The sequence below is a fragment of the Pseudomonas sp. JR33AA genome (genome assembly GCF_021378985.1).
In the GTDB taxonomy this organism is placed as follows: domain Bacteria; phylum Pseudomonadota; class Gammaproteobacteria; order Pseudomonadales; family Pseudomonadaceae; genus Aquipseudomonas; species Aquipseudomonas alloputida.
Genome location: NZ_JAJSAW010000005.1, coordinates 1 through 113,666, shown reverse-complemented (window position 1 = coordinate 113,666; position 113,666 = coordinate 1). Strand labels below are relative to the sequence as shown.

Sequence of the window (113,666 nt, the reverse complement as noted above, 5' to 3'; positions counted from 1 at the left end):
CTCGAAGGGTGATGGTTTTACCCCTGTAATGCTGCGAGGGCTTCGCCCTCGTTCGCGGCTAAAGCCGCTCCTACACAGCCAGCGTTCCCTGTAGGAGCGGGTTTACCCGCGAATGGTCGCACCGGAGAGCACCTGACTTGCTAAAACGTTCCCTCGGCACCCTCGCCCTGTTTTCTTTCCTGGCCGGCTGCGCCAGCCATGACATCGACCCGCGCGGCTACGACCAGACGGGCACCGCCTCCTACTACGGCTCGCGCCACCATGGCAAACGCACCGCCAGTGGCGAACCGTTCAACCAGCACGGCCTTACCGCCGCACACCGCAGCCTGCCCTTCGGCACACGTGTACGGGTGACCAACATGGCCAACCAGCGCAGTGTGGTGGTACGCATCAACGACCGTGGCCCGCACACCCGCGGCCGCCTGATCGACCTGTCTCGCGCGGCAGCAGAAAAACTCGGTATGCTCCGTAGCGGAACAGCGCGCGTGCGCGTACAAGGGCTTAGCGACTGACGCGACAGGAGTTCGACCATTTTCGACCTGGCCACCCTTCCCACTTTTAGTCTGCTGCAAATGGGCGTCGCCCTGCTGTTGCTGATCGGTGGCGCCGAGCTACTGGTGCGCTCCGCTTTGCGCCTGGCGCAGCGCCTGCACGTTCGTCCGCTGATCATAGGCCTTAGCCTGGTGGCCTTAGGCAGTACCGCGCCACAATTGACCGTAAGCCTGCAGGCCGCCTACCAGGGCGCGCCGGATGTGGCAGTAGGCAGCGTGATCGGCAGCAACATCTTCAACGTACTGGTCATTCTCGGCCTGGCCGCGCTGATTATCCCGCTGCGGGTGTCACGCCAGCTGGTGCGCCTGGACATTCCCTTGATGATCCTCGCCAGCGGGCTGGTGTATGTACTGTCCGCCAATGCCCACCTGGGCAGGGTTGAAGGGGCGCTGCTATTGCTGGGGCTGGCCGGTTACCTGGCAATGCTCTGGCATCAGTCCCGCCATTACGCACGCACCTACCCTGCCCCCGATGCCGCCAGGTCCGGGGCGGGACGCTTCTGGTCAGGTACGCTGCTGCAGATACTGGTCGGCCTTGGCCTGCTGAGCCTGGCGGGCCACTTGCTACTGGAAGCTGCCATCGAGGTGGCCACCGACCTGGGCCTGTCCGAGCGTATTATCGGCCTGACGGTCGTCGCCATCTGCACCTCCATGCCGGAACTGGCCGCTGCGCTGATCGCCGCCTTGCGGGGCGAACGGGAGATCGCCGTGGGCACGGTGATCGGCAGCAACCTGTTCAACCTGCTGGGCGTACTGGGCCTGACCGCACTGATCACCCCGGAGCCACTGTCGATTTCGCCTAACGCGCTGTCTTTCGATCTGCCTGTAATGCTCGGCGTTGCCGTACTGAGCCTGCCAGTGTTCTATTCCGGTTACCGCATCACTCGCGCCGAAGGCCTGGTGTTTCTTTGCCTGTACCTGGCCTACGGCCTTCATGTGGCGGCTTTTACCATGGGTATGCCGCTGGCTGGGCGCCTGGAGCGCTTGATGCTGTTCTATGTGCTGCCCGTGCTCGCCATGGTATTGCTGTACACCACCGTACGGGCCTGGCGGAGGCAGCATTGAGGGGCATGGAAGGGGTACGCGTAAGGGCCGCCAGACGCATGCCTTCAGGCTTTCATCGCCTGTGAGATCGAGCGCCGCCCGCGCGGCGCTCGATCTCACAGGCGCCGAAAATCCAACGGCATACCCCTTACGAACAAACCCGATCAGCCCTTGGCCTGGCGAGCCTTCTTCAGCTTGAAGGCCACCCACAGCACAGCGATCCATACCGGGATCAGCAGTACCGAGATGCGAATCGGCGGCGTCAGGTACATCACCACCAGGATTAGCACGATGAATGCCAGGCACAGGTAGTTGGTCAGTGGGTGCCCCAGGCTTTTGTAGAAGGGGGTGATCCCGGCGGCCAGCTTGGCCTTGCGGAATTTCAGGTGGGTTATGCTGATGCTCGCCCAGTTGATCACCAACGCGGACACTGCCAACGCCATCAGCAAGCCAAAGGCCCCACCCGGCATCAGGTAGTTGATCAGCACGCACAGGCCGGTCGCAAAGGCCGACACGCCCAGCGCGGTCAGCGGCACGCCGCTACGGCTTACCTTCAGCAACTGACGCGGCGCATCGCCCTGGCTGGCCAGGCCGAACAGCATACGGCTGTTGGCGTACACACAGCTGTTGTACACCGAGAGCGCAGCTGTCAGCACCACGATATTGAGGATGGTCGCCACCAGGTCGCTGTCCAGTTCGTGGAAAATCATCACGAATGGGCTGCCGCCCTGCACCACCTTCTGCCAAGGGTACAGCGACAACAACACTGCCAAAGCACCGATGTAGAAGATCAGGATGCGGTACACCACCTGGTTGGTGGCCTTGGGGATGCTCTGGCGCGGGTTGTCAGCCTCGGCAGCCGTGATGCCCACCAACTCCAGGCCACCGAACGAGAACATGATCACCGCCAGGGCCATTACCAGACCCGTGACGCCGTTGGGGAAGAAGCCGCCGTACTGCCACAGGTTGGCCACGCTGGCATCCGGGCCACCATGACCGCTGCCCAGCAACCAGGCACCAAAGCCGATCATGCTGACGATGGCTACCACCTTGACCAGGGCGAACCAGAACTCCATCTCGCCATAGACCTTTACCTGGGTCAGGTTGATCAGGTTGATCACCACGAAGAAGATCGCCGCCGTGGCCCAGGTGGGGAAGTCCGGCCACCAGTACTGCACGTAGATACCGACCGCCGTCAGCTCGGCCATGCCGACCAGCACGTACACCACCCAATAATTCCAGCCTGAGACAAAGCCGGCGAATTCGCTCCAGTATTGGTGGGCGAAGTGGCTGAAGCTGCCGGCGACCGGCTCTTCCACCACCATTTCACCCAGCTGGCGCATGATCAGGAAGGCCATCAGGCCGGCGATGGCGTAGCCCAGCAACACGGAGGGGCCGGCCAACTGGATGGTCTGGGCAATGCCTAGGAACAACCCGGTACCGATGGCCCCGCCCAGCGCGATCAGCTGGATATGGCGATTCTTCAGCCCGCGCTGTAACCGCTCGGGCGTGCTCTGGTCTTGCATGAAGTGTCCTTTAGCTCAGTGAGGCAGTGTTGTTGCTGTTATTTGCAGTCAAGGATCTAGATCCATCCGCCCCACTGCAAGATGAAAATACCAATGTTGGTGGTGATCGCCGCCATTAGCGTGGTAATCACGATGATCGACGCGGCCAGTTCGTGATTGCCGTTGGCTGCCCGCGCCATCACATAGCTGGCCGCAGCGGTCGGGCTGCCGATGTACAGGAACAGGATGCCCAGCTCCGCCCCGCGAAACCCACACAACCAGGCTCCAAGGGTGCCGAGCAGCGGCAGCCAGAGCATTTTCACGAAGCTGGCATCGATGGCCAGCCGGCCACAGTTACGCAGCGCTGCCAGCGACAGCGTGCCACCGATACAGATCAGCGCCAGCGGCAGGGTCATCTGTGCCAGGTAGTCGCCCGAGGTCAGCAGCCAGTTGGGCAACGGCACCTGGCCGTAAGCCATCGGCGCGGCCACCAGCACGCTGATGATCAGCGGGTTGCTGAAAATGCTCTTGCAGATGCTCCACGGGTCGGACTTAAGGTCAGGGCTGTACACCGCCAGTACCACCGCTGACAGCGAGTTGTACATGAGGATGACCAGGCCTGCGAGCACCGCCCCCAGGGAAATGCCATAGTCACCGTACAGGCTGGCGGCCAGCGCCAGGCCTATCACACCGTTGTTGCCGCGGAAGGCGCCCTGGGTATAGATGCCCCGGTCGGCCATCGGGCTGCGCCAGATGGCCATGCCCCAGGCAATGGCGAAACCGACCAGGGTGGCGACGATGAAATACAGGATGACACCCGGCTTGACCGCTGCGGCCAGGTCGGCGTGGTAGATGCCGAGGAACAGCAGCGCCGGCATGCAGACGTTGAACACCAGCTGCGAGGCGACGCGGTTGAAGTTGTCGTCGATCAAGTGTATGCGTTTGAGCAGGACGCCCATGAACAGCATGGCGAATACCGGGGCCGTGATGTTCAGGGTCTGGATAAGAAGGGCGAGCATGCGCAAGCGATCCTGGAGGGGTTGCCGTCAGGCGGCTAATGATACGTCAACGGCTGGGATTTGCGGGGATCAAGCGCGATAAAAGGAAATGACTTTCAGGTTTTCTGCTGCCCGTACAGGCCGCTTTTGTGCGTAAACCCGCCCCCACAGATGCCACGCCGCGACTTATCGGGTCACACAACCCTGTCAGCCATTCACGACAAGCCCGCAGCAACCCAAGCCTTGTTCAGCCGCTTCTCCCGCGCCGACGCCGCCAGCGCCATCACCCCTTGGTCACGCTGCCAGATTTGCGCCCAATGCACCGGCCCTGTCGCCAACGCCGCATCGATCTCCCCCCGCAACGCCTGGAACTGCGCAAATAACCCGCCCAGCAACAAGTGACAACCCATGCTATCGGCACACTGCCGGCTACCCTCGGCGCAGCCGGCCAACAGCCCAAGCAATTGCAGGCGCAGCCCCTGCGGCCAGGCGCACGCTTGCCCAACGCCGAACAACCAAGCGGTCAGCGCCGTGAGCACATACAAATCCTCCAGCGAACGGAACGGCTTCACGTAGGCATCCCAGCCGTCACCGGCCAGCAACTCGCACGATGCCTGCTCCAGCAGCAGTCGGCCGTGCCCGACTTCCGGCATCAGCGGCAGGGTCGGCAATGGTTCCAGAGTCACCCCGGGCTCCCCGGGGTAAACCACCGCCAGGCTCAGTTGCGGCGCCGCGTCAGCCGCTTCGCTACGCGCCGCCACCAGCAGCCACTCCGCCTCCAGACCTGCGGTAACGAAGTCTTTGCAGCCCGACAGCCGCAGAGCGTCCAGCCGTGTGTGCATGTCTGCCGGCCGCACGCTGCGCCGCTCGGTGGCACATAAGGCGCCAAGGCTGTGCGGCGCACTGGGCCACAGCACGCGAAGGGCAGCCTGGTAACCCACCAGGAAGGCCAGGCCCGGGGTAGCCATTGCACGCCCACCCAGTGCCGCCAATTCGAACGGGGTAACCGGGCCAAGGCGCTCAAGCAGCGCGGCGTAGGTTTCGCCCAGGGTGCCTGTCGACGCGAGGCGAAGCGGATCGTTGAGTCGTTGCAACCAGGCCATGGAACAGCTCCTTGCTGGAGGGCTTTCAGTTAAGGCTCAGGGTGTGTCACGCAAGCATCACCAAACATTCACAGGGGTGACACTGGGTCTACCTAGGCTGACTTTGCACAACAAAGCCGACCGGCCGCAACCCTTCTTGGCTGGCTTATGGAGACTCGTAATGACTCGGATCGCTACCGCTGGCGACTACAGCACCGAACGCCGTCTGCAAGCCGAACGCCTGGTTGGCGCCGCGGCGCTGCAAGAAGCCCAGGCTCTGCGCTACACCGTATTCAGCGCAGAATTCAAGGCCAAGCTCAAAGGTGCCGAGCAAGGCCTGGACATGGACGACTACGACGTGCACTGCAGCCACATTGGTGTACGCGATCTGAGCACCGGCAAACTGGTTGCCACCACCCGCCTGCTCGATCACCAGGCCGCCAGTAGCCTGGGCCGGTTCTACAGTGAAGAAGAATTCAGCCTGCACGGCCTTTTGCAGCTGCAAGGCCCAATTCTCGAACTGGGCCGTACCTGCGTCGCCCCCGACTACCGCAACGGCGGTACCATCGCCGTGCTCTGGGGCGAACTGGCCGAGGTGCTCAACGAGGGCCGCTACAGCTATCTGATGGGCTGCGCCAGTATTCCCATGCAGGACGGCGGCGTGCAGGCCCACGCAGTGATGCAGCGCCTGCGTGAACGTTACCTGTGCACCGAACACCTGCGTGCCGAGCCGAAGAACCCGCTGCCGAAACTGGCCCTGCCCAATAACGTCATTGCCGAAATGCCACCGCTGCTCAAGGCCTATATGCGCCTGGGCGCGAAGATTTGCGGCGAGCCCTGCTGGGACGAGAATTTCCAGGTGGCTGACGTGTTCATCCTGCTCAAGCGCGACGAGCTGTGCCCACGCTACGCCCGCCACTTCAAGGCGGCGGTCTGATGCCGAGGCTGCGGGTGCTGGCCCGCCTCATCCGACTGCTACTGGTGCTCGCGCAGGGCATGCTGATGGCCAGCATTATCGCCTTGGGCGAACACTTGGGCTTCAAGGCGCCGATCGAACGGCGCCAGCGCTGGACCTGCCTGTTCATGAAGCGCCTGGTCGCCGCCCTGCCCTTCGATGTGAAGGTAGTTGGCGAACTTCCACAGCGGCCGATGCTGTGGGTCAGCAACCATGTTTCCTGGGCCGATATCCCCTTGCTTGGCATGCTCACGCCGCTGTCTTTCCTGTCCAAGGCCGAAGTGCGCCACTGGCCGGTGGCCGGCTGGCTGGCGGAAAAGGCCGGCACGCTGTTCATTCGCCGTGGCGGGGGCGACAGCCAGCGCCTGCGCGAACAGATCGCCGCACAACTGGGGCTGGCCCGGCCGTTGCTGATATTCCCCGAAGGCACTACTACCAGCGGCCGCACGTTGCGCACCTTTCATGGCCGCCTGCTGGCAGGTGCCATCGACCGTGGCGTGGCAGTGCAGCCAGTCGCTATTCAGTACCTGCGTGATGGCCAGATCGACCCGGTAGCGCCGTTCATTGGTGAAGACGACCTGGTGTCGCACCTGATGCGCCTGTTTGCCCTGCCGCGCGGCGAGGTGTGCATCCACCTGCTGCAGCCAATAGGCAGCGTGGGCAAGGAACGTGCGGTGCTGGCATTGCAGGCACAGCAGGCAATTCACCTGGCGCTGTTCGGGGTTGAAGACATGGAGATGGCGCCGCGTCGGCAGGCGCGGGCTGCCTGAATGCTTGCACTGCCTGTTCTGGCCCTTTCGCGGGTGAACCCGCTCCTACACCGAGCGCATTGCCCATAGGAGCGGGTTCACCCGCGAAGAGGCCAGTAACACCCACACACCTCTAACGGTCAGACATCCGCCCTGCCGCCGCAAACGCCTGCAACTGCGGATAGAACTCGCGAAAATCCGCCAGCAGCGGCTCATACAGCCGCTCCAGTTCCACCATCACCCCGGCCATCCCCTCCGGCCGCGACAAGCGCCGGGCAATGCCGTTGAACACCTGTTCCAGGGTGGCAAAATCGCCATACGCCCCCAGCCAGTCTTCGGCTGCCATGAACGGCGCAATCCGCGCCAGCCGCCCAGGCAGTTCGGGCTGTGCCAGCAATACCCGATAAAACGCGCCAGTGAACTGCTCCAGCGGCTGATCGGCGTAGTTGCCCCAGTGTCGTGCCAGACAATGGTCGAAAAACACATCCAGGACGATGCCGGCAAAGCGCCGCCGCTCGCGCGGAAAACGTGCCAGCGCCGCCAGCACCAACGGGTGCTGGTCAGTGTAACTGTCGATTTGCCGGTGCAGCCGGATGGCCGCCTCCAGCGCAGGCGCAAAGCGCCCTTCCAAGGCGCCTTTGACAAAGTCGCCGTACAGGCTGCCAAGCAGTTGTTGCGGCGCGGGGCCGCCGAGGTGCAAGTGTGCGAGGTAGTTCATGAGCGCAGTCTAGCATCGCCACCCAGCATATCGTTATAACGCGATATACCGATTCGTGCTCAGCTCAGAACGCCTTCGTATTTGTATATCGGAATTCAGCGAATTATATTTCGCCCTATCGCGATATACCGCTACAACGAGCCTCAAAACCATGCCACTCGATCTCGACGAAATCATAAAAGCACTGGCCCACCCGGTCAGGCGAGAAATTCTCAGCTGGCTGAAAGACCCGGCAACCCAGTTCCCGGACCAGTACCACAGCACCGAAAACGGTGTGTGTGCCGGGCAAATCGACCAACGCTGCGGCCTGTCGCAGTCGACCGTCTCTGCCCACCTGGCCACGTTGCAGCGCGCCGGGCTGATCAGCAGCCAGAAGATCGGCCAATGGCACTTCTTCAAACGCGACGAAGCCACCATCCAGGCGTTCCTCGAACAACTGCGCCAAGCACTTTGACAAGGCAGGTAACCGCTATGACCACGCTTTTCGATCCGATCACACTGGGCGACCTGCAACTGCCCAACCGTATCATCATGGCCCCGCTCACCCGCTGCCGCGCCGATGAAGGCCGTGTGCCCAATGCGCTGATGGCCGAATACTACGTCCAACGTGCCAGCGCCGGGCTGATCCTCAGCGAGGCGACTTCGGTCAGCCCCATGGGCGTCGGCTACCCAGATACCCCCGGCATCTGGAACGATGAACAGGTACGTGGCTGGAACAATGTGACAAAGGCCGTACATGCCGCGGGCGGTCGCATCTTCCTGCAGTTATGGCATGTGGGTCGTATCTCCCACCCCAGCTACCTGAATGGCGAACTGCCGGTGGCCCCCAGCGCGATCCAGCCCAAGGGCCATGTGAGCCTGGTACGCCCGCTGAGTGACTATCCTACCCCGCGGGCGCTGGAAACCGAAGAAATCAGCGACATCGTCGAGGCCTACCGCAGTGCTGCCGAAAACGCCAAGGCTGCCGGTTTCGATGGTGTGGAGATACACGGCGCCAACGGTTACCTGCTCGACCAGTTCCTGCAAAGCAGCACCAACCAGCGCACCGACCGTTACGGTGGCTCGCTGGAAAACCGCGCGCGCCTGCTGCTGGAGGTGACCGATGCGGTCATTGAAGTGTGGGGCGCGCAGCGCGTCGGTGTGCACCTGGCACCGCGTGCCGACGCCCATGACATGGGCGACGCCGACCGCGCCGAGACCTTCACCTATGTGGCCCGAGCGTTGGGCAAGCGCGGCATCGCCTTCATCTGCTCGCGGGAACGGGAAGCCGACGACAGCATCGGGCCGCTGATCAAAGAGGCATTCGGTGGCCCGTACATCGTCAACGAGCGGTTCGACAAGGCCAGTGCCAATGCGGCCCTGGCCAATGGCAAAGCGGATGCCGTGGCGTTTGGTGTGCCGTTCATCGCCAACCCCGACCTGCCAGCACGGCTGGCAGCGGATGCGCCGTTGAACGAGGCACATCCCGAAACCTTCTATGGCAAGGGGCCGGTGGGGTACATCGATTACCCGCGGTTGTAATCAAGATTGCCGGGGCCGCTTTGCGGCCCTATCACGACACAAGGCTCCCACATGGATCGGCCATTGTAGGAGCGGCCCTGTGTCGCGATAGGAGGGCAACGCCCTCCCCTGCGGCGTCACGGCCGAGCGTTGATCTGTTGCTGCAGGTTCTGAATCTGGTTCTGCAGCGTATTCAGGTTACGCGTCATCTGCGCCCGGAAGGCATCGAACTCCTGCACCGACGCACCACCGGACGCTGCCGCAGCCGGGCGGTTGTCGATCTGGCTCTTCAACACCAAAATATCCTGTTCCAGGCCCTGGATTGCCGCGCTCGGGTTGCCCTGCTTCTTCAAGGCCGCCACCTCGCTACCCAGGCTCTTGAGCTGGCCGTCCAGCTGGCCGCCATCCACCTGTGAGGCTTTCAGCGCGGCAACCTGCTCGTTCAGGCTCTTCAACTGGGCATCCAGCTTGCCACCGTCGACCTGGCCAGAACGCAGCGCCGCCAGCTCGCCATTCACCAGCTTCAGTTGCGCCTGCAACTGGCTTTGCAGCTCAGTCACAGCCTTCTGCTGCTCTCGGGTATCGGCCAGCACCTGCTCCAGACGCTTGCCCAGGTCACCGGTCTGCCCGGCAACACCCTGCTGCAACTGGCGCAACTGCAGCTTCAGCGCCTCGCTGCTGGTAGTAACGCCGGACTCGCTGGCCGCCACCTTGCCACTGATCGCCTGAAGGCGGCCAGCCGCCTCTTCACTGATGCGGGCAAAGCTTTCCTGGGTCGCCACCAGTTGCTGCTCCATCAGCGAGATCTGCTGAAAGCTCCACCAACCCAGGCCCGCCAACGCGATGAACAAGGCACCGATCAACGCCCACAACGGCGCCGTGCTGGCCCCGCGGGCGGCTTTCTGGCGGCTGCGCATCACATGCGCCGGTATCAGTTCGTCATCATCAACGGTGCCCGCCCGCAAGGCAGGCACGTCATCAAAGTCATCGTGAACATGGTTACGCATGGGTACATTCAACCGCGGTAGTCACAAAGAGGCACGAGTATAAACCGCCAGCGCGGCGCATTGATGACCATTGTCAGCCGGGCGGCAGATGCTTCCACCAGCCGCAAAATTCATCCACCGCCGTCCACAGGCTGACCTTGGGCTGGTAGTCCAGGTACTGCCGGGCACGGCTGATATCCAGGGTGAAATCCCGGCTCATCACCTGCATCCCCAGGCGCGACAAGGTCGGTTGCGGGCGCCCTGGCCATAACATGCAGGCCGCCTCGTTCAGCGCGGCCAGGCTGTAGGCAAGGCCATAGGAGCGGTAGCGGGTCACCTGGGAAAGCTGCATCTGGCGCATCACGTAGTTGACCACGTCCCACAGCGGCAGCGGCTGGCCGTTGCTTATGTTGTAGGCCTGGCCCAGCGCCCGGTCATCGGCGAACAATGCACTTAGCAGCGCCTCGTTGAGGTTGTGCACGCTGGTGAAATCGACCTTGTTCAGGCCGTTGCCGATGATCGCCAGCCGCCCTTTGCGCTGCATCTGCATCAGCCGCGGGAAGATACTGGCATCGCCAGCCCCGGTGACGAAGCGCGGGCGCAGCGCCAGCACTTCGAGGCCGAACTCCTGGGCACCGAACACTTTCTGCTCGGCCAGGTACTTGGTTTGCCCGTAGTGATCACGGAAGCGACGTGGCACCTGGTCTTCACGAATGTCCAGGCGCGAACGGCCGTTGAAATAGATCGACGGCGAAGACAGGTGCACCAGGCGCCGTACGTGCTCTTTCAGACAGCCCTCGACCACGTTCTCGGTCACCACCACGTTGCCTTGGTAGAAATCCTGATAGCGCCCCCAGTTACCCACCGCGCCCGCGCAGTGCACCACGGCTTCGACACCCTGGCACAAACGCCGGGCCAGTTCGGCGTCACCCAGATCACCCGGGATGAACTGTGCGCCACGCTTGACCAGATGCTCGACCCCTTCGGCACGGCGGCCGCTGACGCGCACGTCCAGGCCTTGCTCCAGGGCGAAACGCGCAAAACGCCCGCCAATGAAGCCACTCGCGCCGGTGACCAGAATTCGCATGTAACACTCCGTCTTGCCAGATTTCAGATGCAACTGACGCCAGCCATGGCTACAAGGGCACCAGCCAATGCTGTGCGGTGTGCCGCAGGTGGTCGGTCAGTTGCGCGAGCAATTGCCCGCCATTGCGCCAATGATGCCAGTACAGCGGCACATCGATAGGAGTATCGCGGCAGATTTCCACCAATTGCCCACTGGCCAGTTGCTCCCGGGCCTGCAGTTCGGGCACCAGGCCCCATCCCAACCCGGCCTCGGTCATGCGCAGAAAGCCTTCGGATGAAGGGCACAGGTGGTGCAGGAAACCACCCTCTATGCCCAGCGATGCCAGGTAGCGATGCTGCAGGAAATCGTCCGGGCCGTACACGATCGCTGGAGTACGGGCCAGGCGGCTGGCGACAAAACCTTGGGGGAAGTGCCGCGCCATGAATACGGGACTGGCCAATGCCCGATAGCGCATGGCCCCCAGTGGCAAACTGCGTGCGCCGGCTACCGGCCGCTCACTCCCACACAGGCAGGCCGCCACTTCGCCGGCACGCATGCGTTTAAGGCCCACTTCCTGGTCCTCTACGACCAGGTCGGTCAGCACATTCTGTTGTGCGCAGAAGTTGCCCACCGCGCCGGCCCACCAGGTGGCCAAGCTATCGGCGTTGAGGGCGATACGCAGGCGCTCCGGCATGCCCTCTTCGTCCAGCGCCGGTACCTGGCGCTGCAGGTCGCGTTCGAGCAGGCGCACCTGCTGCACATGGTTGAGTAGCTGGCGGCCGACTTCGGTCGTGCCAGGCGGCGAAGCACGTACCAGCACCGGCTGGCCGACCCGCGCCTCAAGCAACTTGATGCGCTGGGAAATGGCCGATTGCGACAAGCCCAGCACCTGCGCCGCCCGCTCGAAACCGCCCTGTTCGATCACTGCCGCGAGGGCAGCCAGCAGTTTGTAGTCGAACATCTGTTTTCCTAATGGGTGATCAGCTTTATTTGTTTTTCTTATACAGCGCCGAGCATCACAATGACCAGCATCTTCCGTGACCCTTTTTGGAGAGCCCTGCTATGTGGCAAAGCTATCTCAATGGCATGCTGGTGGCCTTCGGCCTGATCATGGCCATCGGCGCCCAGAACGCCTTCGTCCTCGCCCAGAGCCTGCGCCGTGAGCATCACCTGCCGGTGGCAGCGCTGTGCATTGTCTGTGACGCTGTCCTCGTGGCCGCCGGGGTATTCGGCCTGGCCACCGTGCTGGCACACAACCCGACCTTGCTGGCAATCGCCCGCTGGGGCGGCGCGGTGTTCCTGATCTGGTACGGCGCCAAGGCGCTGCGCAGTGCCTGCTCCAAGCAGAGCCTGCAGCACCAGCAAGGCCAGGGCGTTCGCTCACGTCGCGCCGTGCTGCTCAGCGCCCTGGCGGTGACCCTGCTGAACCCGCACGTGTACCTCGACACCGTGTTGCTGATCGGCTCGCTGGGCGCCCAGCAGTCCGCCCCTGGCGCCTATGTGGCCGGGGCAGCCAGTGCTTCGCTGCTGTGGTTCTCGACCCTGGCCATGGGTGCGGCCTGGCTGGCACCGTGGCTGGCGCGGCCAGCCACCTGGCGCATGCTCGACCTGATGGTGGCAGTGATGATGTTCGCGGTGGCGGCGCAATTGATCTTCAACTGACCTCGGGGCCTGGTGCGGCATATTCATCGCCTGCAGGATCGAGCGGCGCTCGGCCCGACGGGCAACACCCACGCAACGGCGAGCCACTGGTCGGCACAGCCCAGCCCCTCCGGAACCTCTATTCCCTATGTTTGTTGCGTGGTTATGCGCCGGGCCCGGTGCTATGATCCAGCCCTTGCGTCGCAAAGAGTACAGACTCGCCGACGCTTATCGGGCCGCCCGTGATCGGCCTTGCGCAAACCGCAAACAGACCTGAATCAGGAGATCCACCATGGCTTTTGAATTGCCGCCGCTGCCGTACGCCCATGATGCCCTGCAGCCGCACATCTCCAAGGAAACCCTGGAGTATCACCACGACAAGCACCACAACACCTATGTCGTGAACCTGAACAACCTGGTCCCAGGCACCGAATTCGAAGGCAAGACCCTGGAAGAGATCGTCAAGAGCTCTTCGGGCGGCATCTTCAACAACGCCGCTCAAGTCTGGAACCACACCTTCTACTGGAACTGCCTGTCGCCAAATGGCGGCGGCCAGCCTACCGGTGCACTGGCTGACGCCATCAACGCCGCTTTCGGTTCCTTCGACAAGTTCAAGGAAGAGTTCACCAAGACTTCGGTTGGCACCTTCGGTTCCGGCTGGGGCTGGCTGGTGAAGAAAGCTGACGGTTCCCTGGCCCTGGCCAGCACCATCGGCGCCGGCTGCCCACTGACCAGCGGCGACACCCCGCTGCTGACCTGCGACGTCTGGGAACACGCCTACTACATCGACTACCGCAACCTGCGTCCGAAGTACGTCGAAGCGTTCTGGAACCTGGTCAACTGGGCCTTCGTTGCCGAGCAGTTCGAAGGCAAGACCTTCAAGGCCTGAGTCCCTCAGCCTTGAGCAAGAAACCCGGCCACGTGGCGTAATGCTGTTAGTCCAGCATTGTCATCCACGCCGGGCTTCCTCGAAAAACCGATGCCAGTCTTCTGGCATCGGTTTTTTTTCAAGGGTCGTGGAACGGGCCAGCGCACAGAGCATGTGTAAAGATCCATCCCGGGAAGAAACAATCGTCGTTGCAAAGCCTGAACCACGGCTCCGGCATTGCGCTGGCAGCAACTGCGCCAGCTCGCTGCGTGCAGATACTCAGGTCCTTCGTGTGTGGTGTTTTCCTGCCCCAGTCCCAAGCGCCGTCATACCCGCGTTCAACCATTCATCGACACCAAAAGTGCCCACTTGAATTCATGTCAATCAGACAGGAGTGACAAGGGGCGGGCTATCCGCGAAGCAGCCAGCACGTTTTTCACCTGCGCCCCACCCGCAAAACGCTTGCTCAGGCCGCATACCACGCTAACATCAAACCTCTGGAAGATTGATACAGCGCATTCAAGTTGCGGGGTCAGGCAACCGATACACTGCTTATGATCGACCGGTAGTGTATCGTCATCGTTGATGGCAAAATGATGCCATGCGCATGGATTAAGGAAACCCCATTGAAGCTGGAATTGCGGAACAGCTTGTCGGTCAAGTTGCTCAGGGTCGTGCTGCTGTCGGCGTTGGCGGTTGGCGTCGTGCTCAGCTGTGCGCAAATCGTCTATGACACCTACAAGACCCGCCAGGCCGTGAACAACGATGCCCAGCGCATCCTCGACATGTTCCGCGACCCCTCGACCCAGGCGGTTTACAGCCTCGACCGTGAAATGGGCATGCAGGTCATGGAAGGCCTGTTCCAGGACGAATCAGTACGCATGGCCTCCATTGGCCACCCCAACGAAACCATGCTGGCAGAAAAGTCCCGCCCGCTGCAGGACATGTCCATGCGCTGGCTTACCGACCTCATCCTCGGCCAGGAGCGCACCTACACCACACAACTGGTCGGCCGTGGCCCTTACAGTGAATATTACGGCGACCTCAGCATTACCCTCGATACCTCGGCCTATGGCAAAGATTTCCTGATCAACGCGGTGATCATCTTCATATCCGGCGTGCTGCGGGCCATGGCCATGGGTCTGGTGCTTTACCTCGTCTACCACTGGCTGCTGACCAAACCGCTGTCGAAGATCATCGAGCACCTCACCCAGATCAACCCTGACCGCCCCAGCCAGCACCAGATACCGCTGCTCAAGGGCCACGAAAAAAACGAGCTGGGCCTGTGGGTGAACACTGCCAACCAGTTGCTGGCCTCGATCGAGCGCAACACCCATCTGCGCCACGAGGCGGAAAACAGCCTGCAGCGCATGGCCCAGTACGACTTCCTCACCGGCCTGCCCAACCGCCAGCAACTGCAGCAGCAACTGGACAAGATCCTCGTCGACGGCGGCCGCCTGCAGCACCGTGTGGCAGTGCTGTGCGTTGGCCTGGACGACTTCAAGGGTATCAACGAACAGTTCAGCTACCAGGTGGGTGACCAGTTGCTGCTGGCGCTGGCCGATCGACTACGCGCCCACAGCGGCCGCCTGGGCGCTCTGGCGCGGCTGGGCGGGGACCAGTTCGCCCTGGTACAGGCCAATATCGAACAGCCCTACGAGGCTGCCGAACTGGCGCAGAGCATCCTTGACGACCTGGAAGTTCCGTTCGACCTCGACCACGAACAAATCCGCCTGCGCGCGACCATCGGCATCACACTGTTCCCCGAAGACGGTGACAGCACCGAAAAACTGCTGCAGAAAGCCGAACAGACCATGACCCTGGCCAAGGCCCGCTCGCGCAACCGCTACCAGTTCTATATCGCCAGTGTCGACAGCGAGATGCGTCGCCGTCGTGAACTGGAAAAGGACCTGCGTGAAGCCCTGCCCCGCAACCAGCTTTACCTGGTGTACCAGCCACAGATCAGCTACCGCGACCACCGAGTGGTTGGCGTAGAGGCCCTGCTGCGCTGGCAGCACCCGGAACTGGGTATGGTGCCACCCGACCAGTTCATCCCCTTGGCCGAGCAGAACGGCAGCATCATCAGCATCGGCGAATGGGTGCTTGACCAGGCCTGCCGGCAACTGCGCGAATGGCACGACCAGGGCTTCAGCGACCTGCGCATGGCGGTCAACCTGTCTACCGTGCAACTGCACCACAGCGAGCTGCCACGGGTGGTCAACAACCTGCTGCAAGCCTATCGCCTACCTCCGCGCAGCCTGGAACTGGAAGTCACCGAAACCGGCCTGATGGAAGACATCAGCACCGCCGCCCAGCACCTGTTGAGCCTGCGCCGCTCCGGGGCGCTGATCGCCATCGACGACTTCGGCACCGGCTACTCGTCCCTCAGCTATCTGAAGTCGCTGCCGCTGGACAAGATCAAGATCGACAAGAGTTTCGTACAGGACCTGCTCGACGACGATGACGACGCCACCATCGTTCGCGCCATCATCCAGCTGGGCAAGAGCCTGGGGATGCAGGTGATCGCCGAGGGCGTGGAAACTGCCGAACAGGAAACCTACATCGTTGCCCAGGGTTGCCACGAGGGCCAGGGCTACCACTACAGCAAGCCGCTCTCGGCCCGTGAACTGACCCACTTCCTCAAACAAGCGCAACGCAACCGGGTTTCGGTGTCCTGAGGCCACCTGCCCGGTTACAGGCCGTGCCCCTGATTTACATGAATTGCGCGCCAGCCCCTTTACAGCAAATGCAAATCTTTCGCATGATGTTGTCGTTTCGCGTGCCACGGCGCACGGTCCACCCCTTTGGTCCAACCACACGATGCAGGAAAACCAATAATGATTCGAATGCCTCTGGCCTCCGCCAGTCTGCTGGCCATTGCCATTGCCCTCGCCGGTTGCGGTGAAGGCAAGGACGAAAAAGCCGCCGCGCCGCAAGCCCAGGCACCTGCTGCCGCCACCACCGCTGCTGCGCCAGGGGCTGTCGATGAAGCAGCCGGCAAAGCCGTGGTCAAGCATTACACCGACATGGTCTACGCCGTGTACAGCGACTCGCTGAGCACTGCCAAGGCGCTGCAGACCGCCGTCGACGCATTCCTGGCCAAGCCCAACGACGAAACCCTGAAAGCCGCCAAGGAAGCCTGGTTCGCCGCGCGCGTACCGTACCTGCAGAGCGAAACCTTCCGCTTTGGCAACACCATCATCGACGACTGGGAAGGCCAGGTGAACGCCTGGCCCCTGGACGAAGGCCTGATCGACTACGTCGACAAGAGCTACGAGCACGCCTTGGGCAACCCGGGGGCCAACGCCAACATCATCGCCAACACCGAGATCCAGGTGGGTGAAGAGAAGGTCGACGTCAAGGACATCACCCCCGAAAAACTGGCTAGCCTGAACGAGCTGGCTGGCTCCGAGGCCAACGTTGCCACGGGCTATCACGCCATCGAATTCCTGCTCTGGGGCCAGGACCTGAACGGCACCGGCCCTGGCGCTGGCAACCGCCCGGCATCCGACTACCTGGAAGGCCAGGGCGCTACCGGCGGCCACAACGACCGCCGCCGCGCATACCTCAAAGCGGTTACCGACCTGCTGGTCACCGACCTCGAAGAGATGGTTGGCAACTGGGCACCGAACGTCGCCGACAACTACCGCGCCAAGCTGGAAGCCGAGCCTGTCAACGACGGCCTGCGCAAGATGCTGTTCGGCATGGGCAGCCTGTCGCTGGGCGAACTGGCTGGCGAGCGCATGAAAGTTTCGCTGGAAGCCAACTCGCCTGAAGACGAGCAGGACTGCTTCAGCGACAACACTCACTATTCGCACTTCTATGACGCCAAGGGCATCCGCAACGTCTACCTGGGCGAGTACACCCGCCCGGACGGCACCAAGCTGACCGGCCCGAGCCTGTCGTCGCTGGTGGCCAAGGTTGACCCGGCCGCCGATGCAACCCTCAAGGCCGATCTGGAAGCCACCGAGGCCAAGCTTCAGGTGATCGTCGACCACGCCCTCAAAGGCGAGCACTACGATCAGCTGATCGCCGCCGACAACGCTGCCGGCAACCAGATCGTGCGTGACGCCATCGCCGCCCTGGTCAAGCAGACCGGGTCGATCGAGCAGGCCGCGGGCAAGCTGGGCATTGCCAACCTGAACCCGGACACTGCGGATCACGAGTTCTGATCCTGCTGTAGCGCTCCATCGCAAACGCCCGGCCTTGTGCCGGGCGTTTTCGTTTGCTGCCGGGTAAAACGCTTCCCGCTGCCTGGCGTGCACGCAGATGCTCATCCTGTAGGCCTTCGATCAAACCTAACAGGAGGCACAGTGCTGCAGATTCTTGATGTCTGGGGCGAAGGCCGAATCGTCCAGCGCATGAATGGGGAAGACCTCATCACCGGATTCAACGATGCATACAACCTGAACAAGGCTGGCCAGCTCATCTCCAACGGGCCGTTCGCTGGCGGGCACATTCCCAACCTCATCGTCGTATACGAATACGATGCTCCGGACTTTCCACTCGACGACCATGCAGTCCCTCACGTGACGCTGATGGGCGCTCCGATCACCCGGCATGTGGCCGAGGAAATGTGCCGGGTAGTTGCCCGCCCCGGCAAGATCTACCTGTACGACCCCAACGAAACTGACCGCCGTATGTTCGAGGCAGTCGCCCTTGACCAAGGGATGCAGCTGCTCGGACGCTTTCATCCCGCCGAGCTCGCCCCCCCGTTCAACGAAATCACCTTGCTCGCGGCCTATGTCTATCGCGCCCCGACCAGCCCGTTACCACGCCCGAAAACTGAACACTGAAAGGAAACACTCCATGGCCAACGTCACCTACTTGCGCTCCATCGCCAATAACACGCCTTATACCCTGACCCTGATCGACGGTGAAAACCGCAGCAACAGCCTGGCAGTCGGCGCCCAGCACGTCTGGAATGGCTCGCTGGCCATCCCGTGGATCGGCAGATCGACTGAGAACCACAAGGCCTTGCGCCTGATACTCGGCCCGTCTGCCGACACCAGCGTCTGGATATTCCAGGATTACTGGCAACCTGCGCACATGGACGCGGTCAAGTGCATTACCGCCTCCTCCATGGAATACGCCAGCGAAGAAGTCATCGAAGTCGCCGGCGATAATCGCGGTGGCGGCAACAAGAACCTGATCGTCAACCTGGTCAACCGACACTTCATGCTCTATATGGCCTGACACTCTGCACTGGCAGCGATTTCATCAAGCAAACGCAAATTGCTCTTATTCAATGATCCTGGGCCTGCTAAGCTGCACGCCGGTTTTTCGCTCACGCCCAGGATTCTCGATGTCCTTGTCGCTGTCCCGACTCCCTCCCTTGCTGCTGGCCTTGGCCTTGGCCGCCTGTGACGACGCCCCGCGTTTCACCCACGCCGAGCCCGGCGAAGCGTTGTCGGGTGGCCAGGCGACCGTGCAGCGCAGCGACCGCAATGCCTATTCCCTGCCCTCGGCCAACCTCTCCCCAGAGCAGCGCCTGGACTTCGCCGTGGGTAACAGCTTCTTTCGCAACCCCTGGGTGATCGCGCCATCCACCACCACCGCGCGTGATGGTCTGGGCCCGCTGTTCAACACCAACGCCTGCCAGAACTGCCACGTGCGCGATGGCCGTGGCCACCCGCCAGAGCCGGGCGACAGCAACGCGGTGGGTATGCTTGTGCGCCTGTCGATCCCCGACCAACCCTACCTGGCCAAAGTGATCGAGCGCCTCGGCGTGGTGCCAGAGCCAGCCTACGGCACCCAGTTGCAGGACATGGCCATCCCCGGCGTGGCGCCGGAAGGCAAGGTGCGGGTGAGCTACACCCACGAAACCGTATCATTCAGGGACGGCCACCAGGTCGAGCTGCGCAAACCAGCCTTGCAAATCACCCAGCTCGGCTATGGTGTGATGCACCCCGACACGCGCTTTTCTGCGCGGGTGGCACCGCCGATGATCGGCCTGGGCCTGCTCGAAGCTATCCCCGAAGCCGACCTGCTGGCCAATGAGGACCCGGACGATCGCAACCGCGATGGCATCCGCGGGCGGGCCAACCGTGTATGGGACGACGCCCAGGGCAAAACAGTGATCGGCCGCTTCGGCTGGAAAGCCGGGCAGCCCAACGTCAACCAGCAGAACGTGCACGCCTTTGCCGGCGACATGGGCCTGACCAGCACCCTGCAGCCCAACGACGATTGCACCCCGGCACAAGCCGACTGCCTGGCTGCGCCCAACGGCGATGGTGCCGATGGCGAGAAAGAAGTCAGCGACAACATCCTGCGCCTGGTCACCTTCTACACCCGCAACCTGGCTGTGCCGGCCCGTCGCGACGTCGGCTCGCCACAGGTACTGGCGGGCAAGAACCTGTTCTACCAGGCGGGCTGCCAAGGTTGCCACACACCGCAGTTCAACACCGCCGCTGACGCCGCCGACCCCGCGCTGGCGAACCAGGTCATCCGCCCCTACAGCGACCTGCTGCTGCATGACATGGGCCCGGGGCTGGCCGACGAGCGCACCGAATTCGCCGCCAACGGCCAGGACTGGCGTACGCCGCCGCTGTGGGGCATCGGCCTGAGCGAAACGGTCAGTGGCCATAGCCAGTTCCTGCATGACGGCCGCGCCCGCAACCTGCTTGAGGCCGTGCTGTGGCACGGTGGCGAAGCCGAGGCGGCACGCAATTTCGTACTCACTTTCGATGCCGAGCAGCGCGCTGCGTTGCTCGCGTTCCTGAACTCACTTTAAACGCGCAAAGGAGCCGGGCATGTTCCGACCCAAACTGTTGTTCACCAGCCTCGCCGCACTCGCCCTCGGTGCCTGCTCGCCACAAGACCCGCAAGCAGTGACCTCCGCCGCCATCGCCAACCAGGTGATCCTGCCTACCTACAGCCGCTGGGTCGAAGCCGACCGTACGTTGGCTGCCAGTGCCCTGGCCTATTGCGAAGGCAAGGAAAGCCTGGACAAGGCCCGCGCCGACTTCCTCAACGCACAAAAAGCCTGGGCCGAGCTGCAGCCGCTACTGGTCGGCCCGTTGGCTGAAGGCAACCGCGCCTGGCAGGTACAGTTCTGGCCCGACAAGAAAAACCTGGTCGGCCGTCAGGTCGAGCAACTGGTCAACGGCGACAAGCCGGTAGATGCTGAGTCCTTGGGCAAGGCCAGCGTCGTGGTACGTGGCTTGTCGGCCTATGAATACATTCTGTTCGACAGCAAGCCGGACATCGCCACTGCCGAACAGAAAGCCCGCTACTGCCCGCTGCTGGTGGCCATCGGCGTACACCAGAAAGCCCTGGCAGAGGAGATCCTCAAAGGTTGGAACAGCACCGACGGCATGCTCTCGCAGATGACCAAGTTCCCCAACCAGCGCTACGCCGACTCCCACGAGGCTATCGCCGATCTGCTGCGCGCCCAGGTTACCGCCCTGGACACCCTGAAGAAGAAACTCGGTGCACCGATGGGCCGTCAGAGCAAGGGCATCCCGCAGCCGCTGCAGGCCGAGGCCTGGCGCAGCCACAACTCGATGAACAGCCTGCAGGCCAGCCTCAAGGCCGCCGAAGCCGTCTGGGTCGGGGTAGACAACCAGGGCCTGCGCGGCCTGTTGCCCAGCGATCAGAAAGCGCTGGCGGACAAGATCGACGCCGCCTACGCTACCTCGCTCAAGTTACTGGCCGACAACCAGAAGACGCTCGGTGAGCTGCTGGCCGACGACGCCGGTCAGCAAACCCTCAACCAGATCTACGACAGCTTGAACGCCGTCCACCGCCTGCACGAAGGCGATCTGGCCAAGGCGCTGAACATCCAGCTGGGCTTCAATGCCAACGACGGTGACTGATCATGCTGCGACGCCAGGTACTCAAACTCGGTAGCGTATTGCTCAGTGCCCTCACCTTGGGCGGCTGGAGCCTGTTCCGCAGCAAAGGCAGCGAACCCTTGCTGCTCTCGGCGCGTGACAACGGCAACGGCCAGCACTATGCCGTAGGTTTTCGCCTGGACGGTACACAGGTGTTCAGCACCGAGGTCGCTCAGCGTTGCCATGCCATCATCCACCACCCCGAGCAGCCAATGGCCCTGTTCGTCGCCCGTCGCCCCGGTACCGAAAGCTACCTGATCGACCTGCGTGACGGGCGTCTGCTGCAAACGGTAGCCTCGCAGCCGAACCGGCACTTCTATGGCCACGCCGTCGTGCACAAAGGCGGCGAATGGCTGTATGCCACCGAGAACGACACCACCGACCCCGGGCGCGGCGTGCTTGGCGTGTACCGTTTCGAAGGCGAACGCCTGGTGCACACCGGTGAGATCCCGACCCACGGTATCGGTCCGCACGAGGTCGCCTGGCTGCCCGACGGCGAAACGCTGGTCGTGGCCAACGGCGGTATCCGTACCGAAGCCGAAAGCCGTGTCGAGATGAACCTCGACGCAATGCAACCGAGCCTGGTGCTGATGCAGCGCGACGGCACCCTGCTGAGCAAGGAAACCCTGACCCAGCAGATGAACAGCGTGCGACACCTGGCAGTGGCCAGCGACGGCACCATCGCTGCGTGCCAGCAGTTCATGGGCGATGCCGATGAAACTGCCGAGCTGCTGGCGATCAAGCGCCCAGGCGAGCCATTCAAGGCCTTCCCGGTACCGGAGCGGCAGCTGCAAGCCATGGCCCAATACACCGCAAGCGTTGCCATTCACAGCGAGCTGCGGCTTGTGGCGCTGACTGCACCGCGGGCCAACCGCCTGTTCGTCTGGGACCTGGACAGCGGCGCGGTGCGGCTGGACGCCCCAATGCCCGACTGCGCAGGCGTTGGCGCGGTGAAGGACGGCTTTGTCGTCACCTCCGGGCAGGGCCGCTGCCGGTTCTACGATTGCCGCAAGGCCGAACTGATCGGGCAACCGATGAACCTGCCGTCCGGCTTCTGGGACAACCACCTGCATCTCGTCTGATTATTCTGTTGCATTGACTGGCCTATTCGCGGCTAAAGTCGATCCCACAGGGTTCTACACGGCCCTTGTAGGAGCGGCTTTAGCCGCGAAAAGGCCGGCACAGGCATTTTCCCTCCCTCCTCCCGAAAAACAGTCAATACTTCCCCCATCCACACGTGGGCAGGATCGCCCGTTGTCGTGCAAAAGCGAATAACAACTGCATCCAAGGAACCGGACCTATGCTGCGCCGCCGCATGCTCATCATGTTGGCCGTGGTTCTGCTGATCGTGCTGGCCCTGGGGGGTTACAAAGCCTTCTCGATCTACCAGCAGATCCAGATGTTCACTGCCCCCAAGCCCCCCATCACCGTGGCCGCTACCACGGTCGAACAGCGCCCGTGGCAAGAGCGCCTGCCCGCTGTCGGCAGCCTCAAGGCGCTGCAGGGCGTGGATCTGAGCCTGGAGGTAGAAGGCATCGTCAAATCCCTGCACTTCGACTCAGGCCAGCAGGTCAAGGCCGGGCAACTGCTCTTGCAGCTCAACGACGATCAGGAAACAGCCCTGCTAGGCACCGCCCAGGCCGACCTGGGCCTGGCCAAGGTCGACTTCGGCCGTGGCAGCCAGCTGGTGGGCGATTCGGCCATCTCCCGCGGCGAGTTCGACCGCCTTTCCTCCCAATACCGGCGCAACCAGGCCGTGGTCGAGCAGCTTAAGGCGCAGAAGATCAAGAAACGCATCAATGCGCCTTTCAGCGGCACCATCGGCATCCGCCAGGTGGACATCGGCCAGTACCTGGCCGCCGGTACTGTGATCGCCACGCTGCAAGACACGTCCAGCCTGTACGTAGACTTCAACGTGCCGGAACAGGCCCTGCCACACCTGAGCCTGGGCCAGCAGGTACTGGTGCAAGTGGCCGCCTACCCCGGCCAGCGCTTCCCCGCCAGCCTCAGCGCCATCAACCCCAAGGTCGAGGAAACCACGCGCAACCTGCTGGTACGCGCCACCATGGCCAACCCCGACGGCAAACTGCTGCCAGGCATGTTCGCCAGCCTGATGATCCTGCTGCCCAACCCGCAGCCGCACGTGGTGGTGCCGGAAAGCGCCATTACCTACACCCTGTATGGCAACTCGGTGTATGTCGTCTCACCGAAAAAGGACAAGGACGGCAAACCGGAATACGACGACAAGGGCCAACCTCAGCGGGTCGCCGAACAGCGTACGGTACAGACTGGCGAGCGCCGGGACGGCGTGGTTGTTGTCCGCGAAGGCCTGCAGGCCGGGGAACAGGTGGTCACCGCCGGGCAGCTGAAACTCACCCCCGGTGCCGCGATACGCATTGGCCAGGACAACGCCCTCAAGCCCAAACCGGGCGCAGCGGCTCAGGACTGACAGGAGGCTGGCATGGCGTTCACCGACCCGTTCATCCGCCGCCCGGTGCTGGCCAGCGTGGTCAGCCTGCTGATTCTGCTGCTCGGCTTCCAGGCCTGGAACAAGCTGCAGATCCGCCAGTACCCGCAAATGGAAAACGCCCTGATCACGGTCACCACCGCCTACCCCGGGGCGAACGCCGAAACCATTCAGGGCTATATCACCCAGCCATTGCAGCAGAGCCTGGCCAGCGCCGAAGGCATTGACTACATGACCTCGGTGAGCCGGCAGAACTTCTCGATCATTTCCATTTACGCGCGCGTTGGCGCCGACAGCGACCGCCTGTTCACCGAGCTTCTGGCCAAGGCCAATGAGGTACGTAACAAGCTACCCCAGGACTCCGAAGACCCGGTACTGAGCAAGGAAGCTGCCGATGCCTCGGCACTGATGTACGTCAGCTTCTACAGCAAGGAGATGAGCAACCCGCAGATCACCGACTACCTGTCACGGGTTATCCAGCCCAAGCTGGCCACGTTGCCGGGCATGGCCGAGGCGGAGATCCTCGGCAACCAGGTGTTCGCCATGCGCCTTTGGCTGGACCCGGTGAAGCTGGCCGGTTTCGGCCTTTCGGCTACCGACGTGACCAATGCCGTACGCCGCTACAACTTCCTCTCCGCCGCTGGCGAGGTGAAAGGTGAATACGTGGTCACCAGCGTCAACGCCAGCACCGAGCTGAAGTCGGCCGAGGCGTTCGCCGCCCTGCCGCTCAAGACCAGCGGTGACAGCCGCGTGCTGCTGGGCGATGTGGCCCGGGTCGAGATGGGCGCAGAAAACTACGACACGGTCAGCTCGTTCGACGGCACCCCGTCGGTCTATATCGGCATCAAGGCCACCCCGGCCGCCAACCCGCTGGATGTCATCAAGGAAGTGCGGCGCATCATGCCAGAGCTGGAAAGCCAGCTGCCCTCGGCACTGAACGTGTCGATTGCCTACGACGCCACGCGGTTCATCCAGGCCTCGATCGACGAAGTGATCAAGACCTTGGGCGAAGCGGTGCTGATCGTCATCGTGGTGGTGTTCCTGTTCCTTGGTGCCCTGCGCTCGGTACTGATTCCGGTGGTGACCATACCGCTGTCGATGATCGGTGTACTGTTCTTCATGCAGATGATGGGCTACTCGCTCAACCTGCTGACCCTGCTCGCCATGGTGCTGGCCATCGGTCTGGTGGTGGACGACGCCATTGTGGTGGTGGAAAACATCCACCGGCATATGGAGGAAGGCAAGTCGCCGTTCGACGCAGCCCTGGAAGGCGCGCGCGAAATTGCCATGCCAGTGGTGTCCATGACCATCACCCTTGCCGCCGTGTATGCACCGATCGGCTTCCTCACCGGGCTTACCGGCGCGCTGTTCAAGGAGTTTGCCCTGACGCTGGCCGGGGCGGTAGTCATTTCCGGTATCGTTGCCCTGACCCTGTCACCGATGATGTGCGCCCTGCTGCTGCGCCGCGAGCAGAACCCCAGCGGCCTGGCCCACCGCCTCGATCAGCTGTTCGAACGCCTGAAAGGGCGCTACCAGCGCGTGCTGCACGCCACCCTCGACAGCCGGCCGGTGGTGCTGGTGTTTGCCGTGATCATCCTGTGCCTGATCCCGGTGCTGCTCAAATTCACCCAGAACGAACTGGCGCCCAACGAGGACCAGGGAGTGATCTTCATGATGAGCAGCTCACCTCAACCGGCCAACCTCGACTACCTCAACGCCTACACCGACCAGTTCACACCGCTGTTCAAGGCCTTCCCCGAGTATTATTCGTCGTTTCAGATCAACGGCTTCAATGGCGTGCAGACCGGTATTGGTGGTTTCTTGCTCAAGCCGTGGAACGAGCGCGAACGCACACAGATGGAGCTACTGCCGCTGGTGCAGGCCAAACTCGAGGAAATCAGCGGGCTGCAGATCTTCGGCTTCAACCTGCCGTCATTGCCCGGCACTGGCGAGGGCTTGCCATTCCAGTTTGTGATCAATACCGCTGGCGACTACCCAGCACTGCTGGACGTGGCCCAGCGCATCAAGACGCGCGCTCAGCAATCGGGCAAGTTCGCCTTCCTCGATATCGACCTTGCCTTCGACAAGCCCGAAGTGGTGGTGGACATCGACCGGGCAAAGGCGGCGCAGATGGGGGTGTCGATGGACACCCTCGGCGGCACCCTGGCGACCCTGCTGGGTGAGGCGGAAATCAACCGTTTCACCCTTGAAGGGCGCAGTTACAAGGTGATCGCCCAGGTTGAGCGGCCTTACCGCGACAACCCCGGCTGGCTGAACAATTACTACGTGAAGAACGACCAGGGCCAGTTGTTGCCGCTGTCGACCCTGATCACCCTCACCGACCGCGCTCGCCCACGCCAGCTCAACCAGTTCCAGCAACTGAACGCTGCGATCATCCAGGGCGTGCCCATGGTCAGCCTGGGCGAGGCGCTGAAGACTGTGCAGGACATCGCTCGCGAAGAGGCCCCGGAGGGCTTTGCCTTCGACTACGCCGGCGTGGCCCGCCAGTATGTACAGGAAGGCAGCGCATTGTGGGTCACCTTCGGCCTGGCGCTGGCGATCATTTTCCTCGTGCTGGCTGCACAGTTCGAAAGCTTCCGCGACCCGTTGGTGATTCTGGTGACGGTGCCGTTGTCGATCTGTGGCGCGCTTTTGCCGCTATTCCTGGGTGTGTCGAGCATGAACATCTACACCCAGGTCGGGCTGGTGACATTGATCGGGCTTATCAGCAAGCACGGTATCCTGATCGTCGAGTTCGCCAATCAGCTACGCGATGAGCGAGGCCTGAGTGTGCGCGAAGCGATCGAGGAAGCAGCGGCCATTCGCCTGCGGCCGGTGCTGATGACCACCGCGGCTATGGTATTCGGCATGGTGCCGCTGATTCTGGCAACCGGGGCGGGAGCGGTCAGCCGGTTTGACATCGGTATGGTGATTGCCACCGGGATGTCGATTGGCACGCTGTTTACCTTGTTTGTGTTGCCCTGTATTTACACCCTGCTGGCGCACAAGGCGAGCGCCAAGGAACCTGCAATAGCTTGAACCATACCTGGGGGAGCGGGCTTGCTCGCGAAGAGGCCGGCAAGGCAGACGCAAAAAACCAGAGGCCCCGCAATCGCGAGGCCTCTGGCTTATTTAGCTAACGCAGGGTTCATCCAAGTGGCCGCAACCCTTGACGCAGGCCAAACAGGAACAGCAGAAGGTCCTGGTCCGGCTCGCTTCGGGCCTGCTGCTGCGGTTTTGATTCCCGCGGCAACGCGCACTGGTCTGCCATCTCAGCCTTGCTGAACACCGTCGGCCTCGGCTCTTCCCAGGCAGCCACCGCCACGGTGGTCACCGCCAGACCGGCTACCAGGAACAAAGCTCGAGCAATTTCTAGTTTCATTACTCTAACCCTTTGACAGCGCTGCCAAACGCCATCTTGTAAAAGTAGAGCAGTGTTCGCCATTCCGCATCATTGAATGACGAATGGCGCCGTAGCTGACGCAAGTCATTGCCGGCCGCACGCTGGCAGCTGATACGCCGCCTGCACTTTTCCAGGTCCAGCAGCGCCACTTCGACGCGGGCCTGCTCGCCCTCGCCGATTACCTTGATGAATACGTGCTTGCCATACAGGCAGCCGTGCTGCCAATGCCCCAGGTGCATCCGCGCCAGGTTGTCCGCCAGGTCCTTGAGCATGCGCTCATGCACCACCTGCGGGTAACGCTCGCGGGCACCTTCGGCATGCCAGGTGTCGAGTTCGACAAAACCGTCCAGCGCTTCGCTGACCAGCAGCGCGCGCCACTGGTGCTCGGCATCGCGCTCTGCACCACAGAAGACGACACGCGGTACACGCACGCCCAACTGCTCGAAACTGTTCAGTGCATCGAGTTCACGCAACACGGTCGGCCGACCGAAAGGGTGCAACAGGCTGCGGTAGATATGCCCGACCTGGCGCTTGGCATACAACAGCTTGCCATTGGCATCGTTGAGGCGTTGCACGCCACTCTCGCCGCCGCGGCGCTGATTAGGCTCCTCGACCCACTCGCCTTGTTGGCGCCAGTAAAAATCGAACTGCGCTTCCCCTTTATGGGCTACAGCCATCAAACACTACCCCTTACGCAATACGTAGACTCGCCACATGGCATAGAACGGCAGGAAGTCGAGGCGTTCCTGGATTCTGAAGCCGGCGGCCCTGAATTCTTCTTCGACCGTTTCGACAGGTAACACAAAACGGTTCTGGTAATTATCCTGTTCGGCCTTGGCGCTACGGCGCTGCTCCAGCTTTTTCCGACGCCAGGCCTTGAAATTGCCATCCACCCACAGGGAAAGGATCACACTATCACGGCTAACTCGTTGAAATTCCGAAAGAATGGTCTTTCTGTGCGCCGACTCGCCTATGTGATGGAACAGGCGCATGCAGAAAATGCTGTCCACGGCGTTATCTGGCAGGTCGATGGCAAATGCCGATGTCTGCAAAGGCCGTACCCGTGCCACCACTTCTGGCGGTTGCGCCGCACAGGCGGTCTCGATCATGGCCTCAGAGTTGTCGGCACCGATGATTACCCGATTGGGCTTTTCCGCCAACAGCGGCCAGAAACGGCCTGCACCGCATGGCAGGTCCAGAACCAGGCCGGGCTCGCCCGCCAATGCCAAGGCGCGGCGCGCCAGTTGCTCATCTCGCTTGTGGGAAAGGCGTCGCGCCAGGCCGTCCTGGTGCTTGAGAAAGTACTCGCGCGCATGGTCTTTGTCGTACTTCTCGGAAAATTCAAGCTTGATGGGGCTACGCATTGGGCATCTCCTGACTCCATTGCGCCCACACTAGTCATGCAAGCGTTGGAATCAGGTCATGCCAATGTGAAAAAAACGTTGAGCACCCGTTGACCTGATACAAGAAATTACTCGACCAGGGCGTCCGGGTCGCCTTTGGCCACGGTGTTGCTCAGGTCCACCTGGAAGCGGCAGCCATGCGGCAAGGTGGATGTCAGGGTGACACGCCAACCCTGGTCGTCACAGATCCGCTGCACCAGTGAAAGCCCCAGCCCCAGCCCCTCGCCACGCCGTTCATCGCCGCGCACGAACGGCCTGAACATGGCCTCACGCTGCTCTTCGGGGATACCCACACCGCTGTCCTCTACGCTGAAACCATTGGCTTCCAGGCTCAGGCGGATATACCCACTGTCGGTGTAGTGCGCAGCATTGCGCAGCAGGTTGCCCATCACCGACTGCAGGAAGGTGGCGTTGTACAGCACCGGGCTGGCGCTGACGCGGCCATCGAAATACAGGGTGAGCCCTTTCTGTTCGATGGTGTCGCGCCACACCCCGATGAGCTCGTCGGCCACTTCGCGCAGGGTCGCCCGTGACGCCACCGCCCCCTCATCACGCTGCGCGCGGGCCAACATGAGGAAGGTCTTGACCAGCTCGCGCATTTCTTCGGTGGCCCGCGCCACACGCTCCACCTGGCTACGCGCGCGGGCATCAAGGCCCGGGTTTTCCATCAGAAGCTCACACGAGGTAGCCAACACCATCAACGGCGTGCGCAGCTCGTGGCTGACGTCACTGGTGAACAGCCGTTCGCGGGTCAGCGCATCACGCAGGCGGCCCAGGGTGTCGTCGAAAGCCACTGCAAGCTGGCCGACTTCGTCTGCCGCATAATCCGGCGCCAGCGGCGGGGCCAGGCCCAGTAGTTGATCGCGGTGGCGCACCTGACGCGCCAGGCGGATGACCGGTGCCATTACCCGACGTGCAACCAGCCAGCCAAGGATGACCGCCAACACCAGGCTGAGCACGAAGCCCACCACAACGACGGCAAACAGCAGACGCTCGCGCTCCTCGAAGTCGCTCTGGTCCTGCAGCAGCACATAGCGGCGACCATCGACGATCTCGACCATGGCGTGGTAGGACAGCTGATCTCGGAACACTTCATGGAAACCGCGGTCGAGGTGACGCAGGTCCTTGGGCAGCTCGAAGTCGTCACGCCCGCCGCTGAAATAGAACAGCTGGTCGGGGCGGGGGCGATGACTCCAGTCACTGACGCTGTCCATACGCAGCAGGCGCTGCAGGTCACCGCCCAGTACCGAGGAAATCAGGCGCTCTTCGACTAGGTGCACCGTGCCGACGATACCGAATGCGAAGGCCCCGGCCACCAGCGCGCTCATCAGGGCAAAGGCGATGATGATGCGCTGGGCAAGGCTTTGTTTAAACTCCATCGCGGCCCTCGGCGAGGCGATAGCCGACGCCATGGACGGTATGCAGCAACGGTTTCTCAAACGGTTTGTCGATCACCTGGCGCAGCTGATGCACATGGCTGCGCAGGCTGTCGCTATCGGGGCAGTCATCGCCCCACAAGGCTTCTTCCAGCACCTCGCGGCGCAGTACATGCGGGCTTTTCTGCATCAGTACCGCCAGCAGCTTGAGGCCGACCGGGTTAAGCTTCAACAGGCGCCCCTGGCGGGTCACCTCGAGGGTATCAAGGTCGTAGCTCAGGTCAGCTACCTGCAGGGTACGGCGCCCACCGCCCTGGGCACGGCGCAGCACCGCCTCGATGCGCGCCGCCAGCTCCGACAGGGCAAAAGGCTTGAGCAGGTAGTCGTCAGCCCCCGAGCGGAAACCTTGCAGGCGGTCGTCCAACTGGTCACGGGCAGTGAGCATGATCACCGGCGTGTCGCGGCGGGCATCTTCGCGCAGGCGCTTGCACAGAGTGTAGCCATCGATGCCTGGCAGCATGATGTCGAGTACGATCAGGTCGTAGTGTTCGGTGGCGGCCAGATGCAGCCCGGACAGGCCATCCTGGGCACAGTCGACGGTGTAGCCTTTCATACCCAGGTAATCGGCCAGGTTGGCCAGGATATCGCGGTTGTCTTCAACCAAAAGAATGCGCATCGGTTTCTCCTGTGCGGCGCTTCTCGCTGTGGTGCGCGGCAGGCGCAGCTTAAGGCCTATGCCTGCACGGTGCCAGCCCTGGGAAAAATTCACCGCACTTGACGGTTTTTTCACTGATCCTTCACGGACACAGGATAGCGGGCGGCCGACAATACCCGATCTTTTTCGCGCCCTGGAGCCGTCATGCAGCAACGCACCCGCCCTCGCCCGATCAACTACTGGCTGTACCTGGGGATTCCCCTCGCGACTGCGTTGGCCTTGATCCTGCTGGAGTTGACGTCAGTGGACATGGATGTCGCCAACCTGTTCTTCGACCCCGCTGCCGGGCAGTTCATTGGCCGCCACAGTTACCTGTTGGAAAACATCCTGCATGACCGGGTCAAGCAAGTGGTGATCCTGTTGGGGGTGATATCGCTGCTGACCTTTGCCGCGAGCTTTTTCTGGAAGCGCCTGTTTGGCTGGCGCCGTGAACTGGGCTGCCTGGCGCTGGCACTGGGCTTGTCCACGGCGTTTGTCACGCCGCTGAAAAAAGTCACCCAGGTGCAGTGCCCTTGGAGCCTGATCCAGTTTGGCGGCACCGAAACATACAGCAAGCTGCTGGAACCACGGCCGCCTACAGACAAGCCTGGGCTGTGCTGGCCCGGCGGGCATGCAGCGACCGGGTTCTGCCTGTTCGCCTTGTTCTTCATGCTGCGTGATCGCAAGCCCCGCCTGGCGCGGGTGGCGTTTGTAGTGGCCTTGATAGCAGGGTCGATACTGTCGGTGGGCAGGATGATGCAAGGGGCGCACTTCCTGTCGCACAATGTGTGGACAGCAGTGTTCTGCTGGTTGATCGGATTGGGGTCGTATTACCTGGTTCTCTATCGGCGGGGGCAGGCCGAGGTGCACGTCGCCGAGCGCAGCGCCGCATGAAAGAGGAGGAGGGGCCGCTTTGCGGCCCTTCGCACTTCAAATGCTACCCTCAGGCATGCTCGACGAACACATCAGCAAACACCTGCCCCCGCGGTACCCCTGCGATGAACATCCGCCGGGCAAACCGCTCGACACTCGCCGGTGCCCCACACAGCAGCGCCACTGTCTGCCGCGACAACAGCCGCATCCCGGCCAACGCTTCATCCACATGCTCCGCCAGCACCAGCTCGACACTCACCCCCGGCAGCTTCAGCAGCTTCTCCGCCAGATAGTGCCCTGCCGGATCCCGCGCCACATGCACCACCCGGATTTCGCCCCGATGACCCCGGCGCAATGCTTCGCGCAAGATACCCCAGAGCGGCGCCAGCCCGGTTCCCGCAGCCAGCAACCACAGCGGCCGCTCCTGCCAATCTGGGTCGTAATGTAGGGCTGCGCCTCTGAACTCCCCCAAACGCATCTCGTGGCCGACCTGCAGTCCACGCGCCTTGTCGCAAAAGGCACCAGGCCGCTGGCAATCGATATGAAACTCGAGAAAAACATCCTCACCCGGCAGGCTGGCCAAGGAATAAGGCCGAGCGACCGCGCCTAGCCACAGCACCACGTGCTGCCCCGCCTGGTAACGCACCACCCGATCGGGGCGCAACCGCAGGCGCAATACATCGCCAAACCAGTCCATCGCACAGACCTGCGCCGGTACGCCGCCCAGCTGGGGGTCGTATAGCGCCACACGCAGGTCCTCGACCACCCGGCACTGGCAAGCCAGGCGCCAGCCCTGGGCGTGTTTCTCCAACGCCAAAGCCTCGGGCAAAGCGTCTGCCGGTTGCCCGTCCAGGCAGTGCACCAGGCAGGCATGGCAACTGCCGGCGCGGCAACTGTAAGGCACGTTCAACCCCGCCTCGTTGAGAGCATCGAGCAGGTTGCTGCCAATGGGCACCGTCCAGCGGCGCTCGCCCACGCAAATTTCGGGCATGTTCGGTACATCTCCTGCTATCCAAGGCTCACTGTAAGCCAAGCACAGCACACCAGCAAAATAGATGCCTGCGCGCTGCCGACCATGGTCCAGACCGGCCGCAGGTGTGCCCGGCCCGGATGCACGCTATACTGCCGCGCCTTTTTCCGTCGGCCTGATGTGCCGGCGCCTTGCAAGGCGCTTCGACGTGCTGGTCGGCTATGTCGAGCGTCTTTTTGAATGTTCCCGTCTTTAAGAGGAGCGCGCTGCATGACCGTGATCAAGCAAGACGACCTGATTCAGAGCGTCGCCGACGCCCTGCAATTCATCTCGTACTACCACCCCGTCGATTTCATCCAGGCCATGCACGAGGCCTATCTGCGTGAGGAGTCGCCTGCTGCACGCGATTCCATCGCCCAGATCCTGATCAACTCGCGCATGTGCGCCACCGGCCATCGTCCAATCTGCCAGGACACCGGTATCGTCACCGTGTTCATCCGCGTGGGCATGGACGTGCGCTGGGACGGCGCCACCATGAGCGTCGACGACATGATCAACGAAGGTGTGCGTCGCGCCTACAACCTGCCTGAAAACGTCCTGCGCGCTTCGATCCTGGCCGACCCGGCCGGTGCCCGCAAGAACACCAAGGACAACACCCCGGCAGTGATCCACTACTCCATCGTCCCCGGCGACAAGGTGGAAGTCGATGTCGCAGCCAAGGGCGGCGGCTCGGAAAACAAGTCGAAGATGGCCATGCTCAACCCGTCCGACTCGATCGTCGACTGGGTACTGAAAACCGTGCCGACCATGGGTGCTGGCTGGTGCCCGCCCGGCATGCTCGGCATCGGCATCGGCGGTACCGCCGAGAAGGCCGCGGTCATGGCCAAGGAAGTGTTGATGGAGTCCATCGACATCCACGAACTGAAGGCCCGTGGCCCACAGAACCGCCTGGAAGAAATCCGCCTGGAGCTGTTCGACAAGGTCAACCAGCTGGGCATCGGCGCCCAGGGCCTGGGTGGCCTGACCACCGTGCTCGACGTCAAGATCATGGATTACCCGACCCACGCGGCGTCCTTGCCGGTGTGCATGATCCCCAACTGCGCCGCTACCCGCCACGCCCACTTCGTGCTCGATGGCACCGGCCCGGCAGAACTGGAAGCGCCGTCGCTGGACGCCTACCCGGAAATCGTCTGGGAAGCCGGCCCGAGCGCCCGTCGCGTCAACCTCGACGACATCACCCCGGAAGAAGTGGCCAGCTGGAAGCCGGGCGAAACCATCCTGCTCAACGGCAAGATGCTGACCGGCCGCGATGCCGCGCACAAGCGCATGGTTGAAATGCTCAACCGTGGCGAAGAGCTGCCGGTAGACCTGAAAGGCCGCTTCATCTACTACGTCGGCCCGGTCGACCCGGTGGGTGACGAGGTGGTAGGCCCAGCCGGCCCGACCACTGCTACCCGTATGGACAAGTTCACTCGCCAGATCCTTGAGCAGACTGGCCTGCTGGGCATGATCGGCAAGTCCGAGCGTGGCCCGACCGCCATCGAGGCGATCAAGGACAACAAGGCCGTGTACCTGATGGCCGTTGGCGGCGCTGCCTACCTGGTCGCCCAGGCTATCCGCAAGTCGAAGGTACTGGCCTTCGCCGAGCTGGGCATGGAAGCGATCTACGAGTTCGAGGTCAAGGACATGCCGGTGACCGTCGCCGTGGACAGCAACGGTGAGTCGGTACACATCACTGGCCCTGCCCTGTGGCAGAGCAAGATTGCCGAAAGCCTGGCCGTCGAAGTGAAGTAACCTGATGTAACTGCGGCGGCTGCTTCGCGAGCAAGCCCACACAAGTACAGCGCAAGCCAGAAGGCTACGCGTTACCTGTGGGGCTTGCCCGCGAAGTGGCCACCACTGTCATCACAGGACTCTCTCGAACTGCTCCGGCCAGTCCCGCCAGGTAAACACCTGCCCTTCCCGCCTCACCCGCCGCACTTCCTCCAGATCAACCTCGCACACCAGCCACTGGCTGTAGCCCGGGCTCAACTGCTCGCTCAACGCTACCACCCCATCCCCCGGCATCCCGTGATCCGGCGGCACGAACAGGCCTGCCCGGCCGATATTCTCATCCAATGCCGGCGACCAGGGCGCTACCCCCACCGTAGGGCTCTGCAACACGGCAATCTGGTTCTCCAGGGCTCGCGCCTGGGCGCCAATACGCACCCTATGGTAGCCGGCCTCGGTATCGGTACAACTCGGCGCCAGGATCAGGTCGGCCCCTCTCTCGGCCAGGCGGCGGGCCAGCATCGGGAACTCGTTGTCGTAGCAGATCAGGATGCCCAAGCGCCCCAGCTCGGTCTCGAACACCTGCAGCCCCTGGCCCGCAGCAATGTCCCAGTGCTCGCGTTCGAAGCGGGTCATCATCAGTTTGTCCTGATAACCCAGCACACCTTGTGGGCCGAACAGCCAGGCACGGTTACGGTAGCGACCATCGCTGTCCAGCACCGGCACACTGCCTGGTTGCAGGTAGATCCCCCAGCGCCGGGCAAGGTGCTCGCACAATGCTTTCCAGGGTTCGATCAGCGGCTGGATGCCGGCAATCGAAGCCTTCAGGTCTTCCCGCTGCCCGGCACTCAGCTGGCCGCTCAGCACCAGCCCGGCGTATTCCGGCAAGAGCAGCAAGCGTGCCCCCGCCTCCACCGCCTCGGCGCACAGGCCTTGCAGGTGGTCGGCGTAGGCGTCCCAGGTTTCGAGCAGCTCGATGGCGTACTGGCAGGCCGCCAGGCGGATCATATCGGCAGTGCCTTGAGCCAGAACGACATCAGCTTGTCGGAGCTTTCCTGCTCGTCCAGATCACGCCAGGCGTAGGTGGTGCGCAGCGACGGGTCGTGCAGGAAGCCGCGGTTGCGCCAGAAGCCGTGCAGGGGTTTGTACTCGGCTGGCCGTCGCGGGTGCGCACCGGGCCGCTCGACCGCGCAGAACGCGCAGTAATCGAACTCGGCCAGTTTGTGTGCGTAGGACTCGCGTTCGATGAAGAAGCGAACCCCCAGGCCCTGACCGCGGTAGGCCGGCAACACCAGCGACTCACCGAAATAGTACACACCCGCCGGGTCGCGCCCCTGGGCCAGGAATGGCTGCTGGAATTCGGGCGCGACATCCACCAACGGCAGGCCGGTAGAGGCGCCGACCACCTTGCCGTCGTCCAGCGCCAGCACAACGAGGCTGCGCCCGGAGCGGGCATAGTTGGCCAGGTAGTCGGCCTCGTACTCCGGGGTGCCGTCGTAAAGGTAGGGGAACTCGCGGAACACAGTAAGGCGCAGGCGAGCGAGGTCATCGATGTAAGGCGCGATAGCGGCACCGTGCAACAGGCGTATTTCCATGTTTGGCGGTCGTTTTGTCGATGTGGATGACGCGCTCGGCTAAGCCGGGCTTGAGGGGAAACCCTATCATCCGAGGTAACGACCCGCCTTTTCCCTACACGACAGGAAATGTTCCATGACCGCAACCGAACTGGTAAATGCTTACTACGCCGCCTTCAATGCGGGTGACATGCCGGGCTTTCTGGCGCTGCTCAGCGAAGACGTGATCCACGACATCAACCAGGGCGAGCGTCAGATGGGCAAGGCCAGGTTCGCTGCATTCATGGACAAGATGAACCGCTGCTACCGCGAGCGCCTGGCCGACATCGTGGTGATGCAGAACGCCGATGGCAGCCGCGCGGCGGCGGAGTTCACCGTGCATGGCCAATACCTGGCAGACGACGAAGGGTTGCCGACGGCAAACGGCCAGACCTATGTGCTGCCGGCGGGGGCGTTCTTCTATATTCACTGCGGCAAGATTGCCCGGGTGACCAACTACTACAACCTCAATGACTGGGTTGAGCAGGTTGCCTGAAGCAACCCGCTGCCAATTCAATCAGGCCTGTCAGACAATACGCGTGCCCAGCACTTTAAGGAACGCCGCCAGCCACGCCGGGTGCGCTGGCCATGCCGGTGCGGTCACCAGGTTGCCGTCCACATGCGCCTGGTCCACCGCGATGTCGATGAACGTGCCACCCGCCAGGCGCACTTCTGGCGCACATGCCGGGTACGCGCTGCACTCACGCCCCTCCAGCACCCCTGCCGCCGCCAGCAGCTGGGCACCATGGCATACCGCGGCAATCGGCTTGCCGGCCTGGTTGAACGCCCGCACCAGGTCCAACACCTTTTCATCCAGGCGCAGGTACTCCGGCGCGCGGCCACCTGGGATCAGCAGCGCGTCATAACTCTCGGGCCGCACCCGCACGAAATCATAATTCAGGGCAAAATTGTGCCCAGGCTTTTCGCTGTAGGTCTGCTCACCCTCGAAGTCATGAATCGCGGTACGCACGGTCTGACCCGCCAGCTTTTCCGGGCACACCGCATGCACCGTGTGGCCCACCATGCTCAGGGCCTGGAAAGGCACCATCGCTTCGTAATCTTCGACGTAGTCGCCCACCAGCATGAGAATTTTCTTCGCCGTCATCTCGCCCACTCCTTCGGTTAACTGTGAATAGTCACTGCACGATAGCCGCTGTCAGTCACGGCGGTCGAGGAAGTTGACCACCAACCGATCAAGCCAGCCCCAGACCCGTTGCTTCACCCTGCGCCACAACGGGCGCGCATGCCAGTGGGCGAGGTCGACTTCTTCGCTCTGGGCGAAGTCGCGCTCGAAGCTGGCCACCACCGCCGCTGTCAAGGGCGGGTCCAGCGCTTCGATGTTGGCCTCAAGGTTGAAGCGCAAGTTCCAGTGGTCGAAGTTGCACGAACCGACGCTGACCCAGTCGTCTACCACAGCCATCTTCAGGTGCAGGAAGCACGGCTGGTACTCGAAAATCCGGACGCCCGCACGCAACAGGCGCGGGTAGTAACGATGCCCGGCGTAGCGTACCGAAGGGTGATCAGTACGCGGACCGGTCAACAACAGACGCACGTCCAGGCCCTTGCTGGCGGCCCGGCGCAACGAACGGCGCACGCTCCAGGTCGGCAAGAAGTACGGCGTGGCCAGCCACACCCGTTTCTTGCCGCTGTTCAGCGCCCGTACCAGCGAGTGCAGGATGTCCTGGTGCTGGCGGGCGTCGGCATAAGCGACCCGGCCCATGCCCTGCCCCTGCGCAGGCACCTTGGGCAGACGCGGCAGGCCAAAGCCTTCGGCAGGGCGCCAGGCGGTGCGGCGGTTGTTGGCTTGCCACTGACGGTCAAACAGCAACTGCCAGTCGCTCACTACCGGCCCCTGCATCTGCACCATTACTTCGTGCCATTCGCTGGTCGCCTCACCCGGCGTCCAGAACTCGTCGGTAACGCCCGTCCCCCCTACCACTGCCCAACGTTCGTCAACCAGTAGCAATTTGCGATGATCACGGTAGAGGTTGCGCAGGCCACGCTTCCAGCGCAGGCGGTTATACCAGCGCAAGTACACGCCCGCGTCCAGCAGGCGCTGACGCAACGCGCTGTTGAAGGCCAATGAACCGTAGTCATCGAACAGGCACCGCACCCGCACGCCACGCCGGGCAGCCTGCTCCAGCGCGTCGACCACCGCCTCGGCACAGGCACCGGCCTCGACCAGGTACAGCTCCAGGTCAACCTGGAACTCGGCACGCATGATCGCCTGGAGCATGCGCGGAAAGAACGCAGGGCCATCGATAAGCAGTTCGAACTGATTGCCATCCCGCCAGGGGAAGACCGGCCCCGCCATGTCAGCGCGCAGTGAAGATCAGCACCGCGCTAACCGGTACCGACGGGTTGATGGACTTCAATTTGGCGAACTTGCGCAGGCTTTCCAGCCCCGGCAGCAAGCCAAAATCTTCGGCGCGCAGCACCAGAGGCTCAAGGGTCACCACCTGGAAGCGCCGCGCATCCAGGCGGGTGGCCAGCAACAGGACATTGTAGCTGTGCGACTGGCCATGCAGGGTGACCGTCAGCGGCAGGCGCAACTCGATCTGTGCACCGTCGGCCAGGTCATTGATCGGCTGCAGGTCGATCTGCGCCTTCACTGTGGCCTCGGCGAAGCGCTCGACCTCGAACAGCTTGTCGCGCATTTGCTCGTCACGCAGCGGAATACCGCTGCTCACCGAATCCATCTCGATCCTCAACCCAGCCACGCCCTTGCGGTCGACCGTGCCATGCAACACAAGAAAGCGATGCACTTCGGCGGTGTCGCCGTTCTTGCCGGTGATGAACGACAGCCGTGAAGATTCGCCATCCAGGTGCCAATTGGCATGAGCAGGCAGGCACAAAGCCAGCAACAAGGCAGGCAGCAGACGGGGCAACTTGAACATGACAGATCTCGTGAAACCAGGCCGCCAACCTTACCCGCCCGCATTCACGGCAGCAAGCGGCAGCCCTCACGCGCGCCTTGCCAGGCCGCCTGGCTGCGCCGCCCCAGGCCTTCAGCGGTGACTCGCCGCTGCTGGCTGTGTTCCTCCAGCAGGCTCAGTGGCAGCCACTGCTTCACGTACCCTTGGCAGTACACCTTGTCGAACCCCATGACAAAGCGGCAGGAACAGTATTCCTTGGCCGAGTAGGCCGAGAGTATGCCGGGGAAGTCCGCCAGCGCCTGGCGTTCCTGCCAGGCCCAGTACAGGAGCCCTGCCAGCACCAGCAGCAATAGCCGCTTCATGCCCCCTCCCCGGCCAGTACCGCCAGCACCCGCTTGAGCAGTTCATCGTGTCGATAGCTGCTGTCGCGGTCATCGGCGTAGCGCACGATCACCAGCTTTTGCTCAGGCAGCACATATAACGCCTGCCCCCAGTGGCCAAGGGCGGCGAAGGTGTCTGCGGGTGCGCTTGGCCAAGGCCGTTCGGCGCCCGCCAGCGGCTGGTTGAGCCACCAGTGGCCTCCGGGGCTGGCCTCGCCAGGCAGCGCCTGGGCCTCGGCAAACGGGGTGCGGTTGAAGGCTACCCAGGCCTTGGGTAGCAATTGTCGGCCCTGCCAGCGCCCGTCGCGCTGCATCAGTAGGCCGATACGGGCCAAATCGCGGGCACTGAGGTAGAGATAGGAAGAGCCTACGTAGGTGCCTGCCCGATCACGTTCCCACACCGCACTGCCAATACCCAACGGGGTGAACAGTGCATGCCAGGGGTAGTCGGGGTACTGCCCGGCATCGAGCATGCCGCGCAGCGCGGCGGCCAGCAGGTTGCTGTCGCCGCTGGAGTAAAGGAATCGCTGACCGGGGCTGACGGCGGCACCCCGCGCTGCCGCATAGGCGGCCATGTCTGCGCGGCCACGGGTATACAGCATGGCCACCACCGAAGACTTCAGCGGCGCGTATTCGTAGTCTTCCTGCCACTCGAGGCCACTGGCCCAGTGCAGCAGGTCGGCCACGCGCACGCCTGGGTGGGCGCGCATGGGTGGATAGAAGTGGCTGACCGGGTCCTGTAGCTGGAAGCGGCCTTCGCCCTGGGCCACGCCCATTATCGTGGCCAGTACGCTCTTGCTTACCGACCAGGTCAGGTGCGCAGTGGCGGCACCGGTGGGCGCGGTGTAGCGCTCGTGGAGGATACGACCGTCGCGGATGATCAGCAGAGCGTCCGTGCGGATGCCGTTGCGCTCTGAGGGGGAACGTGCAGGAAAGGCGTAAGCGTCAACGGCCTGCCAGTCGAAGGTGGCGGGATCGTTCTGCCACTGTGGGTCAGGCCAGTCCTCCGCCTTGGCGCTACCGGCAACCAGCGCAGGGATGACCAACAGTACCTTCATCGTGCTCGCCTTGATTGGGGCTGCCGTCCAGCCCTTTGCGGGCAAGCCCGCGCTCACCGTTGCAGGCGCGAACTCCCCCGCCAACAGGCCAACATCATCAACAAGGAATCAGCGCCGAACCGGCCGCTTCTGCAGCTTGCGCTGCAACGTCCGCCGGTGCATGCCCAGCGCCCGTGCGGTGGCCGAGATATTGCCTTCATGCTCGTTCAGCACGCGCTGGATGTGTTCCCACTGCAAGCGATCGACCGACATCGGGTTTTCTGGCACCAGGGTATCCAGGTCGGTGTGCTCCGACAGCAGTGCTGCCAACACATCATCGGCGTCAGCCGGCTTGCACAGGTAGTTGCAGGCACCGCGTTTGACCGCCTCCACTGCGGTGGCAATGCTCGAGTAACCGGTCAGGATCACCACGCGCATTTCCGGGTCCAGTTCCAGCAGCTTGGGCAGCAGCACCAGGCCGGAGTCGCCATCCATCTTCAGGTCCAGCGTGGCGTAGTCCGGCAGGTCCTGCTGGGCCAGAATCAAGCCTTCTTCGGCAGAACTGGCAGTGCTCACACGGAAACCACGACGGCTCATGGCCCGGGCCATGACCCGGGTGAAGGTGGCATCGTCATCCACCAGCAGCAGGTGCGGCAGCTCTTCGCTTTCGACCTGGTTTTCTTCGCTCATCATTCATCTCCTCGCTTGCCATAGGGCAGGCGCAGTTCGGTCAGGGTGCCACCCTGTTCATGACTATAGAGTTTCACCGAGCCGCCCGCACGGGTCACGCTGGCCTTGCTCAAGAACAGGCCCAGGCCGAAGCCTTTGCCCTTGGTGGTAATAAAAGGTTTGCCAATGGCTTCGGCAATGGCTGGCGGTACACCAGGACCATGGTCGTGGATACTGATGACGATGTCCTGGGCGTCCCAGTCCAGGCGCACCTCCAGATCATCAGGGCAGGCATCGGCGGCATTGTTCAACAGATTCAGTAACGCCTGGGTCAGGTCTGGCGGCGGCGCCAGACGCGGCACCTTGCCGTCGCGCAGGCGCTGGAAGCGGTAGCTGGCTTCCGGGCGCATCAGGTGCCAGCGGTTGAGCGCCTCGTCCAGCCAGGCTGTCACATCCTGCTCCACGATGGCCAGGCGTCGGTTGGCTTCGGCTGCGCGCACCAGCTGTTGCAAGGTCTCTTTGCACAGTTTTACCTGGTCCTGGAGGATCTGCAGGTCCTCCTGCAGCAGCGGGTCGGTATGGTCCTGGCGCATTTCGTTGATCAGCACGCTCATGGTCGCCAGCGGCGTACCCAGCTCATGGGCGGCGCCGGCGGCCTGGGTGGCCACAGCCAGCAGTTGCTCGTCGCGCAGGCTTTCTTCACGCCGCTCTGAACGCAGTTGCTCCTGGCGGCGCAGCTCTTCGGCCATGCGCGCGGCAAAGAAGGTGATCACAGCCGCCGCCAGGGCAATGCTCAGCCACATGCCGTAGACCTGCATCTTGTCCCGCGCCATCGGCAGCCCTTCGAGCGGGTAGAACTGCACCAGCAGCAAGCTGTAGGCCGTCAGCGCAATGCCCGACAGGATCAGCGAGTACAGCCACGGCAAGGTCACCGCAGCGATCGCCAGCGGCACCAGGTAATACGAAACGAACGGGTTGGTCGAGCCGCCGGAGTAATACAGCAAGGCACTGTGGATCAGCAGGTCACAGGCCAGCTGCAGGGCGTACTCCATTTCGGTGACGGGCAGCGACAGGCGCAGGCGCAGGGCCGTGAAGGCACACAGCAGCGAAGACAGGGCCAAGGTGCCGGCCAGCGACAGCCAGGGCAACGGCAGCAGTTCGGTCCAGTAGGCAACGCCCACCGAGCCGGCCTGAGCAGCCAGGACCAGGACCCGAATGACGGTCAGGCGCCAGAGGTTCTGGCGGGTAGCGGACAACGGTTGTACGGCGGCGAGCATGAGCTCTCCTGATGAGTGCTCCAGAAAAATCGGCTGGAGTATACCGAAGCCGGGCGCCTCGCTGCAGCGATGCGGCAAAGCGCCACACTTTGTCACAGGTTCATGATGGCACTTTTGAACCCACTACACTGTTGCCGGTCCTATGGGCCATGCGTGGAATGGATGACCAGCCCCCACGCCTTCAAATGCCAAGGAGTACCACATGCAAATCCCACGTCGCGGCGCCGCCCTGATCATGTCCTGCGGCCTGCTCGCCAGCCTGCCGGCAATGGCCGCCGATGAACCGCGTTTCAACCAGGTATCGCTGCGTGCCGAAGTCAGCAAGGAAGTGGCGCGCGACCTGATGGTCGTGACCCTGTACAGCGAAGCGCAGAACAGCGACCCGGGCAAGCTCGCCAAGCAGATCACCGAAACCATGAACAAGGCCGTGCAGCAGTCGCGCCAGGTCAAGGACGTGAAGATCAGCCAGGGCAGCCGCAACAGCTACCCGGTGTATGACAGCAAGGGCCAGAAAATTACCGGCTGGCGCGAGCGCGCCGAACTGCGCCTTGAAAGTGCCAACTTCCCGGCCTTGTCCCAGCTTACCGCTGATTTGTTGCAAGAGCTGAAAATGGGCGGCATGGACTTCTCCATCGCCCCCGCCACGCGCAAGGCCAGCGAGGATGCACTGCTCAAGGATGCGGTCGATGCCTTCAAGGCACGCGCACAACTGGCCACCGAAGCGCTGGGTGGCAAGGGCTACAAGGTGGTCAGCCTGAACCTCAACAGCAGCGGCTACCCGCGCCCGTACCTGCGTAGTGCGCCAATGGCGATGAAGGCCATGGGGGCTGATGAAGCAGCACCGGCGCCAGATATCGAGGCGGGCACCAGTGAGGTGAGCATGAACGCCGACGGGCTGATTGAAGTGCAAATGCCGTAACAGCCACGAAGCACCTGTGGGAGCGGGCGAGCCCGCGAGCAAGACACTGCGGTGAATGGCACGGGCTTCGCCCGTGTTCGCGGGTAAACCCGCTCCTACAGATGACCACGTCATTTTCACGATTTTCGGACTTTTCTTACGCACCACCAAGGTGCGTCCTACGTTTACCCTCGCCTCGAAACATCTCGCAAAACGCCATCATTTTGCCTGCGCAAACGTTTGACTTCGCCAAAAGTTATAGCGATGCGACATCCATGTACGAGCGTACCACTTTTCTGGCGCCAACTATCCTTCTGCCTGTTGCATTGGGAACACCCCCTGCATAAGTATCCGCAGGTCGGCTCACGAGGCCACCTCATCCAAAAAATGACAACAATGAGGCCACCATGCTCAAACACGCAGTCATTCCGTTCCTGCTGGGCGCAGGCTTGCTCAGCGGCGCACCGTCGGCCGTTGCCGCATCCAACCTGGTGTTCTGCTCCGAAGGCAGCCCAGCCGGCTTCGATCCGGGGCAGTACACCACCGGGACCGACTTCGACGCCTCGGCAGAGACCGTGTTCAACCGCCTGACCCAGTTCGAGCGCGGCGGCACTGCGGTCATCCCGGGCCTGGCGACCCAATGGGAGGTGTCCGACGACGGCAAGACCTACACCTTCCACCTGCGCGAGGGGGTCAAGTTCCATACCACCGACTACTTCAAGCCCAGTCGCCCGTTCAACGCCGACGACGTGCTGTTCACCTTCAACCGCATGCTCAACAAGGACAACCCGTTCCGCAAGACGTACCCCACCGAGTTTCCATACTTCACCGACATGGGCATGGACAAGAACATTGACAAAGTGGAGAAGCTTGACGAGCACACGGTGAAGTTCACCCTCAACGAGGTTGACGCCGCGTTCATCCAGAACCTGGCCATGAGCTTTGCCTCGATCCAGTCCGCTGAATACGCCGACCATCTGCTCAAGAACGGCAAGGCCGCCGACATCAACCAGAAGCCGATTGGCACCGGCCCGTTCGTGTTCAGCAAGTACCAGAAGGACGCGCAGATCCGCTTCAAGGGCAACAAGGACTACTGGAAGCCCGAGGACGTGAAGATCGACAACCTGATCTTTGCCATCACCACCGACGCCTCGGTGCGCATGCAGAAGCTTAAGAAGAACGAGTGCCAGGTCACCCTGTTCCCACGCCCGGCCGACATCGAGCCGCTAAAAGCCGACAAGAACCTGCAAATGCCGCAACAGGCCGGCTTCAACCTCGGCTACATCGCCTACAACGTGATGGACAAGATCAAGGGCAGCAACGAGGCCAACCCCATGGCCCAGCTGAAAGTCCGGCAGGCGCTGGACATGGCCGTGGACAAGAAAAAGATCATCGAGTCGGTGTACCAGGGCGCCGGCCAGCTGGCGGTCAACGCCATGCCGCCCACGCAGTGGTCCTATGACGACAGTATCAAGGACGCCGCCTTCGACCCCGAGAAGGCCAAGCAACTGCTCAAGGAAGCCGGCATCAAGGAAGGCACCGAAATCACCCTGTGGGCCATGCCCGTGCAACGCCCGTACAACCCCAATGCCAAACTGATGGCCGAAATGCTCCAGTCCGACTGGGCCAAGATCGGTATCAAGGCGAAGATCGTCAGTTATGAATGGGGCGAGTACATCAAACGTTCCAAAGGCGGCGAACAGGGCGCCATGCTGATTGGCTGGAGCGGTGACAATGGTGACCCGGACAACTGGCTGGGCACCCTCTACGGTTGCGATGCCATCGATGGCAACAACTTCTCCAAGTGGTGCTACAAGCCCTACGACGACCTGATCAAGCAGGCCAAGGCCACGTCCGACCAAGCCAAGCGCACCGAGCTGTACCAGAAGGCGCAGCATATCCTAAAGGAGCAGGTACCGATCACCCCGATCGCCCATTCCACTGTCTACCAGCCCATGAGCGCCAAGGTGAAGGACTTCAAGATCAGCCCGTTCGCGCTGAATTCCTTCTACGGCGTCAGCGTGGACAAATAGGCTGACCGTGGCACCCGCTGAGCGGCGGGTGCCTCTCCCTCCTTGCCACCCTTTCATGTCGTCCTGCGGCTATCCGCTGCGGGGTCGGCGAACTGTTGCCGCCATTCGCACCCCGAGGCGGCGCGAACAGATGAAAAAGGAACTGCCATGCGCTACGCCAAACGCCTTTCGACCCTGCTGGCCCTGGGCCTGATCAGCCAATCCCCGGCCCTATTGGCCAGCAACCTGGTGTTCTGCTCAGAGGGCAGCCCAGCCGGCTTCGACACCGCCCAGTACACCAGCGCCACCGACAACGACGCAGCCGAACCGATCTACAACCGCCTGGTCGAGTTCGAGCGCGGCGGCACTGCCGTGGAGCCGGCCCTGGCGACCCGCTGGGAGGTGTCCGACGACGGCCTGCGCTACACCTTCCATTTGCGTGAAGGGGTGAAGTTCCACAGCAACAAGGCCTTTAGCCCGAGCCGCACGTTCAACGCCGACGACGTGCTGTTCACCTTCAACCGCATGCTCGACAGGGATCACCGGTTCCGACAGGCCTACCCTACCGAGTTCCCTTATTTCATCAGCATGGGCCTGGACAAGAACATCGCCCGTGTCGAGAAGACCGACCCATTGACCGTGGTGTTTACCCTGAACACGGTCGATGCCGCGTTCATCCAGAACCTGGCCATGAGCTTCGCCTCCATCCTCTCGGCTGAATACGCCGAGCAGTTACTGGCCAGTGGGCGCCCCAGCGACATCAACCAGCAGCCGATCGGTACCGGGCCGTTCGTGTTCCAGCGCTACCAGAAGGATTCGCAGATCCGCTACAAGGGCAACAAGGACTATTGGGCGCCGAACCAGGTGAAGATCGACAACCTGGTGTTCTCGATCAACGTCGACCCTTCGGTGCGCATCCAGAAGCTGCGCCGCAACGAATGCCAGGTCACCCTGCACCCCCGCCCGGCCGACCTGCCGGCGCTCAAGGCCGACAGCAAGCTGCAGGTGCTGCAGCAACCGGGCTTCAACCTCGGCTATATCGCCTACAACACCCAGCACCCGCCGTTCGACCGCCTGGAAGTGCGCCAGGCAATGGACATGGCGGTTAACAAGAAGGCCCTTATCCAGGCGGTGTATCAGGACGCCGGCCAACTGGCGGTCAACGCCATGCCACCGACCCAGTGGTCCTATGACGAACGCCTCAAGGACGCACCCTACTCCCCGGAAAAGGCCAAACAGTTGCTCCAGCAGGCCGGTGTCGAACCTGGCACCGAGGTCACCCTGTGGGCCATGCCGGTGCAACGCCCGTACAACCCCAACGCCAAGCTGATGGCCGAAATGCTCCAGGCCGACTGGAGCAAGCTCGGTTTCAAGGTGCGCATCGTCAGTTACGAATGGGGCGAATACCTCAAGCGCATGAAAAACGGTGAGCACGACATCGCCCTGATCGGCTGGACCGGTGACAACGGCGACCCGGACAACTGGCTGGGCACCCTCTACAGCTGCGATGCCATCGGCAGCAACAACTACTCGCAGTGGTGCGACCCGCAGTACGACAGCCTGGTCAAGCAGGCCAAGCAGGTGACCGACCGTACGCAACGCACCGCGCTGTACCAGCAGGCCCAGCAGCGGCTCAAGCAGCAGGTACCGATTACGCCGGTGGCGCATTCCACAGTGAACCAGCCGCTTAGCGTCAAGGTTTCCCAGTTCAAGGTCAGCCCGTTTGGGCGCAATGATTTTTCCGGTGTGAGTGTTGATTAAGCGTTAGCCAGTACCGGCCTCTTCGCGGGCAAGCCCGCTCCCACAGGATCTCGACAGGTTCGGACACTGCGCCCTACCTGTGGGAGCGGGCTTGCCCGCGAAGAGGCCAGTACGGCCAACACAACGCCCCGATTTTGCCCGGCGATCCCGCGGCACCCCTGGCAACACCGCAGCAATCACCCGGCCCACAAGGCCGGCCATAACTAGAAAAGAAAGGGAGCTTTAACCTTGAAAGTATTCACCTTGACCGCACTGGCGTTATCCATCAGTGCCTTTTCCACGGTGGCCCAGGCAGACCCGCAGAGCCAGGACTACCTCCCGCTCACCCTCAAAAGCAGCAGCGAGCAAGCGCAAGCCAGCGGCTTCATCGACGGCCAAAGCCTGTCTGGCAGCACCCGCAACTGGTATGCCCGCGAACGCGCCGCACGCGCGCCGCTGTGGAAGTACTACAAGAACGACGGCACCCGCCACGACACCCACAGCCGTGAAAACTGGGTCCAGGGCACCATCCTCAATTACAGCTCCGGCTTCACCCAGGGTACCGTGGGCTTCGCCGTCGAGGCCGCCGGCTACAACGCCATCGCCCTGCAGCAAAGCCGCGAAGCCATTGCCGGCCCCAACAACCGCACCCTCACCCACAGCGATGGCGACCCCATCGGCCAGTGGAGCAAACTGGGACTGGGCAATATCAAGGCGCGCGTGTCCAACACCACCCTTACCCTTGGCCGCCAATCGGTGGATACACCGATGATCGCCTACATCGGCAACCGCGCACTGCCTTCGAGCTTCCAGGGCGCGTTCCTGCACAGCGCTGAATTCGACAACCTCAGCATCGACCTGGGCACCTTCGACCGCGTCTCGCCACGTACCGAACAGAGCCTCAGCAAGTTCCGCAGCGAGTACAGCGCCACCGGCGTGGAAACCGACCGTGCCAGCACCGCCGGCATCAACTACCAGCCGTTCAAGAGCCTGAGTACCAGCCTGTACGCCACCAAGGTCGACGACTTCTGGAACCAGTACTACTTCGGCGCCAACCATGTGCTCGGCGACAGCGCAGCGCTCAGCCTGAGCACCGGCCTGAACTACTACAAGACCGTCGACGCCGGCAGCCAGAAAATGGGCAAGATCGACAACGACACCTACAGCCTGTCACTGGGACTGACCCATCAGGCCCACACCCTCAGCGCCTCCTGGCAGCAGGTCAACGGCAATGAGTACTTCGACTACCTGCACGAAACCAACGGCATCTTCCTGGCCAACTCGCTGCTGTCGGACTTCAACGGCCCCAACGAAAAATCGCTGCAGATCTCCTATGTGCTGAACATGGCGCCCTATGGCGTGCCTGGCCTGAAGTTCAACCTGTACAACGCCCGCGGCTGGGGTATCGACGGCACCCACTACCGTGGCACTGCCTACGACGTGAATGGCCTGGACGGCGAAACCCACTATGAGTGGGGTATCGGCACCAGCTACGCGTTGCAGAGCGGGCCGCTGAAAGACACCAGCATCCGCGCCACCTACACCACCCATCGCGCCAGCAAGGCCCAGGGCGATGGCAGCCTGAATGAGTTCCGCGTGGTCACCACCATTCCGTTCAACATTCTCTGAGCGCTGGCGCCACGGCCTGCTTCGCTGTGGGCCGTGGCAGCTACGCTGGAATCAATGCACGCAGGGAGACTTCAACCTATGCAGATAGCTTTCAGGAAAACGCGGCCGTTGCGCCTAGCCTTGGCCGCGCTGCTTCTGGGCGGCGCTACGCACCTGGCGGCCAAACCGCTGGTGGTGTGTACAGAAGCCAGCCCGGAAGGGTTCGACATCGTCCAGTACACCACCGCAGTCACCGCCGATGCCTCGGCCGAGACAGTGTTCAACCGCCTGGTCGACTTCAAGCCCGGCACCACCGAGATCCAGCCGGCCCTGGCCGAGCGTTGGGACATTTCAGCCGACGGCCTGACCTACACCTTCCATCTGCGTCAGGGGGTGAAGTTCCACACCACCGACTACTTCAAGCCCACGCGTGACTTCAATGCCGATGACGTGCTGTGGAGCCTCAATCGCCAGCTCGACCCGAACCACCCCTGGCATGACAAGACCAGCGTCGGCTATCCGTACTTCGAGAGCATGGGGTTCAAGCAACTGCTCAAGTCGGTCAGCAAGGCTGACGAGCACACCGTGGTGATTACCCTCAGCCGACCGGAAGCGCCGTTTCTGCGCGACATGGCCATGGGCTTTACCTCGATCTACTCCGCCGAATACGGCGACCAGCTGCTCAAGTCTGGCAAAACCGCCGAGCTGAACAGCAAACCGATCGGCACCGGCCCGTTCATCTTCCAGCGTTACAACAAGGACGCCCAGGTCCGCTTCAAGCCCAACCCGGACTATTTCCGCGGCAAGCCGCCGGCCGATGCGCTGGTGTTCGCCATCGCCACCGACAGCAACGTGCGCCTGCAGAAACTGCGCGCCAACGAGTGCCAGGTGGCGCTCTATCCCAAGCCCGATGACGTGCCGTCGATCAAGCAGGACCCGAAACTCAAGGTTGAAGAAATCGAGGCCCTGGTCACCGGCTACATTGCCATGAATACCCAGCACAAATACCTCAACGACGTGCGCGTGCGTAAAGCCATCAACATGGCCTTCGACCGCCAGACCCATGTCGACCAACTGTTTGGCAAAGGCAACGCACTAGTGGGTGTAAACCCTTACCCGCCCACCATGATCGGCTACAACACCCACAACCAGAACCCACCGCGCGACCTCGATAAAGCCCGCGCCCTGCTCAGTCAGGCCGGTGTACCCGAGGGCACGGTAATCACCCTGTTCACCCGCAACGGCGGCGGCCCGACCAACCCCAACCCGCGCCTGTCCGCCGAGATGCTGCAGGCCGACCTCAAACAGATCGGCCTCAAGTTGGATATCCGCGTCATGGAATGGGCCGAGATGCTGCGCCGGGCGAAGAACGGCGAAGCCGACCTGGTGTCCACTGGCTGGGCCGGCGACAACGGCGACCCGGACAACTTCCTCAGCCCACTGCTCAGCTGCGATGCCGTGAAAAGTGGCGAGAACTATGCGCGCTGGTGCAACCCCAAGTTCCAGGAGCTGATCAGCCGCGCCCGCGAATCGGTCGACAACGACGAGCGTGCAAGGCTCTATAACGAGGCATTGAAAGTGTACGATGACGAACAACCCTGGATCAGCATGGCTCATCCAAAGATGTTCACCGCCATGCGTGACAACGTGGAGGGCTACGTGATCAACCCTCTGACCAACAACAACTTCGCCACCACCAAGGTGAAGTAGAACAACAACGACCGCCGGCGACCCACACGGGGACCGGCGGCACTGCCGTACCGGGCTGATCGCCCCACGGCCTGATGAGGTAACCCCGACAATGTTGAGTTTTATTGCCCGGCGCCTTGGCCTGCTGATACCGACCTTTTTCGGCATCACCTTGCTGACCTTCGCGCTCATACGCCTGATCCCCGGCGACCCGGTGGAAGTGATGATGGGCGAGCGCAGGGTCGACCCCGAAATGCATGCCCAGGCCATGGAACGCCTGGGCCTGAACAAGCCACTGCCGGTCCAGTACCTGGACTACGTCGGCAAACTGGCCCAGGGTGACCTTGGCGAATCGCTGCGCACCCGCGAAAGCGTGTGGCGCGAGTTCCTCACCCTGTTCCCGGCCACCCTGGAACTGGCCTTCGCCGCCCTGCTGTTCGCCGGCATCGTCGGCCTGCTGGCCGGTGTCATCGCCGCGCTAAAGCGTGGTTCGTTGTTCGACCACGGGGTCATGGGCATATCACTGGCCGGCTACTCGATGCCGATTTTCTGGTGGGGCCTGATCCTGATCATGTTCTTTTCCGTGAGCCTGGGCTGGACCCCGGTATCCGGGCGCATCGACCTGCTGTACGACATCGAGCCAAAGACCGGCTTCATGCTTATCGACACCCTGCTCAGCGATGAAGAAGGCGCGTTCAAGGACGCTGTGATGCACCTGATCCTGCCGGCCATCGTGCTCGGCACCATCCCGCTGGCGGTGATCGCCCGCATGACCCGCTCGTCGATGCTTGAAGTACTGCGCGAAGACTACATCCGCACCGCCCGCGCCAAAGGCCTGTCGCCGGCCCGTGTGGTGTTCGTCCACGGCCTGCGCAATGCGCTGATCCCGGTACTGACCGTGTTCGGCCTGCAGGTCGGCACGCTGCTGGCCGGTGCGGTGCTGACCGAAACCATCTTTTCCTGGCCGGGCATCGGCAAATGGCTGATCGAAGCCATCGGTGCCCGTGACTACCCCGTGGTCCAGAACGGCATCCTGTTGATCGCCTGCCTGGTGATCCTGGTCAACTTCGTCGTGGACATTCTCTACGGCCTGGCCAACCCACGCATCCGTCATCAGCGCTGAGACCCTTGCCATGACAAGCCCGATTGCAAAATCCGTGTCGCCGGCCAGCCCGGTGGACCAGAGCCTGCTCTACCCTTCCCCGTACAAAGAATTCTGGCATGCCTTCGCGCGCAACAAAGGCGCGGTCATGGGCCTGGCCTTCATGTGCCTGGTGGTGTTCTGCGCGCTGTTCGCGCCTTGGGTAGCCCCGCATGACCCGAGCGAGCAATACCGCGATTTCCTGCTGACCCCGCCGGTGTGGCTGGAAGGCGGCACCTGGCAGTTCATCCTGGGCACCGACGAACTGGGCCGTGATCTGCTTTCGCGGCTGATTCAAGGTGCACGGCTGTCGCTGCTGATCGGCCTGTCGTCAGTGGTAATGTCACTGATCCCAGGCATACTCCTGGGCCTGCTGGCCGGCTTTTTCCCGCAGTTGCTCGGCCCGTCGATCATGCGCCTGATGGACGTGATGCTGGCCTTGCCGTCGCTGTTGCTGGCCGTGGCCATCGTCGCCATCCTCGGCCCAGGCCTGATCAACACCGTGATTGCCATCGCCATTGTTTCCCTGCCGTCCTACGTGCGCCTGACCCGCGCCGCGGTGATGGGCGAGCTCAACCGCGACTACGTCACCGCTGCCCGCCTGGCCGGCGCCGGCTTGCCCCGGCTGATGTTCGTCACCGTGCTGCCCAACTGCATGGCACCGCTGATCGTGCAGGCGACCCTGAGTTTTTCCTCGGCGATCCTCGACGCCGCTGCGCTGGGCTTCCTCGGCCTCGGCGTGCAGCCGCCTACCCCGGAGTGGGGCACAATGCTGGCTTCAGCCCGGGATTACATCGAGCGCGCCTGGTGGGTGGTAAGCCTGCCCGGCCTGACCATCCTGCTCAGTGTGCTGGCAATCAACCTGATGGGCGACGGCCTGCGCGATGCGCTGGACCCGAAACTCAAGAACGCCGCCTGAGGAGAACGTCATGCCACTTTTGCAGATCAACAACCTCAACGTGCGCTTCGGCGACACCAATGCGGTACCCGTGGTGGATGGCCTTGACCTGGTGGTAGACGCCGGCGAAATCCTGGCCATCGTCGGCGAGTCCGGCTCGGGCAAGTCGGTCACCATGATGGCCCTGATGGGCCTGATCGATGCCCCCGGGCGCATCACCGCCGACGCCCTGACATTCGACGGCACCGACATGCTCAAGCTCAGCGGCCGTCAGCGGCGCAAGGTGGTGGGCAAGGACATCGCCATGGTCTTCCAGGACCCGATGACCGCGCTCAACCCCAGCTACACCGTAGGCTTCCAGATCGAGGAAGTGCTGCGACAGCACCTGGGCCTGAAAGGCAAGGCTGCACGCCAGCGTGCCCTTGAGCTGCTGAAAAAGGTCGAGATCCCGGCCGCCGAAAGCCGCCTGGACGCTTACCCGCACCAGCTGTCAGGCGGCATGAGCCAACGTGTGGCGATCGCCATGGCCATTGCCGGCGAGCCCAAGCTGCTGATCGCCGACGAACCGACCACGGCCCTCGACGTGACCATCCAGGCACAGATCATGGAGCTGCTGGTCAACCTGCAGAAGGAGCGCAACATGGCGCTCATCCTGATCACCCACGACCTCGCCGTGGTCGCCGAAACCGCCCGGCGGGTGTGCGTGATGTACGCCGGCCAGGCCGTGGAAGTGGGCCAGGTGCCAGAACTGTTCGACGTACCCGCCCACCCTTATAGCGAAGCCCTGCTCGCCGCGATCCCCGAGCACAGCATTGGCGCCGAACGCCTGGCCACACTGCCTGGCATCGTCCCCGGCCGCTACGACCGCCCGGTCGGTTGCCTGCTGTCACCCCGCTGCCCCTATGTACAGGACAATTGCCGGCGCCAGCGCCCGCCCCTCGACCCACAGGCCCACAGCCTGGTGCGTTGCTTCTACCCGCTGAACCAGGAGGTGGCGTGATGGCCGTCGTACTTACCGCACGGGAGCTGACCCGGCATTACGAAGTGTCCCGCGGGCTGTTCAAGGGCCACGCGCTGGTGCGCGCGCTCAATGGCGTGTCGTTCGAACTGGAGGCCGGCAAGACCCTGGCCGTGGTCGGTGAGTCCGGCTGTGGCAAGTCGACCCTGGCCCGCGCCCTGACCCTGATCGAAGAGCCGTCGTCCGGCTCGCTGCAAATTGCCGGCACCGAGGTGAAGGGCGCCAGCAAGGCAGAGCGCAAGCAACTGCGCCGCGATGTGCAGATGGTGTTCCAGAGCCCCTACGCCTCGCTCAACCCACGGCAGAAGATCGGTGACCAGTTGGCCGAACCGCTGCTGATCAACACCTCGCTGAGCAAGGCCGAGCGCCGCGACAAGGTGCAGAAGATGATGGAACAGGTCGGCCTGCGCCCCGAGCACTACCAGCGCTACCCTCACATGTTCTCTGGCGGCCAGCGCCAGCGTATCGCCCTGGCCCGGGCGATGATGCTGCAACCCAAGGTGCTGGTGGCCGACGAACCAACCTCCGCGCTGGACGTGTCGATTCAGGCGCAGGTGCTGAACTTGTTCATGGACCTGCAGAAGGAGTTCAACACCGCCTACGTGTTCATCTCGCACAACCTGGCGGTGGTGCGACATGTGGCGGATCAGGTACTGGTGATGTACCTGGGGCGGCCGGCAGAAATGGGGCCGAAAGAGGACATCTACAACAAGCCGCTGCATCCCTATACCCAGGCGTTGCTGTCGGCGACACCGGCGATTCATCCAGACCCGTTGAAGCTGAAGATTCGCATCGTCGGGGAGCTGCCCAACCCGCTGAACCCACCGGATGGGTGTGCGTTCCACAAACGCTGCCCGTATGCGACAGAGCGGTGTGCCAAGGAGGTGCCGGCGCTGAGGCAGGTGAGTACGCGGCAAGTTGCCTGCCACTATGCGGAGCAGTTCCTGTAGATCGAAGCAGCTGCGTTTTTGTCGGAAAAGGGCTGCACATCAGCCCCAGCGGTTCATGAATGACAGCTGTACCTGGGGGGCCGCTTCAGCGGCCCTTTCGCGGCACAGGTCTACACGTTCTCAATGCATAAAGAACCAGATCAGAATGATCACCGGAATCGGCACCCCAATCATCCAAAGCAGTATCGAGCGCATGGCCTTTCTCCTTGTTCAATGGTGACAAGAAAGGTGCAGCCGCCATGCCAGTTGTATCAAAAAACTACATTCATAAGAATCAGAGGCTTACCCTGCAAGCCGCCTGAGTAAACCGTGCAATATGCAGGATCCACGCCCTTGCACCTGGGTGTTCTGCAATGCACTATCCACCCATGATCGCCACCACCCTCCCCGACGGCCCCGAGCAAACGCCGCTTACCGCCGACGTCGTGTTGCGCTACCACCTCTGCTGGAAGCATCGCGACCTCGATGGCGTCATGGCGCTCTACCACCCCGATATCCAGTACCACGACTTCTTCCAGAACCGCGTGCTCGGCCACCAGGAACTGCGCGACTACGTACGCGCTTGCCTGCCCCATGAAGCTGGCGAGGACATCGTCCACAGCGACCGCATCCGCGTCGATGGCTGCACCGCGTTCATCCAGTATCAGGTCACCGTCCAGGGCGGCGACGGCCTGGTTGCGTTCCAGTCCAGCGAGGCGATCACCGTCAGGGACGGGCTGATCTGGCGGGTTAACGAATACGCCACGCTGGTCCGCCGGAACAGCACAGGCCACGCAAACAGTGGCCCGCGCCCCGCCACCAGCCGGCTGGGCCTGTCACCCCGGCAGTTGTCGACCATGGCCCAGGACCTGGAGCACTACTTCCAGCGTCAACGCCCCTACCTCGACCCGGAGCTCGACCTGCAACAGGTCGCCGACGCCAGCGGCTACAGCCGCAACCAGATCTCCTACCTGCTCAACCAGGTTCTGGGGCAAAGCTTCTACCGCTACGTCAACCAGGCACGCCTGCAGCACCTGATGGCCAGCCTCGGCGATGACAGCGCCGAGGCGACGATCGACGAGCTGGCCTTCAGTGCCGGCTTCAACTCGCTGTCGGCGTTCTACAAGTGCTTCCGTGAGCACACCGGGCTCACGCCCAAGGCCTACCTGAAGCAGATTTCCCTGCGTGCACGCACGTAAGACAGCTGCCCGCTGACACCACTACGATCGCCCACAGACCTTGACGGATGTGGAGCCGAACCCGATGCAACCCCTGCGCACGCTCAGCCTGTGGATGGACCAGCTCGACGAGCCGCTGTGCGCGCGCCCGGCACTGCGCAATGACCTCGACGTCGACGTGTGCATCATCGGTGCCGGCTATACCGGCCTTTGGACCGCTTACTACCTCAAGCGCCAGGCACCCCAGCTGAACATTGCGGTGATCGAAGCCCAAATCGCCGGCTTCGGCGCCTCCGGCCGTAATGGGGGCTGGCTGATGGGCAACCTGCTGGGCGAAGACCGCCTGCTCGGCACCCTCTCGCCGCAACAGCGCCGCGCCAGCATCGACCTGCTGCACGGCATCCCTGATGAAGTTCATCGCGTGCTGCAAAGCGAAGGCATCGACTGCGACTACCGCAAAGGCGGCGTGCTGTATTGCGCGGCGCGCTACCCGGAGCAGGAAAGCAGCCTGCGCGCCTACCTCGACGAGATGTATCGCCAAGGCATGACCGAGGACGACTACCGCTGGCTGAGCCCCGAGCAGCTGGGGAGCCAGCTGCGGGTCAGCAATGCGTTTGGAGCCATCTACAGCCCGCACACGGCGACCATCCAGCCAGCCAAGCTGGTGCGCGGCCTTGCCCGGGCAGTGGAGGCGCTGGGCGTATCGATCTACGAAAACACCCCGGCCATCGACTGGCAGCCGAGCGAGGTGCGTACCCCGCTGGCACAGATTCGCTGCCAGTGGATGGTGCCAGCCGTGGAGGGTTACGCCGCCAGCCTGCCGCCACTGGGCAAACACCAATTGCCGGTACAGAGCCTGCTGGTGGCCACCGAGCCGCTGCCAGAGGCCACCTGGGAGCAGATTGGCCTGAGCCAGGGCCAAGCCTTCAGTGAAAGCAGCCGCCAGGTTACCTACGGCCAGCGCACCGCCGACAACCGCCTGGTGTTCGGTGCCCGCGGTGGTTACCGCTTCGGTGGGCGTCTGCGGGAGAACTTCAACCTGGACGACCATGAAATCGAACTGCGCCGCTACCTGTTCAGCGAACTGTTCCCGCAGCTCAAACAGGTACGCATCACCCATACCTGGGGCGGAAACCTGGGCATGGCGCGGCGCTTCCGCCCACACATGCTCTGCGACCGCCAGCGCGGCATCGCCCTTGCCGGCGGCTACGGCGGCGAAGGCGTCGGGGCGACCAACCTGGGTGGGCGCACCCTGGCGGCGCTGATCCTCAACCAGCGCAACGAACTGACGGCGCAACCCTGGGTGCTCGACAACCGCCCGCTATCGAGCCTGGCCAGCTGGCCTCCCGAGCCCTGCCGCTGGCTGGGCTACAACGCGATCATCCAGAGCTTCGTCCACGAGGACCGGACCCTCGCCAACCCCGCCAGCGCGCCGTGGAGGCGGCGCCTGGCCATCTCGGTTGCGGACTTCATGGAAGGTTTCATGCACTGACTTCCCTTATCACTCGTACAGGATCCACCGGTCATGAGCATCACCCAGTTCAAGAACACCGAATGTGCCGTGCTCGACAGCTGCAACCCGGTCGCAGTACCGCTCGGCGAACCCGTGGCAGTCACGTCAGTCACCTGCGTGGAGCGCAGCGATGGCGTTGAAACCGGCATCTGGGAATGCACCCCAGGGCGCTGGCGGCGGCAGATCGTGCAACAGGAGTTCTGCCATTTCATCAAGGGCCGCTGCACGTTCACCCCCGACGGTGGCGAGCCCCTGGTCATAGAAGCCGGAGATGCATTGATGCTACCGGCCAACAGCACCGGCACCTGGGACATCCAGGAGACCGTGCGCAAGACCTACGTGCTTATTTTCTGATCCGCTGATCGCCTGCCTTCGATAACAACAGACAAAGCAAGGTAAACCGACATGCGCACCCTCCTCCTCGCCCCCCTGATGCTGGCCGCCAGCGTGGCCAGCGCCGCTGAAACGGTGAAGATCTACAACTGGTCCAGCTATGTGGCCCCCGATACGTTGAAGAACTTCCAGCAAGCCAGCGGCATCGTGCCGACCTATGACGTGTACGACAGCAATGAAACCCTCGATGGCAAGCTGATGACCGGCAATTCCGGCTACGACGTGGTGTTCCCCTCCAACCATTTCATGGCCCGGCAGATCCAGGGCAAGGCCTTGAAGCGCCTGGACAAGTCCCAGCTGCCCAACTGGCACAACCTCAACCCGGTGCTGCTCAAGGCGCTGGAGGTGAACGACCCAGGCAACCAGTACGGCTTCCCGTACCTGTGGGGCAGTACCGGTATTGGCTACAACATCGACAAGGTCAAGGCGGTGCTCGGCGACAACGCGCCCGTGGACTCCTGGGACCTGATCTTCAAGCCCGAGTACATGAGCAAGCTCAAAAGCTGTGGCGTCGCGGTGCTGGACAATGGCCCCGAACTGCTGCCGATCGCCCTGCACTACCTGGGCTTGCCCCATCACAGCCAAGCCCCCAAGGACTACGAGAAGGCCAAGGACCTGCTGATGAAGGTGCGGCCGTACATCAGCTATTTCCACTCGTCCAAGTACACGGGCGACCTGGCCAACGGTGATATCTGCGTGGTGGTGGGTTTCTCAGGGGATGTGCTGCAGGCGAAGAACCGCGCCGATGAGGCGAACAATGGCGTGAAGGTGGGCTATTCGATACCCAAGGAGGGCGCGCCGATGTGGTTCGACATGGTCGCCATGCCCGTCGATGCGCCGGATGAAAAGGCCGGATATGCCTACATGAACTACCTGCTGCAGCCGGAAGTGATGGCCAACATCAGCAACCATGTGCAATACGCAAACGGCAACCTCAAGGCAGACGGCCTGGTAGACCCGGCGATGAAGGGCAATACGATGATTTACCCGAGCGACGAGGTGATGGGCAAGCTGTATGCGCTGGAGGCGATGCCGGCGAAGATCGACCGTATTCGTACGCGAATCTGGACCAGTATCAAGGCAGGGAACTGATTTCGGGCGTTACGCCATCCCTGTAGGAGCGGGTTCACCCGCGAATGCGTCGGTAGTTTCAACATCGCATTCGCGGGTAAACCCGCTCCTACACAGGGTCAGGAGCAGGCGACCGAGATCAGTGGTGCTCGCGGGTAGCGCGGAAATTGATGTCCGGCCAGCGCTCTTCCATCAGCGCCAGGTTGACCCGGGTCGGCGCCAGGTAGGTCAGGTGCCCCCCGCCGTCGATGGCCAGGTTTTCCATGGCCTTGGTCTGGAATTCCTCGAGCTTCTTCTTGTCATCGCAGCTGATCCAGCGCGCCGACCACACGGTGATAGGCTCGTAGGCGCACTCCACCTTGTACTCTTCCTTCAGGCGGCTGGCGACCACGTCGAACTGCAGCACACCGACCGCACCGAGAATGATGTCGTTGCTGCGCTCAGGGAAGAACACCTGGGTAGCACCTTCTTCGGCCAGCTGCTGCAGGCCTTGACGCAGTTGCTTGGATTTCAGCGGGTCTTTCAGGCGTACGCGGCGGAACAGCTCCGGCGCGAAGTGCGGGATACCGGTGAAGCCCAGCGCCTCGCCTTCGGTGAAGGTGTCGCCGATCTGGATGGTGCCGTGGTTGTGCAGGCCGATGATGTCACCGGCAAAGGCTTCTTCCAGCTGCTCACGCTCCGAGGAGAAGAACGTCAGCGCATCGCCGATACGCAGGTCTTTGTTCAGGCGCACGTGGCGCATTTTCATGCCTTTCTCGTACTTGCCCGAGCAGATGCGCATGAAGGCGATACGGTCGCGGTGTTTCGGGTCCATGTTCGCCTGGATCTTGAACACGAAGCCGGTGAACTTCTCTTCCACAGGCTCCACGGTGCGCTCGTGGGCCACACGGCCAAGCGGACGCGGTGCCCAGTCGACCACGGCGTCGAGCACGTGGTCGACACCGAAGTTACCCAGCGCAGTACCGAAGAACACCGGGGTCAGCTGACCGTTGATGAACTCGTCCTGGTTGAACTCGTGGCAAGCGCCCTGCACCAGCTCAAGTTGCTCGACGAACGCGTCGTACTGGTCGCCCAAGTGCGCGCGGGCTTCGTCCGAGTCCAGGTTCTGGATAATCTTGGCTTCGGTGCGCTCGTGGCCGTGGCCCGGGGTGTACACCACGATGTAGTCACCGGTCAGGTGGTACACGCCCTTGAAGTCGCGGTAGCAACCGATCGGCCAGGTGATTGGCGCGGCCTTGATCTTCAAAACGGCTTCGATCTCGTCGAGCAGTTCGATCGGGTCGCGGATGTCTCGGTCGAGTTTGTTGATGAAGCTGACGATGGGCGTATCGCGCAGGCGGCACACGTCCATCAGGGCGATGGTACGCGGCTCTACACCTTTACCGCCGTCAAGCACCATCAGCGCCGAGTCCACAGCGGTCAGGGTGCGGTAGGTGTCTTCCGAGAAGTCTTCGTGGCCGGGGGTGTCGAGCAGGTTGATCATGTGCTCGCGATACGGGAACTGCATCACCGAAGTGGTGATGGAGATGCCGCGCTGCTTCTCCATTTCCATCCAGTCGGAGGTGGCATGGCGATCGGACTTGCGCGACTTCACGGTACCGGCGACGGCAATGGCCTTGCCCATCAGCAGCAGCTTCTCGGTGATGGTGGTCTTACCGGCGTCGGGGTGGGAAATGATTGCGAAAGTGCGGCGCTTCGCGACTTCGGCGGCCTGGTTGGTCATGGGAAATCGCCTGACTGGGGGATTTGAAAGGGGCAGTATTATACCTGAAGTTGGGCCTGGACCAAAATTTGCCGAATGAATGGCGCCTGTGCCGGCCCTTTCGCGGGTAAACCCGCTCCTACAAAGATTGCAATGTCGTGCGGTCCTTGTAGGAGCGGGTTTACCCGCGAAAGGGCCGGACCTGCCGCAACAAATTCACCAAACAATCGCTTTATCACGACGAATGCCCAAAGCGCAGTTATTTCAACGCCTGTAGCACATTAACTCGCTGTTTTTTCTCGCCCAAAATCCCTCGACCCAGCGATTACCGCTGGCCAAATGCCGTCCCAGATGGGAACCTTTACACCTACGGAGACGTCCACTCCCCTGCAAACCGCTTCGGTTGGGGACTGGTTTCATCAGCATTTTCGGGCCCGACGGGGTTCGGCTCATGGCCTGATCGCAGCCTTCGGCTTGCCTCTCGCTGCTACTCGCGAACACACCACCCGCCGCCAGGACTGGCCGGCTTCCAAGAAGTGTGCTCGCCGACAACACAAGGAGTCCGCCTGTGGCTAAACGCTACGGAAAGGGGCTGTTGGGATGGGCCGCCGTGCTCGTCATCCTGGCCCTGCTGGTCCACTGGATCGGCATCGACACGATCGCGCGTTATCGCGATGATCTTGGGTTCTACCTGCAAGCGCACCTGGTATTGGTGCTGGCTTCGATGGCGGCGGCGCTGGCCGTGGGCATCCCCGCCGGCATTGCGTTAAGTCGACCGCACCGGGTCGACAAAGCCGAGCGCTTCATGCAGTTCTTCAACGTTGGCAACACCATCCCCCCTCTGGCCGTTCTGGCCATCGCCCTGAGTATCCTGGGCATCGGCGCCGGGCCTGCGATCTTCGCATTGTTCCTCGCCTCCCTCCTGCCCATCGTGCGCAACACCTACGAAGGCCTGAAAAACGTCCCTGCCTCGCTCAAGGAAGCCGCTACCGGCATTGGCATGACCCCGCGCCAGCAACTGTGGCAGGTGGAACTGCCCAATGCCGTGCCGATCATCGTCGGCGGCGTACGCGTGGCCCTGGCGTTGAACGTCGGCACCGCACCGCTGGCATTCCTGATCGGCGCCAACAGCCTGGGCAGCCTGATCTTCCCCGGCATCGCCCTGAACAACCAGCCGCAGCTGCTGCTGGGGGCCGCCTGCACCGCGCTACTGGCACTGGTGCTGGACGCGGCGGTGAGTTTCTCCAGCAGGCGCTGGCTGGAACGTGGCCTGGCCCAATAAGGATAGGAAACGTATGAAGAAGAGAATCGCCTTGCTGCTGGGCGCGGCCCTGCTGTTCGCAGGAGTTGCCCAGGCAGCGGAAAAACCCCTGGTGCGCATCGGCGCGCGGGTGTTCACCGAACAGACCGTGCTCGCCGAAATCACCGCGCAGTACCTGCGCGCTCACGGCTTTGACGTACGCGTCACCACCGGCCTTGGCAGCAGCATCGCTCGCCAGGCCCAGGAAACCGGCCAGCTCGACCTGATGTGGGAATACACCGGGGTGTCGCTGGTGTCCTACAACCACATCGATGAGCGTATGCCCAGCGCCGAGGCCACCTACGCCAAGGTCAAGGCGCTGGATGCCAAAAAAGACCTGATCTGGCTGACCCCGTCGAAATTCAGCAACACCTATGCGCTCGGCTTGCCGAAGCAGGTCGCCGAGGCCTACCCGCAGATCAACTCGATCAGCGACCTCAACCACGTGCTGCGTGACGAGCGCAAGCGTAACCACCTGGTGGCCCTGGACACCGAGTTCGCCAACCGCCCCGACGGCTTGGTCGGGCTCAAGGAGATGTACGACCTGCAGGTCGGCCGCGCCAACATCCGTCAGATGGACGCGGGCCTTGTCTATACGGCCATGCACAACAACCAGGTGTTCGCAGGCCTGGTCTACACCACCGACGGTCGCCTGAGCGCGTTCAACCTCAAGCTGCTCGAGGACGACAAGCACTACTTCCCCGATTACACCGCCGCCCCGGTGGTGCGCAAGGCCGTGCTCGACGCCAACCCGCAACTGGCCGCCCTGCTCAAGCCACTGGCTGAACAACTCGATGACGAGACCATGCGCCAGCTCAATGCCAAGGTCGACGTAGACCACCAGAACCCGACCGCAGTGGCCGCCGCATTCCTGCGCGAGCATCCCCTCAAGGAGGTACAGCCATGAGCCTGCTCGACACGTTCGCCCACCTCGACTGGGCCCAGGTACTGCAACTGACCTGGCAGCACATCATGCTGGTCGGCATCGCCGTCGGCCTGGCGATCCTCGTTGGCGTGCCGCTGGGCATCCTGATGACCCGCTTCCCGGCGGTGGCCGGCCCGCTGCAGGCCAGCGCCACGGTGCTGCTGACCATCCCATCGATTGCGTTGTTCGGCCTGCTGCTGCCGTTCTACTCCAAGTTCGGCCAGGGGCTGGGCCCCTTGCCTGCGATCACTGCCGTGTTCCTTTATTCGCTGTTGCCCATCCTGCGCAACACCTACCTGGCCCTGACCAATGTCGAGCCCGGTATCCGTGAAGCCGCGCGCGGCATCGGCATGACCTTCGGCCAGCGCCTGCGCATGGTCGAGCTGCCCATCGCCGTACCGGTGATCCTCGCCGGCGTGCGCACCGCCGTGGTGATGAACATCGGCGTCATGACCATTGCCGCCACCATCGGCGCCGGCGGCCTCGGCGTGCTGATTCTTACCTCCATCAGCCGCAGCGACATGTCGATGCTGCTGGTCGGCGCCGTATTGGTCAGCCTGCTGGCGATCATCGCCGACCTGCTGCTGCAAACCCTGCAACGTGCCCTGACTCCAGAAGGACTGCGCTCATGATCGAACTGAAGAACCTCAGCAAAACCTTCAACGTCAACGGCAAGGACGTCAAAGCCGTCGACTCGGTAAGCCTCACCGTCAACGAAGGGGAAATCTGCGTGTTCCTCGGCCCGTCGGGCTGCGGCAAGAGCACCACGCTGAAAATGATCAACCGCCTGATCACGCCCACCTCCGGCCAGGTGTTCATCAATGGCGAAGACACCACCGGGCTGGACGAAGTCACCCTGCGCCGACACATCGGCTATGTGATCCAGCAGATCGGTTTGTTTCCCAACATGACCATCGAAGAGAACATCACCGTGGTGCCACGCCTGCTCGGCTGGGACAAGCAGAAATGCCACGAGCGTGCTCGCGAGCTGATGCACATGATCAAGCTCGAACCCAAGCAGTACCTGCAACGCTACCCGCGCGAGCTGTCCGGCGGCCAGCAACAGCGTATCGGCGTGATTCGTGCCCTGGCAGCAGATGCACCCGTGCTGTTGATGGACGAGCCGTTCGGCGCGGTCGACCCGATCAACCGCGAGATGATCCAGAACGAGTTCTTCGAAATGCAGCGGGCGCTGAACAAGACCGTGATCATGGTCAGCCACGACATCGACGAAGCGATCAAACTGGGCGACAAGATTGCCATCTTCCGTGCCGGCAAGCTGTTGCAGCTGGACCATCCGGATACCCTGCTGGCGCACCCGGCGGATGATTTCGTCAGCAACTTCGTGGGCCAGGACAGCACGCTCAAGCGCCTACTGCTGGTGCGTGCCGAGGATGCAGCGGACAACGCGCCGTCGGTGAGCCCGGAAACACCGGTGAGCGACGCGCTGGAGCTGCTCGATGAGCACGACCGCCGCTACGTGGTGGTGACCGATGCGCAAAACAAGGCCCTGGGCTATGTGCGCCGGCGCGACATGCACCGCCAGCAAGGGACATGTGGCGATTTCCTGCGACCGTTCAATGCCACGGCTTCGCATGATGAGCACTTGCGCATTTTGTTGTCGCGCATGTACGAGTTCAACCGGGCATGGTTGCCGGTGCTGGATGCCGAGCAGGTGTTCTTGGGCGAGGTGACGCAGGAATCGATTGCGGCGTACCTGAGTTCGGGGAGATCGCGGGGGGCGAAGAGCAGTATTGTTTCGCCGGCCGAGGCGGTGGTTTCGTAACTGACGGGGCGCTTTGCGCCCCTTCGCGGGTAAACCCGCTCCTACAAGAGGGGGTTACCTGCGAAGGGGCGCAACGCGGCTCCGGCAATCGGGGATCAAAACCCAACACTGGCCTGCACGTAGAAAGTCCGCGGCTCACCCACGTAAAGGCCGGCATTGTTGTCGCTGGAGCGGGTGAAGTACTGCTTGTCGAACAGGTTCTTCACCCCCGCCGCCAGCTTCAGGTTGGACAGCTGCGGCCCGAACTCATAACCGCCACGGGCATGCCAGGTCACGTAGCCCGGAATATCGCCATACTGCCCGTCAGCACTCGGCTCGGTGATGTAGTCGCCATTGAAACTGCCATCGGCATTTATCCCGGTCCCCGGCGCGCGCTGCTTGGATTGGGCGTAGGCATCCAGGTTCCAGGTCCAGCGGTTGACCGCGTACCGCACCCCGGCAGTGGCCACCTGGCGTGAATAGAACGGCAGGTCTCGGCCCTTGAACCCTGGGATATCCCCTTCATAGGTCGCGCGGGTATAGGTGTAGCCACCGCTCACCGACAGCCCGTCCAGCCGCGGGTCCAGCCCGGCCAGGTCATAACGCACCGAAGCCTCGATGCCCTGGTGCTTGGTCGCCCCCAGGTTGGTCCAGCCCACGTCGTTGCTGATGTACTGCAGCTCATCATCGAAGTCGATGTAGAACGCCGTCAGCTCACCGGCAAAGCCGCCATTGTCATAACGTGTACCGATTTCGTAGGTCTTGGCTTTTTCCGGCTCCAGGCCATTGGCCGTGCTGTTGCCAGCACCGCCCTGGCCCAGCTGGAAGTACTGCAGGCTACCGAACGACGTCTCGTAGTTGGCGAACACCTTCCAGGCATCGGAAACGTGGTACATCACGCTCAGTGCCGGCAAAGGCTCGTTGCTGGTGATGCTGCGCTTCTTCTCGGCTACCGGACGGTTGTTGGCGTCCAGCACCGGGCGGTCGCGCCAGTCGGTATTGATGTGCTCGAAGCGCACGCCAGGGGTGATGGTCCAGTTGCCCATGTCGATCTTGTCGTCGATGTAGTAGGCGCTGGCCTCAGTGCCGCCGCTGCGGTCCTGGAACACGTGGCCGTCGGAAGTCGGGGTCACCGTCGGCACGTTGTCGATCAGCGCCAGGCGAGTCGACTGTTCGCGCATTGCTTCCTTCAGGTAACGGTAACCGACACTGACTTCCTGGGTGGTCGGGCCGGCAAAGAAGATGCGCGACACACGGGGTTCGATGGCGAAGGTGTGGTAGTTGCGCGGGTACGACGACAACGTCTTCATGTCCCGCGCGGCGATGGTACTGCCGCGGAAGCTGTCGGTGTAGTAGGTCAGCACTTCGAACTGGGTGGCATCGTCGAGCTGCCGCTGCCATTTGAACGACACATCCTTGCGCCGGCCCGCGAAGTAGTCGTAATCGCGCAGCGACTGGTACGGGTTGCTGTCGTATTGAGCCTGGGTCAGGCCACCCGGCATATCGGCACGGCCATCGTAGTAATGGAAGTTGAGCCAGAACTCATCGACGTCAGTTGGCGCCCAGTGCGTCTTGAGGATAACGTCGTCAATGTCGTTGCCGTTGTTGCTTTCACGGTAACCGTTGCCGTTCACGCCGGTGTACAGCAGCGCCACACCCATGCCGTTGTCCGCCGTACCGCCGACGAAAGCCGACTCGGTGTGTTTCCAGCCACCGTGCTGGGAGGTCTCCAGGGTGGTGGACAGCTCTGCCGAGGCCTTTTCCGGAATCGCCCGGGTGACGAAGTTGATCACGCCACCCACGTTCTGCGGGCCGTAGCGCACCGAGCCGGCACCGCGTACGACGTCAATGCTGTCGAGATTGCCAGAGGAAATCGGTGCCATCGACAGCTGTGGCTGGCCATACGGCGCAAAGGCGGCCGGGATGCCATCGATCAGTACCGTGGAGCGCGGCGACAGGCGCGAAGTAAGGCCGCGCACGCCCACGTTCAGCGACAGGTCGCTGCCACCGGTTCCGTTGGAGTCCTGCACTTGCACGCCAGGGATGCCGCGCAGTACGTCACGCACGTTCATTGCGCCCTTCTCCACCATTGCCTCGCGGCGTACCACGGTGCGTGCCCCGGGATGGTTCTGTACCACGCTCTGCTGGGCATCACCCAGCCAGTCACCGACCACCTTGATGTCGGTGGGTGCCAGCTCCAGGCTGCCGCTGCCCAGGTCAAGGGTAGTCGGCAGCGGCTTCACCACAACGGTGTCCCCGGACATCTCGAAGGTGAGCCCGCTGCCTTGCAACAACTGTTGCAGCGCCTGCACCGGCGCCAGGTTGCCCGATACCGCCGGGGCCTGCTTTCCAGCGACCAGCTCGGGGCTGAAAAACAGCTGCAGGCGGGTCTGCTGGCCGAGCTGGTTCAGCGCCGAACCCAACGGCTGGGCCTGGATCTGGAGGGTATTGCCCGCCTCTGCGGCCTGGCTGTTGACGGTCACGGCGCTGACCGCCAGGGCCAGCGCCAGGGCGCGAAAGCGTGGGAGGGGTTTGTTGTTGTTCACGTCGTCGAAACATCCTGGAATGCGGAATAAACGCCAACCGCGTGCAAATGGAAATGCTTGGCAGTTGCAGCTGGCGAGGAAGACGAACGAGTGAAAAAAAACCTGAATCTATTTGGCGATTATTTCGCTGGAGCCGTCTTCATGGGCCTTGATGGCCACCGGCAGGATGCTCGGCAAGGCCCGTAGCAGTGCGTCGGTGTCATCGGTGCTGAAGGTGCTCGAAAGGCGCATCTGGGCGACTTTACCGGGGGCGACCCGCAACGGTTGGCTACGGTAGCGTGAAGCTTCGGCCACCACCTCGGCGAGGGTGGCGTTGTCGAACACCAGCTTGCCCTGGCGCCAGGCAGTAACAGCAGCGGTATTGACTGCGTAGGGGGCGGTCACCATGCCTTGTGCATCGATATGCGAACCCTGGCCGGCCGTAAGCTGCGCCAGCGCGGCGCCCTTGCCCTGTACACGCACCGAACCCTGCTCCACCGCCACCCGGGTGCTGGCCGGGTCCAGACGCACGTCAAAGCGGGTACCAGTCACAGTCACACGGCCTTGAGCAGTGTCGACCACAAAAGGCCTGGCACTGTCGTGGGCGACGCTGAACATCACCTCACCGGCACTCAGACGGATAAGCCGCTGGCCGGAGCTGAAATCGACCTGCAGTTGTGTGCTGCCATTGAGCTCGAGGTTCGAGCCATCAGGCAGTTCGACCTGGCGGCGTTCATTGAAGGCGGTCTGCAAGCTGGCCTGGTGATTCAGTTGCTGGTGGTGCCAGCCGCCCCAACCCAGGCCCAACGCCAACACCGCCACACTGGCGGCCAGGGCCTGACGCACGAAACGCCGACGTGGCAGTTGCTGCACCGGGACGGGTTCGCACAACGCTTCAAGGCGCCGACGTGAAATGAAGTCGGCGGCCTGCCACACGCGGCAGAGATGCTCGTATTCTTCCCGGTTGTGCGCGTCGCTCGCCAGCCAGGCACGCAACTGCTTGTGCAGCCCGGCATCCCGAGGTGCATCCTGCACGCGGGCGAACCATGCGGCCGCCTGCTCGCGGACGGCATCGGTACCGTGCTGTTTCATCGAAAGGTCTCCTGACACTTCATGCCGACACATCCAGGTGCTCACGCAGATGCCGGAGCGTGCGGATCATATACTTTTCGACCATGTTCTTGCTCAACCCCATGCGCTCTGCAATCTCGGCCTGGGTCAGGCCTTCGAGCTTCTGCCAGATGAACACCTGCCGGCAGTTGAGTGGCAGCTCGGCCAGGGCTCGCTCGACGCTGTCGGCCAGCTCCAGGGCATGCACGTAGGCTTCCGGGTCGCCACTGCCGGTTGCGCCTTCTTCGAAGGCTTCCCGCTCCAGGGCCTGGCGGCGGTCCTCGCGACGGAAGCCATCCACAGCGATATTGCGTGCAGCCTGATGCAGGTAGGCGCGTGGCTGCTCAACCTGCTCGCGCGGGGTTTCCAGTACCCGGACAAAGGCATCGTGGGTGAGGTCCTCGGCCTGCTGACGACTGCGCAGCTTGCGCGTCCAGGTGCCGATCAGCTCATGGTAGTGGTCGAGGAAGCCTTTGTGTCCGGACACGGTCGGGGTCATCAGGGAGGCAGACAAGGGTGCGAATAGTAATGTTTCTCATCAAAAGCAGCAAATCCGCCAGTCGGTAACAAAAAATTTATGGGCGATTTCCTGTACGGGGGTTACAGGAAAATGTGGCCATAAATATGAACACCCCCGGCCCTTTCGCGGGCAAGCCCGCTCCCACATGGAGCGCGTATCCCCTGTAGCAGCGGGCTTGCCCGCAAAGGGCCCAACACGCTCCATTCCACAATTTTTTACGCTTGAAAGATCGCAGGGAACATCAGCCGGTCACACGAGTCGGTTATTCAAATGGCTGGTCGTCGATCCACGTCGATCACGCCCGGATTGCCTGTTGATTCTGCATTCTTCACGCCCTAAAGTGCGCGCCGAACGTCCATGCTGGAAACGATCCATCCGGCTCAAGTACTGAGTAGGCGAACCAAAGTGGGGATACGGAGGACGTTCAGTTTGCAGCCACTTAATCTTTCAGTTTGCCCATGGAGTCCCTGAGCATGTCGATCCAGGTCGAAGACTATTTCGCGCGTGAAACCTTCCAGAAAATGAAGGCGTTCGCTGACAAGCAGGAAACCCCGTTCGTACTCATCGACACCCAGATGATCAGCCAGGCGTACGACGACCTGCGCGCCGGTTTCGAATTTGCCAAGGTCTACTACGCGGTCAAGGCCAACCCGGCCGTTGAAATCATCGACCTGCTCAAGGAGAAAGGTTCGAGCTTCGACATCGCCTCGATCTACGAGCTGGACAAAGTACTGGGCCGTGGTGTCAGCGCCGACCGTATCAGCTACGGCAACACCATCAAGAAGTCCAAGGACATCCGCTACTTCTACGAGAAGGGGGTGCGCCTGTACGCCACCGACTCGGAAGCCGACCTGCGCAACATCGCCAAGGCCGCACCGGGCTCGAAAGTGTATGTGCGTATTCTGACTGAAGGCTCCACCACTGCCGACTGGCCACTGTCCCGCAAGTTCGGCTGCCAGACCGACATGGCCATGGACCTGCTGATCCTTGCCCGCGACCTGGGCCTGGTGCCTTATGGCATCTCCTTCCACGTGGGTTCGCAGCAACGCGACATCAGCGTGTGGGACGCCGCCATCGCCAAGGTCAAGGTGATCTTCGAACGCCTGAAAGAAGAAGACGGCATCGAACTGAAGCTGATCAACATGGGTGGCGGCTTCCCGGCCAACTACATCACCCGTACCAACAGCCTGGAAACCTACGCCGAAGAAATCATCCGCTTCCTCAAGGAAGACTTCGGTGATGAACTGCCGGAAATCATCCTCGAGCCTGGCCGTTCGCTGATCGCCAACTCCGGTATCCTGGTCAGCGAAGTGGTGCTGGTCGCACGCAAGTCGCGTACCGCCGTCGAGCGCTGGATCTACACCGACGTGGGCAAGTTCTCCGGCCTGATCGAAACCATGGACGAAGCCATCAAGTTCCCGATCTGGACCGAGAAGAAGGGCGAAGCCGAGGAAGTGGTCATCGCCGGCCCGACCTGCGACAGCGCCGACATCATGTACGAGAACTACAAGTACGGGTTGCCGCTGAACCTGGCCATCGGTGACCGCCTGTACTGGCTGTCGACCGGCGCCTACACCACCAGCTACAGCGCAGTGGAATTCAACGGTTTCCCGCCGCTGAAGGCTTACTACCTGTAATGCATGGGGCCGCTTTGCGGCCCATCGCCGGCAAGCCGGGCTCCCACAGATACAGCGCAATGCTTGAGGCTTGCGCCGTACCTGTGGGAGCCCGGCTTGCCGGCGATGGGCTGCGCAGCAGCCCCAAAGCGCTCAACTGATCGGCATTAGCCACAAGGCCCCGTTTTTCATGGGCACTCAGCGGCGTCGGAAGTTTTTGTAACTGTCGAAGCCTGGCACGTTCACTTCGCTGACATTCATCCGCATGATCAATTTGTTCGGCGCACCTGCGCTGACATACCAATCTTCCCAAGCTCGCCAGTTCCGCACGCCAATAGGCACACTACCCACTGCGGCGATCGTCACTCCTGAGTAAACGCCAACCACCGGCACCTCCAGCTTTTTGCCACTTACCCATATGCGCCACAACAGCGGTTTTTTTACCCTCACGTAGTAGCCAATATAATTTCCGCTACTCAGGGCCAGAAAATCTCTGTGGGATGCGCCGTCTTCCGATTCCACCGTAACGATCCGGTAACCCGGATTCTCGCCCTCGTAATAGCCAAACCAGAAGCGCTGCGGCGAACCGACAGTCAAAGGTGACGAAACGGTCAGCCAGCTGTTGCAACGCGAGGCAGGAATGGTTTCAGACTCGACCGAATCGAGAATGCCTTCATACCCGGGTGTGGTGGAGGACAGTGTGGCGATGAAGGAACGTTCCTGGATGTACGACATGAATGCCAAACCCTCTTGAAATGGGTTATCACCATTCCAAGCGGGCATACCATAGGCAATTTGGAAAAAGTTGCCGAACTGGCAGCGCTTGTCGGGGCAGAGCAGGCGACCACACCAGCGACGTCAATCACCGCGCCGCTCGATCTCCTCGGCATAACGCCCGGCAAAGGCTATCAACAATGGCCCTGCCCCTTGCAAGGTCACCAACGCAGCGCGCAGGAAATTCATGTTCCCCTCAACCCGCGCCTGCTCCAGCCACTGCCCTGCCTCGGCCAACTGCCCGCGCTCGACCAGCACCAGCGCCAGGCTGAACATCCCCCGGAAATCCCCTGCCTCAGCCGAACGCCGATACCAGCGCACCGCCCGCGCCGGGCTTGGCGCCGTGGCTATGCCCTGCTCCAGGTAACGCCCATACAGGTTCATTGATTTGGCATGCCCCAGCTGCGCAGCCTTCTCGTAGCACATCAGCGCCTGCGCCTGATTGGCCGGCACCCCACGCCCGGTCGCCAACAGGTTGCCCAGGTTATACAGGCCCCAGTCCAACCCGGCATCAGCCGCACGGGCGTAGTGAACAGCAGCCTGCGCCAAACTCACCTCGCCGCCCCAGCCATGCTCCAGGCAGCGCCCGAGCATGTTGTGCGCCATGGCACTGCCACCCTGTGCAGCGATACCGAACCAACGCCGGGCAACGGTGGCATCCTGCTGGATACCACGCCCATCCAGCAGGATCTGCCCCAGCAGCAACTGCGCCGCGACCGCGCCCTGCCCCGCTGCCGCCAGAATCGCCTGGGCAGCCTTGCCAGGGGTTTCCTCGAGCATGGCCTGCAAGCCGGCCACATCCACCACTTCCTCACGTCGCAGCAAGTAGGACACGGCTCAGACCTCAGCCCAGCGGCGCAGCAAGTTATGGTAGGTGCCAGTCAGTTGCAACAGCGAAGGATGGTCCGGCACATCGGCGGTCAGTTGCTGGATGGCGTTGTCCATCTCGAACAGCAGCGTCCGCTGGCTGTCATCGCGCACCAGGCTCTGGGTCCAGAAGAATGCGGCATAGCGTTGGCCACGGGTTACGGGGTTGACCTTGTGCAGGCTTGTGCCGGGGTACAGCACCATGTCACCGGCGGCCAGCTTGACCTGCTGCACGCCATAGGTGTCCTGAATAACCAGCTCACCGCCGTCGTAGCTTTCCGGGTCGCTGAGGAACAGCGTGGAAGACAGGTCGGTACGCACGCGCTCCGGGCTGCCCTTGGGCTGGCGCAGGGCGTTGTCGATATGGAAACCGAAGTTGCCGCCTTCGCGGTAGCAATTGATCAGCGGCGGGAACACCTTGTGCGGCAAGGCTGCCGACATGAAGCGTGGTGATTTCCACAGGCGATCGATCAACGCACTGCCGATTTCCTTGGCCAGCACATGCCCCTCCGGCAACTGCAGGTTGTGCTTGGCCTTGGCCGACTGATAACCCGCCGTAACCTTGCCATCTGCCCAGTCGGCCCGCTCCAGCGCCTCGCGGATACGGGCCAGCTCATCAGCGTCGAACAGGCCTGGGATGTGAAGCAGCATGGCAGCAGTACCGTCAGGAAATGTAAAGACGCCAATGATATTGATTCCCTTTTGCGCTACACAAGCCCTATTCGCCGCTTAAGACGTTTCAGCGGCATGAAACCGTAAAGACAAATTGTAAAGATTGTAAATTCTTCACGAATGGTAACGAGTCTCAATTGTTAGTCAAAATTGCTTACATTAAGATCCACCGCCTCAATACCTTGGGGAAGGTTCTTTGCAATGCGCCAGTACGTACCATCTGCTGTGAGTTCGCCACGCCTGATCGTGTCTGCCATCGGTGTCGCCCTGAGTGCCTCGTCGGTCTATGCCGCCGATACGGCCGCCAACAGCGCCATCACCCTCGATGCCACCAGCGTCAACGGCAAGGCTGAACAAGCCAGCACCGATTACAAGGTGGACAAGGCCGCCTCGCAGAAGTACACCGCGCCGCTGGTAGACACCCCGCGCTCGATAACCGTGATCCCGCAGCAAGTGATCAAGGACACCAACGCCCTGACCCTGCAGGATGCCCTGCGCACCGTACCCGGCATCACCTTCGGTGCCGGCGAAGGCGGCAACCCACAAGGCGACCGCCCGTTCATCCGCGGCTTCGACGCCCAGGGCGATACCTACCTGGACGGCGTGCGTGACACTGGCGCCCAAACCCGCGAAATCTTCGCCATCGAATCTGTCGAAGTGGCCAAGGGGCCGAACTCGGCCATCGGTGGCCGCGGCGCGGCCGGCGGCACCATCAACCTGGTAAGCAAGCGCGCGCATCTGGGCAACTCGCTGGACGGCGCCTGGACCTGGGGCAGCGACCAGACCCAGCGCTACACCTTCGATGGCAACTACCAGTTCAGCGATACCGTTGCCGGTCGCCTGAACCTGATGACCCACGAAAGCAACGTCGCCGGCCGCGACAAGGTCAACTACGACCGCTGGGGTATCGCCCCGTCGCTGGCCTTTGGCCTGGGCACTCCGACCCGCGTCAACCTTGACTACTACCACCTGGAAAGCGACGACCTGCCGGATTCGGGTATCCCTTACAGCATCCCCGTTGCTGGCAGCGCTGCCCGTACTTCGGCGCACCCGAGCAAGCCGATCGATGGCGGTGACAGCGACAACTTCTATGGCTTGACCGGTCGCGACTTCCGCAAGAGCCGCGTGGACATCGCCACTTTCGCCATCGAGCACGACCTGACAGACTCGCTGACCATCAAGAACACCCTACGTCACGGCAACAGCATGCAAGACTACGTGCTGACCCAGCCGGATGACAGTGCCGGCAACGTGAACAACAACGGTGTATGGCGTCGTGCCAACACTCGCGTGGGTAACACCGCCACCACCACCAACCAGACCGACCTGTTCGGCGAGTTCTTCGTCGGCGGTTTCAAAAACAACTTCTCGACCGGTATCGAACTCACCAAGGAAGAGTCCGACCGCCAGAGCTACACGGTCACGCCAAACAGCAAGCTCACCTGCACTGGGCCTGGCAACGGTGGTAGCTGCACCTCACTGAGCGACCCTAACCCGGACGACACCTGGGATGGCACTGTCTCGCGCAACTACGCCGGCACCAAGACCAGCGGCAAGACCCGAGCGATCTATGTCTTCGACACATTGGAGCTCACACCCCAATGGCTGCTGAACATGGGCCTGCGTTACGACCATTTCGATACCAAGTTCCGCACCTACGACGCCAGCGGCGCAACCGTCTTGACCAAGAACGGCGAACCCACCAAAGGTCGCGACAAAAGTGAATTCTTCACGGGCCAGCTGGGCCTGGTGTGGAAGCCAGCCGAGAACGGCAGCATCTATATTTCCTACGCCACCTCAGCGACCCCGCCAGGCGCAATGCTCGGCGAAGGTACCGAGACCAACGCATTGCCAGGTACAACCGACCGCAGCGGCAATATTCTGGGCAGCGACCTGGAACCAGAAGAAACCACCAACTACGAAATCGGTACCAAGTGGGACTTACTGGACGAACGCTTGTCGCTGACAGCGGCGCTGTTCCGTACTGAGAAGGAAAACGCCCGCGTCCAGGTGGACACCACTACCTACGAGAACGTCGGCGAAACTCGCGTGCAGGGTATCGAGCTGTCCGCCAGTGGCAAGCTCACCGACAAGTGGCAGGTATTCGCCGGCTACACCTACATGCAGGCTCGCCAGATCGACGGCGGCCCGCTGGGCAAGGCCAACGACGGCAATCAGCTGCCGAACACGCCGAACAACAGCGCCAGCCTGTGGACCACGTACTCGATCACGCCAAAGCTGACCGTTGGCGGTGGTGCGTTCTACGTGGATGACGTGTACGGCAGCGTGGCCAACACCACCATGGTCGACAGCTATGTACGCTACGACGCCATGGCCGCCTACAAGCTGACCAAGAACGTCGACCTGCAACTGAACGTGCAGAATCTGACCAACGAGGTGTATTACGACAAGGCCTTCTCCACCCACTTCGCCAACCAGGCAGCCGGGCGGACTGCACTGTTGACCACCAGCGTCCACTTCTGATGTCGGGATTGGGTTGATCCGCTAGAAGGGCTGCTCCTGTGGCGGCCTCTTCGCGGGCAAGCCCGCGAAGAGGCCGGTACAAGCTTCCACCAAAAGAAGCCCACCCCCGCCCCGTTCATTGAGCGGGGCTTTTGCGTATCAAGGCATAATGCACGCCGTGCAGTCTGCGGCAGCAACACAAGGTGAAAGACGTGGTGAAGAAGACGCTGTTCCAATTGCACTGGTTCTTTGGCATCACCGCTGGCCTGGTGCTGGCCTTGATGGGCATTACCGGGGCACTGTACTCGTTCCAGGAAGAACTGCTGCGCGCATTCAATGCCGATGTACTCAAGGTAGAAGTACGCGCCGAAGGCGTGCTGCCGCCGGCCGAGCTGGTTAAACGGGTCGAAGCCCAGCAACACGACAAGGTGTCGATGCTGTGGGTCGACGTGCGCGAAGGCAACGCGGCACGGATCTTCTTCATGCCCGCACCGGGCGAACGCCGTGGCGAGCTGCGCTATGCCGACCCGTACACCGGCGAACTCAAGGGTGAAGCGGCCGGGCAAGGCTTTTTCAACCTCATGCTCAAGCTGCACCGCTTCCTCGCCATGGGCGATACAGGCCGGCAAATCACCGGGGCCTGCACCCTGATGCTGGTGTTCTTCTGCCTGTCCGGCCTTTACCTGCGCTGGCCGCGTAAAGCGCTGGACTGGCGTACCTGGCTGACCTTCGACTGGGCCAAGAAAGGCCGCGCCTTCAACTGGGACCTGCACGCCGTTGCCGGCACCTGGTGCCTGCTGTTCTATCTGCTGTTCGCCCTGACCGGGCTGTTCTGGTCCTATGAGTGGTACCGAGAAGGCCTGAACAAGCTGCTGGCCGACGCGCCGGCTGCGGGCCAGCAGCAAAAACGTGGTGAAGGCCGTGGCCGGCACGGGCCGCAGAAAGTCGACAGGAATGCACCGCCGCTGGTGGTGGACTACGACGCCATCTGGGCCAACCTCAAGGACGCCGCGGGCCCAGGCCTGTCCACCTACAACCTGCGCCTGCCGCCTGCTGGCGGTCAGCCGGCCAACCTGTTCTACCTGCTCGACAACGCTGCGCACCCACGCGCCTTCAATATCCTGGTCCTTGACCCGGCCACCGGCCAGGTTAAAAAGCACGACCGCTACACCGACAAGTCCTTCAAAGCGCAACTGCTGCAGAGTGTTTACGCCTTGCACGTCGGCGAATACTTCGGCTTGCCGGGGCGCATCATCGTCACCATCGCCAGCCTCACCATGCCGTTGTTTTTCGTCACCGGCTGGCTGCTGTACCTCGACCGCCGCCGCAAGAAACGTCAGGTGCGTGCAGCCCGTGGCAACGTCACCAACAGCGCCAATGGCGACGGCTGGCTGATCGGCTTTGCCAGCCAGAGTGGCTTTGCCGAACAGCTGGCCTGGCAGAGCGCCGAACAGCTGCAGGCAGCTGGCCTGCCAGTGCAGGTGCGCGCCCTTAGCGAGCTGGGTGAAAACGACCTGCGCCAGGCCCATCGCGCGCTCTTCGTGGTGAGTACCTTCGGCGACGGCGAAGCGCCCGACAGCGCTCGCGCCTTCGAGCGCAAGGTGCTCGGCCAGCCTTGGACACTGAACAACCTCAACTATGCCCTGCTCGCCCTCGGTGATCGTCAGTACCCACACTTCTGCGGTTTCGCTCGTCGCCTCCAGGCGTGGCTGGGCGAGCGCGGTGCCAGCAGTGCATTCAGCCCGGTAGAAGTGGACAACGCCGACCAGGCCGCCCTGCAGCAGTGGCAGCAGGAACTGGCGCAACTGACCGGCGCCCAGCCGGTGGCCGCCTGGCAGCCGCCAACCTTTGCCAACTGGTCGCTGGTGCGCCGCAAACTGCTCAACCCCGGCAGCCAAGGTCAACCGGTTTACCTGCTTGGCCTGCAGGCTGCAGAACCTGCGAGCTGGGAAGCCGGCGATCTGGTAGAAATACTGCCGCTGAATGGGCAGCCACGGATCGACGCGTTCCTCAAGGGCATGGCACTGGACGCCAGCAGCCAGGTGCAGGTGAATGGCCTGAGCGAAACCCTTGCCCAGGCACTCGCTGGCCGCCAGCTGCCGACGCGCCGTGACCACCTGATCGGCTTGCAGCCGCAAGCGCTGGTCGATGCACTGGTGCCAATCGGCAGCCGCGAGTACTCCATCGCCTCGATCGCTAGCGATGGTGTGCTGGAGCTGATTGTGCGCCAGGAACGCCACCCCGACGGCAGTCTTGGCTTGGGCTCTGGCTGGCTGACCGAATACCTGCCAATGAATGGCACCCTTAGCCTGCGCCTGCGACGTAACAGTGGCTTCCATCTGCCTGAGGCAGCTGCGCCAATGATCCTGATCGGCAACGGCACTGGCCTGGCGGGCCTTCGCAGCCTGTTGCGCGCGCGGGTCAATACCGGTGAGCAGCGCAACTGGCTGTTGTTCGGCGAGCGTAATCGGGCGCATGACTTGCTGTGTGGCGATGAGCTGCAAGCTTGGCTCGACAGCGGCGACCTGGCACGGCTGGACCTGGCGTTCTCGCGCGATCAGGCCGAGAAGGTGTATGTGCAGGACGTGATGCTGGAGCAGGCCGAGGACTTCAAGCGCTGGGTGGCCGACGGGGCTTGCGTGTATGTCTGCGGCAGCCTGCAAGGCATGGCGGCAGGGGTGGATGCGGCGCTCAAAGGCATGCTGGGTGAAGCTGCTGTACAGCAGCTGATCGAGGATGGGCGGTATCGGCGGGATGTGTATTGACCGCAAATCGATTCAACCCGCGAATACGGTGGTGGTGGCAACGGTGAACGGCGGGTGGAAATAGGCCAGCAGGGCCGGCCCTTTCGCGGGTGAACCCGCTCCTACAATGGTCTGTGTCCAATCACCGACGTATGTCCACCACCAATCTGTGTAGGAGCGGGTTCACCCGCGAATACGGTCGCGGCAGCAACGATGAACGACTGGTGGAAATTGGCCAGCAGGGCCGGCCCTTTCACGGGTGAACCCGCTCCTACAATGGTCTGTGTCCAATCGCCGATTTATGTCCACCACCAATCCGTGTAGGAGCGGGTTCACCCGCGAATACGGTAGCGGCAGCAACGATGAACGACTGGTGGAAATTGGCCAGCAGGGCCGGCCCTTTCGCGGGTGAACCCGCTCCTACCACAACGGCCTGTGCCCAATCACCAACCTGTGTCCACCTAGGCGCGGGTTCACCCGCGAAGAAGCCGCCCCTGCGGTCAGTGCAGCTCGAAGGTATCGGCATCCAGGTTGGCCGGGAACTTGGCCCGGTACGCCGCCAATTCGGCCGCGCTCAGTACGGCAGTGAACACCCCGTCCGCCTCCCCGGCACTGAGCAGGCTCTCACCCTGGAAATCCAGTACCTGGCTGTCACCTGAGTAAGCAAAGCCTTTACCGTCCGTGCCCACCCGGTTCACCGCTGCCACATAGCACAGGTTTTCGATACCCCGCGCCGGCAGCAAGCGGTTCCAGTGCTGGCGGCGCGCAGCCGGCCAGTTGGCGGTGTACAACAGCAGGTCGGTGTCCTGGGCGTCCCGGCTCCACACGGGGAAGCGCAGGTCGTAGCAGATCAGCGGGCGAATCCGCCAGCCCTTGACCTCGAACTGCACCTGCCGCTCGCCTGGGGTGTAATGTTTGTGCTCACCGGCCATGCGGAACAGGTGGCGCTTGTCGTAGTGCAGAATCTCGCCGTCCGGTCGCGCCCACAACAGGCGGTTGCGGTGGCTGCCGTCGGCGGCCTGGATGATCACACTGCCGGTAATCACCGCGTTGTGCTTCTTGGCCTGTGCCTTCAGCCATTTGTAGGTCGGACCGTTCTCTGGCTCGCACAGGCTTTCCGACTGCATCGAAAAACCGGTGGTAAACATTTCCGGCAGGATCACCAGGTCAACCTCGCCCACCTGCTCCAGCAGCACCTCGAAGTGCGCATAGTTGGCCTCGCGGTCGTGCCAGGCCAAGGTGGTTTGCACCAGGGCGACTTTCAGGTTCGGCAGTGTACTCAGATCGCGCATAGTCTTTCCGCTGCCTGACGCAGCGTCTCCTCTCGTTTGGCAAAGCACAGGCGCACCAGGCGTTGCTCGGGGATGGGTTGCTGGTAGAACACCGATACCGGGATGGTTGCCACGCCATGTTCGCGGGTAAGCCACAGCGACATGTCGACATCGTTCAGGTCCGGACGGATTCGCGAATAGTCCACCAACTGGAAATAAGTGCCCGTTGTCCGGGTAAAGTTGAAACGCGAGCCTTCCAGCAAACCGCAAAACAGGTCGCGCTTGGCCTGGTAAAAGGCTGGCAACCCATCAATATGCTCGGGGTGCCCGGCCATGAAGTCGGCCAAGGCACACTGCAGCGGCGTCACGCCACAGAAGTTGACGTACTGGTGCACTTTGCGCAGCTCGGTGCTCAGGGCTGGCGGAGCGATCACGTACCCGGTCTTCCAGCCGGTAACGTGGTAAGTCTTGCCGAAGGAACTGACCACGAAGGCACGCGAGTACAACTGCTCATGGGCCAGCACACTGGCGTGGCGTACGCCGTCGTAGACCAGGTGCTCGTACACTTCATCGCTGACCAGGTAGATATCGCGGTCGGCAACAAGTGCGGCCAACTGGTCCAGGTCTTCGCGGGTGATCAACGCACCGCTGGGGTTGTGTGGCGAGTTGAGGATGACCATGCGCGTGCGCGGGCTCAAGGCATCGCTGAATGTCTGCCAGTCGATACGGAAGTCGCCGTCGCTCAACTGCACATGTACACAGCGACCTCCGGCCAGTTCCACGGACGGCTCGTAACTGTCGTAGCAGGGATCGAAGACGATCACTTCGTCACCGGCATGCACCACCGCCTGGATGGCACAGAAAATAGCCTCGGTGGCGCCGGGGGTGATAGTCACTTCCTGATCGGCATCCACCCTGGCCCCATACAGCCGCTCGACCTTGGCCGCTACCTGCTGGCGCAAGGCCGGAAGGCCGGTCATCGGCGAATACTGGTTATGCCCGGCAGCCACATGCCGGCCCACTGCATCGAGCAGGGCCTGCGGGCCATTGAAGTCAGGAAAACCCTGGGACAGGTTCAGCGCGCCAGTCTGCACGGCGAGCTGGGACATGGTGGTGAAGATGGTCGTGCCGACATTCGGCAGTTTGCTGCGGATCATGGAGCCCTCTTTCCTGGGGTATATCCGGCACGGGGTGGAGTCCGAGCATAGCGGATCGAGCGGTCAGGAAAAAGGTTGAAACAAGAGGGGGATTGCTCTGGATCAAAGGGCGTCTGTGGGGGCAGCCTTACCCGCCCCCACATGGCGCTGCTTAGCGTTTGTCGCGACGCTTCTTCTCGGCCTTCTTGTGGTGCGACATCAGGCGGCGTTTCTTGTTGACCTGGCGATCGGTAAGGGTGTTCTTCTTGCCCTCGTACGGGTTCTCGCCGCCCTTGTACTCGATACGAATCGGCGTACCGACCAACTTGAGCACCCGGCGATAGGTGTTTTCCAGGTAACGCGAGTACGACTTGGGAATGCTGTCGGTCTGGTTGCCGTGGATTACGATGAGCGGCGGGTTGGCACCGCCGAGGTGGGCATAGCGCAGCTTGATGCGGCGACCATTGACCATCGGCGGCTGGTGCTCGCTCACGGCATCTTCGAGGATCTGCGTCAGGCGGCTGGTCGGCCAGCGGGTGACCGCGGACTGGAACGCAGCCTGCACCGACTTGTACAGGTTGCCCACGCCCGTGCCGTGCAGCGCAGAAATAAAGTGGATGTCAGCAAAATCAACGAAGAACAGCCGGCGCTCCAGCTCGGTCTTCACGTAGGCGCGCTCACCCGGCTCCATGCCATCCCACTTGTTCAGGGCAATGACGATGGCGCGACCGGCTTCAAGGGCGAAGCCCAGCAGGTTCAGGTCATGGTCGACCACGCCTTCGCGGGCGTCCATGACGAAGATGACGACGTTGGCATCCTTGATCGCCTGCAGCGTCTTCACCACCGAGAACTTCTCGACTTCCTCGTGGATCTTGCCACGCTTGCGCACCCCGGCGGTGTCGATGAAGGTGTACTTCTCGCCATCGCGCTCGAACGGGATGTAGATACTGTCACGGGTGGTGCCCGGCTCGTCGTAGACCACCACACGCTCTTCGCCGAGCATGCGGTTGACCAGCGTCGACTTGCCAACGTTCGGGCGGCCGATGATGGCGATCTTGATGCCATCCTTCTCGCTTGGGCCAGGAATGCGCACGGCTTCCTCACCTTCAGCGACGTCCTGTTCGAGGGCTTCGTCTTCGGCATCACGCGGCAGGTGACCGAGCACGGTTTCCATCAGGGCGTTGATACCACGGCCCTGGGAGCCCGCCACAGGGATGGCGTTACCCATGCCCATTGGCGAGAATTCGGCGCGGGCAACATCGGGGTCGATGTTGTCGATCTTGTTGGCAACCAGGATCGCGGCCTTGTTCCGCTTGCGCAGGTGCTCGGCAATCATCTGGTCTGCTGCGGTCATGCCCGCTCGGGCATCCACCAGGAACAGCACGAAGTCGGCTTCTTCGATGGCCATGAGCGACTGCTCGGCCATTTTTTCGTCCATGCCCACTTCGTCACCGGTGATACCACCGGTGTCGATCAGGATGAAGGAACGACCCTGCCAGCTGGCATCACCATACTGGCGGTCACGGGTCAGGCCCGACAGGTCACCGACGATGGCATCGCGGGTCTTGGTCAGGCGGTTGAACATGGTGGATTTGCCGACGTTCGGGCGGCCCACCAGGGCAATTACGGGAACCATCGGCTCTCCACTCTCGAATTCTTGAAAATGCAAAGGCCGCTGCAAGGCAGCGGCCGGAGTTTGGGCGGCGTGTCCTACGCCGCGGCTTGAAGCCCGCCAAGGCTTCAAGCATAGCTTCAGCGGATGGTCAGTGCCTCGAGCTTGCCGCTGTTGCCGAAGACATAGATGGTGTCACCGACCACAAGTGGGCGGGCGCGCAGGCCATCGCTGTCGATACGCTCACGGCCGACGAAGCGGCCATCCACCTGGCTCAGCAGGTGCAGGTAACCTTCAAAGTCACCCACGGCCACGTAGCTGCTGAACACTTCAGGGGCGGTCAACTGGCGGCGAGCCATGCTGTCGTTGCTCCACAGGGCACTGGAAGAGCGCTCATCCACACCTTCCACGGTACCCGAGGCTTCGCTGACGTAGACGTTACCGAAGCCCTGAGCGACACCCACATAGCTGGAAGCATCGCGCTGCCACAGCTCGCGGCCGCTTTCCAGGTCCAGGCCCGCTACACGGCCCTGGTAGGTGCTGACGTACAGGGTACCACCAGACAGCAGCAAGCCGCCGTCGATATCAACCACACGGTCCAGCTCGGAACGGCCCTTCGGGATGGCCACGCGGCTTTCCCACACCGGCACACCGTTGTTGATGTCAACCGCGACCACTTTGCCGGTAGACAGGCCGGCAACAGCCAGGCGGTTGGTGGCGATTGGCGCACCGGTGCCACGCAGCGTCAGCACGGCCGGGGAGTTTTCGTAGATCCAACGGCGGTCGCCAGTGGCGGCATCCAGACCGATCAGGCGGTCGTCCTGGGTCTGCACCACTACCACGTCACCGTTGTTGGCAGGCGGGGCCAGCACTTCGCTGGTCACGCGCGAGCGCCAACGCTCCTCACCGGTGCTGGAGTCCAGGGCAATGACTTCACCCTTGAGGGTACCGAGCATGACCAGGCCATAACCTACGCCAACTGCGCCGGAAACCTGCAGCTCCAGGTCCTTCTTCCACACCACGTCACCGGTGATGCGATCAAGGGCAAAGACTTCGCCGTTGACGTCGGAAGCGTAGATGCGGTCGTTCTCGATGGCCGGTACCAGGGTGTTGTAGGTTTCACCCTGGCCGTCACCGATCGAACGGCTCCACTGCTTCTTCAGCACCACTTCCTCGGTGAACTTGGTCAGCTCGGCCGGGGGCAGTTCCTTCTTGCTGTTGCTGCTGCAACCTGCGGCCAGTACGGCCAGGGTCAGCACTGCTGCATGTTTCCAACCGATCACTTACGCGTCCCCTTTAGCCAGGTCATCCAGCTTCAATTGCAGGCCACCGACCGCCGCGTCATCGGACAGCGCAGCCTTGGCTTTTTCGTAAGCGCTGTGTGCGTCGTCGGCGCGACCCAGCTGCACCAGCAGGTCACCCTTCAACTCTTCACGGCTAGCCAGGAAGGCTTTGTCGGCGTCGCCGTCGAGCAACTTGAGGGCATCCTCGGCCTTGTTCTGGGCTGCCAGTACGCGCGCCAGACGCTGACGCGAAATCTCGCCCAGGGTAACGTCGGCCGGTTTGTCCAGCACGCTTTTCAGCTCGGCTGCGGCGTCATCGAGCTTGCCGCTGTCGACCGCGACCTTGGCCACGAACAGGCTGCCGTACTGGGCGTAAGCGGTGCCGCCAAACTCGCTCTTGAGCTTGCCGGCCAGTTCCGCGACCTTGGTGGCGTCCGGTTGGCCGGTCGGTGTCAGGCTGGTTTCAATCAGTGCCTGATACAACTGCGAGGCACCTTGCGACTGGTTGCTCTGGTACTTGTGCCAGGTATTCCAGCCCAACACCACCACGCCAGCCAGCAATGCACCGGTCAGCAGCGGCTTGCCGTTGCGGTTCCACCAGTCCTTGACCCCTGCCAGGTCATCATCATCGGTACTCGACACCCCAATACTCCTTTTCGCCTATTCGCTTGTTGAACCGCGTTACGCCTGCGCGATCGCGGTTTCCAGGTGCTCTGCAAGAGCATCCCAGGCAATGTTCTGTTGTTCGCCCTGGCCACGCAGGGGCTTCACGCCGATCTCTTGCTTGGCCAGCTCGTCGTCGCCGAGGATCAGGGCGAACAGTGCACCGCTCTTGTCGGCTTTCTTGAACTGGCTCTTGAAGCTGCCACCACCGGCGTTGACGGCCAGGCGCAGGCCCGGCAAGCGGTCGCGCAGGCCTTCGGACAGGCGCAGGCCAGCCAGTTCCGCCTGCTCGCCAAAGGCGCACAGGTAAACGTCGATCTGGCGGTTGATGGACTCCGGCACCTTGCCCAGGGTTTCCAACAGCAGGATCAGGCGCTCGATGCCCATGGCGAAACCAACGCCAGTGGTCGGCTTGCCACCCATCTGCTCGACCAGGCCGTCGTAACGGCCACCGGCGCACACCGTGCCCTGGGCGCCGAGCTTGTCGGTTACCCACTCGAACACGGTCTTGCTGTAATAGTCCAGGCCACGTACCAGCTTGGTGTTGATCACGAACGGAATACCGGCAGCGTCCAGGCGGGCCTTGAGGCCTTCGAAGTGCACGCGCGACGCTTCGTCCAGGTAGTCTTCCAGCTTCGGCGCCCCAACCAGCACCGCCTGGGTGTTCTGGTCTTTGCTGTCGAGGATGCGCAGCGGGTTGCTCTTCAGACGGCGCTGGCTGTCTTCGTCCAACTGCTCCAGGCGCGCCGAGAGGAACTCGACCAGCGCGTCTCGGTAGCGTGCGCGGGCTTCACTGGTGCCCAGGCTATTGAGCTCCAGCTTGACCGCGTCCTGGATGCCCAGCAGGCCCCACAGGCGCCAGGTCAGCATGATCAGCTCGGCATCGATGTCCGGGCCGTCCAGGTTGAACACTTCCACGCCAATCTGGTGGAACTGACGGTAGCGGCCCTTCTGTGGGCGCTCGTGGCGGAACATCTGGCCGATGTACCACAGCTTCTGCACCTGACCGTTGCCGGTGATGCCGTGCTCGAGCACCGCTCGCACGCAGGCCGCGGTGCCTTCAGGGCGCAGGGTCAGCGAATCGCCGTTGCGGTCCTCGAAGGTGTACATCTCTTTTTCGACGATGTCGGTCACTTCACCGATCGAGCGTTTGAACAGCTCGGTGAACTCGACGATCGGCGTGCGGATCTGGCTGTACCCGTAGGTGTCCAGCAGGCCGGCCACGGTGCCTTCGAAGTAGCGCCACAGCGGCGACTGTTCTGGCAGGATGTCGTTCATGCCACGGATGGCTTGCAGCGATTTGCTCACGAAAAGTCCTTACGAATTCGGTGTGTCAGCCACGGACGATCAGCGCCGCGTCGGCTTCGGCCTTTTCGGCCGCTTTCTGGCGGATGAGCTTTTCCAGCTCATCGACCAGGTTGTCATTGGTCAGTTTCTGCGCAGGCTTGCCGTCGATGTAGATCAGGTTCGGCGTGCCGCCGGTCAACCCTACATGGGCTTCCTTGGCTTCACCGGGGCCGTTGACCACGCAACCGATCACCGCCACATCCAGCGGTACCAGCAGGTCCTCCAGGCGCCCTTCCAGCTCGTTCATGGTCTTGACCACATCGAAGTTCTGCCGCGAGCAGCTCGGGCAGGCGATGAAGTTGATGCCACGCGAACGTAGATGCAGCGACTTGAGGATGTCGTAGCCCACTTTCACTTCTTCGACCGGGTCGGCCGCCAGCGAGATGCGGATGGTATCGCCAATACCCTCGGCCAGCAGCATACCGAGGCCGACGGCGGACTTCACCGTCCCCGAACGCAGGCCACCGGCTTCAGTGATGCCCAAGTGCAGCGGTTGTACGATCTGCTTGGCCAGCAGACGGTAGGCTTCGACAGCCATGAACACGTCCGAGGCCTTGACGCTGACCTTGAAGTCCTGGAAATCCAGGCGGTCGAGATGCTCGACATGGCGCAGGGCCGACTCGACCAGTGCGGCCGGGGTCGGTTCGCCGTACTTTTTCTGCAGGTCTTTTTCCAGCGAACCGGCGTTGACCCCGATACGAATCGGAATGCCACGGTCGCGGGCGGCATCGACCACGGCGCGCACACGGTCTTCCCGGCCGATGTTGCCCGGGTTGATCCGCAGGCAATCAACGCCCAGTTCGGCAACGCGCAGGGCGATCTTGTAGTCGAAATGGATGTCGGCGACCAGCGGCACGCTGACCCGTTGCTTGATCTTGCCAAACGCTTCGGCGGCGTCCATGTCCGGCACCGAGACGCGCACGATGTCCACGCCGGCATCGACCAGACGCTGGATTTGCGCCACGGTAGCAGCGACATCGTTGGTGTCGGTGTTGGTCATGCTCTGCACCGCGATGGGCGCATCACCGCCCACCGGCACATTGCCAACCCAGATTTTGCGGGATTCGCGACGTTTGATCGGAGATTCGCCGTGCATGACTTACTGTCCCAACTTCAGGCGAGCAGTCTCGCCACTGGTGAACGGGGCAACATCGACGGCCTGGCCGTTGTAGCTGACCTGGGCGCCCCGGGCAAAGCCCAGGCGTACCGCGAATGGCGGCTTGCCGGTCAGCTCGAGGTTGTCCCCCTTGCGCTTGATGGCGCTGAACAGCACCTTGCCGTTGCCGTCGCTGACCTGGGTCCAGCAATCGGCGGTGAACTGGATGGCGACCTTGGCGCTGCCAGCGGGCACCGCGGCAGGCTCGGCGGCCGCCACGACCGGTGCAGGCGCAGGTGCAGCAGAGGCCTGTACCGGAGCAGTAACAGGTGCAGGCGAAGCAGCAGGTGCGGGTTGCACAGGCGCTTGCTGTGCTGGAGCAGGCGCTGCGGCAAAGGTGGCCTGCGAGCTTAGCGGCGCTTGTTCAGCGGCAGCAGGCTGCTCGGCAGCGCCCTGCTCCAGCGCCAGCGGCGCACTTTCAGGCTGCTGGCCAGCGGAAACGGCCTGGTCTTCCGGCTCATCGAGCGGGTGAATCTGTGTGGTGCCGTCGGCGCTTTCGACCTCGACGTGCTCCAGGGCAATCTTGGCCAGGTCCTTGCCCCGCAGGCTGCCCTGGTCCTGCCACCAGAAAAAGCCACCACCGACCACAGCCACCAGCAACACCAGGCTGACGCCGCGCAGGATGTTGTGCGACAGACGCACAGGCTCTTCGATACGGCCCAGCGAATGCACCTCGCTGCCTTTGGCGTGGGTACCTGTGTAACGGTCGAAGGCGTCTACCAGGGCGGCCTGGTCGAGGTCCATCAGCTTGGCGTAGGCACGAATGTAGCCACGCGCAAAAGTATGCCCGGGCAGCTTGTCGAAGGCGCCGGTTTCCACGTGGTTCAACGAACTGACAGTGAGGTTGAGCTTGCGGGCCACCTCGGCTTGAGACCAGTCCCGTTTCTCACGGGCCAGGCGCAAAAGCTCACCGGGGTTCTGGCCAGGCGCTACTGCTACTTCGGGGTGCGCGGCGTTCATCGTTGCTCCGACAGGTATTGCTGGTATTCCGGCGTACCGGGATAAAGTCGTTGTAATTGCTGGCCCAATTCGGCCAGTGCGCCCTGCTCGTCGAACACCCTGGCAAGGCGGCTGCCCAGCAGCAGGCTACGGGCGTCGTGGTCGCTCAACTGGCTGAAACGATCGTAGTAGTCCCGGGCCGGCACATAATGCCTGTTTTCGTAGGACAACTCAGCCATTTCCAGCAACGCTTTTGGTTGCCGCTGGTTGAGTTGCAACGCTTTCAACAAATACGCGTGCGCCTGATCGCGGCGTTCGAGCCTCAGGGCGGTCAGGCCCAGATTCTCGTACACGCGTGAGCGCTCAGGATACAGGGTATCGGCACTGGCCAGGCGAAACATCTGCTTGGCCTCGGCAAATCGCCCCTGAGCATAAAGGAAACTGCCGTAATTGTTGCGAATTCGCGTGTCACCACGGCTTATCAGCAAGGCCTTGCGAAAGTGTGCTTCGGCCAGCGGCGGCTCGCCTTCGGCTTGAAACACTACCGCCAGGGCGGCGTGCGCATCGACATCCTGGTCATTCAGCGCCAGGGCCTTTCCCAGCGGCGCCTTGGCCTGTTCGGTCAAACCTTGTTGCAAATAACCCAGGCCAAGCTGCACATAAGCCCGCCCCGCCTCCACCCTGCCCTGGCGGCTGGCCAAGGGGTCGCTCGCGCCGCCCGACACGCAGCCGGCCAGCAGCAAAAGCGCAAGGATCGACAGCGCGGCGCGCAGGCTCATGGGCAAGGTACCTGTCAGTGGCTGGCGGCGCTGTCTGGCAGTTCGACGTCCGCAGAAAGCTGGCGAACTGCGATATAGCGCTCACTGCGGCGAGTACGGTCATTGACCTGGCCGACCAGCTGGCCACAGGCCGCGTCGATGTCGTCGCCGCGCGTGGTACGGGTGGTGACGTTGAAGCCACCGTGGTGCAGCAGATCCTGGAAGCGACGAATGGCGTTGTTGCTCGGTCGCTCGTAGCCCGAATGCGGGAACGGGTTGAACGGGATCAGGTTGATCTTGCAGGGCACATCGCGCAACAGTTCGATCATCTGCGCGGCATGCTCGGGCTGGTCGTTGACGTCCTTGAGCAGGGTGTACTCGACGGTGAGCACGCGCTTGCCGCCCAAGGTGGACATGTAGCCCATGCACGATTCCAGCAGCATCTTCAGCGGGTACTTCTTGTTGATCGGCACCAGCTTGTTGCGCAGCTCATCGTTCGGCGCATGCAGCGACAGCGCCAGCGACACGTCGATGTGCTTGGCCAGCTCGTCGATCATCGGCACCACGCCCGAGGTGGACAAGGTGACACGACGCTTGGAAATGCCATAGCCAAGGTCATCCATCATGATTTTCATGGCGGCAATGACGTTGTCGAAGTTCAGCAAGGGCTCGCCCATGCCCATCATGACCACGTTGGTAATCGCGCGGTCGACTTTGGCAGGAACGGTCCCGAAGGATTTGTTGGCAAGCCACACCTGGCCGATCACTTCGGCGGCAGTGAGGTTGCTGTTGAAGCCTTGCTTGCCGGTGGAGCAGAAGCTGCAGTCCAGGGCACAGCCGGCTTGCGACGATACGCACAGGGTGCCGCGGTCGTCGGTTGGGATATAGACGGTCTCGACGCAGCTGCCGGAGGCAACGCGGATCACCCATTTACGGGTGCCGTCGGCGGAAATGTCTTCACTGACCACTTCCGGTGGGCGTATTTCGGCAACGGCCTCGAGCTTTTCGCGCAAGACCTTGCCTACGTTGGTCATGGCCGCAAAGTCGGACACGCCAAAATGGTGAATCCATTTCATCACCTGGCCGGCACGGAAGCGCTTTTCCCCGATAGAGTCGAAGAATTGTTCCATTTCCGGCTGGGTCAGACCCAACAGGTTGATTTTGCCAGTAGATGTCGTCATGGATTCACCCTCACCCGTAAGCTTTCGCTTAGCGAGTGGTTACCTCGGTAGCAGCGAAGAAGTAAGCGATTTCGCGAGCAGCAGCAGCTTCGGAGTCCGAACCGTGAACGGCGTTGGCGTCGATCGACTCGGCGAAGTCAGCGCGGATGGTGCCGGCAGCAGCTTCTTTAGGGTTGGTAGCGCCCATCAGCTCACGGTTCTTGGCAATGGCGTTCTCGCCTTCCAGAACCTGGACAACGACCGGACCGGAAGTCATGAAGGCAACCAGGTCAGCGAAGAAGCCGCGCTCGCTGTGCTCAGCGTAGAAGCCTTCGGCTTCGGCTTTGGACAGTTGCTTCATTTTCGAGGCAACGATTTTCAGGCCGGCTTCTTCGAAGCGAGTGGTGATCTTGCCGATGACGTTTTTGGCAACAGCGTCAGGCTTGATGATGGAGAAAGTACGTTGAACAGCCATGGAAAACTCCAGAATATGAGTGTTACGAAAAATTAAACCCGCGAATTATACGCGGGTTCCGGGGGATTGCCTAACCTGCAAGTGACGCTTAGTCGGCTTCGTCGATCCAGGCGGCCTGGATTGCCTCGAGCACTTTCTCACCGCCGCGGGACGGATCGTCGCTGAACTCTGGCAATGCCAGCACCCAACGGTGCAGGTCCACGAAATTCACATAGCGAGGATCGACCTCAGGCTTGCTTTCTGCAAGCTGGATTGCGATCTCAAGTACATCAACCCATTTCAGACTCATGTACAGGCCCTCAGTGCGGTGCTTCGGCAGCATGGTTGAGCGAATACTTGGGGATCTCGATGGTCAGGTCTTCGTCAGCGACGAAAACCTGGCAACCCAGGCGCGATTGCGCTTCCAGGCCCCAGGCTTTGTCCAGCATGTCCTCTTCCAGCTCGTCAGCCTCTTCGAGCGAATCGAAGCCCTTGCGCACGATGCAGTGGCAAGTGGTACAAGCCTTGACGCCGCCGCAAGCGCTTTCCATCTCGATGTGGTGGTCGTGGGCCAATTCCAGGATGTTGGTCCCAGGCGCCACCTCCACGGTCAGCCCCTCGGGGCAGAACTTCTCATGCGGCAGGAATGTCACCAGCGGCATCGATTACTCCTCGATCTCATTCAGGTTGCGCCCGGCCAGTGCGGCTTTTACCGTCGAATCAAGGCGACGGGCGGCAAATGCATCGGTCACCTGCGACAGACGCTTGGTCTGTTGCTCGATGGCTGCGCCATCGGTGCCGGCCAGCAAATCACGTAGTTCTTGCATCTGGAATTCGATGGCGTCGCGCTCGTCGCTGCTGAGCAGGCGCTCGCCGTCGGCGTCCAGGGCGCCCTGTACCGCTTCGAGCAGCCGCTCGCCATCTACCTGATGCTCACGCAGCTGGCGGGCGTGCTTGTCGGAACCGGCGTGTTCGAAGGAGTCCTTGAGCATGCGGGCGATTTCGCCATCGGTAAGGCCGTAGGACGGCTTGACCTGAATGCTGGCTTCAACGCCCGAACCCAGCTCGCGGGCAGCGACGCTGAGCAGGCCATCGGCATCCACCTGAAAGGTGACGCGGATTTTCGCGGCACCGGCAACCATGGCCGGAATGCCGCGCAGCTCGAAGCGGGCCAGCGAACGGCAGTCACTGATCAGCTCGCGCTCGCCCTGCAGGACGTGGATCATCATGGCCGACTGGCCGTCTTTGTACGTGGTGAACTCCTGAGCGCGCGCCACCGGAATGGTGGTGTTACGCGGAATCACCTTCTCCATCAGCCCGCCCATGGTCTCAAGACCAAGCGACAGCGGGATGACATCGAGCAGCAGCAGCTCGCCACCTTCGCGGCGGTTGCCGGCCAGGGTGTCGGCCTGGATGGCGGCACCGATGGCCACCACCTGGTCTGGGTCGATCGAGGTCAGCGGGGTGCGCCCGAACAGCGCACCCACGGCCTCACGCACACGCGGCACGCGGGTCGAACCACCGACCATGACCACGGCGCTGACCTCTTCCAGCTCAACGCCACTGTCGCGCACGGCGCGGCGGCAAGCCTTCAGGCTGCGGGCAACCAATGGCTCAATCATGGCTTCGAAGGCGCTGCGGGTCAGCTCACCGTGCCAGGCACCGTGGCTGACGCTGACCACGTCAGCGTCGGTCAGGGCTTCCTTGGCGGCGCAGGCGGTTTGCAGCAGCGCGCGCTGGGTAGCGGGGTCGAGGTCAGACGACAAACCAGCCTGCTCGATGATCCAGCCGGCAATCGTGTGATCGAAGTCATCGCCCCCAAGGGCGGTATCACCCCCGGTGGCCAGCACTTCGAACACGCCAGCGGTCAGGCGCAGGATGGAAATATCGAAAGTGCCGCCGCCCAGATCATAGATAGCCACCACGCCTTCGGCGTTCTGGTCCAGGCCGTAGGCCACGGCAGCCGCAGTCGGTTCGTTGAGCAGGCGCAGCACGTTCAGGCCGGCCAGACGCGCAGCGTCCTTGGTAGCCTGACGCTGGGCGTCATCGAAATAGGCCGGCACGGTGATCACCGCGCCTACCAGCTCGCCACCCAAGGTAGCTTCGGCACGTTCGCGCAACACCTTCAGGATGTCGGCAGACACTTCCACAGGGCTTTTCGGCCCCTGCACGGTGTCGATGAACGGCATGTGCGATTCACCACCCACAAAGCGGTATGGCAGTTGCTCGCCCAGCTGCTTGACGTCGGCCAGGCCGCGCCCCATCAGGCGCTTGACCGACAGCACGGTGTTCAACGGGTCGCTGGAGGCAGCGTCACGCGCGGCCTGCCCCACTTCGTTGCGCCCTTCGAGGTAGCGCACCGCGGACGGCAGAATGACGTTACCCTGCGCGTCGGGCAGGGGCTCGCTACGGCCGCTGCGCAGCGCAGCGACCATTGAGTTGGTGGTGCCCAGGTCGATCCCAACCGCCAGGCGGCGCTGGTGCGGCTGAGGGCTTTGACCGGGTTCGGCAATCTGCAGTAGGGCCATGCTTATCTGAATACCTTAGGTGCCATCACGGGCAGCACCGGGGTTAATCGTCGAGGCGCTCTTCCAGTTGGCGCACTTCTTGGGCGAGCTTGTCGAGGAACTGCATGCGGCGCATCAGGCGTTCAGCCTTGTCGCGCTCGCCCGGGGCATCCCAGCAGCCGGCAAAGTCCTCATTCAGCGTGTCCTGGGCGGCCTTCAGGCGCTTCTTGAACACGCCGACACCGTCAAGGTCGGCTTCATCCTGCAGTTCTTCGAGCTCTTCACGCCACTGCATCTGCTGCAGCAGGAAGTCAGGGTCGTGGACCGTGACTTCCTGGGGCACTTCGTGGCCGCTGATGGCCAGCAGGTAGCGCGCGCGACGCGGCGCACTGCGCAGCGTCTGGTAAGCGTCGTTGAGGGCCGCGGATTTTTCCAGCGCTATACGCTGCTCGCGCTCGGAGGCGTCGGCAAAGCGGTCAGGATGGACTTCGCGGGCCAGCTCGCGGTAGCGAGTGGCCAGCTTGTCGAGATCCAGACGGAAGCTTGGCTGGAGGTCAAACAATGCGTAATGACAAGGAGTACCCACAGCCAGCCTCAAACGTTGAAGCTTTCGCCGCAGCCACACTCACCGCGCACGTTGGGGTTGTTGAACTTGAAGCCTTCGTTCAACCCTTCCTTGACGAAATCCAGCTCGGTGCCGTCGAGGTAGACCAGGCTCTTGGGATCGATGATCACCTTGACGCCATGGTTTTCGAACACCTGGTCTTCGTCCGCCAGTTCGTCGACGAATTCCAGCACGTAGGCCAGACCCGAGCAACCGGTGGTGCGCACGCCCAGGCGAATGCCCTCACCTTTGCCGCGCCCGTCGAGGGAGCGGCGAATGTGGTTGGCGGCGGCTTCTGTCATGCTGATAGCCATCAGAACTCCTTACCTTGCAACAGGCGACTTAGATCAAGCCTTTCTTCTGCTTGTAGTCGCGTACGGCTGCCTTGATGGCATCTTCGGCGAGTACCGAGCAGTGAATCTTGACCGGCGGCAGCGCCAGCTCTTCGGCCAGTTGGGTATTCTTGATGGTTTCGGCCTCGTCCAGGGTCTTGCCCTTCATCCACTCGGTGGCGAGGGAACTGGAAGCGATGGCCGAACCGCAGCCGTAGGTCTTGAACTTGGCGTCTTCGATAACGCCCTGCTCGTTGACCTTGATCTGCAGGCGCATTACATCACCGCAGGCCGGGGCGCCGACCATGCCGGTGCCGACATCCGGGTCTTCGGCATTCATCTTGCCGACGTTACGCGGATTTTCGTAGTGGTCGATGACCTTTTCACTGTATGCCATGGTGCAATTCCTTCCTCATCAGGGAGCCGCTCTTGCCGGCGACTGCTTAGTGGGCGGCCCACTCGATCTTGGAGATGTCAACGCCGTCTTTGTACATATCCCACAGCGGCGACAGCTCACGCAGTTTGTTGACGGCCTCGCAGACTTTCTGCGCGGCGTAGTCGACTTCTTCTTCGGTGGTGAAACGGCCGAAGGAGAAGCGGATCGAGCTGTGCGCCAGCTCGTCGTTGCGGCCCAGAGCACGCAGTACGTAGGACGGCTCGAGCGATGCGGAGGTACAGGCCGAACCGGACGATACGGCGATGTCTTTCAGCGACATCAGCAGCGATTCGCCTTCGACGTAGTTGAAGCTCAGGTTCAGGTTGTGCGGTACACGTGCTGTCTGGCTGCCGTTGACGTACAGCTCTTCAAGGTTCGAGACCTGCTTGAAGAAGCGGTCGCTCAGAGCCTTGATGCGTGCGTTTTCTGCAACCATTTCCTGCTTGGCAATGGCGAAGGCTTCGCCCATGCCGACGATCTGGTGGGTCGGCAAGGTGCCCGAACGCATGCCGCGCTCATGACCGCCGCCGTGAATGATGGCTTCGAGACGCACACGCGGCTTGCGGCTGACGTACAGTGCGCCGATGCCTTTAGGGCCGTAGACCTTGTGCGCCGAGAACGACATCAGGTCGACTTTCAGCTTTTGCAGGTCGATTTCGACCTTGCCGGCCGACTGGGCCGCGTCGACATGGAACAGTACGCCGCGCGAACGGGTCAGTTCACCGATGGCGGCGATGTCGTTGATCGAGCCGACTTCGTTGTTCACATGCATCAGCGAGACCAGGATGGTGTCGTCGCGCAACACCGCTTCTACCATGGCCGGGGTGACGATGCCGTCTTCGCCTGGCTCCAGGTAAGTGACTTCAAAACCTTCGCGCTCGAGCTGGCGAGCGGTATCCAGGACCGCCTTGTGCTCGATCTTGGAGGTAATGATGTGCTTGCCCTTGGTCTGATAGAAGTGCGCGACACCTTTGAGCGCGAGGTTGTCGGACTCGGTGGCACCGCTGGTCCAGACGATTTCGCGCGGATCGGCGTTGATCAGCTCGGCAACCTGGCGGCGACCGTTCTCCACCGCTTCCTCGGCTTTCCAGCCAAAGACGTGGGAGCGCGAGGCCGGGTTACCGAAGTTCCCGTCGACCAGCAGGCAGTCGGCCATCTTCTGGGCTACGCGTGGATCGACCGGAGTGGTCGCAGAGTAATCAAGGTAGATCGGCAACTTCATTTGTCTCTCCTATCAGGCGGTGGCGTCGCTCGTCGTCCCAGGGGGTCAATCGACGGCTGACGTCTCAATCTTGTCCAGCTGGGCGGTTCGTCCTGCGACACGGCGCAGGTCCTGGCGCTGGGCGACTTCCTGCACATCACGGCGCTTGACGAGGTCGGCCAGGCTTATGCCGCTGAGGAATTCATGGATCTGCTGGCTGAGGTCGCACCACAGGTGGTGGGTCAGGCAGGTATCACCGGCATGGCAGTCCCCGAGCCCCTGGCAACGGGTGGCATCGACCGATTCGTTGACCGCGTCGATAACCTGGGCCACCTGGATGGTTTCCATGCCTCGCGATAGCTGGTAGCCACCGCCTGGACCGCGCACACTGGAAACCAGGCTGCTGCGGCGCAGCTTGGCGAACAGCTGCTCCAGATAAGAGAGGGAAATGCCCTGGCGCTCGGAAATATCGGCCAAAGACACCGGCCCATGCTTCGCGTGCAACGCCAGGTCGAGCATGGCGGTCACGGCGTATCGGCCTTTGGTAGTCAGTCGCATGGCTATTGGGTACCACGGGAGTTTCAGGATGTGTGCGAGTATGCGATTCCCGAGCATTTAAGTCAACTATTAGACCTACTGCTTTAGTCGGGTTTGCATCAGGGAGGCGGGCGCGATTGTAGCAGACGAGGGGCGTGAGCACACGCCCCGCATGTCACCATGACTTCAGTGCGGCGCGATCAATGCGGCTGAGTGTCGCGCTGGGCCACCTGGGCAACTTCGGTGAAGGCGTCCTCCGGCAAAGCCGGCAGTTCCTTGGCACAATAGTCACTGCCCATCTTGGTCAGCGCGCCACACATACCCTCCAACCGTTCGTCGACGGCCTGCAGATGGTCGAGCATCTGGCCGATGGCCCGGGCCACTGGGTCAGGCATGTCGCCACTGACACCATAGGCGTCAAAGCCGATCTTCTCGGCCATCGCCTTACGCTTGGCTTCGACTTCGGAGTCCTCGCTCTTGACGATGATCCGCCCCGGAATGCCTACCGCCGTAGCCCCGGCCGGCACCGCCTTGGTAACCACCGCATTGGAACCGATCTTGGCCCCGGCACCGACCGTGAAAGGCCCCAGCACCTTGGCACCCGCCCCTACCACCACGCCGTTTTCCAAGGTGGGGTGGCGCTTGCCCTTGTTCCAGCTGGTGCCACCAAGCGTCACCCCCTGGTACAGGGTGACGTCATCGCCGATCTCGGCGGTTTCGCCAATGACGATCCCCATACCGTGGTCGATGAAAAAGCGCCGGCCAATGGTTGCGCCAGGGTGGATTTCGATACCGGTCAGCCAGCGACCGAAGTTCGACACCAGCCGGGCCAGCCATTTGAAATCACGCCTCCACAGTGCATTGCCCAGGCGATGCAGCCAGATGGCATGCATGCCGGGGTAGCAGGTAAGCACCTCGAAGGCATTACGTGCAGCCGGGTCACGGTGAAATACGCTTTGAATATCTTCACGCAGGCGTTCGAACATCTGTCAGTCCTTCCGTTTATGCGGCTCGCCCCGGACCACTTTCTGGGTCTCGGTGAGGATGCCGCGCAAAATGCTCATTTCCGAACGCTCGACCGCCACCCGCCCATACAGCCGGCGCAGGCGCGGCATCAGGTGCTTGGGCTTTTCGGGGTCGAGGAAGCCGATACCCACCAGAGTTTTCTCCAGGTGGTCATAGAACAGCTCCATTTCATCCATGGTCGCCAGCTCAGCGGCGTCAACCTTCTCGACTTTGACCGGTGCTTCTCCGGCAGCCAGCCAGGCCATGCGTACCTCGTAGGAGAGCACCTGCACGGCAGCCGCCAGGTTCAGCGAACTGAAGTCGGGGTTGGAGGGAATGTGCACGTGGAAGTGACATCGCTGCAGTTCTTCGTTGGTCAGGCCGGCGTGCTCGCGCCCGAACACCAAGGCGATTTCCTCGCCGCCATTGGCATGTTCCACGGCCTTGGCACCGCATTCACGCGGGCCGATCAACGGCCAGGGAATGCTGCGCTCGCGGGCGCTGGTGCCCATCACCAGGTTGCAGCCGACCAGCGCCTGTTCGAGGCTGTCGACCACCTGGGCGTTGTCCAGCACATCGTCGGCGCCCGAAGCACGGGCACTGGCATCCACGGCGGGGAATTCTTTCGGCTGCACCAGCACCAGACGCGACAAGCCCATGTTTTTCATGGCACGCGCAGCGCCGCCGATGTTGCCGGGGTGGCTGGTATTGACCAGAACAACACGAATATTTTGCAGCAAGGTGTTGTGCTCACAGATGCAGGAATCAGGGCCTTCGATCTTACAGAACCGACAGACGTAACGCCATGAAAGCAAATGTGACACTTCTGCCGCCAAAGTTTTCTGCTAGAATGATCGGCTTTCTTCTTTAACATCTCCAGGTGACCCGCCCATGCAGCCTATGCTGAATATCGCCCTGCGCGCCGCTCGCAGCGCCAGTGAACTGATTTTCCGCTCCATCGAACGCCTGGATAGCATCAAGGTCGATGAGAAAGAGGCCAAGGACTACGTTTCCGAAGTCGATCGCGCCGCCGAGCAGAGCATCGTCAACGCCCTGCGCAAGGCCTACCCGAACCACTCCATCCAGGGCGAGGAAACCGGCCTGCACGCGGGTAGCGGCGAAGAAGGCAAGGATTACCTGTGGATCATCGATCCGCTGGACGGCACCACCAACTTCCTGCGCGGCATCCCGCACTTCGCCGTCAGCATTGCCTGCAAATACCGTGGCCGCCTTGAACACGCCGTGATCGTCGACCCGGTTCGCCAGGAAGAATTCACCGCCAGCCGTGGCCGTGGCGCCCAACTCAATGGCCGCCGCCTGCGCGTCAGCTCGCGCACCAGCCTGGAAGGCGCCCTACTGGGCACCGGCTTCCCGTTCCGTGATGGCCAGATGGCGGACATGGACAACTACCTGGGCATGTTCCGCGCCTTGACCGGCCAGACCGCCGGCATCCGCCGCGCCGGCTCCGCCAGCCTGGACCTGGCCTATGTGGCTGCTGGCCGCTTCGACGCCTTCTGGGAGTCGGGCCTGTCCGAATGGGACATGGCAGCTGGCGTACTGCTGATCCAGGAAGCCGGCGGCTTGGTGAGCGACTTCAACGGTGGCCACGACTTCCTCGACAAAGGCCACATCGTTGCAGGCAACATCAAGTGCTTCAAGGCAGTACTGACTGCCATTCAGCCGCACCTGCCAGAAAGCATGAAGCGCTAAGCGCAGATTGCGGGCAAACAAAAAGCACCTCTTGAGGTGCTTTTTTTGTGCCTGGTGGTTCTGTGTGGCCTGTGCCGGCTCTTCGCGGGTAAACCCGCTCCTACAGGGATCGCATTGCCACTGTAGGGGCGGGTTTACCCGCGAAGAGGCCAGCACAGACAACGCTAATTACTGACCCGCTTCGCTCAGGATCAACTTGCCATTCTTGTCCAGCGGAATGGTCGATCCCGGCTCGCGATCCATCTTCACCTTGCCGACCTGATCACCGATGGAATAGGTCACGTTGTAGCCCACCACCTTCTCGCTGATGTCATTGACCGTGTTGCAGCGGGTTTGCGTGGTTGTGTAGGTATCACGCTCCTGCATGCCTTCCTGCACCTTGTTACCGGCATAACCACCACCGACCGCACCGGCCACCGTGGCGATCTTCTTGCCGGTACCACCACCAATCTGGTTACCCAGCAAGCCACCGGCCAGCGCCCCCACGACGGTGCCGGCGATCTGATGCTGGTCCTTGACCGGCGCCTGGCGCGTAACAGTAACGTCCTTGCACACTTCGCGCGGGGTTTTCACCTGTTGCTTGATCGGCTGCACGTCGGTGACCTGGGCATACTCAGGCCCCTTGTTGACCAAGCTGTAGGTCGCGACAGCACCTCCGGCAGTCACACCGACAGCACCCAGTACCGCACCCACCAGCATTGATTTATTCACGTGGACCTCCTGATCGTACCAGCGGGTATCAACCCGCGCTTCTCCCAGCCTTGGAGCAAAAAAAAAGGCGCGAGTTCAATACTCGCGCCTTTTACACCGCCAGGCGGTGATGGACTAGCCCTTACGGACGGTCATCCACACCCTCGGCCTTGGTCGGCGGGATCAGGTCTTCGCTATTCAGGTTCAGCCAGATCAGCACCACGTTGGCGATATAGATCGACGAGTAGGTACCGGCCATGACACCAATGAACAGGGCCAGCGAGAAACCGAACAGGTTGTCGCCCCCGAAGAACAACAGCGCAGCAATGGCCAGCAAGGTCGAAACCGAAGTGGCGATGGTGCGCAGCAAGGTCTGGGTAGTGGAGACGTTGATGTTTTCGATCAGCGAAGCCTTGCGCATGACGCGGAAGTTTTCACGCACCCGGTCGAACACGACGATGGTGTCGTTCAGCGAGTAGCCGATGATCGCCAGCACCGCTGCCAACACCGTCAGATCGAAGGTGATCTGGAAGAACGACAGGATACCCAGGGTCACCACCACGTCGTGGATCAGCGAAACGATCGCCCCCACGGCAAACTTCCACTGAAAACGGAAGGCCAGGTAGATGAGAATACCGCCCAGGGCCAGGAGCATGCCCATACCACCCTGGTCGCGCAGCTCTTCTCCGACCTGCGGGCCGACGAACTCCACACGTTTGACTGTGGCCGGGTTGTCACCCCCGGCCTTTTGCAGCGCAGCAGCGACTTTGTTGCCCAACTGCGGGTCATCGCCTGGCATACGCACCAGCAAGTCAGTGGTAGCGCCAAAGCTCTGCACTACCGCCTCGTGGAAACCGGAATCGACCAACTCGGCACGCACTGCCTTGAGGTCGGCTGGGCGTTCGTAAGTCAGCTCGATCAGCGTGCCGCCGGTGAAGTCCAGGCCAAAGTTAAGGCCCTTCTGCCACCAGCTGAACAGCGCCAGCACGGTGAGGAGCACGGTAATGGCGAACGCAACATTGCGCACGCCCATGAAGTTGATGGTTTTCATCGCAGCTCCCTCAAACCCACAGCTTCTTGATGTCACGCCCGCCGCAGGTCAGGTTGACCATTGCGCGAGTCACCATGACGGCGGTGAACATCGAGGTGAAAATCCCGAGGGACATGGTAACCGCAAAGCCTTTGACCGGGCCGGTACCCATGGCGAACAGGATACCGCCGACCAGCAGGCTCGTCAGGTTGGCGTCGATGATCGCGGTGTACGCGCGGTTGAAGCCTTCGTGGATGGCACGCTGCACCGACATACCGGCTTTCAGCTCCTCGCGGATACGCGAGAAGATCAGCACGTTGGCATCCACCGCCATACCCATGGTCAGCACGATACCGGCAATACCCGGCAGCGTCAGGGTAGCGCCCAGCAGCGACATCAACGCCAGCAGCAGGACCATGTTGCCCGCCAGGGCGATGGTGGCGATCACGCCGAAGCCGCGATAGATGGCGATGATGAACAGCGAGACGAACAGCATGCCCCACAGCGACGCATCGATACCCTTGGTGATGTTGTCGGCACCCAGGCTTGGGCCAATGGTACGTTCTTCAGCGAAGTACATCGGCGCGGCCAGACCACCAGCACGCAGCAGCAGGGCCAGCTCGGACGATTCGCCCTGGCCGTTCAGGCCGGTGATGCGGAACTGGCTGCCAAGCGGCGACTGGATGGTCGCCAGGCTGATGATTTTCTTCTCTTCCACGAAGCTCTGTACGGCAACGTCTTTTTCGACGCCACCAACAGTCTGCTTGACGTAGCGGGTGACGGGCTTCTGCTCGATGAAGATCACCGCCATGCTGCGGCCGACGTTGCTACGGGTAGCACGGCTCATCAGCTCGCCACCGTGGCCATCCAGGCGAATGTTCACCTGCGGGCGGCCGTGTTCGTCGAAGCTGGCCTGGGCGTCGGTAACCTGGTCACCGGTGATGATCAGGCCCCGCTCGACTGCGGCGGAGCGGCCGCCCTCACGGAACTCGAACACCTCGGTAGTGGCCTTGGACGCACCCGGTTCGGCACCAAAGCGGAACTCCAGGTTGGCCGTTTTACCAAGGATACGCTTGGCTTCGGCAGTGTCCTGCACGCCTGGCAGCTCGACCACGATACGGTTGGCGCCCTGGCGCTGTACCAGGGGCTCCGCCACCCCCAGCTCGTTCACGCGGTTGCGCACGGTGGTGAGGTTCTGCTTGATCGAGTATTCGCGGATCTCGGCGACTTTCGCCTGGGTCAGCGCCAGACGCAGCACCGCAAGCTCGTTGCGCTCGGTGGTGGTCAGGTCGAAGTCGTTGAAATTCTTGCGGATCAGGGCACGTGCCTGTTCGCGGGTGGCATCGTCAGCGAAGCCCAGCATGATGCCGCCATCCTGCTGAGGCAGGCTGCGGTAGCGGACGCGCTCTTTGCGCAGCAAGGTCTTGACCTCGCCTTCGTAGACTTTCATGCGGGCAGTCATGGCCTTGTCCATGTCCACTTCCAGCAGGAAGTGCACACCACCGGACAGGTCCAGGCCCAGCTTCATCGGGCTTGCGCCCAGGTTGCGCAGCCATTGCGGGGTAGTCTGGGCCAGGTTCAGGGCCACGACGTAATCATCGCCCAGTGCCTTGCGCACTACATCCTTGGCTGGCAACTGGTCTTCCTGATTGGTCAGGCGGATCAGCCCGCTGCCCTTTTCACCCAGGCTTGCACCCTTGACGGCGATCTTGGCATCGACCAGCGCCTTGCTGACGCGATCGAGGTCGGCCTGATTCACCTGCAGCGCCGAGCTGGCACCGCTGATCTGTACCGCCGGGTCATCCGGGTAAAGGTTGGGAGCGGAATAAATGAAACCGACCACCAGTACCAGCACGATCAGTGCATATTTCCACAGAGGATATTTGTTCAGCATCACGCCGCCCGTTCAAGACGCGGGGCGCGTTGCGCGCCCCGACTGGAAAATAAAACCGGTAACTCAGATAGCCTTGAGCGTACCTTTTGGCAGGGTCGCAGCAATGGCACCCTTCTGGAACTTCAGCTCGACAGTGTCGGACACTTCCAGCACCACGAAGTCATCGGAAACCTTGACGATCTTGCCGGCGATGCCGCCGTTGGTGACAACTTCGTCACCTTTCTGCAAGTTGCTCAGCAGGTTCTTCTGCTCTTTCGCGCGCTTGGCCTGCGGGCGCCAGATCATCAGGTAGAAGATGACCAGGAAACCGACCAGGAAAATCCACTCGAAGCCGGTACCGGCTGGGCCAGCGGCAGGTGCTGCAGTGTCCGCGAATGCGGCGGGGATGAAGAAGCTCATTGGGCACTCCTAATGTAATTTTCTAATAATGGATGCGGACAGTCAGTCCAAGGGCGGTACAGGAAGCCCGCGCTTGGCGTAGAAGGCGTCGACAAAGGCGGCCAATTTACCCTGTTGAATAGCCTCGCGTAAACCGGCCATCAAGCGCTGATAATGGCGCAAGTTGTGGATGGTATTCAGCATGCTGCTCAGCATTTCGCCGCATTTGTCCAGATGATGGAGATAGGCGCGCGAGAAGTTGGTGCAGGTATAGCAGTCACAGGTCGGATCCAGCGGCGATTCATCGTGACGATGAAACGCATTGCGGATCTTGATCACCCCTGTATCAACGAACAGATGACCGTTGCGCGCGTTACGCGTCGGCATCACGCAGTCGAACATGTCGACGCCGCGGCGCACACCCTCAACGAGATCTTCCGGTTTGCCTACCCCCATAAGGTAACGAGGTTTGTCAGCAGGCATTTGGCCCGGCAGATAATCCAGCACCTTGATCATTTCGTGCTTGGGCTCGCCCACCGACAGGCCGCCAATGGCCAGGCCGTCGAAACCGATGTTTTCCAGGCCTTCCAGCGAGCGCATGCGCAGGTCCTGGTACATGCCGCCCTGGACAATGCCGAACAGCGCTGCGGTGTTGTCGGCATGGGCGTTCTTCGAGCGCTGGGCCCAGCGCAGCGACAGCTCCATGGAAGTGCGCGCCACATCGTGCTCGGCCGGGTACGGGGTGCACTCGTCGAAGATCATTACCACGTCCGAGCCCAGGTCACGCTGAACCTGCATCGACTCTTCCGGGCCCATGAACACCTTGGAACCATCGACCGGTGAAGCGAAGGTCACGCCCTCTTCCTTGATCTTGCGCATGGCCCCCAGGCTGAATACCTGGAAACCACCGGAGTCGGTGAGGATCGGGCCTTTCCACTGCATGAAATCGTGCAGGCCGTTGTGCTTCTTGATCACCTCGGTGCCCGGACGCAGCCACAGGTGGAAGGTGTTGCCGAGGATCATCTCGGCGCCTATGGCCTCGATGTCGCGTGGCAGCATGCCCTTGACCGTGCCATAGGTGCCCACCGGCATGAATGCCGGGGTTTCCACGGTGCCACGTGGGAAGGTGATGCGACCCCGACGGGCCTTGCCGTCGGTGGCCAGCAGTTCGAAGGACATTCGACAGGTGCGACTCATGCTTGATCCTCGGGCCCGCGTGGCGCCGGATTGCGGGTGATGAACATGGCATCACCGTAACTGAAGAAGCGGTACCCATGCTCGACCGCTGCCGCGTACGCAGCCATGGTCTCGGGGTAGCCGGCGAAAGCCGAGACCAGCATCAGCAGCGTGGACTCCGGCAGATGGAAGTTGGTGACCAGGGCATCGACCACATGGAACGGCCGGCCCGGGTAGATGAAGATGTCGGTGTCGCCACTGAAGGCCTTGAGCACGCCATCACGCGCGGCGCTTTCCAGCGAACGCACACTGGTGGTGCCAACCGCGATCACCCGACCGCCACGGGCACGGCAGGCCTCGATAGCATCGACCACATCCTGGCCCACCTCGAGCCACTCTTTATGCATGTGGTGATCTTCGATCTTGTCGACCCGCACCGGCTGGAAGGTGCCGGCGCCCACATGCAGTGTGACGAAGGCGCGCTCGACGCCCTTGTCGGCGATCTTTTCCAGCAGCGCCTCGTCAAAGTGCAGGCCTGCAGTAGGCGCGGCGACCGCGCCGGCGCGCTGGGCGTAGACAGTCTGGTAGCGCTCACGGTCGGCACCCTCGTCCGGGCGGTCGATATAGGGTGGCAACGGCATATGGCCGACACGGTCGAGCAACGGCAGCACTTCTTCGGTGAAGCGAAGCTCGAACAGTGTGTCATGGCGTGCGACCATTTCGGCCTCGCCACCGCCATCGATGAGGATGACCGCGCCTTCCTTGGGCGCCTTACTGGCACGCACATGGGCCAGCACCCGGTGGCTGTCGAGCACGCGTTCGACCAGCACCTCCAGCTTGCCGCCGGAGGCTTTCTGGCCAAACAACCGCGCCGGGATCACCCGGGTGTTGTTGAACACCATCAGGTCGCCGGGGCGCAGATAGTCGAGCAAGTCGGGGAATTGCCGGTGCGCCAGCGCGCCGGTAGGCCCATCGAGCACCAGCAGACGGCTGCCATGGCGCTCGGCCAACGGGTGGCGGGCGATCAGGGAATCAGGGAGTTCGAAGGAAAAATCGGCGACGCGCATGATGATGTTCGGTTCGACAGGGCCGGGAAGTTTAGCCCAATGTGTGAAAATTGACCATGAAAGCCGATTGACCGACCAGCGGCACCTCTTTATACTGCGCGCCACGCCCTGATGGCGGAATTGGTAGACGCGGCGGATTCAAAATCCGTTTTCGAAAGGAGTGGGAGTTCGAGTCTCCCTCGGGGCACCAAAATCCGGAAAAAACCGACCTTACGGTCGGTTTTTTTTTGCTTACGATTTGTGCCCGTCATTGACGCCAGGATTTGAATCTTGTGCAGTACCTGTAGGAGCGGGTTTACCCGCGAAGAGGCCCCGCCAGCCAACGCGAGAAGGACCTGCCATGCACCTGACCCACCGCCCCATCCTGCCAGAAGACATCCCCGTTATCTGCAGCTTCCCGCAGAGCCCGGACGAACTGTTCTACATGTTCCCCAAAGCCACCTACCCCCTCACCCCCAACCAGCTGAGCGACGCCATAGCCCAACGCAGCGGCTCCACGGTAGTGGAAGGTAACGGCGCTGTCCTGGCCTTCGCCAATTTCTACAAAGCCGAACATGGCGGCCTATGTGCCCTGGGCAACGTAGTGGTGGCCCCCAGCGCCCGCGGCCTTGGTGTAGCGCGCTATCTGGTAACGGCAATGATCGACCTCGCCCGCCAGCAGTACAACGCCCGGGAGGTCTGGGTGTCATGCTTCAATCACAACACCGCCGGCCTGCTGCTTTATCCACAGCTGGGCTTCACACCGTTCGGCATCGAGGAGCGGCAGGCGTGGGACGGCAAGCGGGTAGCGTTAGTGCAGATGAAGCAAATACTGACTTAACCGAGCTGCATCAGCGGGTCATTGCATGTGGCTGAACGAGAAGGTCCACCCCCAGAGCACGAATGACCCTCAATACAGTGTCAAAACGAGGCTTCGCGCCAGGGCTCAGCGCCTTGTACAGGCTTTCTCTACCCAGCCCACTCTCCGTAGCAATATGTGTCATGCCCCGTGCACGAGCGATATGGCCAAGTGCTCGAATGATTTCCTCGGTATCGCCATCTGATAGCACCTGGCTAAGGTATTCACTGACTGCCTCATCGCTGCTCAACAAGGCTGCCATATCAAACGGGATCAATTTTTCGCTCATTTCATCTCCTTCAGCAGCTTTCTGGCTTTGAGGATGTCGGCGGCCTGGGTGGACTTGTCGCCGCCGACCAGCAGTAAAACCAACCTCTGCCCCTTTTGCGTGAAATAGACGCGATAACCGGCAGCTACGTCGATGCGAAGCTCACCAATACCGCCGCCAAGCCACTTGAAGTCACCAAGATTGCCCGCCGCTGCTCGCTCCAGCCTACGACCTATCGCCAGCCTGGCCCTCAAATCTCTCAAGCTCGATAGCCAAGCGGCAAAGCTTTCCGTCTGTTCAACGAGAAACATCAAGTGGTCACCCAATCGTATCCTTATGGATACACCCATTCAAGGACTGAAGCGGCCCACTCTGTCGTTTTTGAGCTGAATCAGGAATTCAGGCACATCTGATAAGCTGGTCAGATTTTTCCCTTCGTTTCAGCTACAAAATCCCTTGCAACACTCAACCCTCGAACCTTCGACGAGCCTCGGCGTCCCATCCTGCATCCCCCGCGTTTCGAGGTACCCCCGCGTGAAAGACATCATCGCCCGCAAGTACCGCCTGGTGGTGAAGACCATCGGCTATATCGGCTGGTCGCTGTTCTGGCTGCTGATTTGGGATGTGCTGGTCACCATCGATTTCATGCTGTTCTTGAACAGCAAGTTCACCCTGCCCCTGATCCCGCTGACCTTGCTGGGCTCAGCGCTGGTGGTGCTGGTGAGTTTTCGCAACAGCAGCGCCTACAACCGCTGGTGGGAGGCTCGCACCCTGTGGGGGGCGCTGGTAAACAGTTCGCGCAGCTTCGCCCGGCAGACGCTGACGCTGATCGATGACCCGGGTGACGGCCTGAACCCGGTCAAGGCCACCCTGCTGCGCCGGCATATCGCCTATGTGAACTGCCTGGCGGCGCACCTGAAAGGTGAGCCCTGCCCGGATGAGCTGATGGCCTTCATCCCCCCGGCGGAGTTCGAACGGCGCAACCGCTCGAACAATTTCGCCAATGACATTCTCGGAGGCTCGGCAGCCTTGCTGGCGCGGGAATACCAGGCCGGGCGACTGGACAGCATTCGCATGGCGCGGCTGGAGTCGACGCTGGTAGACCTGTCCAACGCCCAGGGCGGCATGGAGCGGATTGCCAATACGCCATTGCCCTACCCCTATGTGTATTTCCCACGGCTGTTCATCACCCTGTTCTGCCTGATCGTGCCGGTGGGGCTGGTGGAGTCGTTAGGCTGGTTCACGCCGCTGGCGTCGACGGTGGTAGGGTTCATGTTGCTGGCCATCGAGCGGATCGGCACGGATTTGCAGAGCCCGTTCAGGTTCAGTGAGCATCAGATCCAGATGGATACCATATGCGAGACGATCGAGCGTAACCTGGAGTCAATGCAGCGGGAGGCGCAATGTGCCGAGGCTGTAGGTGCCTGAGAGATGTCGGGGCTGCTTTGCAGCCCGGGCTTTCCGTCAGGCCCGCACATAGCGCTGACGCAACACATCACTCGATACATCCACCAGCAACACCAACACCAGCATACCGATGATCACCGTACTGGCCTGGGCCTCCTGGAACAGACTCAAGGTGGTGTACAGCATCTGCCCCAACCCGCCCGCCCCCACGAACCCGAGCACGCTGGCCATGCGGATGTTGTTCTCCCAGCGGTACAAGCTGTAGGCCAGCAACTGCGGCCACAGGTTGGGCAGGGTACCAAAGCAGAACGCCGCCACCTGGCTGCCCCCCTGCAAACGGATCGCCGCCGCCGGCTCGGGCGGGGCGTTCTCAAGCGCCTCGGCAAACAGCCGCCCCAGCACGCCAGCGGTGTGCAACGCCAAAGCCAGGGTACCGGCATTGGGCCCCAGCCCAGCCGCCAACACAGTCAGCGCAGCCCACACCAGTTCAGGAATGGCACGCAAGGCATTGAGCAGCAAGCGCGCGGCCCCTTGCAACGGCCAACCGAAGCGACCCGCCGCCGGCAGTGCCAGCAACATTCCCAATACCATTGCCAACAAGGTGCCCATGCCAGACATGGCCAGGGTTTCCAGCGCCCCGCGCCACACCGCCTTGAGGTGCCCCGCAGAAAGATCCGGCTGCAGGAAGCGCCCGGCGTACTCGCCCATCTGTCTCAGCCCGCCATTGCCGACCAGTGCGTGCAGGTCCAGCTCCAGGTATGCGAACGAGGCCACCACCGCTGCCACGATGGCGCCCAACAGCACCAGGTTGATCGCCCGGTTCATGACAGCCTCCAGCGCAGCAGGCGGCTGAGCAGGTCGGCCAGGATTACCAGCAGCAAGAACGTCAACAGCATGCTCGCCACTTGCGCGCCAGCAAACATACGCATCGACAGGTCGATCTGCTGGCCCAGCCCGCCAGCACCGACAAAGCCCATCACCACCGAAGCCCGCACCGCGCACTCCCAGCGGTACACGGTGTACGACACCACTTCAGAGGCAGCATTGGGCAGGATACCGTACAAAAACGCCGCCAGCCGGCCACTGCCCGCCTGCAACAAGGCATGCGCCGGGCGCTGGTCGACCGACTCGAATATTTCGGCGTAAACCTTGCCGAGCATGCCACTGTAGGTGATGGCGATAGCCAGTACGCCCGCCGTCGGCCCCAGCCCCACGGCGCGCACGAACAGCAACGCCCAAACGATCTCCGGCACGCTACGCAGGAAAATCAGCAGCCCGCGCACCGGCAGGCGCAACAGTCGCGACCAGAACCCGGCCCGCCCGCCGCGTGAAGCAGCACGCAAGGACAAGGCACGGCTGGCCAACAAGCCAGCCGGGATCGCCAACAGCAACGCCAGCGCCATGCCGGCAGTCGCCACAGCCAGGGTCTGCAAGGTGGCTTCATACAGCAGTGCAAGAAAATCGGCATCATGTGCCGGCGGCCAGAAGGCGCTGGTAAAGCTGGCAATCTGCTGACGATTGTCCGCCTGTAACAGCACACCGGGGTTCAGTTCGCTTGACTGGATAGCCGGCCACAGCACTGCCATCGCCAACAAAGCCAGCAGCAACCGCGGCAGCAGCGCCGGGTCGCGGGCGTCAGCCTTCAGCATCGCGGAATCTGCACGGTCAGGATCGGCCCTTGGGTTGGCGGCGGAGCCAGTTGTTCGTTGGCGTAGAGCGCATCCAGCAGTTGCTCGGTGACCGCTTCGGCCGGGCAGTCGAACACAAGCTGCCCTTCCCGAATGCCAATCACCCGCGGAAAATGCGCCAGCGCCAGCTCTACGGCGTGCAGGCTCGCCACCAACGTCACGCCATTCGCCTGGGCATGGCGATTGAGCAAGGCCAGGCTGTGGTCGGCCAACACCGGGTCCATGGCCGACACCGGTTCGTCGGTCAGCAGCACCTGCGGGCGCTGGTACAACGCCCGAGCAATGCCCACCCGCTGCAACTGGCCACCGGACAACTGCCCACACTGCACGAACAGCTTGTCGGCAAGGCCCAGTTCGGCCAACGCCTGACGCGCCCCTGGCACATCGCTGGGATACAGCAAATTGAGCAAGCCGCGCAAAGTACCCCATTGCCCCAGGCGACCCGCCAGCACTGCGGTCACCACCCGCTGACGCGGTGGCAAAGGCGGCGCCTGATGCACCAGGCCAACCTTTGCGCGCAGTCGCTGGCGTGCCCTTGCCGACAGCGCCCAAGGCTGCTCGCCAAGCAACTCCAGGTGCCCACTGCTGGGCTCGATGGCGGTGGCCATCAGGTGCAGCAAGCTGGACTTGCCCGCCCCCGACGGCCCGATGATGGCGACACGCTCGCCCTGCGTGATACGCAGGCTCACCGCGTCAAGCGCGCGAACCTGGCCATGGCGCAGGCTGGCACCGTGCAGATGGATTGCCGCATTCAAAGCCGTCACTTGAGCAGGCCGGCCTCGCGTGCAGCTTGTTCGGTGCCCTTGTAGTTCTCAGGCTTGGTCTCGATAAAGCGGCTGGCGGCCTGCAGGTCCAGGATTGCCTTGTGCTCCGGGTTGCTCGGGTCGAGGTCCAGGAAGGCCTTCTTGATTTTCTGCTTCAACGCCGGGTCCATGTTGCCGCGCACGGTCCAGTTGTAGTCGAAGTAGGTGGGGGTGGTGGCGAACACCTTCACCTTGGTGGTATCGACCTTGCCGGCATCCACCAGTTTTTGCCACACGCTGGCGTTCAGCACGCCACCATCGACCTTGCCGGCCTGCACCCAGGCCACGGTCGCATCATGGGCGCCAGAATAGGCCACGCGGCTGAAGTACTGCTCAGGCTTGATATTGTCCTGCTTGAGCATGAAGTAACGTGGCATCAGGCTGCCCGAGGTGGACGAAATGGAACCGAAGGCAAACGACTTGCCCTTCAGGTCGGTCAGGCTTTTCACGTCGGGGTTGGCGGTGATGAACTTGGAGGTGAACTGGGCGTCCTGCTCACGCTGTACCAGTGGTGTGGCGGTCGGGTCCTTCAGGTGCACCTGAACGAACGTGAAGCCCCCCAGCCAGGCCAGGTCGAGGCGGTCTGCGGCCAGCGACTCGACCACCGCCGGGTAGTCCGCCACGGGTACGAACTTCACTTCCATGCCCAGTTGCTTGGCCAGGTACTCACCCAAAGGCTTGAACTTGCGCTGCAGCTCGGTCGGCGCTTCGTCGGGGATGGCGCTGACCCGCAGGGTTTCGGCGGCCTGAACGACAGCGGCACAGCAAGACAGCACGAGGCCGGCGGCGAGCGCCAGGGGGCGGTTGAGCATGGGTGTTCTCCGGTTCAATAGCGGGGAAGTGCCGACACATTTGCCGACACAGGGAATTATAAGAGGCAAGGGCCCAAAGGCCAGCTTTGCTACAATCGCGCAACAATTTGACCTGCAGAGGTGCGTATGAGCGAGCCGATTCGCCTGACCCAGTACAGCCATGGCGCCGGCTGTGGTTGCAAGATCTCCCCCAAGGTCCTGGACGTGATCCTTGCCGAAAGCGGCACCCAGGCCCTGGACCCGAAACTGTGGGTCGGCAATGCCTCGCGCGACGATGCAGCAGTGTATGCGCTGGACGAGGAGCGAGGCGTGGTTTCGACCACCGACTTCTTCATGCCGATCGTCGATGACCCTTACGACTTCGGCCGCATAGCCGCCACCAACGCCATCAGCGACATCTATGCGATGGGCGGCGACCCGCTGATGGCCATTGCCATCCTCGGCTGGCCGGTCAACGTACTGCCGCCGGAAGTCGCCCGCGAAGTCATCCGCGGCGGCCGCGCGGTGTGTGCCGAAGCGGGTATCCCGCTGGCCGGCGGCCACTCGATCGACGCGCCCGAGCCGATCTTCGGCCTGGCCGTCACCGGCGTGGTCAGCAAGCGCCACCTCAAACGCAACGACACCGCCAGCGCAGGCTGCCAGCTGTACCTGACCAAGCCCCTGGGCATCGGCATCCTCACCACAGCCGAGAAGAAGGCCAAGCTGCGCTCGCAGGACCAGGGCCTGGCCCGCGACTGGATGTGCACCCTCAACACGCCCGGCAGCCGCTTCGGCAAGCTGGACGGGGTCAAGGCCATGACCGACGTCACCGGCTTCGGCCTGCTCGGCCACCTGGTCGAGCTGGCCGAAGGCAGCGGCCTCACCGCGCACCTGAATTACGCCGCCGTGCCACGCCTGCCTAGCGTCGACCACTACCTGGCCGAGGGCTGCATCCCCGGTGGCACCCTGCGCAACTACGACAGCTACGGGCACAAGATCGGCGCCCTCAGCGACGACCAGAAGCACCTGCTGTGCGACCCGCAAACCAGCGGTGGCTTGCTGGTTGCTGTTGCCCCGGAGGGTGAAGCCGAGTTCCTCGCCGTGGCTGGCGAAATGGGCCTGAAACTGTCTCCGATCGGCCAGCTGGTCGAGCGACAGAGCCATGCGGTCGAGGTGATCTGATGCGCCCCGACTGCACCGACTTCCGTCAGCTGTTTATCGACGACGTGCCGATGATGGACATGCGCGCCCCTGTCGAATTCGCCAAAGGCGCCTTCCCTGGCGTGGTAAACCTGCCGCTGATGAACGACCAGGAGCGGCAGAAGGTCGGCACCTGCTACAAGCAGCAGGGACAGGCCGCCGCCCTCGCCCTGGGCCACCAGCTGGTCAGTGGCGCCACCAAGCAGGCCCGTCTGGAGGCCTGGGCAGCGTTTGCCAAGGCCCACCCTGACGGTTACCTGTACTGCTTCCGGGGCGGCCTGCGTTCGCAGATCGTGCAGGGCTGGCTGCGCGATGAGGCGGGTATTCAGTACCCGCGTATCAAAGGCGGCTACAAGGCCATGCGTACCTTCCTGCTGGAGACTACCCAGCAAGCGGTGGAGCAATGTGATTTCGTGCTGGTCGGTGGACTGACCGGTACCGGCAAGACCGATGTGCTGCACCAACTGGACAACGTGCTCGACCTCGAAGGCCACGCCAACCATCGCGGCTCCAGTTTCGGCAAGCGCGCCACTGCGCAACCGGCGCAGATCGACTTTGAAAACCAGCTGGCAATCGACGTGCTGAAAAAGCGCGCCCGCGGTATCGGGCAGTTCGTGCTGGAAGATGAAGGCCGCATTGTCGGCAGCTGCACGGTGCCGCTGGCGTTGTACCAAGGCATGCAGCATTACCCGCTGGTGTGGCTTGAAGACAGCTTCACCAACCGCGTGGAGCGCATCCTGCGCGACTACGTGGTCAACCTGAGCGCCGAGTTCAAGGCCGTGCATGGCGAAGACGACGGTCCCCGCTTGTTTGCCGAACGCATGCTGCAGAGCATGGCCAACATCTACAAGCGTTTAGGTGGAGAGCGCTATCAGCGCTTGTCCGAGATGCTGCGCGAAGCCTTGCAAGAGCAGCAGCGCAGCGGCGCAGTAGACCTGCACCGGGGCTGGGTCGAAGGCTTGCTGAACGAGTACTACGACCCGATGTATGCCTACCAGCGCGCAGCCAAGGCCGAGCGCATCGAGTTTGCCGGGGATGCCGTGGAAGTGCGCGAGTACCTCAAGGCCCGGGCGCTGCGCCAACCGCGCCAATAGAACCAGCGCCATGCAGCGCTCTGTAGGAGCGGGTTTACCCGCGAAGAAGGCAACGCGGTGCCTGACACCGTAAAGCCGGTGTTGGCGGCTAACCCCGCGCCTGCAAATGTAGGCCAATCATGCCTGATCAGGGGCTACTGCCCAGGACTAAGCACCCGCTCCAGCTCCGCGGCACGGTCGCGGGTCATCTCCATGATGCAGGTGCCACCTTCCAGCTGCGCCATGGTTCCGCCACTGGCCTGTACATGGAACTGGCAATTGCCATCACGGTAGGCCAGCCACTTGCGCTGCACATCCCGCAGGCTCTTCTGCTGCCCGGCATCCAGGTTGCCCATCAATTGCTTGTACACCCGGTTCAACCGCTGGTCCTGCACGTGCGTTTCGGCCCCGATGCACGCGTTCATGGCCACGGTGCTGGAGGCCTTGTCCATGCACTGCCCGTAGGCCGCCGTGTAATCGTCCGCCACTGCCAACGGCAGCACGCCAGCCAGTGCCAGGCCAGTCAGGTAATGCTTGATCATGCAACCCCTCCTCGTGGGTTTCAAAGCGTCTGCGGCTGCTCCGGGGGCATCAGCACTTTGCCTGGCTCGAAGCGCAGCGAGGGCATTTGCGCCGCTGCATACAACGTAACCCCCAGGGCGGCAATCAAGGCGACATCAAGCCAGTTCCAGCCTGGCACGTCGTCAGCTCTTCGCGCCTTCCAGCAAAACCAGGCTTGCCCCAGGCAAAACACCACCATCGCTGCCAGCCACAGGTAGAAGCCAGCACCAAAGCCGGTAAGGTCATGAAACTCATAGCTGCGGTTATCCGGCAAACGGTCGATGCCAAAACTGCTGGCAGCCAGATACGCCGCCCCAAGCCCGGCCAGCAAGGCCAGCCGGCGAAACCGACGATGGGCAAGGATGGCAAGGGCCAGCAGCGGATTGGCAAACCATTGGTACAAGCCGAACGGCATGCCCCATGGTCCGTACAGCAGCATCTGCAGTGCCGGCATGTGACGCTCGCCGCTCATCAGCGCGCCATCGAAGAACAGGGCGAGCAGATACAGCAGCAGGCTGATACTCAGGTAGAAAACGGGCAAAGGGGATTCCTGAGAGAAACGGGACAGCCTACGACCTTAACCCAGGCCCTGCCCCGCTTCCAAATTCACGCTCGGGTGTTATGAGATCAGGCTACTGGCGGCTCCAGCAGCAGGCCGTAAATACCCGAGTCGGACAGCTCACCCGCCACGCACCAGCGCGCCCGCAAGGTGCCTTCCAGCACAAAACCTTGGCGCTCCAGGGTGCGTGCCGAGCCCTGGTTGCGCGGGTCGATTTCGCCTTCCAGGCGGCGCATGTGCAAGGTGTGGGCGAGGTAGTCGATGAAGCAGGTCAGAGCCTCGTCCATGTAGCCCCTGCCCTGCACGGCGCTGGCCAGGCAGTAGCCGATTTCACCGCGGCGGGAAATGTCGTCGATGTTGAACAGCTGGACCATGCCGATCAGTTCGCCGTTGTCGCGACGGTACATGCCGAGCTTGAGCTGGTCGCCATTGGCATAGGCTTCGCGGTCGGCGGCCAGGGCGCTCTCGGCTTCAGCCAGGTCTTTCCAGGGTGCATGATGCCAATAGCGCATGACCTCGGGGTCGGCCATGATCGCCAGCCACTGCGCGGCATCGGCATGACGCATGGGGCGCAGTTGCAGGCGTGGGCTGTCTAGGCAGAGGTCACTGGGGAAACTGCGGGGAGGGGTCACGCCGGATCTCCTGTCCATTGCTGGGGAGATGACAGTTTAACGTCATGTGGGGTGGTCGGGGCAGGTGTTGGGTTATGGCGTGTGTTTGACGAGGCTTGCCCTGGGATTTTTAGGGGCGCGTAA

General features: G+C 62.3%; 111 protein-coding genes and 1 tRNA gene (1 of these 112 running past the window's edge). 47 read left to right on the top strand and 65 right to left on the bottom strand.

All coding sequences use genetic code 11. The features are described 5' to 3' along the window. The 3 genes from gatB to LVS58_RS10465 form a co-directional block, all read left to right on the top strand. Window positions 1-12: the 3' end of an Asp-tRNA(Asn)/Glu-tRNA(Gln) amidotransferase subunit GatB gene (gene gatB / locus LVS58_RS10475; RefSeq protein ID WP_233691010.1), read on the top strand. The gene continues 1,434 nt to the left of window position 1, outside the view; the window shows 12 of its 1,446 coding nt (coding positions 1,435-1,446); its start codon lies beyond the left edge, outside the window; it ends in the stop codon at window positions 10-12. Window positions 13-137: 125 nt separating this feature from the next. Next, window positions 138-512, top strand: a complete 375-nt coding sequence (locus LVS58_RS10470) for a septal ring lytic transglycosylase RlpA family protein (protein ID WP_233691009.1) — start codon at window positions 138-140, stop codon at window positions 510-512. A 60-nt stretch (window positions 513-572) separates the two neighbouring features. Beyond that, window positions 573-1,616: a calcium/sodium antiporter gene (locus tag LVS58_RS10465; protein ID WP_233691008.1), complete on the top strand. Its 1,044-nt coding sequence runs from the start codon at window positions 573-575 to the stop codon at window positions 1,614-1,616. Window positions 1,617-1,759: 143 nt separating this feature from the next. Here LVS58_RS10465 and LVS58_RS10460 read toward each other — a convergent pair whose 3' ends face one another. The 3 genes from LVS58_RS10460 to LVS58_RS10450 form a co-directional block, all read right to left on the bottom strand. Continuing rightward, window positions 1,760-3,121 (bottom strand): amino acid permease, encoded by a 1,362-nt coding sequence (locus LVS58_RS10460; RefSeq protein ID WP_233691007.1) that lies wholly within the window; start codon window positions 3,119-3,121, stop codon window positions 1,760-1,762. 56 nt (window positions 3,122-3,177) lie between these two features. Beyond that, window positions 3,178-4,119: an AEC family transporter gene (locus LVS58_RS10455; protein ID WP_049586457.1), complete on the bottom strand. Its 942-nt coding sequence runs from the start codon at window positions 4,117-4,119 to the stop codon at window positions 3,178-3,180. A 194-nt stretch (window positions 4,120-4,313) separates the two neighbouring features. After that, window positions 4,314-5,201, bottom strand: a complete 888-nt coding sequence (locus LVS58_RS10450) for an acyl-CoA dehydrogenase family protein (RefSeq protein WP_233691006.1) — start codon at window positions 5,199-5,201, stop codon at window positions 4,314-4,316. A 160-nt stretch (window positions 5,202-5,361) separates the two neighbouring features. Between LVS58_RS10450 and olsB the strand changes: the two genes are divergently transcribed. Both olsB and LVS58_RS10440 read left to right on the top strand, forming a co-directional pair. Then, window positions 5,362-6,117 (top strand): L-ornithine N(alpha)-acyltransferase, encoded by a 756-nt coding sequence (gene olsB / locus LVS58_RS10445; RefSeq protein WP_233691005.1) that lies wholly within the window; start codon window positions 5,362-5,364, stop codon window positions 6,115-6,117. Beyond that, window positions 6,117-6,905 carry a lysophospholipid acyltransferase family protein gene (locus LVS58_RS10440; protein WP_233691004.1) on the top strand — a complete coding sequence of 263 codons (789 nt, stop codon included), beginning with the start codon at window positions 6,117-6,119 and terminating at the stop codon, window positions 6,903-6,905. The genes olsB and LVS58_RS10440 overlap by 1 nt, the downstream gene beginning before the upstream one ends. Window positions 6,906-7,017: 112 nt before the next feature. Here LVS58_RS10440 and LVS58_RS10435 read toward each other — a convergent pair whose 3' ends face one another. After that, window positions 7,018-7,602 (bottom strand): acyl carrier protein phosphodiesterase, encoded by a 585-nt coding sequence (locus tag LVS58_RS10435; protein ID WP_233691003.1) that lies wholly within the window; start codon window positions 7,600-7,602, stop codon window positions 7,018-7,020. Between the two features lie 151 nt (window positions 7,603-7,753). On the opposite strand from LVS58_RS10435, the gene LVS58_RS10430 reads away from it, so the two are divergent. Continuing rightward, on the top strand, window positions 7,754-8,056 hold the full coding sequence (locus LVS58_RS10430; protein ID WP_003255178.1) for an ArsR/SmtB family transcription factor: 303 nt from the start codon (window positions 7,754-7,756) through the stop codon (window positions 8,054-8,056). Window positions 8,057-8,073: 17 nt separating this feature from the next. Beyond that, window positions 8,074-9,123, top strand: a complete 1,050-nt coding sequence (locus LVS58_RS10425) for an alkene reductase (RefSeq protein ID WP_233691002.1) — start codon at window positions 8,074-8,076, stop codon at window positions 9,121-9,123. Between the two features lie 116 nt (window positions 9,124-9,239). On the opposite strand, the gene LVS58_RS10420 is transcribed toward LVS58_RS10425, so the two are convergent. From LVS58_RS10420 to LVS58_RS10410, 3 genes are all read right to left on the bottom strand, one after another. Next, window positions 9,240-10,109, bottom strand: a complete 870-nt coding sequence (locus tag LVS58_RS10420) for an ATPase (protein WP_233691001.1) — start codon at window positions 10,107-10,109, stop codon at window positions 9,240-9,242. A gap of 73 nt (window positions 10,110-10,182) precedes the next feature. Beyond that, entirely contained in the window at window positions 10,183-11,175 is a 993-nt protein-coding gene (locus LVS58_RS10415) for an NAD-dependent epimerase/dehydratase family protein (protein WP_233691000.1), read from the bottom strand. 49 nt (window positions 11,176-11,224) lie between these two features. After that, entirely contained in the window at window positions 11,225-12,115 is an 891-nt protein-coding gene (locus tag LVS58_RS10410) for a LysR family transcriptional regulator ArgP (protein WP_003255184.1), read from the bottom strand. A gap of 101 nt (window positions 12,116-12,216) precedes the next feature. Here LVS58_RS10410 and LVS58_RS10405 point away from each other — a divergent pair, with 101 nt between their 5' ends. The 11 genes from LVS58_RS10405 (at window position 12,217) to LVS58_RS10355 (ending at window position 27,004) form a co-directional block, all read left to right on the top strand. Next, the gene (locus tag LVS58_RS10405) at window positions 12,217-12,816 is read left to right on the top strand and encodes a LysE/ArgO family amino acid transporter (protein WP_233690999.1); all 600 of its coding nucleotides are present in this window, start codon (window positions 12,217-12,219) and stop codon (window positions 12,814-12,816) included. A gap of 271 nt (window positions 12,817-13,087) precedes the next feature. Next, a complete protein-coding gene (locus tag LVS58_RS10400; protein WP_003255187.1) occupies window positions 13,088-13,684 on the top strand; it encodes a superoxide dismutase in 597 nt (198 codons plus the stop codon). A 605-nt stretch (window positions 13,685-14,289) separates the two neighbouring features. After that, the gene (locus LVS58_RS10395) at window positions 14,290-16,341 is read left to right on the top strand and encodes a putative bifunctional diguanylate cyclase/phosphodiesterase (RefSeq protein ID WP_233690998.1); all 2,052 of its coding nucleotides are present in this window, start codon (window positions 14,290-14,292) and stop codon (window positions 16,339-16,341) included. Between the two features lie 159 nt (window positions 16,342-16,500). Further along, window positions 16,501-17,835: an imelysin family protein gene (locus LVS58_RS10390; protein WP_233690997.1), complete on the top strand. Its 1,335-nt coding sequence runs from the start codon at window positions 16,501-16,503 to the stop codon at window positions 17,833-17,835. A gap of 141 nt (window positions 17,836-17,976) precedes the next feature. After that, a complete protein-coding gene (locus tag LVS58_RS10385; RefSeq protein ID WP_233690996.1) occupies window positions 17,977-18,459 on the top strand; it encodes a hypothetical protein in 483 nt (160 codons plus the stop codon). A gap of 13 nt (window positions 18,460-18,472) precedes the next feature. Further along, a complete protein-coding gene (locus LVS58_RS10380) occupies window positions 18,473-18,859 on the top strand; it encodes a hypothetical protein (protein WP_233690995.1) in 387 nt (128 codons plus the stop codon). A gap of 109 nt (window positions 18,860-18,968) precedes the next feature. Next, window positions 18,969-20,396, top strand: a complete 1,428-nt coding sequence (locus LVS58_RS10375) for a di-heme oxidoreductase family protein (protein WP_233690994.1) — start codon at window positions 18,969-18,971, stop codon at window positions 20,394-20,396. A 19-nt stretch (window positions 20,397-20,415) separates the two neighbouring features. Continuing rightward, on the top strand, window positions 20,416-21,480 hold the full coding sequence (locus LVS58_RS10370) for an imelysin family protein (protein WP_233690993.1): 1,065 nt from the start codon (window positions 20,416-20,418) through the stop codon (window positions 21,478-21,480). Window positions 21,481-21,482: 2 nt separating this feature from the next. Next, entirely contained in the window at window positions 21,483-22,580 is a 1,098-nt protein-coding gene (locus LVS58_RS10365) for a DUF1513 domain-containing protein (RefSeq protein ID WP_233690992.1), read from the top strand. 218 nt (window positions 22,581-22,798) lie between these two features. Beyond that, window positions 22,799-23,947 (top strand): efflux RND transporter periplasmic adaptor subunit, encoded by a 1,149-nt coding sequence (locus tag LVS58_RS10360; protein WP_233690991.1) that lies wholly within the window; start codon window positions 22,799-22,801, stop codon window positions 23,945-23,947. 12 nt (window positions 23,948-23,959) lie between these two features. Next, window positions 23,960-27,004 (top strand): multidrug efflux RND transporter permease subunit, encoded by a 3,045-nt coding sequence (locus tag LVS58_RS10355; RefSeq protein ID WP_233690990.1) that lies wholly within the window; start codon window positions 23,960-23,962, stop codon window positions 27,002-27,004. 109 nt (window positions 27,005-27,113) lie between these two features. On the opposite strand, the gene LVS58_RS10350 is transcribed toward LVS58_RS10355, so the two are convergent. The 5 genes from LVS58_RS10350 to colR all read right to left on the bottom strand — a co-directional run bounded on the left by LVS58_RS10350 (window position 27,114) and on the right by colR (window position 30,823). After that, window positions 27,114-27,347, bottom strand: a complete 234-nt coding sequence (locus tag LVS58_RS10350; RefSeq protein WP_233690989.1) for a hypothetical protein — start codon at window positions 27,345-27,347, stop codon at window positions 27,114-27,116. After that, complete coding sequence (locus tag LVS58_RS10345; RefSeq protein ID WP_233690988.1) at window positions 27,347-28,045, bottom strand: lipopolysaccharide kinase InaA family protein; 699 nt, start codon at window positions 28,043-28,045, stop codon at window positions 27,347-27,349. The genes LVS58_RS10350 and LVS58_RS10345 overlap by 1 nt, the downstream gene beginning before the upstream one ends. A 6-nt stretch (window positions 28,046-28,051) precedes the next feature. Then, the gene (locus LVS58_RS10340; RefSeq protein ID WP_233690987.1) at window positions 28,052-28,732 is read right to left on the bottom strand and encodes a class I SAM-dependent methyltransferase; all 681 of its coding nucleotides are present in this window, start codon (window positions 28,730-28,732) and stop codon (window positions 28,052-28,054) included. 107 nt (window positions 28,733-28,839) lie between these two features. Further along, on the bottom strand, window positions 28,840-30,150 hold the full coding sequence (locus tag LVS58_RS10335; protein ID WP_233690986.1) for a sensor histidine kinase: 1,311 nt from the start codon (window positions 30,148-30,150) through the stop codon (window positions 28,840-28,842). Beyond that, complete coding sequence (gene colR, locus LVS58_RS10330; protein WP_003255215.1) at window positions 30,140-30,823, bottom strand: two-component system response regulator ColR; 684 nt, start codon at window positions 30,821-30,823, stop codon at window positions 30,140-30,142. The genes LVS58_RS10335 and colR overlap by 11 nt, the downstream gene beginning before the upstream one ends. Window positions 30,824-31,006: 183 nt before the next feature. On the opposite strand from colR, the gene LVS58_RS10325 reads away from it, so the two are divergent. Beyond that, a complete protein-coding gene (locus LVS58_RS10325; protein WP_233690985.1) occupies window positions 31,007-31,735 on the top strand; it encodes a phosphatase PAP2 family protein in 729 nt (242 codons plus the stop codon). A 49-nt stretch (window positions 31,736-31,784) separates the two neighbouring features. Here the strand turns inward: LVS58_RS10325 and LVS58_RS10320 are convergent, their stop codons facing one another. Then, entirely contained in the window at window positions 31,785-32,705 is a 921-nt protein-coding gene (locus LVS58_RS10320; RefSeq protein WP_233690984.1) for an iron-sulfur-binding ferredoxin reductase, read from the bottom strand. A 249-nt stretch (window positions 32,706-32,954) separates the two neighbouring features. Here LVS58_RS10320 and LVS58_RS10315 point away from each other — a divergent pair, with 249 nt between their 5' ends. Further along, a complete protein-coding gene (locus tag LVS58_RS10315; protein WP_003255232.1) occupies window positions 32,955-34,478 on the top strand; it encodes a fumarate hydratase in 1,524 nt (507 codons plus the stop codon). A 111-nt stretch (window positions 34,479-34,589) separates the two neighbouring features. Here LVS58_RS10315 and LVS58_RS10310 read toward each other — a convergent pair whose 3' ends face one another. Next, entirely contained in the window at window positions 34,590-35,462 is an 873-nt protein-coding gene (locus LVS58_RS10310; protein WP_233690983.1) for a carbon-nitrogen hydrolase family protein, read from the bottom strand. Then, window positions 35,459-36,049, bottom strand: a complete 591-nt coding sequence (locus tag LVS58_RS10305; RefSeq protein WP_233690982.1) for a GNAT family N-acetyltransferase — start codon at window positions 36,047-36,049, stop codon at window positions 35,459-35,461. The genes LVS58_RS10310 and LVS58_RS10305 overlap by 4 nt, the downstream gene beginning before the upstream one ends. A gap of 115 nt (window positions 36,050-36,164) precedes the next feature. On the opposite strand from LVS58_RS10305, the gene LVS58_RS10300 reads away from it, so the two are divergent. Beyond that, a complete protein-coding gene (locus LVS58_RS10300) occupies window positions 36,165-36,563 on the top strand; it encodes a nuclear transport factor 2 family protein (RefSeq protein ID WP_003255237.1) in 399 nt (132 codons plus the stop codon). 30 nt (window positions 36,564-36,593) lie between these two features. On the opposite strand, the gene LVS58_RS10295 is transcribed toward LVS58_RS10300, so the two are convergent. The 7 genes from LVS58_RS10295 to LVS58_RS10265 all read right to left on the bottom strand — a co-directional run bounded on the left by LVS58_RS10295 (window position 36,594) and on the right by LVS58_RS10265 (window position 42,306). Beyond that, window positions 36,594-37,172, bottom strand: a complete 579-nt coding sequence (locus LVS58_RS10295) for a DJ-1/PfpI family protein (RefSeq protein WP_233690981.1) — start codon at window positions 37,170-37,172, stop codon at window positions 36,594-36,596. Between the two features lie 51 nt (window positions 37,173-37,223). After that, window positions 37,224-38,381 carry a phospholipase D-like domain-containing protein gene (locus tag LVS58_RS10290; protein WP_233690980.1) on the bottom strand — a complete coding sequence of 386 codons (1,158 nt, stop codon included), beginning with the start codon at window positions 38,379-38,381 and terminating at the stop codon, window positions 37,224-37,226. 1 nt (window position 38,382) lies between these two features. Further along, window positions 38,383-38,964 (bottom strand): YceI family protein, encoded by a 582-nt coding sequence (locus tag LVS58_RS10285; protein ID WP_233690979.1) that lies wholly within the window; start codon window positions 38,962-38,964, stop codon window positions 38,383-38,385. 44 nt (window positions 38,965-39,008) lie between these two features. Then, window positions 39,009-39,305, bottom strand: a complete 297-nt coding sequence (locus LVS58_RS10280) for an amidase (protein ID WP_233690978.1) — start codon at window positions 39,303-39,305, stop codon at window positions 39,009-39,011. Beyond that, window positions 39,302-40,381, bottom strand: coding sequence for a serine hydrolase domain-containing protein (locus LVS58_RS10275; protein WP_233690977.1), 1,080 nt, complete (start codon window positions 40,379-40,381; stop codon window positions 39,302-39,304). The genes LVS58_RS10280 and LVS58_RS10275 overlap by 4 nt, the downstream gene beginning before the upstream one ends. A 108-nt stretch (window positions 40,382-40,489) precedes the next feature. Continuing rightward, window positions 40,490-41,050 (bottom strand): response regulator transcription factor, encoded by a 561-nt coding sequence (locus LVS58_RS10270; RefSeq protein WP_003255244.1) that lies wholly within the window; start codon window positions 41,048-41,050, stop codon window positions 40,490-40,492. After that, entirely contained in the window at window positions 41,050-42,306 is a 1,257-nt protein-coding gene (locus LVS58_RS10265) for an ATP-binding protein (RefSeq protein ID WP_014589781.1), read from the bottom strand. The genes LVS58_RS10270 and LVS58_RS10265 overlap by 1 nt, the downstream gene beginning before the upstream one ends. Before the next feature lie 202 nt (window positions 42,307-42,508). Between LVS58_RS10265 and LVS58_RS10260 the strand changes: the two genes are divergently transcribed. The 13 genes from LVS58_RS10260 (at window position 42,509) to LVS58_RS10200 (ending at window position 58,415) form a co-directional block, all read left to right on the top strand. Continuing rightward, the gene (locus LVS58_RS10260; RefSeq protein ID WP_233690976.1) at window positions 42,509-43,225 is read left to right on the top strand and encodes an SIMPL domain-containing protein; all 717 of its coding nucleotides are present in this window, start codon (window positions 42,509-42,511) and stop codon (window positions 43,223-43,225) included. A 386-nt stretch (window positions 43,226-43,611) separates the two neighbouring features. Further along, window positions 43,612-45,237 (top strand): ABC transporter substrate-binding protein, encoded by a 1,626-nt coding sequence (locus LVS58_RS10255; protein WP_233690975.1) that lies wholly within the window; start codon window positions 43,612-43,614, stop codon window positions 45,235-45,237. A gap of 147 nt (window positions 45,238-45,384) precedes the next feature. Continuing rightward, window positions 45,385-46,977 carry an ABC transporter substrate-binding protein gene (locus LVS58_RS10250; protein ID WP_233690974.1) on the top strand — a complete coding sequence of 531 codons (1,593 nt, stop codon included), beginning with the start codon at window positions 45,385-45,387 and terminating at the stop codon, window positions 46,975-46,977. 228 nt (window positions 46,978-47,205) lie between these two features. Continuing rightward, window positions 47,206-48,585 carry an OprD family porin gene (locus LVS58_RS10245; RefSeq protein ID WP_233690973.1) on the top strand — a complete coding sequence of 460 codons (1,380 nt, stop codon included), beginning with the start codon at window positions 47,206-47,208 and terminating at the stop codon, window positions 48,583-48,585. A gap of 78 nt (window positions 48,586-48,663) precedes the next feature. Further along, window positions 48,664-50,274: an ABC transporter substrate-binding protein gene (locus tag LVS58_RS10240; RefSeq protein ID WP_233690972.1), complete on the top strand. Its 1,611-nt coding sequence runs from the start codon at window positions 48,664-48,666 to the stop codon at window positions 50,272-50,274. A 91-nt stretch (window positions 50,275-50,365) separates the two neighbouring features. Continuing rightward, window positions 50,366-51,376 (top strand): ABC transporter permease subunit, encoded by a 1,011-nt coding sequence (locus LVS58_RS10235; protein ID WP_014589777.1) that lies wholly within the window; start codon window positions 50,366-50,368, stop codon window positions 51,374-51,376. Between the two features lie 10 nt (window positions 51,377-51,386). Beyond that, window positions 51,387-52,313 (top strand): ABC transporter permease subunit, encoded by a 927-nt coding sequence (locus LVS58_RS10230; protein WP_233690971.1) that lies wholly within the window; start codon window positions 51,387-51,389, stop codon window positions 52,311-52,313. Between the two features lie 10 nt (window positions 52,314-52,323). Then, window positions 52,324-53,292, top strand: coding sequence for an ABC transporter ATP-binding protein (locus LVS58_RS10225; protein ID WP_233690970.1), 969 nt, complete (start codon window positions 52,324-52,326; stop codon window positions 53,290-53,292). Then, on the top strand, window positions 53,292-54,260 hold the full coding sequence (locus LVS58_RS10220; protein WP_233690969.1) for a peptide ABC transporter ATP-binding protein: 969 nt from the start codon (window positions 53,292-53,294) through the stop codon (window positions 54,258-54,260). Before LVS58_RS10225 ends, LVS58_RS10220 begins: the two co-directional genes overlap by 1 nt. 353 nt (window positions 54,261-54,613) lie before the next feature. Next, entirely contained in the window at window positions 54,614-55,438 is an 825-nt protein-coding gene (locus LVS58_RS10215) for an AraC family transcriptional regulator (RefSeq protein WP_233690968.1), read from the top strand. A gap of 64 nt (window positions 55,439-55,502) precedes the next feature. Continuing rightward, window positions 55,503-56,909, top strand: a complete 1,407-nt coding sequence (locus tag LVS58_RS10210; RefSeq protein WP_233690967.1) for an NAD(P)/FAD-dependent oxidoreductase — start codon at window positions 55,503-55,505, stop codon at window positions 56,907-56,909. A gap of 33 nt (window positions 56,910-56,942) precedes the next feature. Beyond that, complete coding sequence (locus tag LVS58_RS10205; RefSeq protein ID WP_233690966.1) at window positions 56,943-57,284, top strand: cupin domain-containing protein; 342 nt, start codon at window positions 56,943-56,945, stop codon at window positions 57,282-57,284. Window positions 57,285-57,335: 51 nt separating this feature from the next. Then, entirely contained in the window at window positions 57,336-58,415 is a 1,080-nt protein-coding gene (locus tag LVS58_RS10200; protein WP_233690965.1) for a polyamine ABC transporter substrate-binding protein, read from the top strand. Window positions 58,416-58,533: 118 nt separating this feature from the next. Here LVS58_RS10200 and LVS58_RS10195 read toward each other — a convergent pair whose 3' ends face one another. Further along, window positions 58,534-60,117 carry a peptide chain release factor 3 gene (locus LVS58_RS10195; RefSeq protein WP_233690964.1) on the bottom strand — a complete coding sequence of 528 codons (1,584 nt, stop codon included), beginning with the start codon at window positions 60,115-60,117 and terminating at the stop codon, window positions 58,534-58,536. Window positions 60,118-60,664: 547 nt separating this feature from the next. Here LVS58_RS10195 and LVS58_RS10190 point away from each other — a divergent pair. The 4 genes from LVS58_RS10190 to LVS58_RS10175 are packed head-to-tail and all read left to right on the top strand — an operon-like array spanning window position 60,665 to window position 64,107. After that, a complete protein-coding gene (locus tag LVS58_RS10190; RefSeq protein WP_003248483.1) occupies window positions 60,665-61,378 on the top strand; it encodes an ABC transporter permease in 714 nt (237 codons plus the stop codon). Window positions 61,379-61,391: 13 nt separating this feature from the next. Continuing rightward, window positions 61,392-62,303 carry a glycine betaine ABC transporter substrate-binding protein gene (locus LVS58_RS10185; RefSeq protein ID WP_233690963.1) on the top strand — a complete coding sequence of 304 codons (912 nt, stop codon included), beginning with the start codon at window positions 61,392-61,394 and terminating at the stop codon, window positions 62,301-62,303. After that, the gene (locus LVS58_RS10180; protein ID WP_010952080.1) at window positions 62,300-62,953 is read left to right on the top strand and encodes an ABC transporter permease; all 654 of its coding nucleotides are present in this window, start codon (window positions 62,300-62,302) and stop codon (window positions 62,951-62,953) included. The genes LVS58_RS10185 and LVS58_RS10180 overlap by 4 nt, the downstream gene beginning before the upstream one ends. Beyond that, a complete protein-coding gene (locus LVS58_RS10175; protein WP_064492379.1) occupies window positions 62,950-64,107 on the top strand; it encodes an osmoprotectant ABC transporter ATP-binding protein OsmV in 1,158 nt (385 codons plus the stop codon). The genes LVS58_RS10180 and LVS58_RS10175 overlap by 4 nt, the downstream gene beginning before the upstream one ends. A gap of 95 nt (window positions 64,108-64,202) precedes the next feature. On the opposite strand, the gene LVS58_RS10170 is transcribed toward LVS58_RS10175, so the two are convergent. The 3 genes from LVS58_RS10170 to LVS58_RS10160 all read right to left on the bottom strand — a co-directional run bounded on the left by LVS58_RS10170 (window position 64,203) and on the right by LVS58_RS10160 (window position 68,220). Continuing rightward, entirely contained in the window at window positions 64,203-66,632 is a 2,430-nt protein-coding gene (locus tag LVS58_RS10170) for a TonB-dependent siderophore receptor (protein WP_233690962.1), read from the bottom strand. Window positions 66,633-66,740: 108 nt separating this feature from the next. After that, a complete protein-coding gene (locus LVS58_RS10165; RefSeq protein WP_233690961.1) occupies window positions 66,741-67,703 on the bottom strand; it encodes a FecR family protein in 963 nt (320 codons plus the stop codon). Between the two features lie 19 nt (window positions 67,704-67,722). Continuing rightward, a complete protein-coding gene (locus LVS58_RS10160; RefSeq protein ID WP_012051258.1) occupies window positions 67,723-68,220 on the bottom strand; it encodes an RNA polymerase sigma factor in 498 nt (165 codons plus the stop codon). A 494-nt stretch (window positions 68,221-68,714) separates the two neighbouring features. Here LVS58_RS10160 and LVS58_RS10155 point away from each other — a divergent pair, with 494 nt between their 5' ends. Further along, the gene (locus LVS58_RS10155) at window positions 68,715-69,878 is read left to right on the top strand and encodes a type III PLP-dependent enzyme (RefSeq protein ID WP_233690960.1); all 1,164 of its coding nucleotides are present in this window, start codon (window positions 68,715-68,717) and stop codon (window positions 69,876-69,878) included. Between the two features lie 177 nt (window positions 69,879-70,055). Here the strand turns inward: LVS58_RS10155 and LVS58_RS10150 are convergent, their stop codons facing one another. The 3 genes from LVS58_RS10150 to LVS58_RS10140 all read right to left on the bottom strand — a co-directional run bounded on the left by LVS58_RS10150 (window position 70,056) and on the right by LVS58_RS10140 (window position 72,149). Beyond that, a complete protein-coding gene (locus LVS58_RS10150) occupies window positions 70,056-70,592 on the bottom strand; it encodes a hypothetical protein (protein WP_233690959.1) in 537 nt (178 codons plus the stop codon). A gap of 123 nt (window positions 70,593-70,715) precedes the next feature. Beyond that, the gene (locus LVS58_RS10145) at window positions 70,716-71,465 is read right to left on the bottom strand and encodes a tetratricopeptide repeat protein (RefSeq protein WP_233690958.1); all 750 of its coding nucleotides are present in this window, start codon (window positions 71,463-71,465) and stop codon (window positions 70,716-70,718) included. A gap of 3 nt (window positions 71,466-71,468) precedes the next feature. Further along, the gene (locus tag LVS58_RS10140; protein WP_233690957.1) at window positions 71,469-72,149 is read right to left on the bottom strand and encodes a Fe2+-dependent dioxygenase; all 681 of its coding nucleotides are present in this window, start codon (window positions 72,147-72,149) and stop codon (window positions 71,469-71,471) included. A 222-nt stretch (window positions 72,150-72,371) separates the two neighbouring features. Here LVS58_RS10140 and LVS58_RS10135 point away from each other — a divergent pair, with 222 nt between their 5' ends. After that, on the top strand, window positions 72,372-74,654 hold the full coding sequence (locus LVS58_RS10135) for a TonB-dependent receptor (protein WP_233690956.1): 2,283 nt from the start codon (window positions 72,372-72,374) through the stop codon (window positions 74,652-74,654). 191 nt (window positions 74,655-74,845) lie between these two features. Then, on the top strand, window positions 74,846-77,398 hold the full coding sequence (locus tag LVS58_RS10130) for a PepSY domain-containing protein (protein ID WP_233690955.1): 2,553 nt from the start codon (window positions 74,846-74,848) through the stop codon (window positions 77,396-77,398). 479 nt (window positions 77,399-77,877) lie between these two features. Here LVS58_RS10130 and LVS58_RS10125 read toward each other — a convergent pair whose 3' ends face one another. The 21 genes from LVS58_RS10125 to trmJ form a co-directional block, all read right to left on the bottom strand. Continuing rightward, window positions 77,878-78,669 carry an amidohydrolase gene (locus LVS58_RS10125; RefSeq protein ID WP_003248510.1) on the bottom strand — a complete coding sequence of 264 codons (792 nt, stop codon included), beginning with the start codon at window positions 78,667-78,669 and terminating at the stop codon, window positions 77,878-77,880. Next, complete coding sequence (locus LVS58_RS10120) at window positions 78,657-79,805, bottom strand: pyridoxal phosphate-dependent aminotransferase (protein ID WP_233690954.1); 1,149 nt, start codon at window positions 79,803-79,805, stop codon at window positions 78,657-78,659. The genes LVS58_RS10125 and LVS58_RS10120 overlap by 13 nt, the downstream gene beginning before the upstream one ends. A 151-nt stretch (window positions 79,806-79,956) precedes the next feature. Further along, a complete protein-coding gene (gene der / locus LVS58_RS10115; protein ID WP_233690953.1) occupies window positions 79,957-81,420 on the bottom strand; it encodes a ribosome biogenesis GTPase Der in 1,464 nt (487 codons plus the stop codon). Window positions 81,421-81,536: 116 nt separating this feature from the next. After that, entirely contained in the window at window positions 81,537-82,679 is a 1,143-nt protein-coding gene (bamB, locus tag LVS58_RS10110) for an outer membrane protein assembly factor BamB (protein ID WP_003248513.1), read from the bottom strand. Beyond that, entirely contained in the window at window positions 82,680-83,321 is a 642-nt protein-coding gene (locus tag LVS58_RS10105) for a tetratricopeptide repeat protein (protein WP_233690952.1), read from the bottom strand. A gap of 39 nt (window positions 83,322-83,360) precedes the next feature. Next, the gene (hisS, locus tag LVS58_RS10100) at window positions 83,361-84,650 is read right to left on the bottom strand and encodes a histidine--tRNA ligase (RefSeq protein ID WP_233690951.1); all 1,290 of its coding nucleotides are present in this window, start codon (window positions 84,648-84,650) and stop codon (window positions 83,361-83,363) included. 25 nt (window positions 84,651-84,675) lie between these two features. After that, window positions 84,676-85,785: a flavodoxin-dependent (E)-4-hydroxy-3-methylbut-2-enyl-diphosphate synthase gene (ispG, locus tag LVS58_RS10095; RefSeq protein WP_003248517.1), complete on the bottom strand. Its 1,110-nt coding sequence runs from the start codon at window positions 85,783-85,785 to the stop codon at window positions 84,676-84,678. 3 nt (window positions 85,786-85,788) lie between these two features. Next, window positions 85,789-86,805 (bottom strand): RodZ domain-containing protein, encoded by a 1,017-nt coding sequence (locus LVS58_RS10090; RefSeq protein ID WP_233690950.1) that lies wholly within the window; start codon window positions 86,803-86,805, stop codon window positions 85,789-85,791. Next, window positions 86,802-87,563 carry a type IV pilus biogenesis/stability protein PilW gene (pilW, locus tag LVS58_RS10085; protein WP_233690949.1) on the bottom strand — a complete coding sequence of 254 codons (762 nt, stop codon included), beginning with the start codon at window positions 87,561-87,563 and terminating at the stop codon, window positions 86,802-86,804. Before pilW ends, LVS58_RS10090 begins: the two co-directional genes overlap by 4 nt. A 14-nt stretch (window positions 87,564-87,577) precedes the next feature. Then, the gene (gene rlmN, locus LVS58_RS10080; RefSeq protein WP_003248524.1) at window positions 87,578-88,723 is read right to left on the bottom strand and encodes a 23S rRNA (adenine(2503)-C(2))-methyltransferase RlmN; all 1,146 of its coding nucleotides are present in this window, start codon (window positions 88,721-88,723) and stop codon (window positions 87,578-87,580) included. 28 nt (window positions 88,724-88,751) lie between these two features. Then, window positions 88,752-89,177 carry a nucleoside-diphosphate kinase gene (ndk, locus tag LVS58_RS10075; protein WP_108191799.1) on the bottom strand — a complete coding sequence of 142 codons (426 nt, stop codon included), beginning with the start codon at window positions 89,175-89,177 and terminating at the stop codon, window positions 88,752-88,754. Between the two features lie 88 nt (window positions 89,178-89,265). Continuing rightward, on the bottom strand, window positions 89,266-89,466 hold the full coding sequence (gene iscX, locus LVS58_RS10070; RefSeq protein ID WP_003248529.1) for a Fe-S cluster assembly protein IscX: 201 nt from the start codon (window positions 89,464-89,466) through the stop codon (window positions 89,266-89,268). 10 nt (window positions 89,467-89,476) lie between these two features. Continuing rightward, window positions 89,477-89,818, bottom strand: a complete 342-nt coding sequence (gene fdx / locus LVS58_RS10065) for an ISC system 2Fe-2S type ferredoxin (RefSeq protein ID WP_233690948.1) — start codon at window positions 89,816-89,818, stop codon at window positions 89,477-89,479. A 3-nt stretch (window positions 89,819-89,821) separates the two neighbouring features. Continuing rightward, window positions 89,822-91,684, bottom strand: coding sequence for a Fe-S protein assembly chaperone HscA (gene hscA / locus LVS58_RS10060; RefSeq protein WP_161774104.1), 1,863 nt, complete (start codon window positions 91,682-91,684; stop codon window positions 89,822-89,824). A 43-nt stretch (window positions 91,685-91,727) separates the two neighbouring features. After that, window positions 91,728-92,249: a co-chaperone HscB gene (hscB, locus tag LVS58_RS10055; protein WP_010952065.1), complete on the bottom strand. Its 522-nt coding sequence runs from the start codon at window positions 92,247-92,249 to the stop codon at window positions 91,728-91,730. Between the two features lie 8 nt (window positions 92,250-92,257). Beyond that, entirely contained in the window at window positions 92,258-92,581 is a 324-nt protein-coding gene (gene iscA / locus LVS58_RS10050) for an iron-sulfur cluster assembly protein IscA (protein ID WP_003248536.1), read from the bottom strand. Between the two features lie 28 nt (window positions 92,582-92,609). After that, complete coding sequence (iscU, locus tag LVS58_RS10045; protein ID WP_003248539.1) at window positions 92,610-92,996, bottom strand: Fe-S cluster assembly scaffold IscU; 387 nt, start codon at window positions 92,994-92,996, stop codon at window positions 92,610-92,612. A gap of 46 nt (window positions 92,997-93,042) precedes the next feature. Then, window positions 93,043-94,257: an IscS subfamily cysteine desulfurase gene (locus tag LVS58_RS10040; RefSeq protein WP_003248541.1), complete on the bottom strand. Its 1,215-nt coding sequence runs from the start codon at window positions 94,255-94,257 to the stop codon at window positions 93,043-93,045. Between the two features lie 45 nt (window positions 94,258-94,302). Then, window positions 94,303-94,794 carry a Fe-S cluster assembly transcriptional regulator IscR gene (gene iscR / locus LVS58_RS10035; protein WP_003248542.1) on the bottom strand — a complete coding sequence of 164 codons (492 nt, stop codon included), beginning with the start codon at window positions 94,792-94,794 and terminating at the stop codon, window positions 94,303-94,305. 179 nt (window positions 94,795-94,973) lie between these two features. Next, entirely contained in the window at window positions 94,974-95,759 is a 786-nt protein-coding gene (gene cysE, locus LVS58_RS10030) for a serine O-acetyltransferase (protein WP_233690947.1), read from the bottom strand. A gap of 3 nt (window positions 95,760-95,762) precedes the next feature. Next, window positions 95,763-96,518 (bottom strand): tRNA (cytosine(32)/uridine(32)-2'-O)-methyltransferase TrmJ, encoded by a 756-nt coding sequence (gene trmJ / locus LVS58_RS10025; RefSeq protein ID WP_233690946.1) that lies wholly within the window; start codon window positions 96,516-96,518, stop codon window positions 95,763-95,765. Between the two features lie 151 nt (window positions 96,519-96,669). Between trmJ and suhB the strand changes: the two genes are divergently transcribed. Continuing rightward, window positions 96,670-97,488, top strand: coding sequence for a type III secretion system regulator SuhB (suhB, locus tag LVS58_RS10020; protein ID WP_003248548.1), 819 nt, complete (start codon window positions 96,670-96,672; stop codon window positions 97,486-97,488). A 168-nt stretch (window positions 97,489-97,656) separates the two neighbouring features. On the opposite strand, the gene LVS58_RS10015 is transcribed toward suhB, so the two are convergent. The 6 genes from LVS58_RS10015 to queA all read right to left on the bottom strand — a co-directional run bounded on the left by LVS58_RS10015 (window position 97,657) and on the right by queA (window position 103,723). Continuing rightward, window positions 97,657-98,199 (bottom strand): glycine zipper 2TM domain-containing protein, encoded by a 543-nt coding sequence (locus LVS58_RS10015; protein ID WP_003248550.1) that lies wholly within the window; start codon window positions 98,197-98,199, stop codon window positions 97,657-97,659. A 121-nt stretch (window positions 98,200-98,320) separates the two neighbouring features. Then, window positions 98,321-99,229, bottom strand: a complete 909-nt coding sequence (gene secF, locus LVS58_RS10010; protein WP_012051244.1) for a protein translocase subunit SecF — start codon at window positions 99,227-99,229, stop codon at window positions 98,321-98,323. A gap of 10 nt (window positions 99,230-99,239) precedes the next feature. Further along, on the bottom strand, window positions 99,240-101,102 hold the full coding sequence (secD, locus tag LVS58_RS10005) for a protein translocase subunit SecD (protein WP_233690945.1): 1,863 nt from the start codon (window positions 101,100-101,102) through the stop codon (window positions 99,240-99,242). A 63-nt stretch (window positions 101,103-101,165) separates the two neighbouring features. Then, window positions 101,166-101,501, bottom strand: a complete 336-nt coding sequence (yajC, locus tag LVS58_RS10000) for a preprotein translocase subunit YajC (RefSeq protein ID WP_233690944.1) — start codon at window positions 101,499-101,501, stop codon at window positions 101,166-101,168. A 42-nt stretch (window positions 101,502-101,543) separates the two neighbouring features. Beyond that, the gene (gene tgt / locus LVS58_RS09995; RefSeq protein ID WP_014589748.1) at window positions 101,544-102,659 is read right to left on the bottom strand and encodes a tRNA guanosine(34) transglycosylase Tgt; all 1,116 of its coding nucleotides are present in this window, start codon (window positions 102,657-102,659) and stop codon (window positions 101,544-101,546) included. Between the two features lie 14 nt (window positions 102,660-102,673). After that, window positions 102,674-103,723, bottom strand: coding sequence for a tRNA preQ1(34) S-adenosylmethionine ribosyltransferase-isomerase QueA (gene queA / locus LVS58_RS09990; protein ID WP_233690943.1), 1,050 nt, complete (start codon window positions 103,721-103,723; stop codon window positions 102,674-102,676). A 105-nt stretch (window positions 103,724-103,828) separates the two neighbouring features. Here queA and LVS58_RS09985 point away from each other — a divergent pair. Together LVS58_RS09985 and LVS58_RS09980 are read left to right on the top strand one after the other, a co-directional pair. After that, window positions 103,829-103,913 (top strand) — tRNA-Leu (locus tag LVS58_RS09985). A 150-nt stretch (window positions 103,914-104,063) separates the two neighbouring features. After that, window positions 104,064-104,543, top strand: coding sequence for a GNAT family N-acetyltransferase (locus tag LVS58_RS09980; protein ID WP_233690942.1), 480 nt, complete (start codon window positions 104,064-104,066; stop codon window positions 104,541-104,543). A 10-nt stretch (window positions 104,544-104,553) separates the two neighbouring features. On the opposite strand, the gene LVS58_RS09975 is transcribed toward LVS58_RS09980, so the two are convergent. Beyond that, on the bottom strand, window positions 104,554-104,850 hold the full coding sequence (locus LVS58_RS09975) for an addiction module antidote protein (RefSeq protein WP_233690941.1): 297 nt from the start codon (window positions 104,848-104,850) through the stop codon (window positions 104,554-104,556). Beyond that, window positions 104,847-105,140, bottom strand: a complete 294-nt coding sequence (locus LVS58_RS09970) for a type II toxin-antitoxin system RelE/ParE family toxin (RefSeq protein ID WP_019472637.1) — start codon at window positions 105,138-105,140, stop codon at window positions 104,847-104,849. The genes LVS58_RS09975 and LVS58_RS09970 overlap by 4 nt, the downstream gene beginning before the upstream one ends. 223 nt (window positions 105,141-105,363) lie before the next feature. Between LVS58_RS09970 and LVS58_RS09965 the strand changes: the two genes are divergently transcribed. Next, window positions 105,364-106,257: a bestrophin family protein gene (locus LVS58_RS09965; RefSeq protein ID WP_233690940.1), complete on the top strand. Its 894-nt coding sequence runs from the start codon at window positions 105,364-105,366 to the stop codon at window positions 106,255-106,257. 36 nt (window positions 106,258-106,293) lie between these two features. Here the strand turns inward: LVS58_RS09965 and phnE are convergent, their stop codons facing one another. From phnE to LVS58_RS09945, 4 genes are read right to left on the bottom strand one after another with little or no spacing between them, the layout of a single operon-like run. Next, a complete protein-coding gene (gene phnE, locus LVS58_RS09960) occupies window positions 106,294-107,061 on the bottom strand; it encodes a phosphonate ABC transporter, permease protein PhnE (RefSeq protein ID WP_233690939.1) in 768 nt (255 codons plus the stop codon). After that, entirely contained in the window at window positions 107,058-107,885 is an 828-nt protein-coding gene (locus LVS58_RS09955) for a PhnE/PtxC family ABC transporter permease (RefSeq protein ID WP_233690938.1), read from the bottom strand. Before LVS58_RS09955 ends, phnE begins: the two co-directional genes overlap by 4 nt. Continuing rightward, window positions 107,879-108,688, bottom strand: a complete 810-nt coding sequence (locus LVS58_RS09950; RefSeq protein WP_233690937.1) for a phosphonate ABC transporter ATP-binding protein — start codon at window positions 108,686-108,688, stop codon at window positions 107,879-107,881. The genes LVS58_RS09955 and LVS58_RS09950 overlap by 7 nt, the downstream gene beginning before the upstream one ends. Next, window positions 108,685-109,539: a putative selenate ABC transporter substrate-binding protein gene (locus LVS58_RS09945; protein WP_233690936.1), complete on the bottom strand. Its 855-nt coding sequence runs from the start codon at window positions 109,537-109,539 to the stop codon at window positions 108,685-108,687. Before LVS58_RS09945 ends, LVS58_RS09950 begins: the two co-directional genes overlap by 4 nt. A 126-nt stretch (window positions 109,540-109,665) precedes the next feature. Between LVS58_RS09945 and selD the strand changes: the two genes are divergently transcribed. Together selD and mnmH are read left to right on the top strand one after the other, a co-directional pair. Continuing rightward, entirely contained in the window at window positions 109,666-110,700 is a 1,035-nt protein-coding gene (gene selD / locus LVS58_RS09940) for a selenide, water dikinase SelD (protein ID WP_233690935.1), read from the top strand. Beyond that, on the top strand, window positions 110,700-111,812 hold the full coding sequence (gene mnmH / locus LVS58_RS09935) for a tRNA 2-selenouridine(34) synthase MnmH (protein WP_233690934.1): 1,113 nt from the start codon (window positions 110,700-110,702) through the stop codon (window positions 111,810-111,812). The genes selD and mnmH overlap by 1 nt, the downstream gene beginning before the upstream one ends. Before the next feature lie 134 nt (window positions 111,813-111,946). Here mnmH and LVS58_RS09930 read toward each other — a convergent pair whose 3' ends face one another. The 3 genes from LVS58_RS09930 to LVS58_RS09920 all read right to left on the bottom strand — a co-directional run bounded on the left by LVS58_RS09930 (window position 111,947) and on the right by LVS58_RS09920 (window position 113,543). Further along, window positions 111,947-112,333, bottom strand: a complete 387-nt coding sequence (locus tag LVS58_RS09930; RefSeq protein ID WP_233690933.1) for a lysozyme inhibitor LprI family protein — start codon at window positions 112,331-112,333, stop codon at window positions 111,947-111,949. A gap of 20 nt (window positions 112,334-112,353) precedes the next feature. Next, window positions 112,354-112,893, bottom strand: a complete 540-nt coding sequence (locus LVS58_RS09925; RefSeq protein WP_233690932.1) for a hypothetical protein — start codon at window positions 112,891-112,893, stop codon at window positions 112,354-112,356. 86 nt (window positions 112,894-112,979) lie between these two features. Further along, the gene (locus tag LVS58_RS09920) at window positions 112,980-113,543 is read right to left on the bottom strand and encodes a GNAT family N-acetyltransferase (protein ID WP_233690931.1); all 564 of its coding nucleotides are present in this window, start codon (window positions 113,541-113,543) and stop codon (window positions 112,980-112,982) included. Between the last annotated feature and the right edge of the window lie 123 nt (window positions 113,544-113,666).

Coding starts and splice junctions, on each gene's coding strand:
- LVS58_RS10465 (WP_233691008.1), top strand. CDS start 573: ATGGGCGTCGCCCTGCTGTTGCTGATCGGTGGCGCCGAGCTACTGGTG.
- LVS58_RS10460 (WP_233691007.1), bottom strand. CDS start 3,121: ATGCAAGACCAGAGCACGCCCGAGCGGTTACAGCGCGGGCTGAAGAAT.
- LVS58_RS10455 (WP_049586457.1), bottom strand. CDS start 4,119: ATGCTCGCCCTTCTTATCCAGACCCTGAACATCACGGCCCCGGTATTC.
- LVS58_RS10450 (WP_233691006.1), bottom strand. CDS start 5,201: ATGGCCTGGTTGCAACGACTCAACGATCCGCTTCGCCTCGCGTCGACA.
- olsB (WP_233691005.1), top strand. CDS start 5,362: ATGACTCGGATCGCTACCGCTGGCGACTACAGCACCGAACGCCGTCTG.
- LVS58_RS10440 (WP_233691004.1), top strand. CDS start 6,117: ATGCCGAGGCTGCGGGTGCTGGCCCGCCTCATCCGACTGCTACTGGTG.
- LVS58_RS10435 (WP_233691003.1), bottom strand. CDS start 7,602: ATGAACTACCTCGCACACTTGCACCTCGGCGGCCCCGCGCCGCAACAA.
- LVS58_RS10430 (WP_003255178.1), top strand. CDS start 7,754: ATGCCACTCGATCTCGACGAAATCATAAAAGCACTGGCCCACCCGGTC.
- LVS58_RS10425 (WP_233691002.1), top strand. CDS start 8,074: ATGACCACGCTTTTCGATCCGATCACACTGGGCGACCTGCAACTGCCC.
- LVS58_RS10420 (WP_233691001.1), bottom strand. CDS start 10,109: ATGCGTAACCATGTTCACGATGACTTTGATGACGTGCCTGCCTTGCGG.
- LVS58_RS10415 (WP_233691000.1), bottom strand. CDS start 11,175: ATGCGAATTCTGGTCACCGGCGCGAGTGGCTTCATTGGCGGGCGTTTT.
- LVS58_RS10410 (WP_003255184.1), bottom strand. CDS start 12,115: ATGTTCGACTACAAACTGCTGGCTGCCCTCGCGGCAGTGATCGAACAG.
- LVS58_RS10405 (WP_233690999.1), top strand. CDS start 12,217: ATGTGGCAAAGCTATCTCAATGGCATGCTGGTGGCCTTCGGCCTGATC.
- LVS58_RS10400 (WP_003255187.1), top strand. CDS start 13,088: ATGGCTTTTGAATTGCCGCCGCTGCCGTACGCCCATGATGCCCTGCAG.
- LVS58_RS10390 (WP_233690997.1), top strand. CDS start 16,501: ATGATTCGAATGCCTCTGGCCTCCGCCAGTCTGCTGGCCATTGCCATT.
- LVS58_RS10380 (WP_233690995.1), top strand. CDS start 18,473: ATGGCCAACGTCACCTACTTGCGCTCCATCGCCAATAACACGCCTTAT.
- LVS58_RS10375 (WP_233690994.1), top strand. CDS start 18,969: ATGTCCTTGTCGCTGTCCCGACTCCCTCCCTTGCTGCTGGCCTTGGCC.
- LVS58_RS10370 (WP_233690993.1), top strand. CDS start 20,416: ATGTTCCGACCCAAACTGTTGTTCACCAGCCTCGCCGCACTCGCCCTC.
- LVS58_RS10365 (WP_233690992.1), top strand. CDS start 21,483: ATGCTGCGACGCCAGGTACTCAAACTCGGTAGCGTATTGCTCAGTGCC.
- LVS58_RS10360 (WP_233690991.1), top strand. CDS start 22,799: ATGCTGCGCCGCCGCATGCTCATCATGTTGGCCGTGGTTCTGCTGATC.
- LVS58_RS10355 (WP_233690990.1), top strand. CDS start 23,960: ATGGCGTTCACCGACCCGTTCATCCGCCGCCCGGTGCTGGCCAGCGTG.
- LVS58_RS10350 (WP_233690989.1), bottom strand. CDS start 27,347: ATGAAACTAGAAATTGCTCGAGCTTTGTTCCTGGTAGCCGGTCTGGCG.
- LVS58_RS10345 (WP_233690988.1), bottom strand. CDS start 28,045: ATGGCTGTAGCCCATAAAGGGGAAGCGCAGTTCGATTTTTACTGGCGC.
- LVS58_RS10340 (WP_233690987.1), bottom strand. CDS start 28,732: ATGCGTAGCCCCATCAAGCTTGAATTTTCCGAGAAGTACGACAAAGAC.
- LVS58_RS10335 (WP_233690986.1), bottom strand. CDS start 30,150: ATGGAGTTTAAACAAAGCCTTGCCCAGCGCATCATCATCGCCTTTGCC.
- colR (WP_003255215.1), bottom strand. CDS start 30,823: ATGCGCATTCTTTTGGTTGAAGACAACCGCGATATCCTGGCCAACCTG.
- LVS58_RS10325 (WP_233690985.1), top strand. CDS start 31,007: ATGCAGCAACGCACCCGCCCTCGCCCGATCAACTACTGGCTGTACCTG.
- LVS58_RS10320 (WP_233690984.1), bottom strand. CDS start 32,705: ATGCCCGAAATTTGCGTGGGCGAGCGCCGCTGGACGGTGCCCATTGGC.
- LVS58_RS10315 (WP_003255232.1), top strand. CDS start 32,955: ATGACCGTGATCAAGCAAGACGACCTGATTCAGAGCGTCGCCGACGCC.
- LVS58_RS10310 (WP_233690983.1), bottom strand. CDS start 35,462: ATGATCCGCCTGGCGGCCTGCCAGTACGCCATCGAGCTGCTCGAAACC.
- LVS58_RS10305 (WP_233690982.1), bottom strand. CDS start 36,049: ATGGAAATACGCCTGTTGCACGGTGCCGCTATCGCGCCTTACATCGAT.
- LVS58_RS10300 (WP_003255237.1), top strand. CDS start 36,165: ATGACCGCAACCGAACTGGTAAATGCTTACTACGCCGCCTTCAATGCG.
- LVS58_RS10295 (WP_233690981.1), bottom strand. CDS start 37,172: ATGACGGCGAAGAAAATTCTCATGCTGGTGGGCGACTACGTCGAAGAT.
- LVS58_RS10290 (WP_233690980.1), bottom strand. CDS start 38,381: ATGGCGGGGCCGGTCTTCCCCTGGCGGGATGGCAATCAGTTCGAACTG.
- LVS58_RS10285 (WP_233690979.1), bottom strand. CDS start 38,964: ATGTTCAAGTTGCCCCGTCTGCTGCCTGCCTTGTTGCTGGCTTTGTGC.
- LVS58_RS10280 (WP_233690978.1), bottom strand. CDS start 39,305: ATGAAGCGGCTATTGCTGCTGGTGCTGGCAGGGCTCCTGTACTGGGCC.
- LVS58_RS10275 (WP_233690977.1), bottom strand. CDS start 40,381: ATGAAGGTACTGTTGGTCATCCCTGCGCTGGTTGCCGGTAGCGCCAAG.
- LVS58_RS10270 (WP_003255244.1), bottom strand. CDS start 41,050: ATGAGCGAAGAAAACCAGGTCGAAAGCGAAGAGCTGCCGCACCTGCTG.
- LVS58_RS10265 (WP_014589781.1), bottom strand. CDS start 42,306: ATGCTCGCCGCCGTACAACCGTTGTCCGCTACCCGCCAGAACCTCTGG.
- LVS58_RS10260 (WP_233690976.1), top strand. CDS start 42,509: ATGCAAATCCCACGTCGCGGCGCCGCCCTGATCATGTCCTGCGGCCTG.
- LVS58_RS10255 (WP_233690975.1), top strand. CDS start 43,612: ATGCTCAAACACGCAGTCATTCCGTTCCTGCTGGGCGCAGGCTTGCTC.
- LVS58_RS10250 (WP_233690974.1), top strand. CDS start 45,385: ATGCGCTACGCCAAACGCCTTTCGACCCTGCTGGCCCTGGGCCTGATC.
- LVS58_RS10240 (WP_233690972.1), top strand. CDS start 48,664: ATGCAGATAGCTTTCAGGAAAACGCGGCCGTTGCGCCTAGCCTTGGCC.
- LVS58_RS10235 (WP_014589777.1), top strand. CDS start 50,366: ATGTTGAGTTTTATTGCCCGGCGCCTTGGCCTGCTGATACCGACCTTT.
- LVS58_RS10230 (WP_233690971.1), top strand. CDS start 51,387: ATGACAAGCCCGATTGCAAAATCCGTGTCGCCGGCCAGCCCGGTGGAC.
- LVS58_RS10225 (WP_233690970.1), top strand. CDS start 52,324: ATGCCACTTTTGCAGATCAACAACCTCAACGTGCGCTTCGGCGACACC.
- LVS58_RS10220 (WP_233690969.1), top strand. CDS start 53,292: ATGGCCGTCGTACTTACCGCACGGGAGCTGACCCGGCATTACGAAGTG.
- LVS58_RS10215 (WP_233690968.1), top strand. CDS start 54,614: ATGCACTATCCACCCATGATCGCCACCACCCTCCCCGACGGCCCCGAG.
- LVS58_RS10210 (WP_233690967.1), top strand. CDS start 55,503: ATGCAACCCCTGCGCACGCTCAGCCTGTGGATGGACCAGCTCGACGAG.
- LVS58_RS10205 (WP_233690966.1), top strand. CDS start 56,943: ATGAGCATCACCCAGTTCAAGAACACCGAATGTGCCGTGCTCGACAGC.
- LVS58_RS10200 (WP_233690965.1), top strand. CDS start 57,336: ATGCGCACCCTCCTCCTCGCCCCCCTGATGCTGGCCGCCAGCGTGGCC.
- LVS58_RS10195 (WP_233690964.1), bottom strand. CDS start 60,117: ATGACCAACCAGGCCGCCGAAGTCGCGAAGCGCCGCACTTTCGCAATC.
- LVS58_RS10185 (WP_233690963.1), top strand. CDS start 61,392: ATGAAGAAGAGAATCGCCTTGCTGCTGGGCGCGGCCCTGCTGTTCGCA.
- LVS58_RS10180 (WP_010952080.1), top strand. CDS start 62,300: ATGAGCCTGCTCGACACGTTCGCCCACCTCGACTGGGCCCAGGTACTG.
- LVS58_RS10175 (WP_064492379.1), top strand. CDS start 62,950: ATGATCGAACTGAAGAACCTCAGCAAAACCTTCAACGTCAACGGCAAG.
- LVS58_RS10165 (WP_233690961.1), bottom strand. CDS start 67,703: ATGAAACAGCACGGTACCGATGCCGTCCGCGAGCAGGCGGCCGCATGG.
- LVS58_RS10160 (WP_012051258.1), bottom strand. CDS start 68,220: ATGACCCCGACCGTGTCCGGACACAAAGGCTTCCTCGACCACTACCAT.
- LVS58_RS10155 (WP_233690960.1), top strand. CDS start 68,715: ATGTCGATCCAGGTCGAAGACTATTTCGCGCGTGAAACCTTCCAGAAA.
- LVS58_RS10150 (WP_233690959.1), bottom strand. CDS start 70,592: ATGTCGTACATCCAGGAACGTTCCTTCATCGCCACACTGTCCTCCACC.
- LVS58_RS10140 (WP_233690957.1), bottom strand. CDS start 72,149: ATGCTGCTTCACATCCCAGGCCTGTTCGACGCTGATGAGCTGGCCCGT.
- LVS58_RS10135 (WP_233690956.1), top strand. CDS start 72,372: ATGCGCCAGTACGTACCATCTGCTGTGAGTTCGCCACGCCTGATCGTG.
- LVS58_RS10125 (WP_003248510.1), bottom strand. CDS start 78,669: ATGCGCGATCTGAGTACACTGCCGAACCTGAAAGTCGCCCTGGTGCAA.
- LVS58_RS10120 (WP_233690954.1), bottom strand. CDS start 79,805: ATGATCCGCAGCAAACTGCCGAATGTCGGCACGACCATCTTCACCACC.
- der (WP_233690953.1), bottom strand. CDS start 81,420: ATGGTTCCCGTAATTGCCCTGGTGGGCCGCCCGAACGTCGGCAAATCC.
- ispG (WP_003248517.1), bottom strand. CDS start 85,785: ATGCACGGCGAATCTCCGATCAAACGTCGCGAATCCCGCAAAATCTGG.
- LVS58_RS10090 (WP_233690950.1), bottom strand. CDS start 86,805: ATGAACGCCGCGCACCCCGAAGTAGCAGTAGCGCCTGGCCAGAACCCC.
- pilW (WP_233690949.1), bottom strand. CDS start 87,563: ATGAGCCTGCGCGCCGCGCTGTCGATCCTTGCGCTTTTGCTGCTGGCC.
- rlmN (WP_003248524.1), bottom strand. CDS start 88,723: ATGACGACATCTACTGGCAAAATCAACCTGTTGGGTCTGACCCAGCCG.
- ndk (WP_108191799.1), bottom strand. CDS start 89,177: ATGGCTGTTCAACGTACTTTCTCCATCATCAAGCCTGACGCTGTTGCC.
- iscX (WP_003248529.1), bottom strand. CDS start 89,466: ATGAGTCTGAAATGGGTTGATGTACTTGAGATCGCAATCCAGCTTGCA.
- fdx (WP_233690948.1), bottom strand. CDS start 89,818: ATGCCGCTGGTGACATTCCTGCCGCATGAGAAGTTCTGCCCCGAGGGG.
- hscA (WP_161774104.1), bottom strand. CDS start 91,684: ATGGCCCTACTGCAGATTGCCGAACCCGGTCAAAGCCCTCAGCCGCAC.
- iscA (WP_003248536.1), bottom strand. CDS start 92,581: ATGGCTATCAGCATGACAGAAGCCGCCGCCAACCACATTCGCCGCTCC.
- iscU (WP_003248539.1), bottom strand. CDS start 92,996: ATGGCATACAGTGAAAAGGTCATCGACCACTACGAAAATCCGCGTAAC.
- LVS58_RS10040 (WP_003248541.1), bottom strand. CDS start 94,257: ATGAAGTTGCCGATCTACCTTGATTACTCTGCGACCACTCCGGTCGAT.
- iscR (WP_003248542.1), bottom strand. CDS start 94,794: ATGCGACTGACTACCAAAGGCCGATACGCCGTGACCGCCATGCTCGAC.
- cysE (WP_233690947.1), bottom strand. CDS start 95,759: ATGTTCGAACGCCTGCGTGAAGATATTCAAAGCGTATTTCACCGTGAC.
- suhB (WP_003248548.1), top strand. CDS start 96,670: ATGCAGCCTATGCTGAATATCGCCCTGCGCGCCGCTCGCAGCGCCAGT.
- secF (WP_012051244.1), bottom strand. CDS start 99,229: ATGAAAACCATCAACTTCATGGGCGTGCGCAATGTTGCGTTCGCCATT.
- secD (WP_233690945.1), bottom strand. CDS start 101,102: ATGCTGAACAAATATCCTCTGTGGAAATATGCACTGATCGTGCTGGTA.
- yajC (WP_233690944.1), bottom strand. CDS start 101,501: ATGAGCTTCTTCATCCCCGCCGCATTCGCGGACACTGCAGCACCTGCC.
- tgt (WP_014589748.1), bottom strand. CDS start 102,659: ATGTCCTTCGAACTGCTGGCCACCGACGGCAAGGCCCGTCGGGGTCGC.
- queA (WP_233690943.1), bottom strand. CDS start 103,723: ATGCGCGTCGCCGATTTTTCCTTCGAACTCCCTGATTCCCTGATCGCC.
- LVS58_RS09980 (WP_233690942.1), top strand. CDS start 104,064: ATGCACCTGACCCACCGCCCCATCCTGCCAGAAGACATCCCCGTTATC.
- LVS58_RS09975 (WP_233690941.1), bottom strand. CDS start 104,850: ATGAGCGAAAAATTGATCCCGTTTGATATGGCAGCCTTGTTGAGCAGC.
- LVS58_RS09970 (WP_019472637.1), bottom strand. CDS start 105,140: ATGTTTCTCGTTGAACAGACGGAAAGCTTTGCCGCTTGGCTATCGAGC.
- phnE (WP_233690939.1), bottom strand. CDS start 107,061: ATGAACCGGGCGATCAACCTGGTGCTGTTGGGCGCCATCGTGGCAGCG.
- LVS58_RS09955 (WP_233690938.1), bottom strand. CDS start 107,885: ATGCTGAAGGCTGACGCCCGCGACCCGGCGCTGCTGCCGCGGTTGCTG.
- LVS58_RS09945 (WP_233690936.1), bottom strand. CDS start 109,539: ATGCTCAACCGCCCCCTGGCGCTCGCCGCCGGCCTCGTGCTGTCTTGC.
- selD (WP_233690935.1), top strand. CDS start 109,666: ATGAGCGAGCCGATTCGCCTGACCCAGTACAGCCATGGCGCCGGCTGT.
- mnmH (WP_233690934.1), top strand. CDS start 110,700: ATGCGCCCCGACTGCACCGACTTCCGTCAGCTGTTTATCGACGACGTG.
- LVS58_RS09930 (WP_233690933.1), bottom strand. CDS start 112,333: ATGATCAAGCATTACCTGACTGGCCTGGCACTGGCTGGCGTGCTGCCG.